Origin of the sequence: Cellulomonas taurus, assembly GCF_012931845.1 — a bacterium.
In the GTDB taxonomy this organism is placed as follows: domain Bacteria; phylum Actinomycetota; class Actinomycetes; order Actinomycetales; family Cellulomonadaceae; genus Cellulomonas; species Cellulomonas taurus.
On sequence record NZ_CP051884.1, the window covers coordinates 1653246 to 1764536 of the forward strand.

General features: G+C 72.3%; 115 protein-coding genes and 2 pseudogenes (2 of these 117 running past the window's edge). 55 read left to right on the forward strand and 62 right to left on the reverse strand.

Going from position 1 to position 111291, the window contains the following annotated elements; translation table 11 throughout:
• Positions 1 to 959, reverse strand: the 5' portion of a protein-coding gene (locus HGK68_RS07675) for a DUF3866 family protein (RefSeq protein WP_169165431.1). It extends 184 nt beyond the left edge of the window; 959 of the gene's 1143 nt are visible here — the first part of the coding sequence; the start codon lies at positions 957 to 959; the stop codon falls past the left edge of the window.
• Between the two features lie 35 nt (positions 960 to 994).
• On the opposite strand from HGK68_RS07675, the gene HGK68_RS07680 reads away from it, so the two are divergent.
• From HGK68_RS07680 to HGK68_RS07725, 10 genes are all read left to right on the forward strand, one after another.
• Positions 995 to 1996: a helix-turn-helix transcriptional regulator gene (locus HGK68_RS07680; RefSeq protein WP_169165432.1), complete on the forward strand. Its 1002-nt coding sequence runs from the start codon at positions 995 to 997 to the stop codon at positions 1994 to 1996.
• Positions 1989 to 2987: a helix-turn-helix transcriptional regulator gene (locus HGK68_RS07685; RefSeq protein WP_169165433.1), complete on the forward strand. Its 999-nt coding sequence runs from the start codon at positions 1989 to 1991 to the stop codon at positions 2985 to 2987. Before HGK68_RS07680 ends, HGK68_RS07685 begins: the two co-directional genes overlap by 8 nt.
• Positions 2984 to 3319, forward strand: a complete 336-nt coding sequence (locus HGK68_RS07690; RefSeq protein ID WP_169165434.1) for a hypothetical protein — start codon at positions 2984 to 2986, stop codon at positions 3317 to 3319. The genes HGK68_RS07685 and HGK68_RS07690 overlap by 4 nt, the downstream gene beginning before the upstream one ends.
• A gap of 80 nt (positions 3320 to 3399) precedes the next feature.
• Positions 3400 to 3792 carry a Sec-independent protein translocase subunit TatA gene (gene tatA / locus HGK68_RS07695; protein ID WP_169165435.1) on the forward strand — a complete coding sequence of 131 codons (393 nt, stop codon included), beginning with the start codon at positions 3400 to 3402 and terminating at the stop codon, positions 3790 to 3792.
• A gap of 45 nt (positions 3793 to 3837) precedes the next feature.
• Positions 3838 to 4599, forward strand: coding sequence for a twin-arginine translocase subunit TatC (gene tatC, locus HGK68_RS07700; RefSeq protein ID WP_169167007.1), 762 nt, complete (start codon positions 3838 to 3840; stop codon positions 4597 to 4599).
• Positions 4596 to 5510, forward strand: a complete 915-nt coding sequence (locus HGK68_RS07705; RefSeq protein ID WP_169165436.1) for a diacylglycerol/lipid kinase family protein — start codon at positions 4596 to 4598, stop codon at positions 5508 to 5510. Before tatC ends, HGK68_RS07705 begins: the two co-directional genes overlap by 4 nt.
• Positions 5511 to 5542: 32 nt before the next feature.
• Complete coding sequence (locus HGK68_RS07710; RefSeq protein WP_169165437.1) at positions 5543 to 8365, forward strand: DEAD/DEAH box helicase; 2823 nt, start codon at positions 5543 to 5545, stop codon at positions 8363 to 8365.
• Between the two features lie 11 nt (positions 8366 to 8376).
• Complete coding sequence (locus tag HGK68_RS07715; RefSeq protein WP_169165438.1) at positions 8377 to 10062, forward strand: amidohydrolase; 1686 nt, start codon at positions 8377 to 8379, stop codon at positions 10060 to 10062.
• A gap of 420 nt (positions 10063 to 10482) precedes the next feature.
• A complete protein-coding gene (lnt, locus tag HGK68_RS07720; RefSeq protein ID WP_169165439.1) occupies positions 10483 to 12051 on the forward strand; it encodes an apolipoprotein N-acyltransferase in 1569 nt (522 codons plus the stop codon).
• Between the two features lie 95 nt (positions 12052 to 12146).
• A complete protein-coding gene (locus HGK68_RS07725; protein ID WP_169165440.1) occupies positions 12147 to 12905 on the forward strand; it encodes a polyprenol monophosphomannose synthase in 759 nt (252 codons plus the stop codon).
• Between the two features lie 83 nt (positions 12906 to 12988).
• On the opposite strand, the gene HGK68_RS07730 is transcribed toward HGK68_RS07725, so the two are convergent.
• The 6 genes from HGK68_RS07730 to HGK68_RS07755 all read right to left on the reverse strand — a co-directional run bounded on the left by HGK68_RS07730 (position 12989) and on the right by HGK68_RS07755 (position 19504).
• Positions 12989 to 13333, reverse strand: coding sequence for an RNA polymerase-binding protein RbpA (locus HGK68_RS07730; RefSeq protein ID WP_168629044.1), 345 nt, complete (start codon positions 13331 to 13333; stop codon positions 12989 to 12991).
• Positions 13334 to 13467: 134 nt separating this feature from the next.
• Positions 13468 to 14556 carry a carboxylate-amine ligase gene (locus HGK68_RS07735; protein WP_169167008.1) on the reverse strand — a complete coding sequence of 363 codons (1089 nt, stop codon included), beginning with the start codon at positions 14554 to 14556 and terminating at the stop codon, positions 13468 to 13470.
• 79 nt (positions 14557 to 14635) lie between these two features.
• Positions 14636 to 17431, reverse strand: a complete 2796-nt coding sequence (locus HGK68_RS07740) for an Ig-like domain-containing protein (protein ID WP_169165441.1) — start codon at positions 17429 to 17431, stop codon at positions 14636 to 14638.
• The gene (locus HGK68_RS07745) at positions 17428 to 18168 is read right to left on the reverse strand and encodes an alpha/beta fold hydrolase (protein WP_169165442.1); all 741 of its coding nucleotides are present in this window, start codon (positions 18166 to 18168) and stop codon (positions 17428 to 17430) included. The genes HGK68_RS07740 and HGK68_RS07745 overlap by 4 nt, the downstream gene beginning before the upstream one ends.
• 119 nt (positions 18169 to 18287) lie before the next feature.
• On the reverse strand, positions 18288 to 19211 hold the full coding sequence (locus tag HGK68_RS07750; RefSeq protein ID WP_169165443.1) for a cation diffusion facilitator family transporter: 924 nt from the start codon (positions 19209 to 19211) through the stop codon (positions 18288 to 18290).
• Positions 19208 to 19504, reverse strand: a complete 297-nt coding sequence (locus HGK68_RS07755) for an ArsR/SmtB family transcription factor (protein ID WP_169167009.1) — start codon at positions 19502 to 19504, stop codon at positions 19208 to 19210. Before HGK68_RS07755 ends, HGK68_RS07750 begins: the two co-directional genes overlap by 4 nt.
• Positions 19505 to 19565: 61 nt before the next feature.
• On the opposite strand from HGK68_RS07755, the gene HGK68_RS07760 reads away from it, so the two are divergent.
• A complete protein-coding gene (locus HGK68_RS07760; RefSeq protein WP_169165444.1) occupies positions 19566 to 20180 on the forward strand; it encodes a GNAT family N-acetyltransferase in 615 nt (204 codons plus the stop codon).
• On the opposite strand, the gene HGK68_RS07765 is transcribed toward HGK68_RS07760, so the two are convergent.
• Positions 20167 to 20655, reverse strand: a complete 489-nt coding sequence (locus HGK68_RS07765; RefSeq protein ID WP_169165445.1) for a DinB family protein — start codon at positions 20653 to 20655, stop codon at positions 20167 to 20169. The two genes, HGK68_RS07760 and HGK68_RS07765, sit on opposite strands and share 14 nt — an antisense overlap.
• A 27-nt stretch (positions 20656 to 20682) precedes the next feature.
• Between HGK68_RS07765 and HGK68_RS07770 the strand changes: the two genes are divergently transcribed.
• Entirely contained in the window at positions 20683 to 21426 is a 744-nt protein-coding gene (locus HGK68_RS07770; RefSeq protein ID WP_169165446.1) for an EI24 domain-containing protein, read from the forward strand.
• A 62-nt stretch (positions 21427 to 21488) separates the two neighbouring features.
• A complete protein-coding gene (locus tag HGK68_RS07775) occupies positions 21489 to 23525 on the forward strand; it encodes a beta-galactosidase (protein WP_169165447.1) in 2037 nt (678 codons plus the stop codon).
• Positions 23526 to 23645: 120 nt separating this feature from the next.
• Here HGK68_RS07775 and HGK68_RS07780 read toward each other — a convergent pair whose 3' ends face one another.
• Positions 23646 to 24938: an MFS transporter gene (locus tag HGK68_RS07780; protein WP_206155828.1), complete on the reverse strand. Its 1293-nt coding sequence runs from the start codon at positions 24936 to 24938 to the stop codon at positions 23646 to 23648.
• A gap of 156 nt (positions 24939 to 25094) precedes the next feature.
• On the opposite strand from HGK68_RS07780, the gene HGK68_RS07785 reads away from it, so the two are divergent.
• Positions 25095 to 25733: a TetR/AcrR family transcriptional regulator gene (locus tag HGK68_RS07785; RefSeq protein WP_169165449.1), complete on the forward strand. Its 639-nt coding sequence runs from the start codon at positions 25095 to 25097 to the stop codon at positions 25731 to 25733.
• Positions 25734 to 25741: 8 nt separating this feature from the next.
• On the opposite strand, the gene HGK68_RS07790 is transcribed toward HGK68_RS07785, so the two are convergent.
• From HGK68_RS07790 to HGK68_RS07800, 3 genes are all read right to left on the reverse strand, one after another.
• On the reverse strand, positions 25742 to 26188 hold the full coding sequence (locus HGK68_RS07790) for an ATP-binding protein (RefSeq protein WP_169165450.1): 447 nt from the start codon (positions 26186 to 26188) through the stop codon (positions 25742 to 25744).
• A 152-nt stretch (positions 26189 to 26340) separates the two neighbouring features.
• Complete coding sequence (locus HGK68_RS07795; RefSeq protein ID WP_246260671.1) at positions 26341 to 27954, reverse strand: methyl-accepting chemotaxis protein; 1614 nt, start codon at positions 27952 to 27954, stop codon at positions 26341 to 26343.
• Between the two features lie 138 nt (positions 27955 to 28092).
• On the reverse strand, positions 28093 to 28683 hold the full coding sequence (locus HGK68_RS07800; protein ID WP_169165451.1) for a TetR/AcrR family transcriptional regulator: 591 nt from the start codon (positions 28681 to 28683) through the stop codon (positions 28093 to 28095).
• Between the two features lie 74 nt (positions 28684 to 28757).
• On the opposite strand from HGK68_RS07800, the gene HGK68_RS07805 reads away from it, so the two are divergent.
• Entirely contained in the window at positions 28758 to 29468 is a 711-nt protein-coding gene (locus HGK68_RS07805; RefSeq protein WP_169165452.1) for a hypothetical protein, read from the forward strand.
• A gap of 9 nt (positions 29469 to 29477) precedes the next feature.
• Here HGK68_RS07805 and HGK68_RS07810 read toward each other — a convergent pair whose 3' ends face one another.
• Entirely contained in the window at positions 29478 to 29831 is a 354-nt protein-coding gene (locus tag HGK68_RS07810; protein WP_169165453.1) for a hypothetical protein, read from the reverse strand.
• Between HGK68_RS07810 and HGK68_RS07815 the strand changes: the two genes are divergently transcribed.
• Positions 29830 to 30045, forward strand: coding sequence for a hypervirulence associated TUDOR domain-containing protein (locus HGK68_RS07815; RefSeq protein ID WP_169165454.1), 216 nt, complete (start codon positions 29830 to 29832; stop codon positions 30043 to 30045). The two genes, HGK68_RS07810 and HGK68_RS07815, sit on opposite strands and share 2 nt — an antisense overlap.
• Positions 30046 to 30047: 2 nt before the next feature.
• Positions 30048 to 30179 (forward strand): hypothetical protein, encoded by a 132-nt coding sequence (locus HGK68_RS16255; protein WP_281358440.1) that lies wholly within the window; start codon positions 30048 to 30050, stop codon positions 30177 to 30179.
• A 31-nt stretch (positions 30180 to 30210) separates the two neighbouring features.
• Here HGK68_RS16255 and HGK68_RS07820 read toward each other — a convergent pair whose 3' ends face one another.
• Both HGK68_RS07820 and HGK68_RS07825 read right to left on the reverse strand, forming a co-directional pair.
• Entirely contained in the window at positions 30211 to 30564 is a 354-nt protein-coding gene (locus tag HGK68_RS07820) for an STAS domain-containing protein (RefSeq protein ID WP_169165455.1), read from the reverse strand.
• A 1-nt stretch (position 30565) separates the two neighbouring features.
• The gene (locus HGK68_RS07825; protein ID WP_169165456.1) at positions 30566 to 31201 is read right to left on the reverse strand and encodes an ANTAR domain-containing protein; all 636 of its coding nucleotides are present in this window, start codon (positions 31199 to 31201) and stop codon (positions 30566 to 30568) included.
• A 187-nt stretch (positions 31202 to 31388) separates the two neighbouring features.
• On the opposite strand from HGK68_RS07825, the gene HGK68_RS07830 reads away from it, so the two are divergent.
• Genes HGK68_RS07830 through HGK68_RS07840 form a run of 3 tightly spaced genes read left to right on the forward strand, consistent with a single transcriptional unit; the run spans position 31389 to position 33693 of the window.
• Positions 31389 to 32423, forward strand: a complete 1035-nt coding sequence (locus tag HGK68_RS07830; RefSeq protein ID WP_169165457.1) for an iron-containing redox enzyme family protein — start codon at positions 31389 to 31391, stop codon at positions 32421 to 32423.
• Complete coding sequence (locus HGK68_RS07835; protein WP_169165458.1) at positions 32423 to 33379, forward strand: glycosyltransferase family 2 protein; 957 nt, start codon at positions 32423 to 32425, stop codon at positions 33377 to 33379. The genes HGK68_RS07830 and HGK68_RS07835 overlap by 1 nt, the downstream gene beginning before the upstream one ends.
• Positions 33376 to 33693 (forward strand): CDGSH iron-sulfur domain-containing protein, encoded by a 318-nt coding sequence (locus tag HGK68_RS07840; protein WP_169165459.1) that lies wholly within the window; start codon positions 33376 to 33378, stop codon positions 33691 to 33693. The genes HGK68_RS07835 and HGK68_RS07840 overlap by 4 nt, the downstream gene beginning before the upstream one ends.
• A 91-nt stretch (positions 33694 to 33784) precedes the next feature.
• Here HGK68_RS07840 and HGK68_RS07845 read toward each other — a convergent pair whose 3' ends face one another.
• From HGK68_RS07845 to HGK68_RS07865, 5 genes are all read right to left on the reverse strand, one after another.
• Entirely contained in the window at positions 33785 to 34318 is a 534-nt protein-coding gene (locus HGK68_RS07845; protein ID WP_169165460.1) for a pyridoxamine 5'-phosphate oxidase family protein, read from the reverse strand.
• 71 nt (positions 34319 to 34389) lie between these two features.
• Positions 34390 to 36504 carry an RCC1 domain-containing protein gene (locus tag HGK68_RS07850; protein ID WP_206155829.1) on the reverse strand — a complete coding sequence of 705 codons (2115 nt, stop codon included), beginning with the start codon at positions 36502 to 36504 and terminating at the stop codon, positions 34390 to 34392.
• A 45-nt stretch (positions 36505 to 36549) separates the two neighbouring features.
• The gene (locus HGK68_RS07855; protein ID WP_169165462.1) at positions 36550 to 38769 is read right to left on the reverse strand and encodes an RCC1 domain-containing protein; all 2220 of its coding nucleotides are present in this window, start codon (positions 38767 to 38769) and stop codon (positions 36550 to 36552) included.
• Positions 38770 to 39010: 241 nt separating this feature from the next.
• The gene (locus tag HGK68_RS07860) at positions 39011 to 40315 is read right to left on the reverse strand and encodes a PP2C family protein-serine/threonine phosphatase (protein WP_246260674.1); all 1305 of its coding nucleotides are present in this window, start codon (positions 40313 to 40315) and stop codon (positions 39011 to 39013) included.
• A 37-nt stretch (positions 40316 to 40352) separates the two neighbouring features.
• Positions 40353 to 40913, reverse strand: coding sequence for a dihydrofolate reductase family protein (locus tag HGK68_RS07865; RefSeq protein WP_169165463.1), 561 nt, complete (start codon positions 40911 to 40913; stop codon positions 40353 to 40355).
• A gap of 133 nt (positions 40914 to 41046) precedes the next feature.
• On the opposite strand from HGK68_RS07865, the gene HGK68_RS07870 reads away from it, so the two are divergent.
• Positions 41047 to 41898 (forward strand): SDR family oxidoreductase, encoded by an 852-nt coding sequence (locus HGK68_RS07870; RefSeq protein WP_169165464.1) that lies wholly within the window; start codon positions 41047 to 41049, stop codon positions 41896 to 41898.
• On the opposite strand, the gene HGK68_RS07875 is transcribed toward HGK68_RS07870, so the two are convergent.
• Positions 41895 to 42647 (reverse strand): DeoR/GlpR family DNA-binding transcription regulator, encoded by a 753-nt coding sequence (locus HGK68_RS07875; RefSeq protein WP_169165465.1) that lies wholly within the window; start codon positions 42645 to 42647, stop codon positions 41895 to 41897. The two genes, HGK68_RS07870 and HGK68_RS07875, sit on opposite strands and share 4 nt — an antisense overlap.
• Positions 42648 to 42688: 41 nt before the next feature.
• Between HGK68_RS07875 and HGK68_RS07880 the strand changes: the two genes are divergently transcribed.
• The 6 genes from HGK68_RS07880 (at position 42689) to HGK68_RS07905 (ending at position 49571) form a co-directional block, all read left to right on the forward strand.
• Positions 42689 to 43378 (forward strand): NUDIX domain-containing protein, encoded by a 690-nt coding sequence (locus HGK68_RS07880; protein WP_169165466.1) that lies wholly within the window; start codon positions 42689 to 42691, stop codon positions 43376 to 43378.
• Between the two features lie 51 nt (positions 43379 to 43429).
• Positions 43430 to 44533 carry a PIG-L family deacetylase gene (locus HGK68_RS07885; RefSeq protein ID WP_169165467.1) on the forward strand — a complete coding sequence of 368 codons (1104 nt, stop codon included), beginning with the start codon at positions 43430 to 43432 and terminating at the stop codon, positions 44531 to 44533.
• Positions 44530 to 46200, forward strand: coding sequence for a sensor histidine kinase (locus HGK68_RS07890; protein WP_169165468.1), 1671 nt, complete (start codon positions 44530 to 44532; stop codon positions 46198 to 46200). The genes HGK68_RS07885 and HGK68_RS07890 overlap by 4 nt, the downstream gene beginning before the upstream one ends.
• Positions 46201 to 46670: 470 nt before the next feature.
• Positions 46671 to 47729: a tyrosine-type recombinase/integrase gene (locus HGK68_RS07895; protein ID WP_246260676.1), complete on the forward strand. Its 1059-nt coding sequence runs from the start codon at positions 46671 to 46673 to the stop codon at positions 47727 to 47729.
• The gene (locus HGK68_RS07900) at positions 47726 to 48061 is read left to right on the forward strand and encodes a helix-turn-helix domain-containing protein (RefSeq protein ID WP_169165470.1); all 336 of its coding nucleotides are present in this window, start codon (positions 47726 to 47728) and stop codon (positions 48059 to 48061) included. The genes HGK68_RS07895 and HGK68_RS07900 overlap by 4 nt, the downstream gene beginning before the upstream one ends.
• Positions 48054 to 49571, forward strand: coding sequence for a recombinase XerD (locus HGK68_RS07905; protein ID WP_206155830.1), 1518 nt, complete (start codon positions 48054 to 48056; stop codon positions 49569 to 49571). The genes HGK68_RS07900 and HGK68_RS07905 overlap by 8 nt, the downstream gene beginning before the upstream one ends.
• Before the next feature lie 194 nt (positions 49572 to 49765).
• Here HGK68_RS07905 and HGK68_RS07910 read toward each other — a convergent pair whose 3' ends face one another.
• Complete coding sequence (locus HGK68_RS07910) at positions 49766 to 50089, reverse strand: hypothetical protein (protein WP_206155831.1); 324 nt, start codon at positions 50087 to 50089, stop codon at positions 49766 to 49768.
• A gap of 51 nt (positions 50090 to 50140) precedes the next feature.
• Here HGK68_RS07910 and HGK68_RS07915 point away from each other — a divergent pair, with 51 nt between their 5' ends.
• The 4 genes from HGK68_RS07915 to HGK68_RS07930 all read left to right on the forward strand — a co-directional run bounded on the left by HGK68_RS07915 (position 50141) and on the right by HGK68_RS07930 (position 53374).
• Positions 50141 to 50404, forward strand: a complete 264-nt coding sequence (locus tag HGK68_RS07915; protein WP_169165471.1) for a type II toxin-antitoxin system Phd/YefM family antitoxin — start codon at positions 50141 to 50143, stop codon at positions 50402 to 50404.
• Between the two features lie 370 nt (positions 50405 to 50774).
• A complete protein-coding gene (arsB, locus tag HGK68_RS07920; protein WP_169165472.1) occupies positions 50775 to 51899 on the forward strand; it encodes an ACR3 family arsenite efflux transporter in 1125 nt (374 codons plus the stop codon).
• The gene (locus HGK68_RS07925; protein ID WP_169165473.1) at positions 51896 to 52936 is read left to right on the forward strand and encodes a metalloregulator ArsR/SmtB family transcription factor; all 1041 of its coding nucleotides are present in this window, start codon (positions 51896 to 51898) and stop codon (positions 52934 to 52936) included. The genes arsB and HGK68_RS07925 overlap by 4 nt, the downstream gene beginning before the upstream one ends.
• 15 nt (positions 52937 to 52951) lie before the next feature.
• Positions 52952 to 53374 (forward strand): arsenate reductase ArsC, encoded by a 423-nt coding sequence (locus tag HGK68_RS07930; RefSeq protein WP_169165474.1) that lies wholly within the window; start codon positions 52952 to 52954, stop codon positions 53372 to 53374.
• A gap of 62 nt (positions 53375 to 53436) precedes the next feature.
• Here the strand turns inward: HGK68_RS07930 and HGK68_RS07935 are convergent, their stop codons facing one another.
• Positions 53437 to 53631: a hypothetical protein gene (locus tag HGK68_RS07935; RefSeq protein ID WP_169165475.1), complete on the reverse strand. Its 195-nt coding sequence runs from the start codon at positions 53629 to 53631 to the stop codon at positions 53437 to 53439.
• Positions 53631 to 54398 carry an arsenite methyltransferase gene (gene arsM / locus HGK68_RS07940; protein ID WP_169167014.1) on the reverse strand — a complete coding sequence of 256 codons (768 nt, stop codon included), beginning with the start codon at positions 54396 to 54398 and terminating at the stop codon, positions 53631 to 53633. The genes HGK68_RS07935 and arsM overlap by 1 nt, the downstream gene beginning before the upstream one ends.
• 98 nt (positions 54399 to 54496) lie before the next feature.
• Here arsM and HGK68_RS07945 point away from each other — a divergent pair, with 98 nt between their 5' ends.
• Positions 54497 to 54871 (forward strand): ArsR/SmtB family transcription factor, encoded by a 375-nt coding sequence (locus HGK68_RS07945; protein WP_169165476.1) that lies wholly within the window; start codon positions 54497 to 54499, stop codon positions 54869 to 54871.
• Positions 54868 to 55368, forward strand: a complete 501-nt coding sequence (locus HGK68_RS07950; RefSeq protein WP_169165477.1) for a GNAT family N-acetyltransferase — start codon at positions 54868 to 54870, stop codon at positions 55366 to 55368. The genes HGK68_RS07945 and HGK68_RS07950 overlap by 4 nt, the downstream gene beginning before the upstream one ends.
• 37 nt (positions 55369 to 55405) lie before the next feature.
• Here HGK68_RS07950 and HGK68_RS07955 read toward each other — a convergent pair whose 3' ends face one another.
• The 4 genes from HGK68_RS07955 to HGK68_RS07970 form a co-directional block, all read right to left on the reverse strand.
• Positions 55406 to 56221, reverse strand: a complete 816-nt coding sequence (locus HGK68_RS07955; RefSeq protein ID WP_169165478.1) for a hypothetical protein — start codon at positions 56219 to 56221, stop codon at positions 55406 to 55408.
• A gap of 37 nt (positions 56222 to 56258) precedes the next feature.
• Positions 56259 to 56945 carry a hypothetical protein gene (locus HGK68_RS07960; RefSeq protein ID WP_169165479.1) on the reverse strand — a complete coding sequence of 229 codons (687 nt, stop codon included), beginning with the start codon at positions 56943 to 56945 and terminating at the stop codon, positions 56259 to 56261.
• Positions 56946 to 57495: 550 nt separating this feature from the next.
• The gene (locus HGK68_RS07965) at positions 57496 to 58077 is read right to left on the reverse strand and encodes a hypothetical protein (RefSeq protein WP_169165480.1); all 582 of its coding nucleotides are present in this window, start codon (positions 58075 to 58077) and stop codon (positions 57496 to 57498) included.
• Positions 58078 to 58561: 484 nt separating this feature from the next.
• On the reverse strand, positions 58562 to 59395 hold the full coding sequence (locus HGK68_RS07970; protein WP_169165481.1) for an oxidoreductase: 834 nt from the start codon (positions 59393 to 59395) through the stop codon (positions 58562 to 58564).
• Between the two features lie 84 nt (positions 59396 to 59479).
• Between HGK68_RS07970 and HGK68_RS07975 the strand changes: the two genes are divergently transcribed.
• The 3 genes and pseudogenes from HGK68_RS07975 to HGK68_RS07980 all read left to right on the forward strand — a co-directional run bounded on the left by HGK68_RS07975 (position 59480) and on the right by HGK68_RS07980 (position 61698).
• Complete coding sequence (locus tag HGK68_RS07975; RefSeq protein WP_169165482.1) at positions 59480 to 60070, forward strand: TetR/AcrR family transcriptional regulator; 591 nt, start codon at positions 59480 to 59482, stop codon at positions 60068 to 60070.
• 173 nt (positions 60071 to 60243) lie between these two features.
• A pseudogene (locus tag HGK68_RS16090) lies at positions 60244 to 60467 on the forward strand (IS3 family transposase); the annotation flags it as partial.
• Between the two features lie 226 nt (positions 60468 to 60693).
• Entirely contained in the window at positions 60694 to 61698 is a 1005-nt protein-coding gene (locus HGK68_RS07980; protein ID WP_169164112.1) for a hypothetical protein, read from the forward strand.
• A 478-nt stretch (positions 61699 to 62176) separates the two neighbouring features.
• On the opposite strand, the gene HGK68_RS07985 is transcribed toward HGK68_RS07980, so the two are convergent.
• Entirely contained in the window at positions 62177 to 62695 is a 519-nt protein-coding gene (locus HGK68_RS07985) for a PspC domain-containing protein (protein ID WP_169165483.1), read from the reverse strand.
• A complete protein-coding gene (locus HGK68_RS07990; RefSeq protein WP_169165484.1) occupies positions 62692 to 63009 on the reverse strand; it encodes a PadR family transcriptional regulator in 318 nt (105 codons plus the stop codon). Before HGK68_RS07990 ends, HGK68_RS07985 begins: the two co-directional genes overlap by 4 nt.
• 966 nt (positions 63010 to 63975) lie before the next feature.
• On the opposite strand from HGK68_RS07990, the pseudogene HGK68_RS16095 reads away from it, so the two are divergent.
• A pseudogene (locus tag HGK68_RS16095) lies at positions 63976 to 65529 on the forward strand (putative Ig domain-containing protein); the annotation flags it as partial.
• A gap of 189 nt (positions 65530 to 65718) precedes the next feature.
• On the opposite strand, the gene HGK68_RS16100 reads toward HGK68_RS16095, so the two are convergent.
• Complete coding sequence (locus HGK68_RS16100) at positions 65719 to 66843, reverse strand: helix-turn-helix transcriptional regulator (protein ID WP_246260190.1); 1125 nt, start codon at positions 66841 to 66843, stop codon at positions 65719 to 65721.
• 109 nt (positions 66844 to 66952) lie between these two features.
• On the opposite strand from HGK68_RS16100, the gene HGK68_RS08000 reads away from it, so the two are divergent.
• The 3 genes from HGK68_RS08000 (at position 66953) to HGK68_RS08010 (ending at position 69581) form a co-directional block, all read left to right on the forward strand.
• On the forward strand, positions 66953 to 67363 hold the full coding sequence (locus HGK68_RS08000) for a VOC family protein (RefSeq protein WP_169165486.1): 411 nt from the start codon (positions 66953 to 66955) through the stop codon (positions 67361 to 67363).
• A gap of 230 nt (positions 67364 to 67593) precedes the next feature.
• On the forward strand, positions 67594 to 68952 hold the full coding sequence (locus HGK68_RS08005) for a NucA/NucB deoxyribonuclease domain-containing protein (protein WP_169165487.1): 1359 nt from the start codon (positions 67594 to 67596) through the stop codon (positions 68950 to 68952).
• Positions 68953 to 68978: 26 nt separating this feature from the next.
• Positions 68979 to 69581: a hypothetical protein gene (locus HGK68_RS08010; protein ID WP_169165488.1), complete on the forward strand. Its 603-nt coding sequence runs from the start codon at positions 68979 to 68981 to the stop codon at positions 69579 to 69581.
• 39 nt (positions 69582 to 69620) lie between these two features.
• Here the strand turns inward: HGK68_RS08010 and HGK68_RS08015 are convergent, their stop codons facing one another.
• Both HGK68_RS08015 and HGK68_RS08020 read right to left on the reverse strand, forming a co-directional pair.
• Complete coding sequence (locus HGK68_RS08015) at positions 69621 to 69959, reverse strand: ArsR/SmtB family transcription factor (protein ID WP_169165489.1); 339 nt, start codon at positions 69957 to 69959, stop codon at positions 69621 to 69623.
• Between the two features lie 4 nt (positions 69960 to 69963).
• Positions 69964 to 71187, reverse strand: a complete 1224-nt coding sequence (locus tag HGK68_RS08020; RefSeq protein ID WP_246260193.1) for an MFS transporter — start codon at positions 71185 to 71187, stop codon at positions 69964 to 69966.
• 84 nt (positions 71188 to 71271) lie between these two features.
• Between HGK68_RS08020 and HGK68_RS08025 the strand changes: the two genes are divergently transcribed.
• Positions 71272 to 73569, forward strand: coding sequence for a putative bifunctional diguanylate cyclase/phosphodiesterase (locus tag HGK68_RS08025; RefSeq protein ID WP_169165490.1), 2298 nt, complete (start codon positions 71272 to 71274; stop codon positions 73567 to 73569).
• 197 nt (positions 73570 to 73766) lie between these two features.
• On the forward strand, positions 73767 to 74582 hold the full coding sequence (locus tag HGK68_RS08030) for a DUF4118 domain-containing protein (protein ID WP_169165491.1): 816 nt from the start codon (positions 73767 to 73769) through the stop codon (positions 74580 to 74582).
• Positions 74583 to 74672: 90 nt separating this feature from the next.
• On the opposite strand, the gene HGK68_RS08035 is transcribed toward HGK68_RS08030, so the two are convergent.
• From HGK68_RS08035 to HGK68_RS08045, 3 genes are all read right to left on the reverse strand, one after another.
• Positions 74673 to 76274: a methyl-accepting chemotaxis protein gene (locus tag HGK68_RS08035; RefSeq protein WP_169165492.1), complete on the reverse strand. Its 1602-nt coding sequence runs from the start codon at positions 76272 to 76274 to the stop codon at positions 74673 to 74675.
• A gap of 131 nt (positions 76275 to 76405) precedes the next feature.
• Entirely contained in the window at positions 76406 to 77341 is a 936-nt protein-coding gene (gene bsh, locus HGK68_RS08040) for a choloylglycine hydrolase (RefSeq protein WP_206155720.1), read from the reverse strand.
• 167 nt (positions 77342 to 77508) lie between these two features.
• Positions 77509 to 78243: an alpha/beta fold hydrolase gene (locus HGK68_RS08045; protein ID WP_169165494.1), complete on the reverse strand. Its 735-nt coding sequence runs from the start codon at positions 78241 to 78243 to the stop codon at positions 77509 to 77511.
• Between the two features lie 70 nt (positions 78244 to 78313).
• On the opposite strand from HGK68_RS08045, the gene HGK68_RS08050 reads away from it, so the two are divergent.
• The gene (locus HGK68_RS08050) at positions 78314 to 79003 is read left to right on the forward strand and encodes a helix-turn-helix transcriptional regulator (protein WP_169165495.1); all 690 of its coding nucleotides are present in this window, start codon (positions 78314 to 78316) and stop codon (positions 79001 to 79003) included.
• A gap of 55 nt (positions 79004 to 79058) precedes the next feature.
• On the opposite strand, the gene HGK68_RS08055 is transcribed toward HGK68_RS08050, so the two are convergent.
• Entirely contained in the window at positions 79059 to 79691 is a 633-nt protein-coding gene (locus HGK68_RS08055) for a TetR/AcrR family transcriptional regulator (protein WP_169165496.1), read from the reverse strand.
• Positions 79692 to 79775: 84 nt separating this feature from the next.
• Between HGK68_RS08055 and HGK68_RS08060 the strand changes: the two genes are divergently transcribed.
• Both HGK68_RS08060 and HGK68_RS08065 read left to right on the forward strand, forming a co-directional pair.
• Positions 79776 to 80696, forward strand: coding sequence for an ABC transporter ATP-binding protein (locus tag HGK68_RS08060; protein ID WP_169165497.1), 921 nt, complete (start codon positions 79776 to 79778; stop codon positions 80694 to 80696).
• A 1-nt stretch (position 80697) separates the two neighbouring features.
• Entirely contained in the window at positions 80698 to 81453 is a 756-nt protein-coding gene (locus HGK68_RS08065; RefSeq protein WP_169165498.1) for an ABC transporter permease, read from the forward strand.
• Positions 81454 to 81475: 22 nt separating this feature from the next.
• Here the strand turns inward: HGK68_RS08065 and HGK68_RS08070 are convergent, their stop codons facing one another.
• The gene (locus HGK68_RS08070; RefSeq protein ID WP_246260196.1) at positions 81476 to 82435 is read right to left on the reverse strand and encodes an SDR family NAD(P)-dependent oxidoreductase; all 960 of its coding nucleotides are present in this window, start codon (positions 82433 to 82435) and stop codon (positions 81476 to 81478) included.
• 83 nt (positions 82436 to 82518) lie between these two features.
• Here HGK68_RS08070 and HGK68_RS08075 point away from each other — a divergent pair, with 83 nt between their 5' ends.
• On the forward strand, positions 82519 to 83058 hold the full coding sequence (locus HGK68_RS08075) for a TetR/AcrR family transcriptional regulator (protein WP_169165499.1): 540 nt from the start codon (positions 82519 to 82521) through the stop codon (positions 83056 to 83058).
• An 18-nt stretch (positions 83059 to 83076) separates the two neighbouring features.
• Here the strand turns inward: HGK68_RS08075 and HGK68_RS08080 are convergent, their stop codons facing one another.
• Both HGK68_RS08080 and HGK68_RS08085 read right to left on the reverse strand, forming a co-directional pair.
• Positions 83077 to 83340 (reverse strand): hypothetical protein, encoded by a 264-nt coding sequence (locus HGK68_RS08080; RefSeq protein WP_169165500.1) that lies wholly within the window; start codon positions 83338 to 83340, stop codon positions 83077 to 83079.
• A gap of 45 nt (positions 83341 to 83385) precedes the next feature.
• The gene (locus HGK68_RS08085) at positions 83386 to 84300 is read right to left on the reverse strand and encodes an oxidoreductase (RefSeq protein ID WP_169165501.1); all 915 of its coding nucleotides are present in this window, start codon (positions 84298 to 84300) and stop codon (positions 83386 to 83388) included.
• 109 nt (positions 84301 to 84409) lie between these two features.
• Between HGK68_RS08085 and HGK68_RS08090 the strand changes: the two genes are divergently transcribed.
• The 3 genes from HGK68_RS08090 to HGK68_RS08100 are packed head-to-tail and all read left to right on the forward strand — an operon-like array spanning position 84410 to position 87132.
• Positions 84410 to 86374: a glycosyltransferase family 2 protein gene (locus HGK68_RS08090; protein WP_246260199.1), complete on the forward strand. Its 1965-nt coding sequence runs from the start codon at positions 84410 to 84412 to the stop codon at positions 86372 to 86374.
• A 10-nt stretch (positions 86375 to 86384) separates the two neighbouring features.
• The gene (locus HGK68_RS08095; RefSeq protein WP_169165502.1) at positions 86385 to 86720 is read left to right on the forward strand and encodes an STAS domain-containing protein; all 336 of its coding nucleotides are present in this window, start codon (positions 86385 to 86387) and stop codon (positions 86718 to 86720) included.
• Complete coding sequence (locus tag HGK68_RS08100) at positions 86707 to 87132, forward strand: ATP-binding protein (RefSeq protein WP_169165503.1); 426 nt, start codon at positions 86707 to 86709, stop codon at positions 87130 to 87132. The genes HGK68_RS08095 and HGK68_RS08100 overlap by 14 nt, the downstream gene beginning before the upstream one ends.
• A gap of 3 nt (positions 87133 to 87135) precedes the next feature.
• Here the strand turns inward: HGK68_RS08100 and HGK68_RS08105 are convergent, their stop codons facing one another.
• Positions 87136 to 89265 carry a SpoIIE family protein phosphatase gene (locus tag HGK68_RS08105; protein WP_169165504.1) on the reverse strand — a complete coding sequence of 710 codons (2130 nt, stop codon included), beginning with the start codon at positions 89263 to 89265 and terminating at the stop codon, positions 87136 to 87138.
• 77 nt (positions 89266 to 89342) lie between these two features.
• On the reverse strand, positions 89343 to 90491 hold the full coding sequence (locus HGK68_RS08110; RefSeq protein WP_169165505.1) for a glutathione-independent formaldehyde dehydrogenase: 1149 nt from the start codon (positions 90489 to 90491) through the stop codon (positions 89343 to 89345).
• A gap of 227 nt (positions 90492 to 90718) precedes the next feature.
• Between HGK68_RS08110 and HGK68_RS08115 the strand changes: the two genes are divergently transcribed.
• Positions 90719 to 91291, forward strand: a complete 573-nt coding sequence (locus tag HGK68_RS08115; RefSeq protein ID WP_169165506.1) for a helix-turn-helix transcriptional regulator — start codon at positions 90719 to 90721, stop codon at positions 91289 to 91291.
• 3 nt (positions 91292 to 91294) lie between these two features.
• Here HGK68_RS08115 and HGK68_RS08120 read toward each other — a convergent pair whose 3' ends face one another.
• On the reverse strand, positions 91295 to 92017 hold the full coding sequence (locus tag HGK68_RS08120) for a HEAT repeat domain-containing protein (RefSeq protein ID WP_169165507.1): 723 nt from the start codon (positions 92015 to 92017) through the stop codon (positions 91295 to 91297).
• Positions 92018 to 92106: 89 nt separating this feature from the next.
• Between HGK68_RS08120 and HGK68_RS08125 the strand changes: the two genes are divergently transcribed.
• Positions 92107 to 92928, forward strand: a complete 822-nt coding sequence (locus HGK68_RS08125; protein ID WP_169165508.1) for a TrmH family RNA methyltransferase — start codon at positions 92107 to 92109, stop codon at positions 92926 to 92928.
• A 28-nt stretch (positions 92929 to 92956) separates the two neighbouring features.
• On the opposite strand, the gene HGK68_RS08130 is transcribed toward HGK68_RS08125, so the two are convergent.
• The 3 genes from HGK68_RS08130 to manD all read right to left on the reverse strand — a co-directional run bounded on the left by HGK68_RS08130 (position 92957) and on the right by manD (position 95648).
• Positions 92957 to 93127, reverse strand: coding sequence for a DUF1059 domain-containing protein (locus HGK68_RS08130; protein ID WP_169165509.1), 171 nt, complete (start codon positions 93125 to 93127; stop codon positions 92957 to 92959).
• A gap of 46 nt (positions 93128 to 93173) precedes the next feature.
• Entirely contained in the window at positions 93174 to 94319 is a 1146-nt protein-coding gene (locus HGK68_RS08135; RefSeq protein WP_169165510.1) for an EAL domain-containing protein, read from the reverse strand.
• 102 nt (positions 94320 to 94421) lie between these two features.
• Entirely contained in the window at positions 94422 to 95648 is a 1227-nt protein-coding gene (manD, locus tag HGK68_RS08140) for a D-mannonate dehydratase ManD (RefSeq protein ID WP_169165511.1), read from the reverse strand.
• A gap of 71 nt (positions 95649 to 95719) precedes the next feature.
• On the opposite strand from manD, the gene HGK68_RS08145 reads away from it, so the two are divergent.
• A complete protein-coding gene (locus HGK68_RS08145) occupies positions 95720 to 96178 on the forward strand; it encodes a hypothetical protein (protein WP_169165512.1) in 459 nt (152 codons plus the stop codon).
• A gap of 54 nt (positions 96179 to 96232) precedes the next feature.
• Here HGK68_RS08145 and HGK68_RS16260 read toward each other — a convergent pair whose 3' ends face one another.
• Together HGK68_RS16260 and HGK68_RS08155 are read right to left on the reverse strand one after the other, a co-directional pair.
• Positions 96233 to 96895, reverse strand: a complete 663-nt coding sequence (locus HGK68_RS16260; RefSeq protein ID WP_169165513.1) for a hypothetical protein — start codon at positions 96893 to 96895, stop codon at positions 96233 to 96235.
• Between the two features lie 45 nt (positions 96896 to 96940).
• Positions 96941 to 97588 carry an MBL fold metallo-hydrolase gene (locus HGK68_RS08155; protein WP_169165514.1) on the reverse strand — a complete coding sequence of 216 codons (648 nt, stop codon included), beginning with the start codon at positions 97586 to 97588 and terminating at the stop codon, positions 96941 to 96943.
• A 78-nt stretch (positions 97589 to 97666) separates the two neighbouring features.
• Between HGK68_RS08155 and HGK68_RS08160 the strand changes: the two genes are divergently transcribed.
• Positions 97667 to 98443, forward strand: a complete 777-nt coding sequence (locus HGK68_RS08160) for a ParA family protein (protein ID WP_169165515.1) — start codon at positions 97667 to 97669, stop codon at positions 98441 to 98443.
• Between the two features lie 83 nt (positions 98444 to 98526).
• Here the strand turns inward: HGK68_RS08160 and HGK68_RS08165 are convergent, their stop codons facing one another.
• The 9 genes from HGK68_RS08165 to clsA all read right to left on the reverse strand — a co-directional run bounded on the left by HGK68_RS08165 (position 98527) and on the right by clsA (position 104503).
• The gene (locus tag HGK68_RS08165) at positions 98527 to 98925 is read right to left on the reverse strand and encodes a hypothetical protein (protein WP_169165516.1); all 399 of its coding nucleotides are present in this window, start codon (positions 98923 to 98925) and stop codon (positions 98527 to 98529) included.
• Positions 98926 to 99148: 223 nt separating this feature from the next.
• Entirely contained in the window at positions 99149 to 99736 is a 588-nt protein-coding gene (locus tag HGK68_RS08170) for a MerR family transcriptional regulator (protein WP_169165517.1), read from the reverse strand.
• A gap of 147 nt (positions 99737 to 99883) precedes the next feature.
• Positions 99884 to 100423: a bifunctional nuclease family protein gene (locus HGK68_RS08175; protein WP_206155721.1), complete on the reverse strand. Its 540-nt coding sequence runs from the start codon at positions 100421 to 100423 to the stop codon at positions 99884 to 99886.
• A 59-nt stretch (positions 100424 to 100482) separates the two neighbouring features.
• Positions 100483 to 101262, reverse strand: a complete 780-nt coding sequence (ftsR, locus tag HGK68_RS08180) for a transcriptional regulator FtsR (RefSeq protein ID WP_169165518.1) — start codon at positions 101260 to 101262, stop codon at positions 100483 to 100485.
• Positions 101262 to 101762, reverse strand: a complete 501-nt coding sequence (locus HGK68_RS08185; RefSeq protein WP_169165519.1) for an FHA domain-containing protein — start codon at positions 101760 to 101762, stop codon at positions 101262 to 101264. The genes ftsR and HGK68_RS08185 overlap by 1 nt, the downstream gene beginning before the upstream one ends.
• A 106-nt stretch (positions 101763 to 101868) precedes the next feature.
• Positions 101869 to 102651 carry a DUF881 domain-containing protein gene (locus HGK68_RS08190; protein ID WP_169165520.1) on the reverse strand — a complete coding sequence of 261 codons (783 nt, stop codon included), beginning with the start codon at positions 102649 to 102651 and terminating at the stop codon, positions 101869 to 101871.
• On the reverse strand, positions 102648 to 102980 hold the full coding sequence (locus HGK68_RS08195) for a small basic family protein (RefSeq protein ID WP_169165521.1): 333 nt from the start codon (positions 102978 to 102980) through the stop codon (positions 102648 to 102650). Before HGK68_RS08195 ends, HGK68_RS08190 begins: the two co-directional genes overlap by 4 nt.
• Positions 102981 to 103835: a DUF881 domain-containing protein gene (locus HGK68_RS08200; RefSeq protein ID WP_169165522.1), complete on the reverse strand. Its 855-nt coding sequence runs from the start codon at positions 103833 to 103835 to the stop codon at positions 102981 to 102983. It lies immediately after the preceding gene.
• A 32-nt stretch (positions 103836 to 103867) separates the two neighbouring features.
• The gene (clsA, locus tag HGK68_RS08205; RefSeq protein WP_169165523.1) at positions 103868 to 104503 is read right to left on the reverse strand and encodes a cardiolipin synthase ClsA; all 636 of its coding nucleotides are present in this window, start codon (positions 104501 to 104503) and stop codon (positions 103868 to 103870) included.
• 51 nt (positions 104504 to 104554) lie between these two features.
• On the opposite strand from clsA, the gene HGK68_RS08210 reads away from it, so the two are divergent.
• Both HGK68_RS08210 and HGK68_RS08215 read left to right on the forward strand, forming a co-directional pair.
• Positions 104555 to 104968, forward strand: a complete 414-nt coding sequence (locus HGK68_RS08210) for a CoA-binding protein (RefSeq protein ID WP_169165524.1) — start codon at positions 104555 to 104557, stop codon at positions 104966 to 104968.
• Between the two features lie 182 nt (positions 104969 to 105150).
• Positions 105151 to 106974 carry a DEAD/DEAH box helicase gene (locus HGK68_RS08215; protein WP_169165525.1) on the forward strand — a complete coding sequence of 608 codons (1824 nt, stop codon included), beginning with the start codon at positions 105151 to 105153 and terminating at the stop codon, positions 106972 to 106974.
• Between the two features lie 175 nt (positions 106975 to 107149).
• Here HGK68_RS08215 and HGK68_RS08220 read toward each other — a convergent pair whose 3' ends face one another.
• The 5 genes from HGK68_RS08220 to ku form a co-directional block, all read right to left on the reverse strand.
• Positions 107150 to 108196, reverse strand: coding sequence for a threonine aldolase family protein (locus HGK68_RS08220; protein WP_246260202.1), 1047 nt, complete (start codon positions 108194 to 108196; stop codon positions 107150 to 107152).
• Between the two features lie 17 nt (positions 108197 to 108213).
• On the reverse strand, positions 108214 to 108636 hold the full coding sequence (locus tag HGK68_RS08225; protein ID WP_169165526.1) for a Fur family transcriptional regulator: 423 nt from the start codon (positions 108634 to 108636) through the stop codon (positions 108214 to 108216).
• A gap of 115 nt (positions 108637 to 108751) precedes the next feature.
• On the reverse strand, positions 108752 to 109033 hold the full coding sequence (locus HGK68_RS08230) for an HU family DNA-binding protein (RefSeq protein ID WP_169165527.1): 282 nt from the start codon (positions 109031 to 109033) through the stop codon (positions 108752 to 108754).
• A 135-nt stretch (positions 109034 to 109168) separates the two neighbouring features.
• On the reverse strand, positions 109169 to 110230 hold the full coding sequence (locus tag HGK68_RS08235) for a PHP domain-containing protein (protein WP_169165528.1): 1062 nt from the start codon (positions 110228 to 110230) through the stop codon (positions 109169 to 109171).
• 3 nt (positions 110231 to 110233) lie between these two features.
• Positions 110234 to 111291, reverse strand: partial view of a non-homologous end joining protein Ku gene (ku, locus tag HGK68_RS08240; RefSeq protein WP_169165529.1) — the 3' portion only. The gene runs 106 nt beyond the window's last position; only the last 1058 of its 1164 coding nucleotides appear in the window; its start codon lies beyond the right edge, outside the window — the gene reads right to left on this strand; its stop codon occupies positions 110234 to 110236.

The window sequence follows — 111291 nt, forward strand, 5'->3', positions numbered from 1 at the left end:
TGGGTGGCGATCCGTCGACCCAACCCGTCCAGCGACTGACCGACCTCCGCGAGCGGATCCGGGTCGAACACCGGGACCACCACCTCCGCCGGTGCCAGGGCGACCCGGCCGTAGGCGGTCAGCGAGTGGTGGGACACCCCGAGGTGCCGGTTGCGCGGGTCGGCACCGGACACCCGGAGCGAGGCGATCGGTCGGCCGTTCAGCACACTGGCCGCGTTCAGTGCCTCACCGGCGGAGACGCCGGAGAAGCCCCAGCGCGTGCCGGTGCCGAGGTTGCCGGGACCCTGCGCCACCACGATCACGTCCGCGCCGACCACCTCGCGGGCCGCCAGCAGTGCCGTGTGCACCGTGACCGCCTCCAGGTCACCGCCGAACGCCTGACCGGCGGTGAGGCACGAGGCGATCCACCCGGCGTCCCGCAGCCCCGCGACAGTGCGGGAGAACCACGCGGGCAGCGCGCCGCCGTCGGTCATCACGTAGGCGACGGTGGGGGCGGGCCGTCCGGCGCGGGCCGCACCGTGCCGGAGACCGGCGATGATCGCGGGCACCGCCGAGTGCAGGTCGGCGACCACCACCGGGGTGCCGTGCAGGTCGTCGGCGTCCCGCAGGACGTCGTGGTGCGGCGACTCCTGGTCATCGACGCCGAGCACCATCGCCTGCAACGGCGTGTAGCGGGCCTTGACCAGGTGACCGGGCCCGGCGGGCGGGTCGGCCGGGAGTCGGTCGGGTGAACCCGGCGCGACCACCAGGGCATAGCCACCGGTGCCGAGGCCGCGCATCAGGGCGGAGACGTTGAGCAGCACCGTGTCCCCGACCGCGAACCGGCCGACGATCTCCGGGTAGGCGAGCGCCTTCACCGTCACCGGCCCGTCGTCCAGGGCGACCCGCACCCGCAGTTCGAGGGCACCGGGCCACTCGGTGCCGACCGACTCGACCTCACCCGCACGCCACGTCATCACCCGCACCACGCTACCGGCCACTAACGTTGTCCCCGATGCCCGAGACGATTCCCCCTGCCGAACGACTGCTCAACCTGGTCATCGCCCTGGTGCACACCCCGGGGCGGATGACCAAGGAGCAGATCCGTCGCACCGTGGCCGGCTATGCCGACGCGGCCAGCGACGACGCCTTCGAGCGGATGTTCGAGCGCGACAAGGACACCCTGCGCGATCTGGGCATCCCGGTGACCACCGTGACCGCCGTCGGGCACGGCGACGACATCGGGTACCGGGTGGACCAGGACGCGTACGCGCTGCCGCCGATCGAGCTGACCTCCGCCGAGCTGGCGGCGCTGTCCCTGGCCGCGGAGTTCTGGCAGGACCGGTCGGTGCGCACGGAGACCAGCCGGGCGCTGACCAAGCTGCGCGCGGTCGGTGAGGCCGGCGAGCACGCGGGCGACGCCGAGCTCATCTCCGGCCTGGCCCCCGCCGTCCGGGCCGGTGGCGACGCGTTCCGGCCGCTGCTGGACGCGGTGCAGGACCGGCAGCGGGTCCGGTTCACCTACCGGGCCGCCAACACCGGTGAGGTGCGCGAGCGCCTGGTCGAGCCGTGGCGGCTGGTCGCCCGGCGCGGCGGCTGGATCCTGGTCGGCCGCGATGTGGACCGCGCCGCCCCGCGCTCGTTCCGTCTGAGCCGGATCGAGGGCCGCGTGCGTGCCGACGGTGCGCCGGGGTCCTTCGACCCGCCGGAGCCGGAGCAGGTCGAGTCCGCGCTGCGTACCTGGGAGGTCGGCCAGCAGCGGACGGCGGTGCTGGCGCTGCGTCCGGAGCGGGCCGAGGTGCTGCGTGCCCGCGGACGCGCGCTGGAAGCCGACCCGACCCGCGCCGTCGATCGTGACCTGTTCGCGGTCCAGTACCGGTCGACCTGGGAGCTGGCCGAGGAGATCGTGACCTACGGTGACGCGGTGCTGGTGCTGGATCCACCCGAGCTGCGGGCCGAGGTGATCCGGTTGCTGCGCACGGCGGCGGCACTGGACGGGGGATCGGTCGATGGCTGAGCGGGCGAGCGAGCGGCTGCTGCGGCTGATCGGGATGATCGGCTACCTGGATCGGCAGCAGGGTGTGCCGGTGGACCGGGTGGCCGAGCACTTCGGGGTGTCGGCGGCGCAGGTGATGGCCGATGTCGACACTCTCTGGATGAGCGGCACGCCGGGTTACTACCCGGAGGACCTGATTGACTTCGACGCCGACTCCTACGACCGGGGCGTTCTCCGGTTGACCGAGTCGCGGGGGATGACCCGACCCCTGCGGCTGAGCACGCGGGAGGCGGTGACCCTAGTGGCGGCACTGACCGCGATGGTCGCCGACCTGGCTCCCACCCTGGAACCGGAGCAGGCGGCGGTGCTGCGCTCGGCGCTGGCCAAGCTCACGGACGCCACCGGCGAGGCGGCGCAGGCCGTGGACGTCCGGCTGGCGGTGGACGGTCGGCCGGAGGTGGTGGCGGCGGTGCGGGACGCGCTGACCCGGGGCCGTCGACTGCGGATCCGGTACGTGAACGCCTCGGACGTGACGGGCGAGCGTGAGGTCGACCCGCTGCGGCTGACCACCTCGGACGAGCGGTCGTACCTGCAGGCGTGGTGCCACCGGGCCGGGGGCGAGCGGCTGTTCCGTCTGGACCGGATCGTCGCCGCGACCGTCCTGGACCAGGCTGCCGACGACCACCCCGGCGCCGGCCGCGGAGCCACTGTCCAGTTCCGACCGGACCCGGCGGGCGAGCTGGTGACCCTGCACCTGCGGTCTCAGGGCCGCTGGGTGGCCGAGACGGTGCCGGTGGAGGAGGTCCGCAACCTGCCGGACGGCAGCTTCGAGGTGGACCTGGTGGTCGAGCAACCCGCCTTCGTCCAGGCGCTGGTGCTGCGCGCCGCCGACGACCTGATCGCGGTCAGGCCGCCGGAGGTCGCCGCGGCGGTGGCCGGGGTGGCCCGGGCGGCGCTGGACGCCTACGGTCCGATGGACGTGCTGGACGAGGACCCGGAGGTCGCGCGGTGATCTGGTGGCTGCTGTGGGCCGTGCTGGTGATCGGCACGCTGGTCGGCGCGTTCTTCCTGGGCCGCAGTCTGTGGCGCAAGGGCCGGGCGCTGCTGGTCGAACTGGACCGGGCCGCCACCGTGCTGGGCGAGCTGGCGGAGACCACCGGCCGTCTCGCCGAGGAGGCGCGGGAGGCCGAACGGGCAGCGCTGGCCGCCGCACAGGCCCTGCCGACCAGGGAGTCCGCGCGGGCGCAGTGGGCGGCCAACCGGAAGCGGATCGAGGGGCGCAAGGCCGCCCGCGCGATCCGGGACGCGGCGACCCGGGAACGCTGGCGCGACCTCAGCCGGTGAGAACCGGACGTATCGGATCGGGTGAAGGTCCGGTTAGGATCGGCCCTCAGTAGCGTCCTCAAGCGACAGGAACATCTTCGATGAACGCGCTCAAGCCCTGGCACATCGGCGTGCTGCTCGTCGTCATCGTCCTGCTGTTCGGCGCCAAGCGGCTGCCGGACCTGGCGAAGAGCGTCGGTCAGTCCCTCAAGATCTTCAAGTCCGAGGTCAAGGACCTCACCGACGACGACAAGCAGACGGCCGTCCAGCCGAACCAGCCGGTCGCACAGGCGCAGCAGCCGACGGTGCCGTCGCCGCAGCCCACGGTGCCGACCGCGCAGCCGGTGGCACCCGCGCAGCAGCCCACCGTGCCGTCGCCCCAGCCCACTGTGCCCTCGTCGCCCTCGTCGCCCTCGTCGCAGTCCGCCGAGCCGGTGCAGCAGCCCGGGAGCACCACCTACCCGCCGTCGGGCGGCAGCACCACCGCTTCCTGACCGCAGGTGGCACGCAAGCAACGTCGGGTCAATCCCGACGGTCGGATGCCGCTGCGCGAGCACCTGCTCGAACTGCGCAAACGACTCTTCCTCGCCGCGATCGGCCTCGCCCTGGGCGGGGTCGCCGGGTGGTTCCTCTATCAGCCGGTGTTCGAGCTGCTGCAACAGCCGTTGCTGGACGCGGCGGCCGACCGGGGCGGCAACGTCTCGGTCAACTTCGCCGGACTGGCGACCGCCTTCGACATGCAGCTCAAGGTGTCGCTGTTCCTCGGGGCACTGGTCTCCAGCCCATGGTGGCTGTTCCAGCTGTGGGCGTTCATCACGCCGGGCCTGACCAGCCGTGAGCGCCGGTCGGCCTTCGGCTTCCTGGCCGTCGCGGTCCCGCTGTTCCTCGCCGGATCGGCGCTGGCCGCGTACGTGATGCCGACCGCCGTGCGGGTGCTGACCGACTTCACGCCCGAGGGCGCCTCGAACTTCATCGACGCGCAGACCTACCTCAGCTTCGTCATGCGGTTCGTGCTGGCCTTCGGTCTGGCCTTCGTGCTGCCGGTGATCATGGTGGCGATCAACCTGGTCGGTCTGGTCCCGGCGAAGACCTGGGCCAAGGGGTGGCGGTGGGCGGTGCTGCTCGCCTTCGTCTTCGCGGCGGTGATGACCCCGACCCCGGACGCGATCACCATGATCGTGATGGCGCTGCCGATCTGCGGCCTGTACTTCGCCGCGCTGGGTGTCTGCGTGCTGCACGACCGCCGGGTCGCCAAGCGGCAGGCCGCCGACCCGCCGCTCGAGGGAGCCGAACCCGCGTGAGCCACCTCGGGGTGGTGGTGAACCCGGTGGCGGGCAAGGGGCGAGGCAGTGCGGCCGGGGCGCGGGCACTGGACGGGCTGCGCGCCCGGGGCCACCGGGTGGAGGACCTGACGGCGCGTGATCTGCTCAGCGCCACGGCCCAGGCCCGCCGGGCGGCGGTGGCGGGGCTGGACGCGCTGGTCGTGGTCGGCGGTGACGGGCTGGTCCACCTTGGGGCGCAGGTGGTCGCGGAGACCGCGCTCCCGCTGGGCATCGTGTCGGCGGGCACCGGCAACGACGTGGCCCGGGCGCTCGGGCTGCCGCTGCGGGGTCTGGCGGACCAGATCGCCGCCCTGGAGCACGGGCTCGACCACGGTCCGCGGGCGATCGACGCGGTGCGGGTCGGCCCGCCGGCGCACTCGGCGCGGGAGTGGTTCCTCGGTGCGCTGAGCTGCGGGGTCGACGCGGCGGTGAACGCCCGGGCGAATGCCATGACCTGGCCGCGCGGACCCGCCCGGTACGTGCGGGCGTTGGCGGCCGAGCTGCGCGGATTCCGGCCGTACGGCTACCGGGTGACCACCGACGACGGGGTCTGGGAATCGGCCGGGACCGTGGTGGTGGCGGCGAACGGCCCGTGGATCGGCGGCGGCGTCAAGGTCGCCCCCGACGCCCTGATCGACGACGGCCTGCTGGACGTGGTGATCGCCGGCCCGTTCAGCCGCGCCGGGGTGGTGCGGATCTTCCCCGGGATGTACTCCGGGCGGCACCTGCGGCACCCGAACGTGCACGTGTCCCGGACCAGGCGGCTGCTGGTCGAGGCGGTGCCGGCGCTGGGAGCCGCCCCGCCGGACGCGCACGCCGACGGCGAACGGATCGGGCCGCTGCCGCTAGCGGCGGTGGTGGAGCCCGGGGCGGTGCTCGCGCTGACCTGAGCGGTGTGGGCGGACGCGCTTAGGGTGGTCGGGTGCACGCCGAATCCGATCTCTCCCCGGCCGAGCGGTACGCCGCTGCCCGTCGTCGCGCGGCGGCCGAGCGCAGCGAACTCGCCACCTTCCGGACCCTGCTGGACTTCCCGCTCGACGACTTCCAGGAGCGGGCCTGCGAGGCGGTCGAACGCGGCTCCGGGGTGCTGGTCGCCGCGCCGACCGGAGCCGGGAAGACCGTGGTCGGCGAGTTCGCGGTGCACCTGGCGCTCAGTCAGGGCCGCAAGGCTTTCTACACCACCCCGATCAAGGCGCTGTCGAACCAGAAGTTCCACGACCTGGTGCGCCGCCACGGCGCGGACCAGGTGGGACTGCTGACCGGTGACACCACGGTGAACGGCGAGGCGCCGGTGGTGGTGATGACCACCGAGGTGCTGCGCAACATGCTCTACGCCGACTCGCGCACGCTGGACGGCCTCGGCTATGTGGTGATGGACGAGGTCCACTACCTGGCCGATCGCTTCCGCGGCCCGGTGTGGGAGGAGGTGATCATCCACCTGTCGCCGGACGTGCAGGTGGTGTCCCTGTCGGCGACCGTGTCCAACGCGGAGGAGTTCGGCGACTGGCTGACCACCGTGCGCGGCGACACCGAGGTGGTGGTCTCCGAGCACCGGCCGGTGCCGCTCGGTCAGCAGGTGCTGGTCCGCGATCGGCTGCTCGACCTCTACGCCGGGCACGTCGACCCGACCGCACCGGGCAAGAACCCGCCGATCAACCCCGAGCTCGGCCACGAGCTGCGCCGCACCTCCCGTGCCGACGGGCCGCCGCCGCACAAGCGTCGTGGACCCGGCGACCGGGGCTTCCGTGGTCCGGGCGGTGGTCGTCGCGGTGGCGAGGCGATGGGTCCGCGCCCGGTGCCCCGTCCGGTGATGATCGACGTGCTGGACGAGGCCGGGTTCCTGCCGGTGATCGACTTCATCTTCAGCCGGGCCGGGTGCGACGCCGCGGTGACCCAGTGCGTCGCCGGGGGTGTACGCCTGACCTCCCCCGCCGAGGCGCAGGAGATCCGGCTGATCGCGGAGGAGCGCTGCGCGGCGATCGCGTCCGAGGACCTGGACGTGGTCGGCTACTGGGGCTTCGTGGACGCGCTGACCCGTGGCGTGGCGGCACACCACGCCGGGATGCTGCCGGCGTTCAAGGAGACCGTCGAGGAGGCGTTTGTCCGGGGCCTGGTGAAGGTCGTCTTCGCCACCGAGACGCTCGCGCTCGGGATCAACATGCCCGCCCGGTCGGTGGTCCTGGAGAAGCTGGTCAAGTGGGACGGCTCCGGGCACGTGGACCTGACGCCGGGCGAGTACACCCAGCTCACCGGGCGCGCCGGCCGCCGGGGGATCGACACCGAGGGGCACGCGGTGGTGATCGGCCGGGGCGGCCTGGACCCGATGGCACTGGCCGGGCTGGCGTCCAAGCGGCTGTACCCGCTGAAGTCCGCCTTCAAGCCGACCTACAACATGGCGGTGAACCTGATCGCGCAGGTCGGTCGGACGCGGGCGCGCGAGGTGCTGGAGACCTCGTTCGCCCAGTTCCAGGCCGACCGGGGCGTGGTCGGGCTGGCCCGGCAGGCCCAGCAGCACGCCGAGGCGCTGAGCGGTTACGCCGAGGCGATGAGCTGCCACCTGGGCGACTTCGCCGAGTACGCCGCGCTGCGGCGCGAGCTGTCCGACCTCGAACGCGGCGTGCACCGGGCGGCGGTGGCGGATCGTCGACGCAGCGCCTCCGAGAGCCTGGCGGAGCTGCGGGTCGGCGACGTGGTCGCGGTGCCGACCGGGCGACGGCCGCTGCACGCGGTGGTGGTCGAGGCCGGCGGGCAGGGCGGCTTCGAGGGGGCCCGGCCGCTGATCGTCACCACCGAGCGGGAGCTGATCCGGCTCAGCGCGCAGGATCTGCACGGCGAACTGCGCTCGGTGGGCCACCTGCGGGTGCCGAAGGGCTTCGCGCCCAGGGCGGCGTCGCACCGGCGCGACCTGGCGTCCCAGCTGCGGGCCGAGATCGCCGCCGGGCGGGTGCAGGCGCCGCCGCCGGGCAAGCGCGGTCGCCGGGGACCCCAGGTGGTGGACGAGGACCAGCGGATCGCGGCCCTGCGACGCGAACTGCGGGCGCATCCATGCCACGGCTGCCCCGAGCGCGAGCAGCACGCCCGCTGGGCCGAGCGCTGGTTCCGCGCCGACTCCGAGCACCGGGCGCTGGTGAAGCGGATCGAGGGCCGCACCGGGTCGATCGCGGTGGTCTTCGACCGGATCTGCGACGTGCTGGTCCGCCTCGGCTACCTGGAGCGCGCCGAGGACCTCGACATCACCGACGACGGGCAGTGGCTGCGCCGGATCTACGCCGAGAACGACCTGCTGCTGGCGGAGTGCCTGCGGCGTGGCGCCTGGGCCGACCTGGACGTCCCGGGGTTGGCGGCGGTGGTCTCGGCGGTGGTCTACTCCGCACGGCGGGACGACCGGGACCGCGACCCCGCCGTGCCGGGCGGGCCGCAGGGCAAGCTCGGCACGGCCCTGGACGCCACGATCAGGATCTGGTCCGAGTTGGACGACCTGGAACAGGGCCACCGACTGTCCTCGACCCAGCCCCTCGACCTCGGCATCGTGACCGCCGTGCACCGCTGGGCGGCCGGGCGCGGGCTGGACGCGGTGCTGCGCGGATCGGACCTGGCGGCCGGCGACTTCGTCCGGTGGTGCAAGCAGGTCGTCGACGTCCTGGACCAGGTCGCCAAGGCGGCCCCGGATGAGCGGCTCCGGCAGGTGGCGCGCAAGGCGATCCCGGCGGTGCGGCGGGGCGTGATCGCGGACGCGGGGACGTAGGCTCACCGCTCGTGAGCAGCACCCTGTACCGCCACGGCGTCGTCGACTCGCCCACCACACCCGGTGCCACCGCACTCCTGGTCGACGGCGACCGGATCGTCTGGGTCGGCGACGACGACCACGCGGACGGCCTCACCGCCGACACCGTGGTGGAGCTGGACGGGGCGCTGGTCACGGCCGGATTCGTGGACGCGCACGCGCATGTGCTCGCCACCGCGCTGGCCGCCGACGGCCTCGACCTGACCCCGGCGTCCTCCCTGGGCGAGCTGCTGGACACGGTGCGGGTCGCCGCCACCGGGGAGCACGGCCGACGACTGGCGGCGGAGGGGGCGCCGCTGTCCGGCACCGGGTGGGACGAGCAGCGCTGGCCGGAACGACGGCCGCCGACCCGGGCGGAGCTGGACGCCGCGGCGCATGGCGCACCGGTCTACCTGGGCCGGGTCGATCTGCACTCGGCCGTGGTCTCCACCTCCTTCGCCCAGGTGCTCGGGCTCGAGTCGCTGCCGGGCTGGGGCGCCGACGGGCTGATCACCGGCGTCGCCTTCACCGTCGCCCAGGACGCGCTGGCCGACATCGCCCCGGGGCGTCGGGAGCGCCTGATCCGCTCCGCGCTGACGTCGGCGGCTGCCCGGGGTGTGGTGGCGGTGCACGAGCACTCGGCCCCGTTCACCGACACCCGCGCCGGACTGCGTGCCCTGCTCGCCCTCGGCGCCGAGCCGGGGGTGCCGCTGGTGCTCGGCTACCGGGGCGAACGGTGTGAGACCGCCGACGACGCCCGCGAGCTGCTGGCCGACATCCCCGGTCTGACCGGGATCGGCGGGGACCTGTGCGTCGACGGGTCGGTCGGGTCGTGGACGGCGGCGGTGCACCGGCCGTATCTGGACGCCCCGGCGGGCTGGCCGTTCCCGACCGGCGAGCTGGAGCTGACCGCCGAACAGTTGAGCAATCACATCGCCGCCGTCACCCGGGCCGGGGCGCAGGCCGCCGTGCACGCGATCGGCGACCGCGCGGTGGCCGAGGTGCTGCTGGGCGTCCGCGCCGCGACCGACGTCGAGGGGCTGGACGCGGTGCGGGCGGCCGGGCACCGGATCGAGCACGCCGAGCTGCTGGACGCCCCGGCGCTGGCGGCGACCGTGCTGTTCGGGTTGATCGCCTCCGTGCAACCGGCCTTCGACGCCGCCTGGGGCGGTCCGGACGGCATGTACGCGACGCGACTGGGTGCGGGACGGGCGGCGGCGATGATCCCGCTGGCCGATCTGCGCGACTCCGGGGTGCCGCTGGCCTTCGGGTCGGACAGCCCGGTCACCGCGATCGACCCGTGGGCGGGGGTGCGGGCGGCGGTCGGGCACCACACCGCCGAGCAGCGTCTGTCCACCCGGGCCGCGGTGGACGCGCACACCCGGGGTGGCTGGGCGGCCGGCCGCGGCGGCGCTCGACGTCCGCACGGCCCGCAGGTCCCGGCCGAGTCGGTCGACCCCCTGGCCGGCCAGCTCCGGGTCGGCGCACCCGCGCACCTGGCGATCTGGTCGGTGGACCCGTCGGCCTGGGCGCACCGGGATGTCGAACGGTCGAGCTGGCGCCGTCCGGGTCGCCCGGCGCCGGATCCGGCTCTGCCCGAGCTGATCGGTGACGTGCCCGATCCGGAGTGCCTGCGCACGGTGCGCTCCGGTGTGGTGCTGCACGACCGGATGGACTGAGGACGGCGTGGCGCTGGTTGCTGGTGGGACACCTGAGGTCGGCGGGGCGGGTGAGGATGACAGGCGTGTGAATTCTTCCGGCCGCGTTCACCCGATCGTCGCCACCCGGTCATTCCGACACGCCGACGGACACGCCGCGACGTGGCGTCAATCGGGACATTTCCTACCCAAGTGACCGGGTGAGAAGCCGGTGAGCTGGGTCGATGCCCACCTTGACACCACCTGTGCACCGAGTAGCGTCTCGGCAGTGGTCGTGGCGCGGGAACTCTCCGCGGAGACACCCCCCGATCACCCCTGAGGCCCCGACCGGGCCCGCGTGTTCAGTAGAAAACGTGCAGCTCCTCGCGGAGCCGCGCGGTACGAAGGACACGCGGGCCGGTCGGTCAGCTTCCGCCCAGCCGGGTGCCGTAGCATCGCGGCGTGCAGCCACGTGATCCCTCCCGCTGGTGGAGCGCGATCCTGGCACTGCTGGGCGGCGTCCTGACCTGGACCGCCTTCCCGGATCTGGGCTGGTGGTTCGCCGCCGCCCCGGGCGTCGGCCTGCTGTTCTGGGCGATGCGCCGCGACAGTGCCCGGTGGAACGCCCTGCTCGGGCTGATCTGGGGCATCGCGTTCTTCCTGCCGCTGATCACCTGGGCCGACGACGCCGTCGGTCCGGTGCCCTGGGTGGCGCTGTCCGTCGCCGAGGCCGGGTTCGTCGCGCTGTTCGGCGCCGCGTGGTCCTGGGCGCGGCGCGGCGAGGCGGTGTGGCGCAATGCCTGGTTGCAGGTGATCGTCTTCGCGGTGCTCTGGGTCGGGATCGAGGAACTGCGCTCGGCGGTGCCGTTCGGCGGATTCCCCTGGGGGCGGCTCGCGTTCTCCCAGAGTGACGCGCCGCTGATCGCGCTGGCCCGGATCGGCGGTGCGCCGTTGGTCTCGTTGCTGGTCGCCGGGGCGGGTGCGCTGCTCGCGCTGACCTGGTCCGCCGCCAAGCGGTTCTCGCTGGTCGGCGTGCTGACCCGGGTCGGTGCCGCGGTGGCGGTCGTGCTGGTCGGCCTGCTGGTCCCGATGCCGACCCAGGCCGAGGACAGCACGCTGCGGGTGGCCGCGATCCAGGGCAATGTGTCGAAGCCCGGCCTGGACGCCTTCGACAACCGGCGCGAGGTGCTGGACAACCATCTGAACGGCACCACCGCCGTCGCCGACCAGGTGGGCGCCGGGGGAGTGGACCTGGTGCTGTGGCCGGAGAACGGCACCGACATCGACCCGCAGGCCGATCCCCAGGTGTGGGCGGACATCGACGCGGCGGCGCAGGCGGTGGGTGCACCCATCCTGGTCGGCACCGTGGAGTACCCGGCCGACAGTGACGGCCGGTACAACACCGCGCTGCTCTGGCAGCCGGGGGTCGGACCGGTGGCCCGCTACTCCAAGCAGCACCCGGCACCCTTCGCCGAGTACATCCCGATCCGTGAGCTGGTCCGGCCGTTCTCCTCCGCCGTCGACCTGGTGACCCGGGACATGATCCCCGGCACCGAGCCCGGCGTGCTGCCGATGGAGTCGACCCGGTTGGGCCGGACGGTGACCATCGGCGACGTGATCTGCTTCGAGGTGGCCTACGACGCGCTGGTGCGGGAGTCGGTGACCGAGGGGGCCGAGTTCCTGGTGGTGCAGACCAACAACGCCTCCTTCGGCTGGTCCGCCGAGTCCACGCAGCAACTGGCGATGTCCCGGTTCCGCGCGGTGGAGCACGGTCGGGCCACCGTCCAGGTGTCGACCGTCGGAGTGAGTGCGGTGATCGCACCGAACGGCGCGGTCTCCCGCTCCTCGGACCTGTTCACCGCCGACCAGCTGATCGCCAGTCTCCCGCTGCGCCAGTCCCTCACCCCGGCCACCCGGATGGGTCAGTGGCCGGCCTGGATCCTGGGCGGCCTGGGGGTGGTCATGGTCGGTGCGGGGATGGCCGGTGCCCGTCGGGTGCGTCGCGGCGATCGAGCGGAGGGAGCACTGTGAGCGCTGTGCGCGCTGAAGGTAGCGGGGGCACTGAAGACACTGAGGGCACCGGCGGCACTGGGCCCGCTGAGGGCGCTGCCCGGCCGCTGGTGGTGATGCCCACGTACGACGAGCGGGACAGCCTGCCGCGCACCCTGGACGCGCTGCGACGGCACGCCCCCGAGGTGGACGTCCTGGTGGTGGACGACGGGTCGCCGGACGGGACAGGCGAGCTCGCCGAGCGGATCGCCGCCCAGGAGGAGGCCGAGCTGGGTCGTCGCCGGATCCAGGTGCTGCACCGGACCGGCAAGCAGGGACTCGGCACCGCCTACGTGGCCGGGTTCCGCTGGGCGCTGGACCGCGGCTACCCGGCAGTGGTGGAGATGGACGCGGACGGCTCGCACCGGGCGGAGGACCTGCCCCGGCTGCTGACCCGGCTGGACGCCGAGGACGCCCCGGCGCTGGTGATCGGCTCGCGCTGGGTGCGCGGCGGACGGGTGGTCAACTGGCCCGTGCACCGGCAGATCCTGTCCCGGGGTGCGAACGTCTATGCCTGGCTCGCGATGGGCCTGCCGGTGCGGGACGCCACCGCGGGGTTCCGGGTGTACCGCCAGGACGTGCTGCGGCGCCTGGCCCTGGCCGAGGTGGCCTCGCACGGCTATTGCTTCCAGATCGACATGGCCTGGCGGGTGATCAAGGCCGGCGGCACGGTGGCCGAGGTGCCGATCACCTTCGTGGAGCGCGCCGAGGGCCGATCCAAGATGAGCCGGAACATCGTGGTCGAGGCCCTGGTCCGGGTGACGGTCTGGGGCGCCCAGGAACGGTGGAACCAGCTGCGGCGGCTCATCGGGTCCGGCCGGGCTCCGCGCCGCTGACCCGGCCCCGCCGCCCGCACGACGAAGCGGGCCGCCCCGTGGTGGGGGCGGCCCGCTTCGTCGTCAAGGGCTGGTGCGGGAGGTCAGGCGCTCCGACGCAGCTTGCCGGCGCGGAGCAGGTCGAGCCGCTCGTCCAGCAGGTCCTCGAGCTCCTTGATGGTGCGACGCTCCAGGAGCATGTCCCAGTGCGTGCGCGGCGGCTTGGTCGCCTTCGGCTCGGGCTTGGACGCGTCGCGCAGCAGTGCCTCGGCACCGCACCGGCACTCCCAGACCACCGGGACATCGGCCTCGACCGAGAACGGCAGGATGATCGTGTGCCCGTTCGGGCAGTCGTAGTACGCCTGGAGCCGCGGGGCGAAGTCGACGCCCTCATCCGACTCCATGCTGTGGGAACCGATGCGCATACCGCGCAGGGACCGGTTCGACATGGTGGGACCTCCGTGCCTTGACGTGCAGAGCTGGGTGATACTCAAATGTGTTCAACGAGCGAACGGCCGCGTGTGTTCCACTGTGCCGTGAAGGTCCGGTGAACGCCCGCTGAGCGGGGACATCCTGCCCGGAATCAGCCGAGCGAGAGCGTGGCGTTCACCGCACGGCGGACCACCTCGCGGTCGTCGGCACCGGCCGAACGCCACTGTCGTTGCTGGTGAGCGCCGTTTCCACGCTCGAACAGACGCTGGACACCGGCCTCAACGTGGTCGAGGTCACCGTTCTTCCGCAGCGCCGGCGTGATGTGCGACACCAACTGGTCGACCACCTCGGCGGCCGGTGCCGGGGTGCCGGTGACCGGTGACAGCAGGTCCTCCCGCAGTCCGGTGCGGGCCGCCCGCCAGCCGGCGACCCGGATCAGCTCCGCGCGGGTGGTGTCCGGCTCGTGGTCGCCGTCGATCGCGGTGTCGGCCAGCCCCCGGACCAGGGCACCGATCAGCACGGCGTCCTCCGGGTCCAGGCACACGTCCGCGACCCGCACCTCGACGGTGGGGTAGTGCGCCGACAGCCGGGCGTCGAAGTAGATCATCCCGTCGTCCAGGATGGTGCCGGACTCGACCAGCCCCGCGACCGTGCGGCGGTAGGTGTCGGCGTCCCCGAACGGCGCCGTCGGCCCGGCCGTGGGCCACCGGCCCCAGATCTGCGAGCGGAACGACTCGTAGCCGGAGTCGTTGCCGTGCCAGAACGGGCTGTTCGCGGACATCGCGAGCAGCACCGGATTCCACCGCCGCAGGTGGTCGACGATCCGCACGCCCTCCTCGTCGTCGGCCACGGAGACGTGCACGTGGCAGCCGGAGGTCAGCTGGTCCTGCGCCGTCCGGGCGAACAGGTCCATGATCCGTCGCGCCCGGGCGTCGGCCACGACCGTCGGATCCACCGCGTGCGGTGAGGTCGCCAGGGCCACGATGTGGTTGCCGGTGTGCTGCGCCGAGGCGTCCGCCCGTGCCCGTCCGGCGCGCACCTCGGCCAGCAGGTCGTCCAGGTCGGTGCACGGATGGGTGGAGGTCTCCACCTGTTCCTGGGCGAACTCCTTCTCCAGCGCACCGCCCGGTGTCGCACCCTGGTCCCCGTGCTCGGCCGAGGCGTGCTGCAGCACCGCTGCGGCCACCGCACGCGGAGCACCGTCCGGGCCGACGATCAGGAACTCTTCTTCCACACCCATGGTTCGCACCCGTGCATTCTGGGGTGGCGGGTGGGAGTTGTCCTGCGCACCGGCGCGGAGGTGATCCGCGTCTCGTCGATCAGCGCCCGCGGTGCCGGGTGCGGCGGCGGAGGGTGGTGCCGAGGGAGACGAGGCCCATCGCGGTGGCGAGCAGGGCACCGACCGCCGTGCCGGTGACCGCGAGCCGCGTGCCGGATCCGGTAGTGCTCGACCCGGCGGCGCCGTCACCACCCGCCGCGCTCGGTGTCCCGGGCGCACCCGGGCTAACAGGGTCGGTCGGTCCGCCAGGGTCGGTGGGTGCGCCCGGGTCCACGGGTCCACCCGGATCGACCGGAGCGGTGGGATCGACGACGGTCACGGTGACGGTGGCGTCGGCGCAGATCCCGGACCCGTCAGCGGCGCAGATCCGGTAGTCGAAACCGTCGGTGCCGACATAGCCGGCGGCCGGGGTGTAGACGAAGGCGGTGCCGTTCCACACCACAGTGCCGTGCGCCGGGTCGGTGAGGAGACCGGGCGGGTCCACCTCGCCCACGTCATTGGCCAGCGCGTCGATCGTGACCGGGGTGTCGATGTCGGTGCTGGCGCTGTCGTCGGTGGCGATGGGATCGATCAGCACCCGCACCAGGCCGGTGCTGCACAGGCCGGGATAGCCGTCGTCGCACACGGTGTAGGCGTAGAGGTCGACCCCGGCGAAGCCGGCCGGTGGCACGTAGGTGGTGGTCAGCCCCACGGTGGTCTCGTCGCCACGCACCGGGTCGAACACCCGCTGAACCGCCACCTGGTCGCCGTTCGGGTCGCTGACGTTCAGCGCCCCCGACACCGCCTGGCCGACCTGGGTCTCCAGCACGGTGAGCTCGGTGACCGGCGGGTCGTTGTCCGGCACCACGTGCACGGTCACCACCGCCTGAGCGCACACCGACGGGGCCGTGGCGGCGCAGGTCTCGTACGTCAGCTCGACATCGCCGAGGTACCCGCCGGGGTCGTAGGTGAGCGTCCCCGCCTCCGGGTCGATCGCGGCGACCCCGCCGTGCTCCGGCCCGGACACCACGCGGCTGATCCGGGCGTCGTCGGTGTCGTTCGCGGACACCGGGATGACGACCTCGTGGGAGCGGCGCGTGGTGGCCTCGTCGTTCAACGCCTGGGGTGTCACCGTGATCGTGATCGTGGCGGCGGCCGAGCACAGGCCCTGGCTGTCGCACACCCGGTAGTCGAAGGAGTCGATGCCGGTGAAACCGTCGGTCGGGACGTACAGGAAGAGTCCGCCGCCGGTCATCCGCGCGGTGCCGTGGGCGCCGTCCGTCAGTCGTTCGAAGGTCAGCCGCAGGTCGTCCGGGGACGCACCGCTGCCGCGACCGAGCACCGGGACGCCGGCCTCGGTCGTCCGGTCCAGATCCACCGCGCTGGGCGGCCCGGAGGGTGTCACCGGCCCGTCCTGGACCTCGGTCGTGACCGATTGGGCCCAGGTGCTGCCGTCGTTATTCGCCGGTGCCGGGTCCGGAGTGGTGGCCGTCAAGCGGGCGGTGTCGACCAGGATCGCCGGTGCCGGGGGAGCGACGCCGGAGAGCGTCCGGGTGGCGGTGACACCGACCGCCAGATCGCCGATCGTCCAGGTGGCCACACCGTCGGCGACCGTGCCGCCGTCCGAGGGCACCGGGTCGGTCAGCTGCGTGGGCAGGACATCGCTGAGCACGACCCCCGTCGCGGGGTCCGGGCCCTCGTTGTGCACGGTGAGGGTGTAGGTGACCGGCGCACCGCTCTGGGCGACTCCGGGGCCCGCCTTGGTCACGCGGACGTCGGCGCTGTCCCGGTCGACATCCGCCGCGCAGCCCGGTGCCGGGTGGTCGTCGATGCTGCCGGGGGTGACGGTGCCCGCGACCACATTCGCGATCTGCCCGCTCTGCGTGCCGAACGGCGGGTCCTGACCGGTGTCCACCACGATCGGGTCCTGCGCCGAGTCGCCGACGAAGCTGCCCTGCACCGAGGTCGTCCCGGTGAAGCGGTAGCTGCCATAACCGGTCACCTGCTGGTCGTCCACCAGCGCCGCCGCCGACAGCGTGCCGGTCTCGGACTGCGACCAGCCGCCGTTGTTGGTGAAGGTGCCGCCGATCAGCAGCAGTCCGCCGTTGCTCGATCCGCTGGCGGTGTTCATCAGATCACCACCGGCTTGGATCCCGCAGGAGTTGATCAGCGTGCCGGAGCCGTTGATGGTCAGACCCTGGTCGATCCGGACCAGCCCGGAGTTGTCGAGTCGGCCGTCGGCGGTCAGGGCGCCGCGGACGGTGAGCTCACCGCTGTTGCTGAACGCCACCTGACCGTTCAGGTTCGCGGTGCCCTGCACCACCATCGTGCCGTCGTTGGTCAGGTCACCGGTGGCGGGGCTGAATGCGCTCTCGATGGTGAGGGTGGCGCCCGCCCGGTTCCGCACGGTCGCGCTGCCGTTGATCGCGAGACCGGCGAGGGTCGCCGTCCCGGCGTTGTCGAGGGCGAACCCGGCAGCGACGGCGAGGTTCGGGGCAGTGAGCGTGCCGCCGGGCTCGACGACCAGGGCGCCCTGGCCGTTGTTCAGGTAACTCGGCGCCAGCGTGGTCCCGGCGGTCACGCAGAGCGTGCCACCGGCCGGCAGCTGGTCGATGCCGCCCGGGAAGGTGCCTCCGGTCAGGGCGACCACCTCACCGGGGGCGACGCTGATCGGGGAGTTGCCGGTGGCCGCCGCCGTGACGGTCCGATCCGGGGTCGCGCAGTCGTCCACCGGGGCGCCCTGGGCGGTCCCGGCCGCCGGCACGACCAGGGCGGCGCCCAGACCGACCACCGCGGCGGCGGCCCAGGCCCGGTACCGCGGCAGGCTGCCGTGCCGGGCCGCCGATCCCCGGCTCACTGCGTTACCGCGTTCCCTGTGTTCCCTGTGTTCCCTGTGTTCCCTGCGATCCGGCCGAGCAGGTCCGCGACGTCGGCGGGGCGGGACCACATCGGCCAGTGCCCGGTCGGCAGGTCCTCGTACCGGACGTCGTGCAGCTCGGCGAGCCCGCCGATCCAGGCCCAGCCCTCACTGATCGCGGCGCGGATCTGCTCACTGGTCAGCGAGGTGCACAGCACGGTGGTCGGCACGTTCAGGCGGCGGTCGTCGGTCAGCTCCGGCGCCTGCCGCACCGGCCCACCGGGTTCGGGCACCGCCCGGTCACGGAACCTGGCCAAGTGCTCCGGGGTGAGCCCCTCCAGGCTGTTCCCGTCCTCCTCCAGCTCCGCCCAGCTCGGCAGCGGCATCTCGGCGGCGGTGAAGTCCGGGTTCAGTGCCCCGGTCGCCGGGCCGGAGTCGACGTACACCGCATGCGCGACCAGCTCCGGTCGGCGGTCGGTGGCGGCGTAACCGGGCACCCCGGCCCCCGAGTGCACCGCCAGGACCACCGGTTCACCCGCTGCCTCGATCGCGGCGACGACGGCGCGGACGTGCTCGTCCAGGGTGACCGACCCGCGGTCCGGGTGATCCGGCTCCAGGCCGGGCAGCGTGACGGCGGTGACCGCGTGCCCGGCGGTGCGCAGCAGGTCGGCGACCTCGTCCCATGCCCACGCGCCGAGCCAGAAGCCGGGGACCAGGACGATCGGTGCGGGTGTCATGCGCGTCACAGTAGGCCTACGGTCGGACATCTGCCGCCGTACGTCGGGTGCGGCGCCTTCCGGGAATCGGCGTGCCCGCCTGATCGACACCTGCAGGAGGCGCTGAGTCGACTTCCTCGTCACACGTCAGTGGTGGCACACAGGTTGCGTCCGGGTTCGCGGTGCCCCACCGGCTCGATCTGGAAGGTCGAGTGCGCCACCGACACGTCGAAGTGCTCGGCCACGCACTCCTGCAGTTGGTCGAGGATCTGCGCGGTGTGGCCGTCGGTGAAGCAGGAGTCGTCCACGGTGACGTGGGCGGTGATCACCGGCAGTCCGGTGGCGATCAGCGAGGCGTGCAGGTCGTGCACCCCGCGCACGTGCTCCATCCGCTCCAGGTGACCGCGGACGGCGTCCAGGTCGAGTCCGGGCGGGGTGGACTCCAGCAGCACGGCACCGGTCTCGCCCAGCAGGCGCACCGCCCGGGGCACGATCAGCACCCCGATCAGCAGACCGGCCACGGCGTCGGCCTGCTGCCAGCCGGTGGTCGCGATCACGATCGCCGCGACGATCACGCCAACCGAACCGAGCGCGTCGTTGAGCACCTCCAGGAAGGCGGCCCGCAGGTTGAAGGACGCCGAGCGGCGACCTGCCAGCACCGCGAGGGACGCGAGGTTGGCGACCAGACCGATCACGCCGAAGACCACCAGCTCCGTCGACGGGATCTCCGGCGGATCGGTGAACCGGCGGACCGCCTCGACCAGCACGTAGACCCCGACCGCCAACAGCACGGCCGCCTGGGCCAGTGCCGCCAGCACCTCGGCGCGCCGCAGACCCCAGGTGCGGCGGGTGGTGGCGGGGCGGCGGATCAGGTGTGCGGCGAACAGCGCCATCGCCAGCCCGGCGGTGTCGGTGAGCATGTGCGCGGTGTCGACCAGGAGCGCCAGCGACCCGGTCCACCAGGCGCCGATCGCCTGGGCGAGCAGCACGACGGCGGTCAGGCCGAACGCGATGGCGAGTCGGCGGCGGTCGTCCGGCACGGCGTGGCTGTGGTCGTGGCTCATCGTGCCTCTCCCGGGGTGTCGGTCGCCGGGACCAGTCGGTCGGCGTGGCGGAGCAGGGTGTCGAGGTGGTCCGGGTCGGCGAGCGAGTACCGGGACGACCTGCCGACCGTGCGCAGGGTGATCAGGCCGCAGTCCCGCAGCACCGCCAGGTGCACCGAGACGGTGCTCTGGGCGAGGTGCAGGTGATCGGTCAGCTCGCGGACCGAGTGCTCACCGGTGAACAGGTGGCGCAGGATGCTCAGTCGGGCGGGTTCACCGAGGGCACGGAACACGTCCGTCACGGTCGGAATCATCGTCACTCGACGATGATAGCCACCGCTGCCCGCCGAGCGGAAGCCCTCTACCCTGACCGGCATGGTCACCGTCTCCGTCGCCAGTGGTGCTGCCGACCTGGATGCCGCCGCCGGGCTGCTCGCCGAGGGCTTCGCCCCCGACCCGCTGATCGCCGCGGTGGTGCCGGGCTCCGAGGAGACTCGTCGCGGTCGACTGCGGCGGTACTACCGCGGGGTGGTGCGCGGGTCGGACCCGGGTCGGGTGGTCGACCTGGCGCGTCGGGGGAGCGGCGAGGTCGTCGGGGTGGCGATCTGGCACGCACCCGGGGTCGCCGGCCGCGAGGAGTCGATGATCGATCGGGTGCGGATGGTCGTCGCGCTCGGTCGGTCGGGCGCCCGGGGGTGGCAGCGGATGGAGCGGGCGTTCGCCGACGTGCACCCCACCGAGCCGCACTGGTACCTCTCGGACGTCGTGGTCTCCGGCCGGGCGCGCGGCGAGGGGGTGGGCAGCACGCTGCTGGGCCACCGGCTGGCGATCGCCGACGCCGAGCACGCTCCGGCCTACCTGGAGGCGACCACCCCCGGCTCGCGTCGGATGTACGAACGCCTGGGCTTCACCGCCCGCGGCCCGGTGGACGGCCTGCCGGTCGGCGTGCACCCGCCGGAGCGGATGTGGCGGGCCGCTACTCCCCGGTGACGCCGTCCAGCAGTTCGCGCAGCACGTCCAGCTGCCCGGCGTGCCGGGACGTCTCCTCGATCAGGTGCAGCAGCACCCAGCGCAGCTGCGCCGGGGGACCGGCCACACACTGCTCGTCCAGCCCGCGACCGGACAGGATCCGCCGACTCTCCGCGCAGGCGGCCTGGTAGTCGGCGATCGCCTCGGCCAGGGAGTCGGCCTCGGTGACCCGCCACTCGCCGTCCGGGTCGTCGTCGCTGCCGAACCTGCGGTCGTAGGGCAGCCCGGCGAACGTCTCGGCGACCCAGCTGCGCTCGACGTCGGCCAGGTGCCGCAGCATCCCGGTCACCGTGGTGGCCGAGGGCAGCAGCCGCCGGGCGCCGTCCTGGTCGCCCAGCCCCTCCGCCTTCAGCACCACCGTCGCGCGCTGGTAGTCGAGGAACAAGTCCAGGAGCGTGCGCTCGTCGCCGTGGATCCGGGTGTCAGGTCGTTCCATCGTCCGAGTGTGACACCCTGGCCCGCGATGAACGGGTTCATGGACGGAGTCCGGCTGGCGGGCCGCGGCTGGGGCTGGTGGCGGCGCCGCACCGGGCTGATGCTGCTCGGTCTGCTCCCGGCGGTGGTGGTCGCCGTCGTGCTGCTGGTCGCGGTTATCCTGCTGATCTGGCAGCTGGGCAGCATCGGTGACTGGCTGACCCCGTTCGCCGACGACTGGAGTCCGGGCTGGGAACGCGCTGCCGAGCTGACCGCGCAGGCGGTGGTGCTGGCCGGTGTGCTGGTGCTGATCGTCGTCACCTTCACCGGTCTGACCCTGGCGGTGGGCGAGCCGGTCTACGACCGGATCTGGCAGGCGGTGGAGCGGGACACCACGGGTCAGGTGCCCTCCGGGTCGGTCGGGTTCTGGCGCGGTGCTGTCGACGGCCTGGGCCTGATCCTGCGCGGGATCGTGGTCGGCGCGCTGACGGCGCTGCTCGGCGTGATCCCGGTGGTGGGCACCGTGCTCGGCTGGGTGGCCGGTCTGGTCTGCACCGGCTGGTTGCTGGCGGCCGAGCTCACCTCCCGGGCACTGCTGGCTCGCGGGATCGACCGTCGGGAGCGGGCACGGCTGATCCGGGCGCACCGGGGGCAGGCCCTGGGCTTCGGGGTCGCCACCCAGCTGTGCTTCCTGGTGCCGGGCGGGGCGGTGGCGACGATGCCGGCCGCGGTGGTCGGGTCGACGCTGTTGGCGCAGTCGATGGTCGCCGGGCGACCTTTACCTACCAACTAGTAGGTAGACTCGCGGCGACCGCCCGGCATCGTGGCCGGGACGCGCGCGAGGAAGGCTGAACGATGGACCGGCTGCTGTTCGGGGCTGCGTACTACGACGAGTACCTGCCCACCGACCGGATCGACACCGACGTCCGGATGATGCTGGACGCCGGGATCAACGTGGTGCGGATCGCCGAGTCGACCTGGAGCACGCTGGAACCCCAGCCAGGCGTCTTCGACTTCCACCACATCGACCGGGCGCTGGACGCGTTCGAGGCCGCCGGGATCCACGTGATCGTCGGGACCCCCACCTATGCGGTGCCGTCCTGGCTGACCGCCTCGCACCCAGACGTGCTGGCCACCACCCGCGCCGGCGAGGGCCGGTACGGCGCGCGGCAGATCATGGACATCACCCACCCGACCTACCTGTTCCACGCCGAGCGGGTGATCCGCGAGCTGATGGCGCACACCGCGCACCGACCGGCCGTGATCGGTTTCCAGCTCGACAACGAGACCAAGTACCACGACACCGCCGGTCGCGGCGTGCAGCGGAGCTTCGTCAAGCACCTGCGGCAGACGTTCGACGGTGACCTCGACGCCCTGAACGCCGCGTACGGCCTGGACTACTGGTCCAACCGGATCGACGCGTGGGAGGACGTGCCCGACGTCCGCGGCACGATCAACGGGTCGCTCGGCGCCGCCTTCGACGAGTTCCGGCGCGGGCTGGTGGTCGACTTCCTGGCCTGGCAGGCCGGGATCGTCCGGGAGTACGCCCGCGAGGACCAGTGGATCACCCAGAACTTCGACTTCGACTGGACGCCGGGCTGGTCCTACGGTCTGCAACCGTCGGTGGACCACTTCAAGGCGGCGCCCACCGTCGACGTCGCCGGGGTGGACATCTACCACCCGACCCAGTCCCGGCTGACCGGCACCGAGATCGCCTTCGGCGGCGACATGACCCGCTCGATCAAGGGCGGCGCCAACTACCTGGTGCTGGAGACGCAGGCGCAGGGCCAGCTCGGCTGGCTGCCGTACCCCGGTCAGCTCCGGCTCCAGGCGTACAGCCATCTGGCCAGCGGCGCCGACGGGGTCATGTACTGGCACTGGCACTCGCTGCACCACTCCTTCGAGACCTACTGGAAGGGGTTGCTGTCGCACGACCTGGCGTCGAACCCGACCTACGAGGAGGCCGGGGTGTTCGGCCGGGAGCTGGCGGCGCTCGGCGAGCGGTTCGGTCACCTGCGCAAGCAGAACCGGGTCGCGATCATGGTCAGCAACGAGGCGCTGACCGCGTTGCAGTGGTTCACCATCGAGACCGGCTTCATCGACGGGGTGTTCGGCAGCTCGATCGGCTACAACGACGTGCTGCGCTGGGTGTACGACGCGCTGTTCGCGCTGAACGTCGAGGTGGACTTCGTGCCCGCCGACGCCGACGACCTGTCGCGGTACGCCCTGGTGATCGCTCCGGTGCTGTACACCGCTCCGCAGTCGACGGTTGACGCGCTGCGGGCCTACGTCCAGCAGGGCGGGCACCTGGTCACCACCTTCCGCAGCCTGGTCGCCGACCAGCACGTCAAGGTCTGGCACGACACGGCACCGCACGACCTGGTCGACACCCTTGGCTTCCGCTACAACCAGTTCACCCGGCCGGAAGGGGTCGCGCTGGAGTTGCACGGGCAGCTCGCGGGCGTGGCGGCACCGCTGGCGGCCGAGCACTTCATGGAGCTGCTGGTGCCGGAGGGTGCCGAGGTGCTGGCCTCCTACGCGCACGACGCCTACCGGGACTACGCGGCGATCACCCGGCACCGGGCGGGCGAGGGGTCGGCGCTGCACCTGGGCACCATGACCTCACCGGAATTGCTCCGGGCGGCGCTGACGCTCGCTGTCCGGGACGCCGGGGTCGGCGACTGGGCGCAGGATCTGGCCGGGACGGTCACCGTGCGCCGCGGTCACAACGCGGCCGGGCGGGCGATCACCTACCTGCTGAACTACTCCGCCGAGCCGGTGCGGCTGGCCAGCCCGGTCGCCGGGCGGTCGGTGCTGGCGGGCGATGTGCCGGTCGAGGCCGGTGACCCGCTCGACATCGCCCCGTGGGACCTCGTGATCCTGGAGAGCTGACCGCGAGCAGCAAAGGCCGCCCCTCTCATCGGGAGGGGCGGCCTTTCTGTGCACGGCGCGGGCCCGGGGACCGGGCCGACCGGCGGACGGGCTCAGTGGGGGTGCGCGAACGCACGAGGGTCAGTGCACGGACTTGATCCGGGTGATGAAGAAGGCGCCCAGCAGGGCAGCGACGATGGAGACCGGGAACACCAGGCCGTAACCGCCGGTGGCCACCACCAGGGCCGAGGTGATCAGCGGCCCCACGGTCTGACCGGCGGTGGTGGACAGGTTGAGGATGCCGAGGTCCTTGCCGGCCTCCTCCTCGTTCGGCAGCACGTCGACGTTCAGGGCCTGGTCGACCGAGGTGTAGACGCCGTAGCCGAAGCCCGCGATCCCGGCGAACAGGAACATGCCCATCGGCGACGGGTAGATCCACGGCATCGCGATACCGACCGCGAACAGCACCGAGGACACCACCACCGGCAGCTTGCGGCGACCGATCAGGTCGGAGACCGGGCCGGAGACGACCGAGCCGATCAGCGAGACCACCAGCAGGATCACCGACATGGTGGCGATGGTCTTGGCGGACTCGGCGACGGTCTGGCCGATGTGGTCCTGCACGATGTAGAGCTGGTACGCCATGATCATCTGGTAGCTGACCAGCATGAACAGTCGCCCGGCGAAGGCCCAGTAGAAGTCCGGTGCCTTCCGCGGCGGCCGGAAGGACTTCAACAGCTCCATCAGCCCACCGGCGGCCGGCGGCAGGTCGACGGCCGAGCGCTCCCGGGGCCAGACGATCAGCGCGATCACCGCGGAGGCAGCCATCAGCGCGCCACCGAGCACGAAGCCGGGGAAGGAGTTCACCAGGAACGCCGAGCCGATCAGCGAGCCGAGCGGAGCACCGGCGGCCAGCCCGCCGCCGTAGAACGCGGACATCGTGCCGCGCAGCTTCATCGGCACCCGGTCGGCCAGCACCGCGACGGCCGGGGCCAGCATCATGTTCAGCCCGACCATGCACAGGCAGTAGACCAGGGTGATCAGGGTCGCGTTGGTGAGCACCCCGATCGCGAACAGCGTGACACCGCCGAGGATGCCGCCGCACAGGATCCACGGGGCGCGGCGCCCGAACCGGCTGCGGGTGCGGTCGGAGAGGTTGCCGAACACCAGGTTCGACACCAGGGAGACCACGGCGGTCACGGCGCTGATCGTGCCGAGCAGGGCGACCGGGTCGGCCACGCCGATGTCCCGCAGACGCTGGGGGAGCAGCACCGCCGCGACGATCTGCAGGCCGATGATCCAGGCGAGTCCGTAGACGAAGAACCCGGCGCCGAACCGCAGGGTGCGGGCGCGGGTGAAGGGCTGTCGGGTGTCGGGTGCGAGCAGATCGGCCGGGGCGGTCGAGTCCGTCGTCGGTGCGGCTTGCGTGTCCATGGCAACCTTCATTGGTCGTGGGAGACGGACGCTCCACGGTGAGCTGTCAGCGGGATGCGCCCCCTCGCACACCCACCGCTACCTACCGACTGGTTGGTAGATAAGGGGAAGGTAGAACGGGACGGGTCCGGTGTCAACGCGCGGTAGGTTGCCCCGGTGACCGACACCTCGCAGAAGCCGCGCCGGGTACGCCTGACCCGGGACGAGCGGATCCGGCAGATCCTCGACGTCAGCACCCGCCTGGTTAGCCGGCACGGGTTCTACGGGCTGTCGCTGCCCGAGGTCGCCAAGCAGGTCGGGATCACCCAGGCAGGGTTGCTGCACTACGTGCACACCAAGGAGGGTCTACTCCAGCTCATCATCGAGCAGGGCTACGACCAGCGCTTCGACCCGGAGGACTTCGCCGCCACCGGGGACCCGGCCGCCACCCACCCGGACGGGATGTCCTTCCCCGCGTACTGCCGCTACCTGGTCGCGCACAATGCCCAGGACCCGCAGCTGATCCGGCTCTACATGGTGCTCAGCGCCGAGTCGGTCAGCCCCGAGCATCCGGCCCACACCTACTTCCACGACCGACCGGACCGGGTGTGGGAGCTGTACTCCCGCACCCGGTGGCGGATTCCGCCGCAGGTCGGTGACTGGTCGAACATGCGGCCGTTGGTCGAGCAGACGATCGCGGCGATGGACGGGCTGCAGCTGAGGATGTTCCGCAGCCCGGCCATCGACCTCCCCACCGCGTGGCGGGACTTCGAGCAGGTGCTCTTCCCGGCACCGATCTGGGACGACTACCGCTGATCGACGGCTCAGCGTTGGGCGGGGAAGGTCGCCCAGACGTGTTTGGTCGACTCGTCGGCGTACCAACCCACCGCCTGGGACAGTCGCCGCGCGATCTGCAGTCCGAAGCCCCCGGCGCCCGGAGCTCGCTCGCCCGCCAGCGCCGGAGTGCTGCCGGTGTCGTGGTCGGCCACGTCCAGCAGGTACTCCCGGCCGTCGGAGAGCAGCCGGACCTCGGTGGGCGGCAGGCCGTGGGTGAGGGCATTGGTGGCCAGTTCCGAGGCGACCAGGATCATCCGGTCCGGGATGTCGTCCAGGCCGTCCTGCGGTCCGGCGTCCGAGGCGGTCACGGTCTCCAGCAGTTCACGCCGGACGCCGCTCAGATGATCCACGTCGTGCAGGGTCCAGGATCGCACCAGGGTGAACCGCTCCGGCGGCCGGGCCGAGACCAGTCCGTCGTCGATCCGGTCGGTCACGGGGCCACCGTCCCGATCCGCTCGGCGCAGCCGCCGTGCAGGTCGACGTGACGTCCGTCCCGGTGCGGCCAGCTGGTTCTGAACTGGCCGTGATGTGCGGTGATGTCCCTCATGCGGCCCCAGTCTTGGCTCCCGGGGCCGCCTCCGCATCCTCAGTAGCGGAATCGGCTCACCCGGGATTCCAGGTCCGCCGACAGTTGGGCCAGTTCCACCACCGACTGGCCCACCTGACCCAGCACATCGGACTGCGAAGCGGCGGCGGAGGCCACCCCGGTGATGTTCGTGGCGATCTCCCCGGAGCCGGTCGCGGCCTCGGCGACGGAGCGGGACATCTCGTTGGTGGTGGCGGTCTGCTCCTCGACGGCCGAGGCGATGGTCAGCTGGTAGTCGTTGATGCTGGCGATGATCGTGGAGATCTGCTCGATCGCGGTCACCGCGCCGGAGGTGTCGCCCTGGATGGTCTCCACCCGGCGGGCGATGTCCTCGGTCGCCTTGGCGGTCTCCTGCGCCAGCTCCTTGACCTCACCGGCGACGACCGCGAAGCCCTTGCCGGCCTCCCCGGCCCGCGCTGCCTCGATGGTCGCGTTCAATGCCAGCAGATTCGTCTGCTCCGCGATGCTGGTGATCACCTTGACCACGTTCCCGATCTCCTGGCTGGACACCCCGAGCCGCGCGACCTGGTCGTTGGTCACCGCCGCCGCCTCGGTCGCCTGACCCGCGATCTTGGCGGCCTGCGAGGAGTTCTGCGCGATCTCCCGGATGCTGGCACCCATCTGCTCGGCACCGGCGGCGACCGTCTGGACGTTCCGCGACACCTGCTCGGCGGCGGCCGCGACCACCCCGGCCTGGGTGGAGGTCTCGTCTGCACCCGCCGACACCTGCGAGGACGCCGCGGACAGTTGCTCAGCCGCCGCTGCCACCGCCTGCGCCGAGTCCCGCACGCCGCCGACCGTGGCACGCAGCGACTGCTGGGCGATCCCCAGGGAGGTCGCCATGTCGCCGATCTCGTCCAGCGACCCGGCGCGGGCCGCCACGGTCAGGTCGCCCTCGGCCATCGCCACCAGCGACTCGCGCACCCCGGCCGCCGCACGGCGGATCCGGCGGGCGACCACGACGGCGACCACGATCGCCAGCACCGCGCCGATCGACAGCCCGATCCAGGTGACCAAGATCGACCGCTGCGCCCGGGCGGCGACCTGGTCGGCCTCGGTGGCGATGGTGTCGGCGATCTCCTCCTGCACGGTGCTGACGCTGGCGACCAGGGCCCGGCCCTTCTCCCCGGCTCCGCCCTCGTCCCGGATCTGGGCGTAGGCGACCTGGTCGTCCGCGAGCGCCGCGGGGATCAGCTCGTCGTCGAGCACCTGGCGGTACTCGTCCCAGGCGGTGCCGAAGGCGTCCCAGCCGGTCGGGCTGCCGCCGAAGGCGTCCTGGTAGGCGGCTTCCAGACCCGCGGCCGCGTCGTCCACGGCGGCATAGCCGGTGTTCAGGGCATCGACCTGGGACTGCTTGCCGTCGCCGGCCGGGTAGGCGCCGACCATCCCGGCGCTCATCCGGACCTGCCAGAGCGACGCCTGGAACGTCGACAGCGCGGCGTTCACCTGCGCGTCGGCGGCAGCCATCGCCGAGGTCTCCGAGCGGATCGCCGACAGCTGTCCGGCGGCGAAGGCGCCCACGCCCACCGAGCACACGGTGGCGACGGCGGCGACGCCGATGATCTGGGTGGCGAGGGGCAGCCGCACGGTGCGGCGGGGGTGCTGGTCGGTCACGGCGGTCTCCTGGGGCTGCGTCCTCCCCCCTGCGGTCCACGACGCGGACCATCAGCAGGACGTGCTGCTCCCATCGGGAAGCCGCCACCGCTGCTGAGCAGGATCTGGGTGCCTGCACCCGGGTGAATCGCCGGACGATCAGGGGAGCAGCACGTCCCGCACGGTGTCGGCGGCCCGGGTCAGCTTCAGCAGGCGGTCGCGGAGCTGGTCGCGGTCGCCACCGGGCACCCAGCCCACCGCCTCGCCGAGCTCCAGTCCGTTGGCGGCCAGCAGCACCAGCTGCGCGACGGCCGGGTCGAAGCCGTCGGCGGTCAGCCGACCCTCCCAGAACCGGAAGTCCGCGCGAGCGGCCTCCGCCACCGCCGGCACCACGGCGAGGTGGGCCATCACCGCCCAGTAGTCGGCGGCGTCCGGGTCGGCGGCCTGGGCGAAGGTGGCGCGCAGATAGCCCCGCAGCAGGCGTCCCGGTGCGAGGTCGTCGGCTTCGACTGCCGCCTCCGCCTCGGCGGCGAACCGGTCGAAGGCATCCTGGGCCAGCGCGGCGAACAGCTGTTCCTTGGACCCGAAGTGGTGCAACAGCCCACTCTTGGACACCCCGGCGGTGCGGGCGATCACGTCGACGCTGACCCCGGCCCCGTGGGTCACGACGCTGGACGCCGCCGCGTCGAGCAGCGCGCGCTTGGTGCGCATCGGGTCGCGGCGGCGGGCTGGTGGTGCGGCATCGGCCATGGCCCCAGCGTACCGACCGATTGGTCCGTCCAGCCGACCTGACCTAGGCTACGGACCATCTGGTCGGTTCGACGGTGCGGGAGGACATCATGGGCGAGGTCGGCACGACGGTGGACGCACGCACCCGGATCGCCTGCCTGGCGCTGGACGGCTGCATGCTCGGGTGGTTGGGCGGGGTGTACCCGGACGACGCCGATTGGTGGGAGCGGTCGCTGCGGGCCGTGGCGCACTACGCGGACGTCCCGGTGCCCAGCACCCGGTTGGGCAGCTTCTCCGAGCGCTGGGAGCGGTTCCCGCTACGCGACGAGGAACCGCTGGTCGACGCCCTCCTCACCCTGGCACGGACCGGGGGAGTGGGCAGCATCACCCTGGACCGGGTGGCCCTGATCGCCGACCGGGACCCGGAGTGGCTGGACAGCATGTACGGGTCGGCGCAGGAACTGGTCGAGGACGTCCTGGACCGGGTGATGAGCGACGGCTTCGACGACCTCTCGCCGCTGCACCTGGCGCCCTGTCGGGCCGCAGTGACCTCCCGGCTCGACGTGCTCACCGACGATCGCCGCGCCGCCGCCCTGCTGCGCACCCTGCTGCTGTCGGGCGTCGAGGTGCCCCAGCACGCCGCCCTCGCCGCCCGGCAACTGTCCCCGGCCGCCCTGCCGCAGCACCGGTCGCTGTCCGACGGGCGACGGGTGGCGGCGCTGGCGATGGACGGCTGGGCGCTGAGTGCGCCGCCGGGGGAGCCGGACGAGTCGCTGCTCGCCGAACTGCGCCGCCTCCTGCGCTGAGCGGGGCGCTCAGTGCGCTGTGGTCACCGCCCAGGTGATCAGCGCCGTGGCCGCTGCCACGGTGCCGGTGAGCCAGAGCGACATCCGGGCGCGGCGCCGACGGGGAGCGACCCGTGCGCTGACCTCACGCAGCACGGCGTCCGCACGGCGCCGGGACAGCCGCGTCTCGTGCACCGTCGGGCGATCGACCTCCGGGCTCGGCTCATGGCTGCCGGTCCCGGCGTAGCGGTTCGCCAACCACGGGTCCATCCCTGCCATGACCGGGTGATCGGCCGTGCCGTGGGCCGACTTGAGTCGGCTGAGGCCGACCGGGTGAATCCCGCGCTCGCGCTCCGCGGCGGCACCGAGCACCATGAGGCGCATGGCCAAACCGCTGAGCGTCGGTGATCGGGTGTCCTGGAACACCCCCCAGGGCCGGACCCAGGGAGTGGTGGTCGAGCGCCGGGAGAGCGACGTCGAGCTCGCCGGTCAGCGCTTCACCGCGAGCGCCGAGGAACCGGCGTTCATCGTCGAGTCGGAGAAGACCGGCGCCCGGGCCGCTCATCATCGGTCGGCGCTGCGACGGCTCGGAGGCTGACCGTGGAGGATCCGCTCCGACCCAGCTTCCGCGATCCAGCGCGTCGCGAGCCGCAGTCGTCGCGGGCGCTGTTCTGGACCGTGGCCCCTCTCGTGGTCGTCGCGCTGGTGGTGCTGGGACTCGCCGCGCTGTGAGGTCCGTCCCGGCCGGGCGTCGGGTCCGACCTCACCGGCGGGGCGCGTCGGCCGTTCCGTGCTGCTGGGCACCGTCGGCCTCGGCGATGCCGAAGTGCTCGGTCAGGCCCAGCACCCGCAACACGGTGAGCGCCGATGGGGGCGCGCCCACCAGCGTGCAGGGCAGCTGGACCTCGTCGCACGCCCGGCGGAACTGCACCAGGTAGCCGATTCCGGAGGAATCGATGAACGTCACCCCGGACAGGTCGAGCACCACCGGCCGTCCGGCGGTCAGCGCCGCTCCGAGCGCCCGCCCCGCGTGCTCGCGCAGCAGGACGTCTACGTCGCCCGACAGGGCGATCACCGTCCGGTCGGACCGGTGCCCGACCTCGATCCTCCCGCCCATCTCAGCGCCGATGGGTCGGTGCCGACAGCTCCCGGAGGAACCGGGGGAGTCGACCGGGGTCGGAGTTCAGTGCTGGAAGCTGCTCCACGATGGCTGTCGCCAGGGTGCGCAGCGGGACGTTCGCGTCGTTGGAGACGGTGCGTAACCGACGGAACGCCACCTCCGGCGAGACACCCTCGGCCAGGGCGACCGCGCCCACCGCTTGCTCGATCCCGGCGCGGCTGCGGGCCGATGCCTCGATCGACACCGTGGCGGCGCGTCGAGCCTGGAGATCCACCATCTCGGTGAGGTCCAGGACCCGGCCGTGCACCCGCTGATCGGCCAGCTCGCCGTTGATGCTGAACAGCCGCGCGCGGCCGGTGGCGTCCACCGCGGTGTGCGCCGCGGTGAAGGGTTCGCCGGTGGTGAAGGTCTCGGAGACGCGTGCCACCAACCCCACGGTGTCCTCCGGGTGCTGGTGCGCGAGCACCAGCGCGGTCGACGGCACGACGTCGTGCGGAGCGAAGCCGTACATGCGGAACAGCTCGTCGTCCCACCACCAGGTGTCGGTGCGCAGGTCGACACTGAACCGGCCGACCGCGTGGTCGTCCGTCCTCGTCGATCTGCGTGGTGTGATGCGTGCGGTCAGGTCGGTCATGACCGTGGCCCCCATCGGTCCCGCCACCGGAATGCGGCCGCTGTGCTGGACCGCAGCCGATCAGCCGTGTAGCGCGACCGTACGCCCGATCGGGTGACAACGACACCGGAGTGCGGGCGACCGTCCGCCGGGATAGCGTCCGGGAGTCTCATGCCACGGGGCACACCGCCGTGCACCGGGAGTCACCTTGCGCGCACCAGCCCCCCGCGGGCCGTTCAGTGACCGTCTCCTCACCGCCCTGACCAGCGGCACCGTCGACCCCGCCCTGTCCGACCTCGCCCTCCGTGCGGTGGCAGCGAGCCCCGACCTGGCCACCGACGAGGATGTCCAGGTCGCGCTGACCGCGCTGTACGAGCTGCACTACCAGGGCCTGGAGGGTGTCGACGACGGCCTGGAATGGCACCCCGACCTGCTCCGGGCGCGCGCCGTGATCGAGGCGGAGTTCGAGGCGCAGCTGCGCGCAGCGGTGGCGGTGCCGGACGACCTGCGGCCGGAGCCGGAGCAGCAGTCGGTCGCCGCCGCGCTGTTCGCGCTGACCAGCCGGGACAGCGGTCCGAGCCTGTCCGGATACGTCGCTAAGAAGGCCACCGACGAGCAGCTGCACGAGCTGCTGATCAACCGGTCGATCTACCAGCTGAAGGAGGCCGACCCGCACACCTGGGCGATCCCGCGGTTGCTCGGCGAGCCGAAGGCGGCCCTGGTGGAGATCCAGGCCGACGAGTACGGCGGCGGGCGGCCCGAGCGGATGCACGCGGCCCTGTTCGCCCGGACGATGCGCGGCCTCGGCCTGGACGACAGCTACGGCCACTACATCGACCTGGTGCCCGCGATCACGCTGGCCTCGGTGAACATGATGACGATGTTCGGGCTGCACCGGCGGCTGCGGGGCTGCATCGTCGGGCACCTGGCCGCCTTCGAGATGACGTCCTCCCAACCGAACCGGTTGTACGGGAACGGCTTCCGTCGGCACGGGTACGACGCGGACGTCACGTGGTACTTCGACGAGCACGTCGAAGCCGATGCGGTGCACGAACAGATCGCCGGACGCGACCTGGCAGGCGGGCTGGTGGCACAACAGCCCGCACTGCTGGACGAGGTGATGTTCGGCGCCGCCGCCTGCCTGCACATCGACGGCCGGGTGGGCGCGCATCTGATCGATCGGTGGTCGGCGGGGGAGTCGGCGCTGATCGGCGCCGGGGCCCGGAGCACCGGGGCGGTGTAGTGATCGTCGACGCGGAGTACCTGCTGCCGCTGCGCTGGACCGACGACACCGACCTGGAGGAGCTGGCCGACTACCTGTCCCGCCTGGTGCGGTGGCTGCCGGTGACCGTGGTCGACGGGTCGCCTGCCGCCGGGTTCGCCCGGCACCGGGCTGCCTTCCCGGACGCCGTGCGCCACCTGCGACCCGACCCGTCGACGGCGCTGAACGGGAAGGTCGCCGGCGTGCTGACCGGGCTGCGGCACCGCCGCGCGGAGCAGATCGTGATCGCCGACGACGATGTGCGCTACGACCGTGCAGGGCTGCTGGCGGCCGTCGACCGGCTCCGGGACGCCGATCTGGTGCGGCCGCGGAACGTGTTCCACCCCCAGCCCTGGCACGCCCGGTGGGACACCGCGCGCAGCCTGGTCAATCGCAGCCTGGGTGGTGACTATCCCGGCACCCTGGTGCTGCGGGCCGACGCGCTCGGCACTGCGGGGTACGACGGGGGCGTGCTGTTCGAGAACCTGGAGCTGATCCGCACGGTGCTGGCCCGGGGTGGCCGGGTGTGCCGTGCTGACGACCTGTACGTCCTGCGCCGACCGCCCAGCACCGGACACTTCTGGCGCCAGCGGGTCCGGCAGGCCTACGACAGCCTGGCCCAGCCGCCCCGGTTCCTCGCCGAGCTGGCGCTGCTGCCGATCGCGGTGGCAACGCGCCGCCACGGCGGCCCTGCGCTGATCGCCCTGGCCGCGATCGCGGTGGCCGAAACCGGGCGGCGTCGCCAGGGCGGTCATTCGGTGTACCCGCGCTCCGCCGCGCTGTGGGCACCGGTCTGGCTCGCCGAACGTGCGCTGCTCGCCTGGCTGGTGCTGCCGCTGCGCGCGGGTGGGGGCGTGCGCTACGCCGGACACCGCGTGGCGCACGCCGCCACCCCACTCCGCGCTCTCCGCCACGACCACGACCAGGAGTCACGATGACCACCGCGCACCACGGTGCCGAGGTCGGCGAACCGACCGACGCACCCCAGGTCACGCCTCACGATGCGGGCCCCGCGCCCGTGATCCTCACGGCGTGCACCGATGGCCCGATCCTGGTGCGGGGCGAGGTCGAGATCCGGGACAGCTCCGGTCGGCCGGTCCCGCGTCGCCGGGCCACGGTCGCGCTGTGCCGGTGTGGTGCGTCGGCGATCAAGCCCTTCTGCGACGGGTCGCACAAGGCGATCGGATTCCGCACCGACGACGAGGTGCCCCGGCCGCCGGAGCCGACCTCCGCCGAGGAGCACACGCCGTGACGGTCGTCGTCCGGTGCCTCCGGGTGGCGGACCGGAGCGGCTCTCGGTCGAGCTGCTGATCACGCGCCCCCTCAGCCCGCCGCAGAACAGCTCACGGGACGATCGGCACCGGGTCCCAGTCGTCCTCCTGTCGGAGGAGGTGGCGCCGCTGCTCGGGCCCGGCGAGGTCCAGGTGGTCGATCTCAGTGACCCGTACCCGCAACCAGCCGAAGCGCTCGACGGGTTCGGCGTCGTCGCGCCCCGGCGCCGCTGACAGCGGCGTGCCGGCGGGTGCCGGCGCGGTGAACAGGGCGCGGGTGCCCGGCCCGAAAGACGCCCACGCCTGGGCCAGGGTCGTCGGGTCCTCCACCAGCTCCGCCGTGCCCCGCAGCCGCAGTTGCACCTGCTGGTCCGGATCCCACCCGGTGATCGCGATCCGGGGGTCCGCGAGCAGAGCCGCCACCTTGGGGGTGCGCCGGTCGGTGGCCAGGAACAGGTGCGGGGCCGTGACCGCGCGCAGGATCATCGCCCGCACCTGTGGTCCGTCGGGTCCGGCGGTGCCGACCTGGACCAGGGTGAAGGCGGTGCGCGTCTGGGTGGCCGCGGCCAGCTGCGACCAGATCGACTCTCCGAGGGCACTCGTCATCGGGTCACGGTAGCCCGCACGCCGGGTTGTGACGGGGGGCGACCGACGCCCCCCGTCACAACGGTGTCGCGTCAGCTCACCGGTGCCCGATCCGGTCCACGGTCGGACGCCGGCCCACGACTCATCACCACGAACAGCGCACCGGCCGTCAGCAGTACCCCGCCCGTCGCCAGCAACCACCGGGGGTCGGAACCGGTGTGGGCGAGCACCTCGCGCACGGTGGCATCGGTCACGGTGCCGCTGCCGGGATCGGACCGGTCCCCAGGGTCGGTCGTGGAGCCGGACCCGTCGGGTGTGCCGGACCCGGGGGAGGTCGGGTCGACGGGAGCCGTCGATTCGGTGGGGGTCGGGTCGTCGGGGGCCGATGACCCGGCGGGTGTCGACGACGGATCCTCGGTCGGCACCGGATCGTCGGTCGGCGCCGGGGTGGCATCGGGGGCCGGATCCGCGGGGACGGCGATCGCCACCACCGTGCTGCTGGTGGAGGAGACCACGTTGCTGGCGACGGCCCGCACGTAGACGGTCGACCCGGCAGCGCCGGCCGGGATCGTGATCGAGCTGGTCACCTCGTCGCCGGTCCCGCTGGTGGTGGCACCCGTGAGGCTGGTCCAGCCGCCGACCCCGTTGGCCGACGTCTGCCAGGTGATCATCGGACGATCGTCGCCGGTGGCGACCACCGTGAGCGTGTGGCTCGCGCCCGCGCTGGTGGTCGCCCCGACCGGCTCCGTGGTGATGACGGGCGGCGAACCGTAGGCGTACGCGTCCGGGTACGTGTAGACCGCGTTGCCCGTGGTCACCACCACGTCCACTCGCCCGGCGATGTGTGCCGGGGTGACTGCCTGCAGGGTCGTCGGGTTCACGCGGGTGACCGACGTCGCGGCCACCCCGTCGAAGGTCACCGCGTCACCCGGCACCGTCACTGGGACCGGAGTATCGGAGGACGCGACGGCACCGCCGTCGCCGAGCTGGCCGTACCCGTTGTCGCCCCAAGCCCAGGCGGTGGCCGCGTCGGTGACGGCGACGGCGTGCTCGTACCCGATCGCGTAGCTCGTCACCGTGACCGTCCCGAACACGCTGGTGTCGATCCTGGTCGGAGTGCTCAGGGCCTCCGGACCGCCGCTCAGCAGGAGGCCGGAGTGGTTGTCGCCCCAGCCGACAAGACTGCCGTCGGACAGCTGCACCAGCACCGAGGCGAGTCCCGCGTGCATCGACGTGACGGTCGCGCCGGCGAGCGCGCCGGTGTCGACCAGCGTGGGCAGCGTCACGCTGGTCGCGTCGGTGGCGACGCCCGCCGCCCCGATGTCGTTGCGGCCCCAGGCGTAGACCTGTCCGGTGGTGGTGAGGGCGTAGCTCGTGGTGCCGGCCGCCACCGCGGTGAACACCGTTCCGGGCGGGAGCGCGGAGGTGTCCACCGCGACTGGACCGCTCTCCTCGCTGGTCGAGCCGATACCGAGGTTGCCGAACCTGTTGCTGCCCCAGGTGAACAGCGAACCGTCGGACGCGAGCGCGATGAAGGTATCCGCGCCGGACTCGACCTCGACGATGGTCTTCCCCGCCATCGCCCCTGACATGTCGACGGCCGTGGGGGAGGAGATGCTGGTCTCGTCCGAGGCCGTCCCCAGCGAGTAACCGGTGTTACCCCAGACGTAGACGGCTCCATCGGAGGTCACGACGGCAGCGGCGTCGTAGGCCACCGCGATATCGGTCACGGTCTTGCCGGCCAGCGCTCCGGATGTGTCGATGGGGGTGAGGTCCGTGCTGAACTGGACGTCGGTGGCACCGGTCATCACGCCGCCGTAGCTCTCGCCCCAGGCGTAGACCCGCCCGTCGGAGGCGAGGGCCAGCCCCAGGAAACCGGTGGGGGCCGCCGCCACCTGGGTGATCGTGGCGTCCCCGATGATGCTGGTGTCGATCGTGGTCGGGACGGTCGAGCGCTGCTCTTCTCCCAGGATCGCACCGCCGCCCCAGGCGTAGATCTCCCCGGTGGTGGTCACGCCGATCGACGCCTCCTCACTGGTATCGACCTGGGCGAACTGGAACTGCGGCGAGTCGATCGCCACGGTGGTGCCACCGGCGGTGGATCCGTATCCCGGGTCGACCGCGACGGCCGCGAGGGCGACGAAGGAGGCAGTCGCCCCCGCCGCGAGAACTCCTGCAAGCGCGCTACGGCGCACAACTGTCGACAACAAACCGAGATCAATCCTTCAGACGGGGTACGGGGAACGGGGTGCTCAGTGGCGGGTCGGGTGCGGTCCGGCCGAGCGGCCGGCGAGGACGAAGACCGCCCCGGCGAGCAACAGCACACCGGCACCGGCGAACAGCCAGCTCGGATCCGAGCCGGTATGCGCGAGCACACTGCGGACCTGCGCATCGGTCACCACCGTGCTGGTCGTCGCCGGGCGCGCCTGCTCGCCGGAGTCGGCCTCGGCGGTGCCGCCAGCCCCAGCAGGGCCCGCGGCCCCAGCAGGGTCGTCAGTGCCGACAATGCCGGCGGAGTCGTCGGTCGTTGTCGTGCCGGTGGGGTCGGCGCTCGGCCCCGCCGTCGGCGTCGGATTGGTGCTGGGCTCGGGGGAGGGGTCCTCGGTGGCCGCCGGGGCGGGACCGGTCGCCTCGGGACCGGTGGCATCGGGGTCAGACGTCGGCTCCTGGTCGGGACGTGCTGAGGACTCCGGCGTCGCGTCCTCGACCGGCTCCGCGGTCGCGGTCGGGTCGGGTGCCGGGGATACCGTCTGTTCGGCGGCGGGTGCGGTCGCGACACTGGTCGGCTCGGCGGTCGGATCCGGGCTGACGGCGGCGGCAGTGGCGGTCACGGCGGCACTCGCGCTGATCACCTGATCCACCGCGTTCACCGCCACGGCGCGGTAATGAACGGCCGTGCCCTCGGCACCCGTCGTGACCACCAGGGTGCTGGTCACGGTGCCGTCACCGTTGTCGGTCTGGGTCGCCCCGGGCGCTGACGTCCATCCGTCGGTGCCGGTGGTCGAGGTCTGCCAGCTGACCGCCGGCAGGTCGTCACCCGTGGCGGTCACACTCAGGGCGACCTCCGATCCGGCCGGCGATGTGGTGTCCGCGGGATCCGTCACCGTCGGCGCGGTGCCATAGGTATAGGACTGGGCGAACACCAGCACCCTGTTGCCGATCGTGACCCGGACGTCGACCGTGCCTGCCGCATGGGGCGGGGTGACGGCAGAGATGGTGTCGGCGTCGATCCGGCTGATCTCGGTGGCGGACACCCCGCCGAACGTCACCTTGTCGGTCGGCAGGACGACCGCTACCGGGAACTGGCTGTCGATGGACGTCCCGTCGCCGAGCTGCCCGGCACCGCCGGCGCCCCAGCTCCAGCTGCTGTGGGCGTCCGTGGCGACCAGGACGGCGGTTCCGGCCGCGAAGTCGATCACCGCCGCTCCACCGAGTGCGCTCAGACCCATCGTGGTCGGGACCACCACGTCGGTGCTGCCGGTGGCGATCTGCTGGTTGCCGTTCGCCCCCCAGCCGACCATCGAACCGTCGGACAGCAGCGCGAGGGTGTAGAGGCCGCCGCTGTCGACGCTTGCCACCGTCGCGTCGGCGAGAGCACCGCTGGTGATCGGCGTGGGCAGCTGCCAGTTCGTGGCGGAGCCGGTGCCCAGCTGGCCGGTACGGCCATTGCCCCAGCCGTAGACGTCGCCGTCGGTGGTCAATGCCGTCACGGTCCACATCCCGGCGGTGACCTCGGAGAACGTGGTGCCGTCCGGCGCCTGCGAGGTGTCGGCCTCGACCGGGACCGCGGAGAACGTACTCCCGGTGGCCGTCTGGTGAGCGCCGTCGTCACCGAGCAGGCCGTAATCGTCGGTGCCCCAGGTGAAGAGGCGGCCCTCGGCGCTGACGACGGCTGCGGACACGTCGGTGACCGCGCCACGGACCAGGGTGACACCGTCGAGTACGCCGCTGGTGTCGACGGCGACCGGAGAGGTCATCATCGCCGTCCCGTCGAGTCCGGCACCCAACAACCCGGAGGTGTTGTCGCCCCAGGTGTACGCGGTGCCGTCGTCCGCGATGGCGAGCGATGTGCCGGAACCGGCCGCGATGCTGACGATGGTCTTGCCCGCCAGTGCGCCCGTGGTGTCCACAGCCACCGGCACCGTGGAGTACGTGGAGCTGGTGGTGCCGTTGCCGAGCTGGCCCTGCTCGTTCGTCCCCCAGCCGGCGACGGTGCCGTCGGAGGCCAGGACGAGCGCGTAGGTCCCGCTCGCGCCGACGGCCAGGTCCGTGATCGTCTTGCCCGCCAGCACGCCGCTCTGGTCGACCGGGACCGGGACGCTGCTGAGGTTCGCGCCCCAGGCGTAGAGCTGATTGTCCCGGGTGAGGCCGACCGACAGGGTTTTGCCCTCGTCCACCTGCACGAACTCGAACTGCGGGGCGTCGATCGTCACGGCGGTGCCGCCGCTGGTGGACCCCGCCTCCGGGCTCACCGCCTGCGCGTAGGCGACGAACGACGCCGCAGACGCCTACGCCATCACGCTGGCGATCACGCCACGTCCGGCCACTCTCATGCTCTACCCCCGGTCGTCGTCCTTCGGTCGTCACCGAAGCGTGGGGCCAGCTGGGGGTGGCCCAGACCGGGGCGCGGGCGGAGTAGGTGGGCGTCACCTAGGGAGAATGTCGGGCTTCGGCGATTTGGCCGCGATCACTGGCGACTGAGCGGTGCACCACTCAGTGTTGTGGGTGCAGGCGGACCCCGACCATCGCGATGTCGTCCTCGCCCGGACCGCCGGGAAGCTCGGTCAGGAGGGCGTCGCAGAGGTCGGTCAGCTCCAGGTGTCGGTGTCGACCCAGGGCTGCGCGCAACTCGGCCAGACCGACAGCCAACGACCGGCTGCGGCGCTCGATCAGGCCGTCGGTGTACATCATCAGGGTCGCGCCCCGCTCCACCACCAGCTCCTGGTCCTCCCGCCGGTGCGTCGGGTCCACCCCGAGCAGCAGACCGTGTCCGTCGAGGGTGTGCACCTCCCCGGCGGCGTCGATCACCATCGGCGGCGGGTGACCGGCGTTGCACCATCGCACCCGGGTGACGCCACGGCGGTACTCGTCCTCGGTCTGCTCGATCCGGGCCACCACCACCGTCGCGATCACCGGCAATCGGAGGGTGTGGGCCGCAGCGTCGACCTGCCGCAGGATCTCCCCGGGACCGGAATCGGTGACCACCGCGACGGCGCGCAGCATCGACCGCAGCTGCGCCATCAGCGCTGCCGCCTCGATGTCGTGACCGACCACGTCACCGATCACCAGCACGGTGGCGCCGTTCGGCTGGGTGAAGGCGTCGTACCAGTCGCCGCCGACCCGCGCCGCCTCCGCCGCGGGCTGATAGCGAACGGCGATCTCCAGGTCGTCCGGCTGCACCGGCTCGGTGAGCAGCGAGCGCTGGAAGCTGGCGGCCACATCCCGCTGGCGGCGGTAGAGCCGCGCGTTGTCCAGGGCCAGGGCGGCCGCCGAGGCGATCTCGGCCAAGCCGGGCAGCTCCTCCGGGGACAGCGCCGCGCGGTCCGGGCCGTTGAACAGGGTCAGGGCACCGAGGGTGCGGCCCCGGGCGGTCAGCGGTGCCACGGTCAGCGAGGCCGGAGCCAGCGCGGCCACCAGTTCCCGGGCCCGGCCGGGCCTGAGCACCTGGTCGAGGGCCACCACCGCTCCGGACGGGACGTGCACCGGCTCGCCGGAGTCGATGGCGTGCATGAGCATCGAGGAGTCGGTGAGGGCGGCGATCCGGGCGGCGGCATAGTCGCGGACCAGCTCGCGCCGGTCGGGGTCGACGTGCCACCAGCCGATGTCGCGCAGCCGCCGCCGACCCGCGCGGGACTCGTCGTCCTCGACCAGGGTGATGACACACCAGTCGGCGAGCGCCGGGACCAGGATCCGGGCCAGCCGACCGACCGCCACCTCGGCCTCCATCGTCCGACCGAGCTGATCCAGCACGTCGGAGACGAGCGATCGCCGGTCGGTGGTGAGCTCGGACTCTGGCACGGTGCTCCTGATCGCCGGGCTGGGGGCGGTCAGTATGTCAGCGGGGTCCGACGATCCGGTAGCGCAGCCAGCGGGTGCCGTGGGTGAACGCGCGCTCGTCCAACAGTTCCAGGTCCAACCACAGACCGCCGGGCCAGAACCGCAGTCCGCCACCGACCGCCACCGGTGCCAGGTAGGGCTGCACCTCGTCGACGATCCCGGCACGCAGGGCCTGCGCCGCCAGCGTGGGACCGTCGATGGTGACGTCATGGTCGAGTCCATCCACCCACGCGCGCACCGCCACCGGGTCGAATGCTCGTTCCAGCCGGGTCCGGGCGGTGGTCACCTCGGACAACGTGCGGGAGTACACCACCTTCTGGGCTGCCCGCCAGACCTCGGCGTAGTGCCGCACGAACGCCGGCTCCGGCGGAGCGGTCTCCCAGAACGTCATGGTCTCGTACATCCGCCGGCCGTAGAGGTAGGTGCCGACCGACCGGGTCTGCTCCGCGATGAAGTCGTGCAGCGCCGGATCGAGCGCGCCGCCCCAGGTGCTGCCACTGGTCGAGTCGGCCGCGTACCCGTCCAGCGAGGTGAACATCGAGTAGATCAGGCGCCCCATCGCCCCACGGTAGGTGGTCGGCCGTCGCATGGCCCGCGGGGGCGACCGGCTGCGCCCAGGGCGACGCCCTCCGACGTCCAGCGAACCGGAAAAGTGCTGGGCCCTCGCCGCGTCACCTGGTTAGTGTCCCGGCATGACCGCGACTCCGCTCACCGCCCGCACCGCCCTGGTCACCGGCGTGTCCCGGCGGCGGGGGATCGGGTACGCCGTCGCCGTCGAACTCGCCCGTCTCGGTGCCAGCGTCGTCACCCACGACTACGCGCCCCACGACGCCGACCAGCCCTGGGGCGCGGATGACCTGACCGCCGTGCACGACGGAGTGCGGGCGGCTCTGACCGCCGGTGCCGTCGCCGCCCATCACTGCGCCGATCTGCGCGACCCGGCCGAACTCGACGCGATGTTCAGCGCGGCCACCGCCCTGACCGGATCCGTCGACATCCTGGTCTGCAACCAGGCCCGCAGCGGGGGAGACGGGTCCATCCTGGACATGACCGCCGATCGGCTGGACGCGCACTGGCAGGCCAACACCCGTGCGACGTTGCTGCTCACCCGACGGTTCGCCGCGCAGTTCGGAGCCGGTGGGCCCGAGGCGCGGCCCGGCGACCGCCCCGACCGTCGCCGCACGATCGACCCGGCGACCGCCCCGAAGGTCATCTGGTTCACCTCCGGACAGCAGCACGGGCCGATGCGGGGCGAGGTCGCCTACGCCACGTCCAAGGCTGCCCTGGCCGGCGTCACCGCCACGGTCGCCGCCGAACTCCTGGACCTGGGCATCGTGCTGAACACGGTCAATCCGGGGCCGGTGAACACGGGCTACCTCGATCCGGCGACCACCGACCGGGAGCTTCCCGCCCTGGACACGCCGTTCGGGCGGTGGGGTGAGCCGTCCGATCCCGCGCGGCTGATCGGGTGGCTCGTGAGCCCGGCCGGCTCGTGGATGGTGGGGCAGGTGCTGACCACCGACGGGGGACTGGGCTGGAGCTAGTCCGCGACGCTCACGGTCGTCACCGACCGCAGTCGCTCCATCGTCGGTGACGGCCCTGCGTCGGTCAGCACGCCCGCCACATCGGACCACGGCAGGACCTGGAACGGTGAGGCGGCGCCGATCTTTTCCGCCGAACCGAGCACCCACGTCTCCGCCGACCGCGCCGCCAGCGCGCGCTTCATCGCCGCGTCGTCCGGGTCGCCGGTGGTGAGGCCCGCATCGGGATGCACACCGGTGACGCCGAGCAGGAACAGGTCGGCGCTGATCCGCTGGGCCGCCTCCACCGCCGAGGCGCCGCCGGTCACCGCCGAGTGCTTGAACAGCACCCCGCCGATGACCACCACCTGGGCGGTCGGATGGTCGACCAGCGCGGCGGCGACGGTCGGACTGTGCGTCACCACCGTGCAGTGCAGATCGCGGGGGAGCAGCTCGGCCACCGCCAGCGCCGTGGTGCCGCCGTCCAGCAGCACCGTCATGCCGGGACCGATCAGTCGGAGTGCTGCCCGGGCCACCCGCTGCTTGCTGTCCGGGTTCACCCGCCGACGGGCCGCGTAGTCGACGACGGCGGGGGAGACCGGCAGCGCGCCGCCGTACACCCGCTGCACCAGACCCTCGGCCGCCAGCTCGCGGAGGTCGCGGCGCACGCTGTCCTCGGAGATGCCGAGCTCGGCCGCGATCGACTTCGCGACCACCTTGCCCTCGCGTGCCAGCGTGTCGAGCAGATGCGCACGTCGTTCGGCTGCCAGCATGATATCTCCCGTTCCTGCACGTTTATGCGTACTCTAGCAGCATGACCTCCGCACGCATGGGCATCGACCAGCCGGACTCCCGTGGCCGCACCGGGCTCGACCGGGTCGGCCGCGACCTCACCGCCAACCCGAACGTCCGGGTCCTCGACGTCGAGGTCGTCTCGGACGGGTGGCACGTCCTGCGGCGCACCACGTTGGACTACCGCCGCCGGGACGGGCGCTGGACCACCCAGCAGCGCGAGACCTACGACCGGGGGAACGGCGCGGCGATCCTGTTGCACGACCCGGACCGCGACACGGTGCTGCTGACCCGCCAGTTCCGGTACCCGGTCTACGTCAACGGCCACCCGGACGGCATGCTGATCGAGATCGCGGCCGGGTTGCTCGACCAGGACGCCCCGGACGACGCGATCCGTCGCGAGGCGGCCGAGGAGCTAGGCGTCCGGGTCGGCGCGATGACCCACCTGTTCGATGCCTACATGAGCCCGGGATCGGTCACCGAACGCGTGCACTGCTACCTGGCGTCGTACACCCGGGACGACCTGATCGGCGACGGCGGCGGGCTGGCCGAGGAGGGCGAGGACATCGAGCGGATCGAGCTGCCGCTGTCCGAGGCCCTGGCGATGATCGCCGACGGCCGGATCGCCGACGGGAAGACGATCATGGCGCTGCAGGCACTGGCGTTGCGCGGCTCTTCCGGGACCGGTGGCGTCGGGTCGGGTCCCGGGTGACGATGACGGCACCGGCAGCCTCACCGTACGGCCGTCGGAAGGGGGAGTCTCGTGATCACGCCGGCACTGCGCGTCCTCGTCGTCGAGGACGATCCCGACGTCGCGGCGTTGACCGCGACCATCCTGGAGCGGCGCGTCGGGTGCCGGGTCATCGTCCTGCCCGACGCCGTCCGGCTGGTCCCGACGCTGGCGGCCTTCGATCCGGACGTCGTGGTCACGGACATCCAGCTGCCCGGGACGGACGGACTCGAGGTCGCCAGGGTGGTCCGGGAGCGCGCCCCCGCCACTGCCGTGATCGTGATGACCGCGCATGCGTCCGTCGAGCATGCGGTCGGTGCGCTGCGCAGCCGGGCGGACGAGTTCCTGGCGAAACCGGTGCCGTCCGCGCAATTGACCGAGGTGGTCCTGCGGCTCGGCACGCGTGGTCGTCAGGAGCGGGAGCGCCGCAGCAGCACCGTGGTGCTCGCCATCGGTGCCCACCCCGACGACGTGGAGATCGGCGTCGGTGGGACGCTGGCGGCCCATGCCGCTGCCGGTGACGACCTGGTCGTGCTCACGTTGTCCCGCGGTGCCCGGGGTGGTGACACCGACGTGCGGCAGCTCGAGGCGCTGGCGGCCGCCGAGGTCCTGCGTGCGCGTCTGTTCCTGGAAGATCTACCGGACACCCAGGTGTCCCATGCGGAGCCCACCGTGGGCATCATCGAGCGCGTCGTCGCCGAGGTGCGTCCGTCCGTCGTCTACACCCACACGCGACACGACCGACACCAGGACCACCGCGCGGTGCACGACGCGGTGGTGGTGGCGACCCGCACCGTCCCGACCGTGGCCTGCTTCCAGAGCCCATCGTCGACCGTCGATTTCCGGCCGCACCGATTCGTGGACGTCGCCGAGCATCTGGACACCAAGCTCGCCGCCCTACGCTGCTACGCGTCTCAGACGGCCATCCGTGACTACCTCGACCCCATCGCCATCCGTGCGGCTGCGCGGTACTGGTCCCGTTTCGCCTTCGGTACTGCCGTGGAGCCGCTCGAGCTCGTCCGCGACTCCGGGGGGATCGTCTCCCGGGTCCGGGAAGAACGGGCGGCCTCTGCGGCCGAGCGCGCCCGAACGACCGGTCCCGGCCATCCGGGTGAACAGCGCCCGGGGGCCGAGTGACCGATCTGCCCTTGCGCGACCTGCCGTCCGAGCGGGCCCTTGTGCTGAAGCACCTGCCGACCGTCGTCGGATTCGCCGTGGCACTGGTCGTGGTCGCCCTGTCACCCAGCACGTGGATCACCGACCCCGCACCGCTGACGGTCGGCGTGCTGATCTGGCTGATCGCCACCGGCTGGGCGTTGCTCGTGGCTCGGCGAGCCCGTGGGAGGCAATCCGTCGACGTCGGCGAACCGTGGGGTGCCGGCGATCGTGGGGCGGTCATCGTTCCGCTGCTCTCGCTCGTCGCTATCGGCCTGTTGCGGGCGGGGACCGGGGGCTCGGACTCGTTGTTCACCGCGCTGATCGTCCTGCCGTTGATCTGGATCGCCTCGGAGCCGGGGCGCGGCGCAGTGGTCCTAGCAGCCGGTGCAGCAGCAGCCGTGCTGGTCGTTCCGCCGGCGTTGGGCATCGGCCCGTCAGACGGTCTCACTCCGTGGCGCGCCTCGTTCGCACCTGTGGTCTACGCCCTCGCGGCGCTGACCGTGAACGAGCTTGCGCGGAGGCTACGAGAGCACCTGGCGCTGTCGCACACCGCGGAGCGTCTCGCCCGGGGGGTCCTGGACGCGGTCACCGAGCAAGCAGTGGTCGGCTGCACACCTGATGGGGTGATCGACATATGGGGCCGTGGAGCCGAGCGGTTGCTGGGAGCGCCAGCGGGCCGGGTGGTCGGTCGGCGCCGTATCGAGGAGCTGTTCGTCGACGTCGACCCGGACGACGGTTGGGAGGGACCCCTGGAACCGCGGCAGCCGGACGACGGGCGACCCGGCTTCTCGGCGCTGGTCGCTGGGGTCGAGCCCGGTCGCGTGCGCCGGGTCGAGGGCACGGCCGTGCGAGGAGATGACGCACATGTCCCGGTGGAGCTGGTGATCACCGCCCGACGCGCTGATCGCGCCCAGGCAGCCGGCTACCTGGTCGTCGCCACGGACCTGACCCCTGCACGCGATCGCGCACGCCTGCAGGACCAGTTCGTCGGCATGGTGTCCCACGAGCTGCGCACCCCGGTCGCCTCGGTGCTGGGCCATCTGGAACTGGTGCGTGACGACCCGCTGACGGACGATCAGATCACCTCGCTGGATGTCGCCGAGCGGAACGCCCACCGGCTCATCGCGCTGGTCGACGATCTGCTCCTGACCGCGCAGGTCGACGCCGGACGGCTCCCGGTGCACCTGGACGAGTTGGACTTGGGGCAGGTGCTGCGCAGCGCGGTCGAGTCGGTGTCACCCGTCGCCGCGCGCGCCGGCGTGTCCTTGACGGTGCGGGCATCGCCCGGCCCGGTGCGAGGCGACCACGGCCGTCTGACCCAGGTGTGCGACAACCTGCTGTCCAACGCCATCAAGTTCACCCCGGCCGGGGGATCGGTGACCGCGACCGTCCACGCCGATGGTCCGGACGTCGTCCTCGCGGTCGCCGATACGGGCCACGGCATCCCCGTTGATGAAGTCGACCGGCTGTTCGGCCGGTTCTTCCGCTCGTCGACGGCGACCCGGCTCGCCGTGCCCGGCGTCGGACTCGGTCTGACCATCACCCGTGCTGTGGTCCAGGCGCACGGCGGCTCGATCGCGGTGGCGAGCGTCGAGGGGCGCGGGGCCACCTTCACGGTGCGATTGCCACGCCTCGCGGACCGCTGATCGCCGGGTGGGGTGCTTCGCCGGCGCATGATCCTGCACGTGCGCAGGCCCGGCACCGGTCGTTGCGATTGAGCCACCCTTGGGGATGATCGCCTGATCGGCGCTGGTCGGACTGGTGCAGAGACACGTATCGAGGTGAGACGAATAGCGAGCTCCGACTCGCCTAGGTTCAGTGCCGATAATGCACGTTATGACAGACCTTAGTCTGCGTATTGCATCTGATGTAACACGCGGGGCGTCGCATCCCCTCCTCCGCGAGTCGGGGAAACCGCCTCTGACCTGCGGAGATGCTGGTGCGCGCCGCGAGCCGACTGCGGGCCGGCCCTGACGGGCCGCTCGCGCCGGGTTGTCGGCGATGCTCTGACCTGCGGGTCTTGCCGCGATGTTACATCTGATGCAACAATGATTCATCTGATGTAACAGCCCTAGGGGGTGCTGTGGCAGTCGACGAGACGGGTCGAGTGCGGGTCGTGGCAGGTCTCCACACCCTGCATCCGGCCGACCAGACGGTCGAGGACATGCTGCTGGGGTGGCGCAACCAGCAGCTGTCTCGCAACCTGCAGTTCGCCACGATCGAGCAGCGGCTGCGGTACGTGCGCCGGTTCATGGAGTACGTCAACGAGTTCCCGTGGCGGTGGACGCCGGTCCTCGTCGAGGAGTACTTCGGAGACCTGCGCTCCGTGCGGCACCTGAGCCACTCGACGATGCGGTCCCACCAGGCGGCGCTGCGCCAGTTCACCTCCTACATCGCCAACCCCGACTACGGGTGGGACCTGGAGTGCGAGCGGCTGTTCGGCGAGCACCCGGCGCAGGTGTTCTTCGACTGGAACACCGCCCAGCACGTCCAGGAGTACGAGGGGCGCCCCTCGAAGCGACCGTTCACCCGCTCCGAGCTGCAGCAGCTGTTCGACTACGCCGACAGCGAGGTCGAGCGGGTCGCCCAGGCCGGGGTGCGCGGCTGGCAGGCCGCCTTCCGGGACGCCACCATGCTCAAGGTCGCCTACTCCTACGGGCTGCGCTGCAACGAGCTGCGCCACCTGCAGCTCGTGGACTTCGCACGCAACCCCCACGCCGCCGAGTTCGGCAAGTACGGGGTGTGCAAGGTCCGGTTCGGCAAATCCCGCCGGGCCTCTCCCCCGAAGCCCCGCGCCGTGCTGACGGTGTTCGACTGGACACCCGAGATCATCCAGGACTGGCTCGCCAACGGGCGCGGGACGCCCGACACCCTGGACGTGTTCCCGAACGAGCGCGGCGCGCTGGTCACGGAGTCGACGCTGCTACGCCGCCTGCGCCGCTACTGCGAGATCCTGGGCTTCCCGGACGGGCTCGACCTGCACTCCCTGCGCCGCTCGTACGCCACCCACCTGCTCGAAGACGGGTGGGACCCGCTGTTCGTCCAGGCGCAGATGGGCCACGAGCACGCATCCACGACCGGGATCTACACGTTCGTCAGCTCGGCGTTCCGAACGTCTACTCTTCGCTCGGCGCTCGATCGGACAGTCCGAGAAGCGCTGGAGGGACGGACATGAAGCGCGACGTCGACTACACCTGGCGGCTGGCCGAGCTGATGGCAGCCCGCGGCCTGAACACCACCACCGAGCTGGTCCCCCTGCTCGCCGAGCGCGGCATCGAGCTGTCCCGCGTGCAGGTCTACCGCCTGGTCAACCAGCGCGCCGAACGCGTGTCTCTGCAGCTGCTCGCGGCGCTGTGCGACATCTTCCAGTGCGAGGTCGGCGACCTGATCACCGTGACCGCCGCCGACGCCTCCGCCCGCCGCAAGACCGCCACGGCCGGCGAGAACGTGGTCACGCTCGACCGCTCCGTGCGACCGCGACGCGCCCGGGTGATCGACGATGACTGACCCGCTCGCAGGCCTGCGGCCACGCAACACCACCCGCGGACGCCCGCGGGTTATCGGGAGCCGGCTCTGCGCGCGATGCGGACGCAAGGCCCCGAAGACGCGGGCGACCTGGCCCGAGGGCCGGATCTGCGCGGTCTGCTTCTACGAGGCCACCCACTGCCACGGCATCTGCGCCGGCTGCGGCGCCGAACGCCTCACCCCCGGGCTGCGAGAAGACGGGGCCCGGTTGTGCGGACCGTGCGCCGGGATCGCCACGGACTTCACCTGCGCTGGCTGCGGCAACGAGGCCGAGGTCAACCGGGCGCGGCTGTGCGCGCGGTGCCTCCTGCGCGGCGAGCTGGATCACCTCATCGTGCGCAACGCCGCTGACCCCGACGCGATGACCCGGCTCGTCGACATCCTGTGCGCCGCCGGTCGCCCCGAGAGCATCCGCACCTGGAAGCGCTCGACCAAGGTCCAGGACCTGCTCACCGCCCTGTCGTCCGGCGCGGTCCCGCTCACGCACGAGGGCCTGGACGCCTACCGGCCGGGGCTCCACGTCAATCACCTACGCGCACTGCTCGAGCACAACGGGCTGCTACCCGACCGCGAGCCCTACCTCGCGCACTTCGAGCTCTGGATCGCAGCGAAGCTCGCTCCCCTGCCGACCTCGATCGCCCGGCCCGTCGAGCAGTTCGCCACCTGGCACCACCTGCGCCGCATCCGTGGCATGACCGTCACCGACCGCACCCTGCGCGGACCCGTGCACCACTCCAAGCAGGAGATCACCGAGACCATCAAGTTCTTGACGTGGCTGGAGCGGACCCACGGACGCACCGTGGCGCAGTGCAGGCAAGGTGACATCGACGCCTACCTGCAGCCCGGGCCGACCACCCGCTACTTCATCCGGACGTTCTTCGTGTTCGCCCGCGCCCACCGCCTGTGCGGGGCGCTGACAGTCCCCCACCGCGTTGCGCGGGTCCGACCGGCACTGACCCAGGAACAGCGCGTGGCCTGGATCGGCGAGATGCTTGCCGGCACCAGCGAGTCCCTGCCGTACCGCACGGCCGGAGTCCTCCTGCTGCTCCTGGCCCAGCCCCTGGTCAAGGTCGTCGCCCTGCGCGTCGACGCGGTACACGACAAACCGGACGGGATGACACTCCGGCTCGGGGAGCCCGCCACGCCCCTACCCGAGCCGTTTGCCGGGCTGCTCCGCGCGCACTTGCTCACCCGACCCAACCAGGCCACCGGGAACGCGAACAGCCCCTGGCTGTTCCCTTCGACGCGCGCCGGCCGGCACCTGCACGCCAACACCGCCATGATGCGTCTGCGGAACCTGGGCATCAACCTGCAAGGGGCCCGCAACCGCGCGCTCGACGGCCTCGTCACCGAGGCCCCGCCACCCGTCGTCGCCGACGCCCTCGGCTACAGCCACGTCATCGCGTTCCAGCACCAGGAAGCCGCCGGCGGCACCTGGGCCCGCTACACCGGGCTCGCCCGCGCAAGACCGTCCGCACCGCCTTCGCGATGATGACAGGCGGGTCCGTCGAGCGGCCCCGTCCGATAGCATCGACAGTGAGCAACGCGACCTCCTCCCCCGCCGTGGCGACAGGGTTACGGGCTCCAGGCCAGGGCGCACTGAGCGCCCGCTGCTGCGGCAGCCTGGAGCTGCTCGCCGATCGACTCCCGCACCGCTCGTGACGTGACACCTCGTGCGCAGATCGCCTACCGGCCGTGCAGCTCGGCGAACGCGGCCTCCCATGCGCGTCGGTGCCGGTCAGGAAGCCGCAGGTCGGGCCACAACCGCAACAGAGTTCCCAGGTCCAGGTGCTCCTGCAGGTCTTGCTCGCTGCTCGCCTCGCGGATCACCCGGGAGTACAACCAGATCACATCGCCCTCGACGCCGAGGTCGTACTCGCGCCGCTCCGACCACTCCAGATGCCGCGGAAGTCGCACCACACCCGAAACCGGCCCACGCAACGAGGCCAGGTCCTCGACCAGCACCGGCGCCGGCTGGTGCCGCTCCCACGCACCACGCGTGGCCGGCACCCACCTCACCACGGCGCCGCACCGAGCGGTAGCGTCAGCCCGGTTAAGTCGATGACGGTGGCCGACGCAGCACGCGACCTGCCTCGCCTCGTCGACGACCTGCGTCCGGGCGAACCCGTGCAGATCACCGTCGACAGCCGCCCGGCCGCGGTGCTGCTGCACCCCGACGAGCTCGAGTCGCTGCTCGAAACCCTCGCCTGGCTCCAGGAACCGCACGCATCGGACGACGTGCGCCGCGCGCGCCTCGACCTCGCCCACGGCAGAACCGTCGACGGCGCTGCTGCGCGCGAACGGTACCTCGGCCCGACCACCTGATCAGCGTCCCCGCTCGACCGGCGCATCCTCGCCGGCGCCGGCCAGGTCCAGCACCCACGGCGGGGTGACCTTCCCCAGCCGTCGGTCGGTCACCACCCGAAGCCGTGCCGCCGCGCGCCGGACCCGAGGATCCCGTAGCGCTTCTTCGTGGGCCGACCGGGCCTGACCAGGACGTTCGTGAACCATCGTCCCCGCCTCTCTCCGCCCGAACTGCACACATCTTGGCGCAGGAGCCGGCACCTGACCACCACCCGCCCGATCCCCCGGCTCGACGTCCCGCCGGCACCTGCGACGACCTCCACGACCTGCCGCAACCCCCGTCGTCCGCGTCACCCTCGCCTCATGCATCGACATGTGTCAACATAGACACATGTCGATACAGAACGGGTTGCCGGTGCCGGTCGAACGCGCGGCCGGGCCGGGTCGCCTGTCGAGCCTGGACCGGTGGTTGCCGGTGTGGATCGCTGCGGCGATGGCCGCGGGGCTGGGTCTGGGCAGGTTCGTGCCCGCCCTGGGTGAGGCGCTGGCGGATCTGGAGGTCGGGGGCATCTCGTTGCCGATCGCGGTCGGGCTGCTGGTGATGATGTACCCGGTGCTGGCCAAGGTCCGCTACGACCGCGTCGCGGCGGTGACCGGCGACAAGCGGCTGCTGGTGAGCTCGCTGGTGCTGAACTGGGTGGTTGGGCCGGCGCTGATGTTCGCCCTGGCGTGGGTGTTTCTGGCGGACCTGCCGGAGTACCGCACGGGGCTGATCATCGTGGGTCTGGCGCGGTGCATCGCCATGGTGGTGATCTGGAACGACCTGGCCTGCGGCGATCGTGAGGCCGCCGCGGTGCTGGTGGCGATCAACTCGCTGTTCCAGGTGGTCGCGTTCTCGGTGCTGGGCTGGTTCTACCTCACCGTGCTGCCCGGCTGGCTGGGCCTGGACTCCGCGGGCCTGGAGGTCTCGGTCGGGCAGATCGCCGGCAACGTCCTGGTGTTCCTGGGCATCCCGCTTGTCGCGGGGTTCGCCTCGCGGTGGGTCGGTGAGCGTCGGCGGGGCCGCGACTGGTACGAGCAGCGGTTCGTGCCGCGGGTGGGTCCGTGGGCGCTGTACGGGTTGCTGTTCACGATCGTGCTGCTGTTCGCCCTGCAGGGCCAGGCGGTGACGTCCCGGCCGTGGGACGTGGCCCGGATCGCGCTGCCGCTGCTGGTCTACTTCGCGGTGATGTGGGTCGCCGGCATGGCCACCGGCCGCGCCCTGCACCTGGGGTACGCACGCTCGACGACGCTGGCGTTCACGGCGGCGGGCAACAACTTCGAGCTGGCGATCGCCGTGGCGATCGGCACGTTCGGCGCGACCTCGGGGCAGGCGCTGGCCGGCGTAGTCGGCCCGCTGATCGAGGTCCCCGTCCTGGTCGCCCTGGTCTACGTCAGCTTGTGGGTCGCCCGCCGCTGGCCGGCCGCCCCCGCTGCTGCTGCCCTGTCCACCGAACCGCAGGAGGTGCGCTCATGACCACCACGACCCCGACCCCCGACGCCACGACCGGCGACGAAGGCTGCACCCCGATGGCCTCGCCCGCCGATCACGCGATGGGCCTGGACGCCGCCACGCACGTGGCCGGGACCCTCAAGGCCCTCGGCGACCCGCTGCGGCTGCGGATGCTGTCGCTGATCGCCACCTCCCCCACCGGCGAGGCGTGCGTGTGCGACCTGGCCACCGTCGCCGAGGTGTCCCAGCCCACGGTCTCCCACCACCTCAAGCTGCTCAAGGACGTCGAGCTGCTCACGTCCGAGCGGCGCGGCACCTGGGTCTACTACCGGGTCCGCCCCGCGCTGCGCGGCGCGGTGACGACCCTGCTGGACTCCTTCGCGCCGATCGCCGCCGAGGCCGCCCACCTCGAACCGCTGGCCGGGCTGACCGACGCCGAGCAGGCCCTGGAACGCATCACCGACCGATTGGCCGGCGAGTTCCCGGGCCGCGACCGCACCGCGGTGCTCAGCGTGGTCCGCGAGTCCTACACCGGCCTGGCCCGCTCCTCCGCGGTCCGCGCACACCTGGTGGTCAACACCGAACGGTTCGCCCGCCAGCGCCTGGCCGACACCGCCCGCACCCTCGCCGCCGCGACCGACACCCCGCATCGTCCGCAGGTGCTGTTCGTGTGCGTGGCCAACGCCGGACGCTCCCAGCTCGCAGCCGCGCTGCTGCACCACTACGCCGGCCAGGCCGTCACGGTCCGCTCGGCAGGGTCGACCCCGGCCGGCGAGGTCCACCCCGGCGTGCGCCCGCTGCTGGCCGAGCTGTCCGCCGACACCGACGCGTTCCCCAAGCCCCTGACCGACGACGCCGTCCGGGCCGCCGACGTCGTGATCACGATGGGCTGCGGGGACACCTGCCCGATCCTGCCCGGCAAGCGCTACGAGGACTGGGCCGTCGGCGACCCCGCCCTGGCCTCCGAGACCGGCGTGCGCGCGATCCGCGACGAGATCGACCGCCGGGTGCGCGCCCTGCTGGCCGACCTGCTGCCCGACCTGCCCCTGCCCACCCGCTGACCGGAGAACACCACCATGACCGAGAACACCACGCCGTCCGCGCTGTTCGTCTGCGTGCACAACGCCGGACGCTCCCAGATGGCCGCCGGCTACCTGCGCGCCCTGTCCGGCGGCGCCGTCGAGGTCCGCTCCGCCGGGTCCATGCCCGCCGGCCAGATCAACCCCGTCGCCGTGGCAGCCATGCTCGAAGAGGGCATCGACATCCGCGACGAGCGCCCCAAGGTCCTGACCACCGACGCGGTCAAGGCCTCCGACGTCGTCATCACCATGGGCTGCGGCGACGCCTGCCCGATCTTCCCCGGCAAGCGCTACGAGGACTGGGCCCTGGACGACCCCGCCGGCCAGGGCATCGAAGCCGTGCGCCCGATCCGCGACGAGATCCGCAACCGCATCCTGACCCTGCTGGCCGAGCTCGGCGTCGACCCCGTCACCACCTGAGCGACCCACCACGCACGAGGGCCGCACCCCCGTCGGCGGGTGCGGCCCTCGTGCGTGCGCTGTCAGGACGCGCAGCAGACCTCGGCCGCCGGGCGGACCCGCCCCGTCAGGTACGCCCGCACCCGCCCGGCCAGCGCGCCCCTGCGGGGGTGCACGATGCAGCCCGGGCAGTCCTGCGCCGCCCGGTGCAGCTCGAGCTCGCGCGCCAGCTCGCCCTCGCGCTGCTGGTGGACGACCAGGTACACGTCGGGGTGCATCACGCCTCCCCGGCGGGCTTGCGGGCCCGGACGATCGCCCCGTGCATCCCGTCGGCGACCGGATGGGTGAACTCGACCTCGGCGTCCACGAACCCCGCCGCCGCCAGGCCGTCCAGGTACTCGGCGCGGGACAGCGCCCCGGCGATGCACCCGACGTACGAACCGCGTTCGGCCCGCTGCTCGGGCGTCAGATGGTCCTCGGCGACCACGTCGGAGATCCCGAACCGGCCACCGGGCACCAGCACCCGGAACGCCTCGGCCAGCACCGCCGGCTTGTCCGGGGACAGGTTCACCACGCAGTTCGAGATCACCACGTCCACCAAGGCGTCCTCGAACGGCAGGTCCTCGATCGTGCCCTGACGGAACTCCACGTTCGTCGCGCCCGCCCTGGCCGCGTTCGCGCGGGCCAGGTCCAGCATCTCGGCGGTCATGTCGACCCCGTAGGCGAAGCCCGTTGCGCCGACCCGACGCGCCGACAGCAGCACGTCGATCCCGCCGCCGGAGCCCAGGTCCAGGACCCGCTCCCCCTCGCGCAGCTCGGCGACCATCAGCGGGTTCCCGCAACCCAACGACGCGGCCAGCGCCTCGGCCGGCACCTGTCCGGCCACATCCGCCCCGTACAGGCCGGCGCCGAACCGCTCGTCGATCACCAGGTCCGTCGGCCCGCACCCCCCACCCGACTCCCCGCCGCAACAGCCCGTATCGCCGCTGCCCTGCACCGCCGCCAGCGCGTACCGCGCACGCACCTGCTCCCGGACGTCCTGCATCATCACAGCCACCTCCACATCGACGCTCATCAATACCTGCTGACCGCAAGCCTGGACCGGGTATCGACAACTGTCAATGTCTGGGTCATCATGGGCGCATGGCACTCGACCTGCTCCCCCTGGCCCCGGCCACGTCGACCGGCTGCTGCACCCCGGCCGCCGGCCCGACGATGAGCGCCCAGGACGCCGAGGCCACCGCCCGGACACTCAAGGCGCTGGCCGACCCGACCCGGCTGCGGCTGCTGTCGATCATCGCCGCGCACGAGGGCGGCGAGGCCTGCGTCTGCGACCTCACCGAGCCCGTCGGGCTGTCCCAGCCCACCGTCTCCCACCACCTCAAGGTCCTCACCGAGGCCGGGTTCGTCACCCGCGACAAGCGTGGCGTCTGGGCGTACTACACGCTGGTCCCGGAGGCCGTCCGCGCGCTGACCGCCCACCTCGGCGCGCACCTGCTCGGCCAGGTCGACGCATGACCACCGGCGTGCGGATCGCCGCGATGGGCCCCGAGCACGCCGCCGCCGTGCTCGACATCTACACCGCCGGCATCGCCACCGGCACCGCGACCTTCCAGTCCCAGGCACCGACCTGGGACGAGTTCGACACCGGCCACCTGCCCGCGCACCGCTTCGTCGCCCTCGACGGCGACCAGGTCCTCGGCTGGATCGCGGTCTCCCCTGTCTCCGGCCGGTGCGTCTACGCAGGCGTCGTCGAGCACTCCGTCTACGTCGCACCCGCCGCACGGGGGCGCGGAGTCGGCGCACTGCTGCTGGAGCACCTGCTCAGGCAGGCCACGGCCGCCGGGATCTGGACCGTGCAGTCCGGTGTCTTCCCGCAGAACACCGCCAGCCTCGCCCTGCACGCCGCCGCCGGGTTCCGCGTCGTCGGCACCCGCGAACGCCTCGGCCTGATGGACCACGGACCCCACGCCGGCACCTGGCTCGACGTCGTGCTGCTGGAGAAGCGCCTGTAGCGGCTGCGTGCGCCATCGTGCGCGCACCCGTGGCTCTTCAGGTGGCGGTGCCGGCGTCCAGGCGGTCGTAGACACGCTCGGGCATCGGAGTGCCGACGCTCTGGCGCCAAGTGGCCGGCGCAGACGGTGAGACGCGCAGCCGAGAGCCGTCGCGTGTGAACACGCGCAGATCGAGGACGAGATCGACGAGGTCGTAGGCGTTCATCGCCAGGTCTCGCACCCACAGCTTGGCCCGGACGATCGCCATCTGGGCGACGTCTTCCTGAGTGCGCAGAGCGTTCGCTGAGATCACCTTGGACCAGGTGAACGACTCCTGGGCGCCGGGACGCAGCAGGACGCCCTCGGAGGAGTCGATGTCGGCCTCTCCGCCGCCGCCATCCACGAGGACCACGCGCGCGATGCGCTCGGACAGGTTCTCCAGGTGGAACGTCACGTTCAGGCGTACGACCACGTCGCGGTCCTCGTCGGTCAGCACCAGCTCCTCCACGACCGTCCGCCACGCATGGCTTGAACCGATCTGGTGCCACTCCTGGACGAAGTCAGCCGCCGGCGTCCCTGGGGTCGCCCGGATCAGCACGGTCGGCATCAGGGAGTCCACGCGGTCCTCAGCGAGTCGACGAGCCGCCAGGGCCGCCTCGCGGCGCTGGTCGTCGGCCAGCGAACGCGCCACCTCGGCGTCGTTCTTGGCGACGTCCAACGCCTTCGACGCGATCTCGACCTGATCCGCCGACGACCGCGCCTGCTCCTTCGTCCAATGCGCCGCCCGGCCCGCAAAGAAGCCCGCGACCACCGCGGCGCTGAGCGTCAGCACGCCGGTAACCGCCACGATCCAGTCCGTCGTCGTCGACTCCATGACCGGACCGTACCGGGCGCGAGGGCGTGAAGTGCCGTCACCCGGCTCGAAATGTTCGACGGTGTCGACGTCGGGCGCGTCGGTCCTTCAGCGCAGCCTTGGTCGACTGCACGGGGTGCCTGCGCCATCGTCGACGTCCCTCGATGCGGAGCACCGCTGCGTACTCGCTGCTGCTACGTGCCCGTGCCATGTTGACGAACTCGACGCGCAGCTCGTGCAGGCGCTGATTCTGCTGCTCCCACGCCAGTTCCGCCGCCTGATAGGTCTCGTCGCTGCGTAACGCGGCGATTACCGACTCGAGTCGGCCCCCGGGGTCTTCGGCGAGGTACTGGTCGCGGTTGATGCGGTGCAAGAACGCGAACCAGTGGATGTTGAGATGGGGAGGCGGCTGGTTCCGCGCTTCGAAGAACGCCAACGTCGCCTCCGCGTGACGCCCCGCCAAGAACTCGGTCGTGTCCATCGAGACCTGCAGAGACTCGAGCAGCGCGAACCCGGGCGAGGTGATCTGGCTGCGCCAGTTGTCCAACGGGAGGTCCGCAGTTGCACGCCGGAGATCCGCCCCTCGAGTCTCGGGCGCCAGGACCAGATCCTGAAGGCCGAGCGCTGCTCGTGTCCACGACGCACCGACCTCGTCCAGTCGCCGTCGACGGTCGTGCCACCAGAACGGGAACGACCCGAGGACGCCGAGGACGAAGCCCGCGATGAGGTTCGGAACGTCGATCACCCGCGGAGACTAGCGCCGCCCGGTGACAGCTCCGGAGCCTTCGAGACGCGGCCGGCTCGATGAGGCCGTCGCGGCGGGGCTGGCGTAGGCCGCCAGGCAAGGCGAGTACGACCAAACTTGATACGCAGGGGTGCCAGTAGTCGTCTGCACATCGCTCCTGATGAAGGAGCGCCCTTCTCCCGCGCGCAAGTCGATCCGGCCGCTGACCAGCAAGAACGTCGTCAGGGTCTCCACGGCTTCGTGACGCACGCCTGTTCGTGTCGGCGACACGACGGCCCTCGCGGGACCTGAGCGGTGAGAGCCCGGCCCGGCCCGGACAGGGGTCGGCCGTGGGACGGTTGCGCGCATGGCTATCGCCACCCCGTGATCGTGCTCGGCGGCGGCGTCTGTCTGGTCGGTGTCGCGGTGCGAGTGGCCGGGTTCCTGACGGGTGCGTTCGACGACCTCGCCGAGGATGTCGCACAGGCCGTGCCGTCGGTGGACACGCGCCTGACGCCTGCGCTGGGGCTGACGGCGGGCGTTGGGGTGCCGCACTGGCTGACCGCTCGCGTCATGCGGGGCGGTGAGCGGTGGTCTGCTGTGGTCGGCTGCGTGCCAGGAGCGCGCCCGCATTCCAGCCGGGCGCGCGGTGCCCGGCAGGAGGCTCGATGGGAGAAACATCGGAACGCTCCAGGAGCCACGCGACGACCGAGTTCGACGTCCACATCTCCCCTGCTCCACCTTCGTCGCGTCCCCAGGTGTATGCCGGCACGTCGGCGAGATCCTCGAAGACCCGTCCCGACAACTCGAAGTCGTCGCTGACCTGCAGCACTTCTGACGAGGTGTCGGGTTCGAGCACCACTCGCAGCTCGTAGCGGAACATCGGGCACCACCGGAGGATGCGTGACCCGACCGGGCCCACCGTGATGACATGGCGCTGCTTGACGGCCTTGCCCCACGTCGGGCTCATGTCGACGGTCCGGGGGGCGCCGTCGACCACGACCTCGAGCAGAGCGTGGACGAGCACCTGGGGTGCCCGGTGCTCCCGTGCGGCGACCGTGCGCTCCCACCAGGCGCTGGTGCACCGCGCAACGCGACCACCGGCACCGACCGGCGCCCACCGCACTCGTGCCACCACGTCCACGACGTTCATCTCAGCACTGCTCCGTCCAGGGTCCGCGGGGCGATGGTCCTGTGATGCAGCAGATTCCCAAGGTGAGGACTCGGAGACGGGGCTCCAGCCCTTGAGTCGCTGGACCGCCGACGCGGAATGGAGCCGCGCCGAAGCCGTGCATGCGTCGGTGCGCCTGGCCCGCGGCCCCGTCTAGCTGGCGTTCGGCACGTCGCCGCACGCGTACCAGCCGCCGGGCTGGTCTTCGGGATGCACCCACTCGCCACCGTCCACACCTGTCCAGTGGCTTCTCGCGTCCTCCCCGTGGCTCGGAGTGCGGTGGGCGAGGAGTACGACCGATCCTGATAGACGCAGGTGCCAGTAGTGGTCTGCGTCGTGCATCTGGCCAGCAGCGGTTCGTCCCGCGGTCCGAGTTCTGGTCGAGGATGCTTCGGAGCTCGTCGAGGCGTGGGTGGTGATGTCCCGGCTCCGTGGCATCGGGGTTCGGCGAAGCCGGGGGTTTGAGTCAGCTGCGCGGCAGCCCCGTCGCGCGGGCGATCAGGGCGTCGTACTGACGGTCGGTGAGCAGCCCGCGAGCGGCGATCAAGGGCTTGGCCCCGAAGCCGACGGCGTACCGCGTCTTGGGTCGCCGGGCGGTCACCGCCTTCGCGATCGCGTCGGCGATCACCGAGGGCGGCGAGTTGCGGTTGGCATTGCCCTCCGAGCGCAGGGACGTGGCGACGGCGGCCGACTGTGTGGCGTAGGCCCCGGACCCGCCGGTCTTGTCCAGGTGGTCCGCCGCGATGCCGCCCCACTCGGTGGCGATGCCTCCCGGCTCGATGACGACCACGTCGATGCCGAATGGCGCGACCTCCATGCGCAGGCAGTCGCTGAGCGCCTCCAGGGCGAACTTGGTGCCGTGGTACCAGCCGCCGAGCGGGGTGTGCAGCTTGCCGCCCATCGAGGTGATGTTGACGATCGTGCCGGACCTCTGCGCGCGCATGTAGGGAAGGACGAGCTGGGCCAACCGCATGGCTCCGAAGACGTTGACCTCGAACTGCCGTCGCCCCTCTTCGATGTCGACGTCCTCGATCGCGCCGTAGGAGCCGTACCCGGCGTTGTTCACGAGGACGTCGATCCGCCCGGTCTCACCGATGATCCGCTGCACGCCGGCGGCCATCGACCCATCGTCGGTGACGTCCATCGCCAGGGCGCGCACGCCGTCCGCCGACAGCTCCTTGAGCCGGTCGGTGCGCCGGGCGGCGCCGTAGACCGTGTACCCGAGCGACGTGAGCCTGCGGGCCGTGGACTCCCCGATGCCGGACGACGCCCCCGTGACGAGCGCAACCTTGGTGGTCATGGTCTTCCTCCCGATGTAAGATGAATCTGGGTTCACTACCTATCCTGAACGCTGATTCAGCTTCGCGCAACCCCAAGGAGATCGATGAGCCAGACGAGTTCGGCACGCGCGCCTCGCGCCGACGCGGTGCGGAACCGCCTGAAGATCCTCACCGCCGCCCAGGAGGAGATCACCGAGCGCGGTCCGGAGGTTGGGATGGTCGAGATCGCCCGCGCCGCAGGTGTGGCGGTCGGGACTCTGTACCGACACTTCCCCACCAAGGCCGACCTGGTCGCGGCTGTCATGTCCCTCTACGTCGCCGACGTGGCCGAGGACGCCACGGCTTCTCTGGCGCGTGTCGAGGCGGGCGAGAACGCCCTCGACGAGCTGGTCCTGTTCCTCGGCAAGGTCACCGACTCCACCGCCAAGTACCACGCGGTGAAGGCGGCGGCGGTCGGGTTGGGGGTGCGGGGCCACGGGGACGACGAGAGCGAAGCGCGTGCTGCACACGCCCTGACCCGGCTGCTCTCTGTCGGCCAGGAGAAGGGCGAGGTGAGTGACGCGATCACAGTCGAGGACGTCTACCTCCTGGTGAGCACGGCCCCCGTCGACCAGCCCGTGCACGTCCGCAACAGGTGGCTGGCCCTGGTCACGGCCGGTCTGGCCGGCGAACCGAAGCGGCGCACCTCCGACTGAGGACGCCCGCTCGATCCGCGGCGGCGCGCAAGTTCGGTCCTCGAAGGTCGACGCCCTCGGCCACGTCAAAGCTCGTTAGTCGCGGACGGCTCGGGGCTCTGAGCGAGCCGCTGCGCCGGTGGCGTGTCGAGTACGACCAATCGGGATACGCAAAGGTGCCAGTCACGGTCTGTTCCCGGACGATCGTGGGATGGCGCATAGCCCCGACGATGCGAACCGAGACCCTGCTGGACGCGATCGACATGGCTCGGTGGTCAGGCGGGACGGTACCGCCTGGGTTTCGGTGTCACAGCGAGGTCGTCAGGCGATCCACGTCGATTCGCTCTGGTGGACGCCTCGCTGAAATCGAGCATCGCTCTCGATCGGGACGGTCGGTGATTCCCACGGGGGCGCTCTGCCGGGGCAGGGCTACGAACGCTGCTCCTCCCGTTCTCCGGCCACCCACGCGCCCTTGTCCGGGACGCCACCCAGTGAAGTAGGTACCCGGCGATTACTCCAAGCTGTCGGCTCCCCTGTCGGCGCTGGCGCGCGACCTCCCCGTGGTTCCACGTAGTGGCGCGCTCCGGCGACGGTCCTCGCCCGCAGGCTGAGCTCGAACCAACGGACCCCTGAACGGAGCCCTGATGAACTGCCTCGCCCTCACCGGAAGTGATCCAGTACCCCTCGCTGTGATCGCGGTGACCATGATCGCGGCCGCCACCGCGCTGATCGTGATCGCTCGCCGCGCACGTGCCCGCCGTCGGGCCGGGGTCGCGCTCACCGCGCTGGCCGCGCTGACCCTGACCGCTGGACTGTCCTTCACCGGCGCCGGTGGCGCCCAGGCCACGACCGGCGACGGGTGCACCACCAGTACGGGCACGGGCACCGCGACGCCCGCCGGTTCGGACACCTCGTCGACGACGGCCCCCGGCACCACCGACACCGGGACCGCCGGTGACGACGCGACGCCGACGACGCCGGTCGAGGACCCAGCTCCGAGCACCCCGGCCGACCCCGCCACCCCCACCGACCCGAGCACCCCGGCCGACCCCGCCACCCCCACCGACCCGAGCACCCCCACCGACCCCGGCACCCCCACCGACCCGACCGACCCGACGGACCCCGCCCTCCCGGTGGACCCCGAGCCCGAGCCCACACCCGAGGACGACCCGCCCGTGACGCCGACCGCCATCGACTACGTGCCGAGCTTCGCCTCCGATACGCAGGGCCAGCCGTACGGGCTCAACGCCGGTGACACCGTGCACTTCCTCACCGTGACCAACGTCGGGACCGAGGACGGTGCGGATCCGATCGTGCTGCTCGTCACCGACAACACCGACGGCCTATGGAACGTCACCGGCCTGCTGGACGGGGACCGGACCGTCGCGGGCGACGTGTCCATGACCACGGTCGACGGCGTCCACCGGTTCGAGATCGCCACCCCGATCGCCGCCGGGGAGAGCCGGACGTTCGCCCTCACCGTGCATCACCCGATTTACACGTCGACCGATGGCAGCACCGCCCGGCCGAACACCATGCTGACCGTCACGATCTCCGACGAGGTGACCGACGCCGACCACAGCAACAACTCCGCCTCCTTCACCTTCATCCCGGTCGGCGCTGGGGGCCCGCCGGACGGTGAGGACTGAGGAGTGACGCGTTCACCGGGCGCCAGCCCGGTGAACGCGGGTCTAGGGACTGACGTGCCCCGGGTCTCGCGGAGGGCCTGAATCCCGGAGGTCCGGGGCGCTTCACTCGGAAGTCCGATCGCCCATGCCAGGCCGAACCATCCGGGGGCGCTGCTCGCGGCTCGGGTCCACGCTGTTTCCTCTAGGGATCGCGCGGCGTGCGGTCAGGGTGGGTGGGGTGGTGAGGTGCTCGGCTACGTCGGTTGCTCGGTGATCAGCGGTAGATCTCGCGGCGATGCCCGACCCGCACGGCCAGGACGAGCAGGACGACCGGGACCAGCAGGATCTGGTCGTGGATCTCGCCAGCAGTGTCGGCGGAAGGCACCGCACGCCACGGACCGCCAAGAGATTCTCTCCGTGACGCACGAGCCGATCCCCTCCCCGAGCAGCCCGAGCAGCCTGGACGTGACGCTGTCCTGCTCCCACCATGTGGTGCGCGTCAGCGCTGCTTGCGTCGCCGGTCGGCTTCGAGCGCCTGTCGGTACTCGCCGGTGGTGCGAATGCGCGGTGCGAACAGCAGGGCGACGAGGTATGCGACGACGAGCAGTCCCCCGCTGAACAGGCCCAGGATGACCGCGATGCTGCGCAGCCAGTCGACGCGGACGTCGGCCCGGGTCGCGAGCCCGAGGCAGAGGCCACTGATCTGCTTGCCTTCGACGATCCGGCACAGGAACGGAGCGCGTGCTGCGGGTGCGGTTACGTCGTCCGGGGCGATGGGGCCGAACTGCTCCAGAAGACGCGTCGTCACGCTCTCGTCGATCCGGCCTCCGTCGTCGAGGATGCGCTGGAGCTGATCGCCGATCGCTGCCTCGACGTCGCGGACGGTCTCATCGCCGGTAGGGCTGGCGCCCATCGCCGTGCGCGCCCGCGCGAGGAACTCGAGGATCAGTACCCGTGCTTCCGCGCTCATCGGGAATGCGCCGCCGTGTCCGGCGAGAGCGAGATCAGTCATGGTCATCGTCCTATCGAATCGAGCGTCGTCGCGAGGGTGTGGATGTATGTGCGGAACGCGTCGAGCTGCTGTCGGCCGAGCTCGGAGATCGCCAGGTACTTCCTGGGCGGACCAGTGGGCGACTCGCGCCACTCGTGCGTGACCAGCCCCTCTCGGCGCAGTCGGCTGATCAGCGGGTGAAGCGTCCCGTCCTGGACCGGGAACCCTGAGGCTCGAAGGGCTTCCGCGATCTCCCCCGCATAGCGCTGTTCGTGCTCGACGGCCGCGAGGACGGCCGGCTCGAGCATTCCCCGGCGGAGTGCGGCCAGTTTCGCTTCCATGCCGGTACCTTACTGCGGCACGGTACCTAGCGCCAGCAAACGCCGCATCCCGCCAGGTCCGAGGACGGTGCGCGACACCGGGCTCCGTGACCACTCAGCGAGGGATGAGGTGCGGACTACCCAGGAGCTGCGTGGAAACACGGGTGCCGACGACCGCTCCGGCACCTACCGGCGTACCCAGGTATTGCTCGGAACTCCCCGGGGCCGGACGCCGATGGCGCCCATGCATCGAGACCTCTGCCCCGATCCACCGACCATGGCGGGGGCTCCCCCACGAGCGACTCATCGAGTGCGCCGGCGGTACGCGGCGCAGGATCTGGAGACGTGATGGACGCACGACACGGCATGACCCGCGGACCGCGCCGGTTCCGGTGGCGTGCGGCGGTGGGTATCGCCGCGGCGCTCCTGATGTCGGCGGTCGGATCCGTCGGCGCGGCGGCGGTCGAGGTGGCGCCGAACGGCGGACCGGTGGCCGGTGGCACCAGGGTGACGATCACCGGCGGGGAGATCGCGGTCGGTGCCGCCTCCATCGGTGAGCGGCAGATGCTCCTCCGACTCTCCGACGGCACGCTGTGGGGCGTCGGCAACAGCACCGTGGGTGAGCTCGGGCTCGGATCCGGTGTGAACTTCGCGCCGGATCCGATGCCGGTTCCGCTGCCGGCCGGGGTGAGCGTCGCCTCCGTCACCTCGGGCCAACGCGCGGGCTATCTGGTGACGTCGGAGGGTGCCCTCTACAGCACCGGGTACAACGGCTACGGCGAGCTCGGCACCGGCGATTTCGCGCAGCTCTCGGAGTTCACGCCAGCCGCCTTGCCGGCCGGTGTGACCGTCGCCTCGGTGCACCCCATGCACTATGCGGTCCTGGTCCTGGACCCCACCGGCGGCGTCTACGGAGCGGGGGCGAACTTCGACGGGCGTCTCGCCGCGACCGCGCCCAGCTACAACCCCACCTTCGTCCCGGCGGACATGCCCGACGGCGTGCGGTTCACCGCCCTGGACACCGGGGACGACCATGCGATCGCCCTGGACGCGAACGGCGTGGTCTACACCTGGGGCGACAACGCCGCGGGTCAGCTCGGCGACGGCACCACCACCGACAGCGGGCAGATCCGCCCGGTCGAGGGTCTGCCCACCGACTCCGCGGTGGTCGGGGTGGCCGCGGGCCATCGGCACAGTGCGGTGTTGCTCGCCGACGGCCGGGTGTACGCCTGGGGCGCGAACGCGAGCTACGAGCTGGGCAACGGCACCACCAGCGGCCCCGCACTGAGCCCGGTTCCGGTCACGGGCCTGCCGCCGATCGTCCGGCTCCAGGCTGCCGGCACGCGCACTGTGGCGGTGGATGTCGACGGCACCGGCTGGATCTGGGGCGGGGGGTGGGGCGACGCCGCGCTGGTCGCCGCACCCGACAGTGCGGGTGTGGTCCAGGGCGACAGCGCCGGCCGGGTGTTCGTCCCCAGCCGGCTCCTGGTGCCCGGGGATGCGGCCCTGGACACCCTGGTCCTCGCCCCCACCTCACTGGTCGTGCGCACGGCCGCGGGTGACTGGCTGGGCACCAGCGACTACAACCAGACCGCCCACATCGGCAACGGCACCGAACAACTGTTCCCGATCCCGCTGGAGCCGACCCTGGCCCTGGCTCCCGACTCCGCGGACTTCGGCGGTGTTCGCGGGTCCGACCCCACGGTCACCGGCCCCCGCACTCTCAGCGTCGTCACCCCGGCGCACCCCGAGGGCCCGGTGGATGTCCGGCTGCACTGGATCTGGAACCGCGACGCCGCAGCCACCGGACCGGTGGAGACGCTGGCGCAGGGATTCGTCTACGCGGCGGTGCCACAGATCGTGACGCCGACCGTACCGGGCGCTGTGCTCGGGCAGCCCTACCAGGCCGTGGTGCAGGCCGACGGGACCGGTCCGCTCCGGTTCGAGGTCGTCGACGGCGAGCTACCGGCCGGGCTCCTGCTCGACCCGGACACCGGGACGATCACCGGGACCCCGTCCGCAGCCGGTGTCACGTCGTTCCTGATCCGGGTCACCGGTCCGGGCGGCTCGGACGAGCAGCGCTACACGGTGCAGGTCGCCGTCGCACCGTCCTGGGTGACCCAGGACCTGCCGGAGGGCACGGTGGGCGATCCGTACCGGACCGCGTTGGTCGCCGAAGGCGACCCGATGATCGGCTACTCCGTCCTCGATGGTGCGTGGCCCCCGGGGATCTCCCTCGACCCGGAGACCGGACAGCTGGCCGGAACGCCCTCCGCGGCCGGCAGCTTCACCGTGCAGGTCCGGGCCGCCAACGACTCCGGGACGGCCGACCGGACATTCGTGCTCCGGGTGGGGACGGCGCCCTCGATCACCACGACGGCCTTGCCCGGTGGCACGGCGGGGGTCGCCTACCGTGCGGCCCTGACCGCCGACGGCGACGGTCCCCTGCGGTGGAGTGCCGAGGGACTGCCCGCCGGGCTCACCCTCGACGCCTCGACCGGGGAGGTCACCGGCAGCCCGGTGTCCGACGGCACGTTCACCGTCCGGGTGTCGGTCGACAACGATCACGGCACCGACGCCCGGGAGTTCACCCTGGTCGTCGTCGCCTCGCCGGTGATCCCCGACCCGGGCGACGGCTCCGGCGGCTCATCCGCTGACGCGGGTTCGTCGGGGTCGGCAGGTTCCCCGGGTGCGGCGGCTTCGCCGGGCGCGTCAGGTACGGCCGCGGGCTCACCGGGTCTGGCGGGTCTGCCGATCACGGGGTCGGTCCACGCGTCCACGCAGGCGATCGCCGCGCTGGGGTTGATCGTCGCGGGTGGGCTCCTGAGTGTCGCGGCTTTCCGTGGGCGACTCCGGCAGCGCCGGCACTGAGGCAGGCGTCGGACCGTCGTCGGCGGCCGCCCGCAGCAATCGGGTGGCCGCCGTGCGGACGAGCTCGCGGAGTTCCGGCGGACCCTCGATCAGCACGGTGCAGGCGAGGCCCGTGATGGCCGAGGGCAGCCAGTCCAGTGCGTCGGCGTGGATCTCCGCCCGGTGCCAGGGGCTGCTGTCACCCGGCCCCGCGTCCCGGCGCCGGAGGCGCGCGACGGACGGCGGGAGGTGCTCGCGGATGTGCTGCTCGGTGGCGTTGATGTGCAGCACGACCGTCCAGCGGTAGGTCCCGGTCGCGAAGTGCTCCTCCAGCCACGACCTCGTGTCGCCGCGTTCGGGTGCGGGGAACCGCTCCGGCAGCGCACGGGCCGTGCTGATCCGGTCGACCCGGAAGGCGCGGTCCGCTCCCCTGTCGACGTCGAAGGCGACGAGGTACCAGCGGTCGGATCGGGCGACCAGGTCGATCGGCTGGACCGTGCGCGACGAGGGAACGCCGTCACCGTTGCGGTAGCGCAGCTCGACGACCTGATGGGAGGCGGTCGCTTGCGCCATCGTGAGCATCACGCCGGGAGCCGGGTCGGCTCGGCCCGTCACCACCGACCGCCGGATCAGGGCGAGTGCGGCGTCGCCACGTTCAGTGTCCTGGGGTCGCATCGCGCGCCGGATCTTGGCCAGGGCTGTCTGCGCGGCGCCGTCCCGCTCCCCCGCCGGTGACCGGGTGTGCGCGAGCCCCAGGAAGACGGCGACCGCCTCGTCGCCGGTGAACGTGATCGGCAGGACGCGCGAGCCCGGCGCGAGGCGATAACCCCCGTAGCGTCCGCGCAGCGACTCGATGTGGATACCCGCAACGACCAGGCGGGCGACGTCCCGGCGCACCGTGCGCTCGTCTACCTCCAGCCGCCGCGCCAGGTCGGCCGTGGAGCAAACGGCTGCGGACTGCAGCAGGTCCAACAGCCGCAACGCGCGGACGACGGGATCAGCCATGGACCACATCGTCGCTCGAATACCGGACAGATACCGCCCGGTTGCACGCCTACGGTCGCGGCGTGACCCGGTCCACGGTCACGACCCACCACCCCTGAGGAGCACCGCGATGAACCTGGCCGCCACCCGCATCTTCACCGACGACGTCGACGCGCTGGTCGCGTTCTACGAGCAGGTCACCGGCATCGCCGCCGCCCGCGTCCACCCGATGTTCGCCGAACTGCGCACCCCGACCGGCACGCTGGCGATCGCCAGCACCGCCACGGTGCCGCTGCTCGGAGCGGACGCCGCCCGGGGCGGTGCGAACCGCAGCGTCGCGCTGGACTTCCTGGTCGACGACGTCGACGAGACCTACCGCGCGCTGCGCGGTGGGGTGAGCGCCTTCGTCCATCAGCCGACGGACATGCCGTGGGGAAACCGGTCGCTGCTCGTGCGGGATCCGGACGGCAACCTGATCAACTTCTTCACGCCGGTGACCGCGGCCGCGGGCGAGCGGTTCGCGACGCGGCCGCAGGAATAGGCGGGCGAGTCAGGACCCGTCGTCTCCGGTCGCGTCGCATTCCCTATGTGTCAACTGTGCACAACTGGGCGCAACCTGGTGACTCACTGTGGGCCATTCCCTAGCGTGGCAGCACCGCGGGAGCCCTGACGAGCGATATCGCACGTCGGGGAACCCGACGGCGGGGCCGGGTCACACGGGCGCCGGCCGGCACACTTCCAGGGGGACGTATGCAGCGCTTATCCAGACGATTGACCACAGCGACGGTCGCGGTCGCGGTGATGGTGGTCGGCGGTTCGCTCACGGCGGTCGCCGACTCTGCTGATCCGACCGCTTCGGAACCGTCGGCGGTCCTCGCCGCACGCGGTGACGACTCACCACCAGTGGTCGAGCTGCTCTCCGAGGACGGGGTGTCGGCCATCTCCCGGCTCGACGCGGCGGCACCCGGGCCTGCGGCGCGCTCGGTTCCCGACGACAGCTGTACCGGCCCGGACGGCGAGGGTCTCGAGGTGTGCGTGACGGTCGGCGGTGAGCTCACCCCACCCGAGTTGGAAGCAGCCGAACGGGACCTCGCCGCACGGTCCGCGGCGGCGCCCGCACCAGGCGCCCAGGCGCGCGGTGACGTCACGATCGCGGCGATGCAGCCGTTGCCCCAGTGGTGCTTGGACCAGGGTGTCGCCAACACGATGTGGATCACTCGCACGCCAGGCTGCGGGATCTACGCCGGCACCCTGACGGTCACGCGTACCACCAACGGCGTGACCTCCGTCGTCGGAACGATGAACTTCTTGACCTACCGGTACGTGTACACCGTGCAGAGCCTGACCACGGTGTGGGCGAACCAGGTCCAGGTCTCCCCCACCATCATCACCGGCGAGGCGTCGGGCACCCAGATCTCGGGCACCGCCCTGTGCGGCGGCACCGCGTGCGTGCCGGTCAGTCAGACCTTCCCCGTCCAGGTGCCGGGGGTGAACGGCAACGCGAAAGGGGAGTCGTACTTCGAGTGGCCGGCGGTGCTCGGCAGCTCGGGTACCGCGACCCCCTCATGGCAGATCACGTTCAAGGCGCCGTCGGCCCAGAACCCGGCGGGCTACAGCCCCACCGCGACGCCGGTGGTCCGGTGCGACCAGGCGCTGCCCGGGTCGACGAGCGTCGGCTGTGTGATCCCGGGCGCGACACCGGAGCTGACGTACCCGCTCAGCGGATACCCCGAGTTCGGTGCCCATCTGCTCAACGCCGAGACCAGCGGGCTGCCGGGTTCCTGGTACACCGGGGTCCCCTTGCACCGGCTGACCAATGCCACGCTGCGCCAGCAGAACCGGGACACGGCCTGCCCCGGCTCGTACAACCGACCGACCGGCAAGACATGTGACGAATACCCCTTCGCCTCGACGTGGGAAGGTGCTTTCACCGGTGCGGGTGGCGTCGGAGGGCGAACATTCTCCTTCTGCCAGATTCCCCAACTGCCGACCGGTGTCAGCGGACCGGGGTACAGCGCCTGCATGATCGACGAGAACGAGAACTCCTATGCGGGCAATCAGCTCAACAGCGTGCTGTACGTTCCGTTCAGAGTCATCGAGGGTGATGCGTTCTACGTGACGATCACCTGACCGCGACGGCCAGTGAGGTGGGGCAGATGCAGTACGTGACCTGGGCCGACGACCGCGGTCTCGACCTCCGGGGTGCTGACATCTCGCCCCGCCTCACCGGCGTCTTGGGCGGACTCGTGCAGCAGGTGCCCGGCGCCGCTGCGCGGATCAGGACCGGGATCGTGTCCGGCCCCGTGACGGTCACCGTGCAGCGCGCCGACCGAGCTCCTGCCGAGGTGTCACCAGGATGGGAGGACGTCGTGGAGGTCGGCTGTCGCGTGACGGACGGCCAGGTCGCCGTGGCCGGTCCCTACGCCGACGACCCCGACAGCGCCGCCGCGCTCGTCGCGCCCGGAATCGTCTGGTTCAGACTCCGGGTGCACGCGCGCGGCCGCGACGCGGGCGACGACCTCACCACCACCGACCCGCATGAGGAATACCTCCTGATCACCTGGCCGGCCGAGCCCTCTCCCCCGACGGTGGTGGCCGCGCACTCGAGGATCGCCCGCCGGAACCTCACCGCCCCGCCACCGTCCGCGGCGGCCGTCCGCGGCGTCGACGCATCGTCCGACCGAGACCGCGAACGACGGGCGGCGGCCCAGGACAACCTCCTCAGGATCAGCCGGGAGCACCAGCGCGGGCGCCGGTGAGGACCCGCCACCGGCGGCGGTGCCGGACCCGCGGGGTGGTCAGCGGTGATGCGGCGGCGTGTCGTAGCGCAGGTGCTCGGCCTGGTGCAGCACGTTGAGGACGAGTGCGTCGATGTGCTCGTTGGCCAGCCGATAGTGCACGGTGGCCCCCTCGCGCCGGGTGGTGACCAGGCGACCGGTCCGCAGCTTGGCGAGGTGCTGGGAGATCCCGGGCACCGGTCGCGCGAGCCGCTCGGCGATCGCCCCGACCGACAGCTCGCCGTCGTGGAGCAGCGCCAGGATTGCCAGGCGGGTCCGGTCGGCGAGCAGGCGCAGCACCTCGACGGCGGTGTCGAGCTCGGCGTCGGGGACGGTTCCCCGGGTGGTCTCGGTGCTCACGGTCTCAGCTTGCCACGCGCGCGCTGGTGTCCCGGGTGGGCCAGAACGCGGCGGTCGCCACCAGGGCGACGGTGCTCAGTGCTGCCAGGACGAGGGCCGCGGTGCTGACGCCCCAGCCGCCGATCCAGCCGGCCAGTGGGTAGGTGAGGAGCCAACAGGCGTGGGACAGCGAGAACTGCGCGGCGAACACCGCGGGTTGGTCCTGCTCGGCGGTGGTGCGGGTGATGATCCGCCCCACCGGTGTCTCGGCGGCCGCCCACCCCGCGCCGACCAGGAGAACGAGGGCGCCGACGGCGACCAGTCCCCCGGTCCCCGACACCCGCACGGCTGCCGCGACCGCGGTGGTGGCCACGACGAGCAGGCCACCACCGCCCAGCATCACCGCGCGTTCCGGCAGTGCTTCCAGTGCACGCGGCAGCAGCACCGTCACCGTGAGGGATCCGGCACCGAGCGCCGCCATGAGCAGCGCCGCCGTGCCCTCACCCCGGCCGTACGTCTCCCGAGCGATCACGACGTACTGCACCAGCACGAACGCTCCCCCGGCGGCGACCACCATGTTCAGTGCCAGCACCGCCCGTAGGGCCGGGGTCCGGAGCATCACCGTCACGCCTCGCCGCGCGCGCTCGGCGAAGGTCCCGGCGTCGTCCGGGACGGGACGGGGCCCGGCCAGGCGCAGTCGGGAGACCAACAGCGCGGAGACCGCGAACCCGATCGCCGTGCCGACGAACAGGTCCGAGCTCGGCACCACCAGGAGCAGCGCCGCCGCCAGGAGAGGTGAGAGCACCATCTCCAGGTCTTCGCTGAGCCGGGACAGCGACAGGGCCTGGGTGTACTGGCGCTCGTCCGGCAGTACGCGGGGCAGCGCGGCCTGATAGGCCGGGGTGTGCACTGCGGAGGCCGTCTGCAGGACGAGGACCAGGACGTACACCTGCCACACCGAGGTCACCAGCGGCAGGCCGAGGACGACCACGACCCGGGCCAGGTCCGCTCCGACCAGCACGCTGCGCGGCGGCGCCGCATGCACCAGGGCGGCTGCGACCGGCGCGACCACGACATACGCGAGCATCTTGATCGCGAAGACCGTGCCGAGGATGAGCCCGGCGTCCGTTCCCGCCAGGTCGTACGCCAGCAGACCAAGGGCCACCGTGGTCAGGCCGCTCCCCGCGAGGGAGATCGCCTGCGCGGCGAACAGGCGACGGTAGGTCGGGACGGCGAGAGCGGTCGGCACCGACGCATCCTTGCATGGTTGCGTGAATGCGCACACAGCGATTCAACTCGACAGCGACGGTTCACATCCGCGCTGGACGTGCCGATGGGGCCGGACGTGATGTGGCGACGGGATCGGACGGCCATCGCCGCGACGATGGCGGCGGTCGTCGGCATCGCGGTGCAGGCGTTCCTGCCGAGCGGCCCGGCGCGTGACCTGCTGTTCCTCGCCGTGGCGATCGGTGCCGCCGTCGCTGTCGTCCGGGCGCGACGGCGGATGAGCGGTCCGCCGCGCCGGGCCTGGGCCCTGTTGTCCGTGGGTCTGGTCGCCTGGGTGCTCGGCGACGTGATCTGGACGGTGCTGGAGTGGGGACTGGACGTCGCGCCCTACCCGTCGATCGCCGACCTCGCCTACCTGGTGAGCTATCCCCTGCTCGCCATGGGACTGGTACGCGCATTCCCGGCGCCCTCGGGACGTCGACCGGTGTGGTGGCTCGATGCCTTCCTGATGATGGGTGGGCTGCTGCTGATCCTGTGGCTGCTCGTCCTCGACCCCGCGCTGAACGGATGGGGTGCGGATCCGGCTGCCGGCCTGGTCGGCGCGTTCTACCCGGTCGGCGACGCGCTGCTGATCGTCACGTTGGCGCGTTCGGGCAACGCGATGCGCGAACGCACCGGTGCCTACCGCCTGGTGGTGATCGCGGTCTCGACGATCCTGATCGCGGACCTGCTCTTCCAGGTCGGTCAGACCTGGCAGGTGCGCGCCGACCAGCTGTCCCTCCTGGACCCGTTGTGGCTGGTCGGGTACGTCCTCCTCGCCGAGGCAGCCCGACGACAGGCGGTGCACGACGGCGGGCCGCTCGCCCCCGGCACCGAGCTCGGCGGGACGCACTTCGTGCTGATGGCCGGTTCGGCGAGCGTGGTCCCGCTGACCTTGGTGGTGTCCGACCTGTCCGGCGGGCCGATCCCCGTCGTGGAGGTCTGCACGATCGGGGTGCTGATGGTCGTCGCGATGATGACCCGGTTCTGGGGCGTGCTCGGCGACCTGCGGGCCACGAACAGCCGACTCGCCCGGGACGCCGTCACCGATCCTCTGACCGGTCTCTCCAATGCCGCCGGCCTGGACCAGCACATCGGGAGCCGGGCGGAGGGCGTCGCCGAGGACGCACGACCGGCGCTGCTGCTGATCGGTCTGGACGGGTACCGCGATGTCGTCGAGACGCTCGGGCACCGGTGGGCGGACGAGATGCTCCGCGCCGTCGCACGCGACCTGGCCGATGTCGCTCCCCCGCACGCCCTCGCGGCGCGGATGAACCGGGACCTGTTCGGGATCTCGGTGTGGGTGAGCGGTGACACCAAGGACACCGAGGCGGATGCCCTGGCGGCGCGGATCCTCGCTCGTCTGGGCACTGCGTTCTCCGTCAGCGGGATGAGCGTCGTCACCGGTGCCGCCATCGGCGTGGCCGTCTCCCCCGAGCAGGACGCGACGCTGGGTCGTCTGGCGGAGCGCGCCGAGGTCGCTCTCGGAGCGGCCCGCGGGCGCACCCAGCGCATCGCCACCGATCTGCCCGCCGCGACCGGCGAGGGCGGCCCGGCCGGTGCCGCTCTGTTGCACGACCTGGTCGGCGGGGTGGAGCGCGGCGAGCTCGTCGTCGAGTTCCAGCCGGTCACCTCCGTCGCCACGCACGACGTGATGGGCGCGGAGGCGCTGGTCCGGTGGCGGCACCCCGTGCACGGGCTGCTCGGACCCGCCGCGTTCGTGCCCGCCGCGGAACGGACCGGTCTGATCCGCCCGGTCACGCTCGCGGTGATCGACACCGCTCTGCGGTGGTGTGCGACCTGGCGGGAGAGCTCGCCCGAGTTCACCGTCGCCGTCAACGTCTCGGCCCACGACCTGCACGACCCGCGGCTGGTGGACGACGTTCGCGCCGCGCTCGACCGGCACGCCCTGCCCGCCTCCGCCCTCACGTTGGAGGTCACCGAGACGATGGCGATGCGCGACGTGCCGCGCGGGGAGCGGACGCTGCGGGCACTGGCCACGCTGGGTGTGCAGCTGGCAGTGGACGACTACGGGGTCGGCTACGGCTCGTTGAACTACCTGCGACGGCTGCCGTTCACCGTGTTGAAGGTGGACCGTACGTTCGTCGCCCCAGCGACCACCGACTCGGTGTGCGCGGCGATCCTGCGCTCGACCGTCGCGCTCGGGCACGCGCTGGGCATGCACGTCGTCGCCGAGGGGGTGGAGGACCACGCGACCTTCGCGCTGCTGGCGGAGCTGGGGTGCGACTCGGCCCAGGGCTGGGCGCTCGGGCGGCCCACGACGCCGCAGGCGTTCTCCCGTCACCTCGTCGGCGGGCCGGCGGCGTCGATGGTCTCCGCGCTCGACGGACCGAACGGAAGCTGAGGCGCTGGAGCGTCACGTCGAGACCGGGCGGCGCCACCGTCAGGGAATCGTGAGCATGCGCCGTCCTGCCGCACGGAAGACGTCAGGACTGGCTCCGTCGCGCTGTCGCGGGTGTCTGATCGAGGCAGGACGCTCCGTTCGACCCGGTCGCCTCGACCGGCCACGGCACCGTCCGTCGGAGCCGATGGAGGCACGCCATGGTGGAGAACGAGTCGGGGCAGCACACCGGTCGGGATGCGCGGCACCAAGGACGGCAGCGCGCGATCGTCGCGTTCGCCCTCATCGTGCCACTGGTCGCCGCGGGGGCCCTGCATCTGGCCGGTGACCACGTGACTGCGGCGGTGGGCGCGCTGGTGCTGACGCTGGTCGTGGTCGGCGCTGCGGCCTCCGGACTCCGTACCGCGGGCGTCCTGGCGGCGGTGTCGGCCAGCGCGTGGTTCGACTTCTTCCTCACCGAGCCGCGGTGGAGTTTCACGGTGTTCGACCGCGACGAGGTCGAGATCGCCGTGCTGCTGCTCGTCGTCGGCCTGGTGGTGACCGAGGTGGCCCTGTGGGGTCGTCGTCAGCAGGACCGAGCGAGTCGTCGCGCCGGCTACCTCGACGGCGTGCTGAGCACCGCGGATCTCGTCGCGCTCCCGGACACCTCACCCGACATGCTGGTCGCACGGGTGGCGGAGCGGATCACCGACCTGCTCGGCGTCGACGACTGCCGGTTCGAGGGCGCCGATCGGCGCGCCCGGTCGACGACCCTCATGCATCGGGACGGTGCGGTCACCCAGTGCGGCAACCGGGTCGACGTGGACCGGCACGGGCTGCCGACCGACGATCTGATCGTGCTGCCGGTCGAGCGCGCCGGCACCGAGCAGGGCAGGTTCGTGCTGACCTCGTCGACCCAGCACGTCCGACCGACCACCGAGCAGCGCAGGATCGCGGTGACGTTGGCGGACCAGGTCGGCGCCCGGCTGGCGCTGGGTGTCCCGGCGTCGCGCCAGGTCCGGGTGCCCGGGCGCTGAGTCCCCGGCGAGCGAGCGACGCGACGATCGCGCCGGACGTCCCGGGAACGACGGTCCCCGAGCGCCCGGCGTGATCCGCCGTCGGTCGCTTCACGCCGAGCGCGGCCGCTCGCTCCCCCGGTACACGAACGTCGCGGTCGCGGCGCGCAGGTCGGCGGACATCCGGGCGAGGTCGCTGACCGCCGCACCGATCTGCTGCACGCTCTGGGTCGACGCGTCGGCGGCCGACGCGACGCCGGTGATGTTGTGCGCGATCTCCCCGGACCCGGAGGCGGCCTCGGCCACCGACCGGGACATCTCCGTGGTGGTCGCGGTCTGCTCCTCCACCGCGCTGGCGATGGTCAGCTGGTAGTCGTTGATCGAGGCGATGATCTGTGAGATCTCCGCGATGGCGGTCACCGCGGCGCCGGTGTCGTGCTGGATCGCCTCGACCCGGCGGGCGATGTCCTCGGTGGCCTTGGCGGTCTCCTGCGCCAACTCCTTGACCTCACCGGCGACGACCGCGAAGCCCTTGCCCGCTTCCCCGGCCCGGGCGGCCTCGATGGTCGCGTTCAACGCCAGCAGGTTGGTCTGCTCGGCGATGCTGGTGATGACCTTGACGACGTTGCCGATCTCCGCCGATGAGGTGCCCAGCCGGGCGACCTGGTCGTTGGTGGTCGACGCGACCTCGGTGGCCTGGCTGGCGACCTTGGCCGCCTGGGACGCGTTCTGGGCGATCTCCCGGATGCTGGCGCCCATCTGCTCGGCCCCGGCGGCGACGGTCTGCACATTGCGGGACACCTGCTCCGACGCCGCCGCGACGACCCCTGCCTGCGCGGAGGTCTGCTCGGCACCGGCGGCGACCTCGGAGGCCGAGGCGGTGAGTTCCTCGGCGGCGGAGGCGACGCTCTGGGCGGCCTCGTCGGTCTGGGCGATGGTGCTGCGCAGCGCCGCCTGGGCACTGGTCAGGGACCGCGCCATGCGCCCGAGCTCGTCGTCGGAGTGCGCCACCGGGTCGCGGGTGAGGTCGCCGCCCTCGAGCGCCGAGAGCGACAGCTCGACCTCCCGGACGCTGCGTCGCAGGGCACGCAGGACGACGAAGCAGCCGGCGAAGGACAACGCCAGGGCCGCGGCGAGCGACACCCACAGGATCAGCACACTGCGCTGCTCCAGCCGCGTCCCGGCGGCGTCGGTGCGCTGGCCGATCGCGGCGAGCTCGCTCGCCTCGTCCTCCAGTCCGTCGTTCGCGGCGGTGGCGAGGTCCCGCATGTCCCCCACGACCAGCGAGATCGCGGCGGCGTCGTCGCCGGTGCCCACCAGTGAGCGGACCTGGTCGACGTTGTCGAGGTAGTTGCCGAGCTGCTGCTCGATCTGGGCGAACGCCACGGGGTCGCTCGCCTCCTGCTCATAGGTCGACATGTCGTCGCGGACCGTGGCGACGAACGTCTCCAGGTCGCCGTCGGCCGACTCCTGCTCGTCGGACGGCAGCGACGGCAGGACGGCCACCCGGGCGCGCACCCCGCCGAAGTCCCGGGTGAGCGTGATCAGCTCGGTCAACGGGGTGGTCGACTGCACGTACATCCGTCGCTGCTGGTCGGACAGCTGGCCCAGGCGGTCCGCCGCCATCGCGCTCAGCCCGACCGCCACGGCCGCCAGCAACCCGAGACACGCGCCGATCTTGACTGCGATCGACCGATCCGAAAACCACCTCATGAAAGCTCCCTCGAGATCCCCTGCCGGTGTCGCATCGACCGGCCGGGGCGGCGCGCGAGGAAAGTCGCGGGTTAAAGCAGCACATCGCGCGGGTGAGATGTGCTGCTGTCCGGTGCTGGGAGCCCGCCTCCCTAGACGACGATCAGCTCCGTCCCGTCGGCCGGGTGGTCGGCCAACGCCACCTGGCGGATCGCGGGATCGTCGTAGGTGTTCCAGTAGTAGGTGCCCGTCCGGGACGAGAACAGCCCGGTGTAGATGGTCGTCTCGAACTCGCCGGAGGCCATCGCCGCGCTGCCCTCGACCATCGCGACCTGCTGCAGCGTGTGGAACGCGCGGCTGACGTTCTCCGGCTCGCTGTCCTGCTGCGGGTAGTGCGCGTGGACGTAGGCGGCGCGCACGAACCGCGAGGGCGACGAGTAGTCGCCGGGGATGCCGCGCATCAGCGCGCCCGATCCGAAGGCGCTCAGGTGCGCCCGGCCCAGCACGGTGTCGTCGGGGAAGCCGGGGGCGGTGTTCAGGTAGTTGCGCAGGTTCTCGTGGTGCCAGTCGAAGCCGGGCTGATTGGTCAGCACGTCGACGTCGTCGTCGAAGACCCGCATGCCGTCGGCGGTGTGCTCCACGACGATGGCCCGGGTCGCGTCCCCGATGATCCAGTGCAGCAGGGAGCTGGGGTACCGCTCGTTGATCGGGCGGTCGACGATCACCACCTCCGCGAGCGCCGCCTCGACCTCCTCGACACGCGAGAACTGCGCCGCCACCCACAGCGGGAACTCGACGGCGGCGACGTTCACGGCGCCCCCGGCCGGGCCGGTCGCGTACTGCGCGTAACCGGGGAAGTTGAGCCCCGCGACCGCGAGTCCGGCCTCGTTCCCGCAGTCGAAGTACAGCGGGGTGTCCGCTTCCACGATGCCCATCCCGATCACCGGGTGGCGGATCGTGGTGGTGGCCCCGAAGGGTGAGTGCGGCCGGTACCCGGTGGGTGTGATGACCACCCGCTCGCCGTAGCCGGTGGTCCAGTCGAGGTTCCGTGCCTGGTAGAGGTGTCCCTCGCCGTCGGTGAATCGCACTCCTGTGCACATGGTGTCTGCCCCCCAGCGTCGGCGAGGCGACGGCGACGGTCGACTGCCCCGCATGTCCTGTGCGACGAGCCGGACCGAGGTCCGTGGCTCGATGTGTCCAGCATGCCGCGCGCTGGGAGGGTCGGCATCCCGCTCGGCGCCGACCCTCCCAGCGATCAGTCCTCGTCGGTGGCCGAGGCCGTGGCCAGAAGCTCGGCGAGGTCCGCGGGCCGACTCCACATCGGCCAGTGCCCGGTCGGCAGGTCGACGGTCTGGGCGTGCTCCAGCTTGGCGACCTCGGCGAACATCGGGTGCCCGGACTGGGCGAGCTCCGTCATCTGCGCTCCGGACAGCGAACAGCACACCAGGGTGGTCGGCACGCGCAGGTGGGCGTCGCCGCTGAGCCGCACCGGCTGGCGGAGCACCGGCCCGGGCTGCGGGACGGCGCGGCGGCGGAACTCGGCGAGCATCTGGTCGTCGAGGCCGTCGAGGCTGGCCTGCGCGCGCAACAGGTCTAACGGCGGCAGCGGCAGCTCACCGTCGAGGTCGGGGGCGAAGACGGTCCCGGGCGCCACCGGTCCGCTGTCCACCCAGATCACCCGGGCGACCCGGTTCGCGTGCCGGTCGAGCAGCTGGCTCACCGGGGCGTTCGCCCCGCTGTGCCCGACGATCACCACGGGTCGCTCGGGTGCCGCACCCACCTCGTCCATCAGGGCTTCGATGGCGGCGACCTGGTCGTCCAGGGTGCGGGTGGCCCGCTGCGGGTCCTGCGGGTCGAGGCCGGGCAGGGTGACCGGGACGGCATGGCGGCCGGCGGCGGTCAGGTGGTCCACCACCTGCTCCCAGGCCCAGGCGCCCAACCAGTGGCCGGGGATCAGGAGGAGGGTCGGGTCGTTGGTTCGGTTCGTCATGGGATGAGGGTGGACCGGCGTCAGGACAACGGTGTGTCACCATTTCTGACATGGTTTCTGGACGGCATCCGTGAAGCGGGCCGAACGGTGGCACGCACTGACCGAGATGCTGCGCCGCAGTGGTGCGCGCGGGTGCACGGCCGAGCGGCTGGCCACCGAGTTCGGGGTGTCGGTCAGGACGGTGAAGCGCGACCTGGCGGCCCTGGAGGCGAGCGGTGCGCCGATCTGGTCCCGGCCCGGCCCCGGCGGTGGCTACGGCCTCGCGACGCGGGCGACCTTGCCACCGGTCGCGCTCACCCCTGCCCAGGCGGTCGCCCTGCTCGCCGCCGTGTCGGCTGCCCCCGATGCGCCCTACGCCGATGCCGCCGCGGCCGGGGTGCGCAAGATCCTGGACGTGCTCGACCCGGTCACCCGGACGCGGGCGCGGGCACTCGCCGACCGGGTGTGGGTGAACAGCCCGCCGACCCCGACCCGCGCGGTGCGCTCGGCGCTGGAACAGGCGATGGCCGAGCAGCGCGTGGTGCGGATCCGGTACGTGGCCGGGGACGGGGCGGCGTCCACCCGGGACGTGGAGCCGATCATGTTCGGATCGTCCGGTGGTCGCTGGTACCTGATCGGCTGGTGCCGACTGCGCGAGGGCATCCGCTGGTTCCTGGTGGACCGGGTCGAGCGGGCCAGCGTGACCGCGGACCCGTGCGGCTGCCACGGCATCGAGGAGGTCGGCCCGCCCCCGGTGACCGCCAGGTCGGTGCGGTTCTGACACCGCGCGTCCCATCCGGTCGGGGCGCTCCTTCCGGTGCCGGGGGTTCGACGGGTCAGGCCGCCCGGTAGGCGCGGACGAAGACCTGTGCGCCGTCGGTCATGATCCGCTCCACGGTCGCCGGCTCGGCGCGTCGGCGGGCCGGTTCGTTCAGCACGCGCAGCGTGGTCAGCGCCTGGAAGTGCTCGGCGGCGAGCTCCGGGTCCTCGGTGTCGAGCAGGCCGAGGCGGGCGAAGTGGGCGACCCGTTCGGTCAGCACCCGGGCGTGCGACCGGTCGAGCGGGTGGTCGTCGAGCTCGGGCAGCAGTGGCTCGTTCTCCGCGATCAGCTTGACCGCGGCCACGTAGTCCGAGGACATCAGCAGGGAGCGCCCCAGGTCGACGGCGAAGCCGGTGAGGGCCTGGGCGAGCGCGTCCACGTCCCGGATCTCGGTGCTCGTGAGGTGGTCGTCGGCGAGGGTGCGCAAGGTGGTCAGCGCCGACTCCCCCGCCGCCTCGATCACGTCCAGCAGGAGCCGCCGCTTGTCCCCGTGGTAGTCGTAGACCGTCCGCTTGGACACGCCCGCCCGCGCGGCCACCGCGTCCATGCTCGTGCGTTCGACCCCTGCCTGGACGAACAGTTCCTGGGCCGCGGTCAGGATCGCCGCGCGCTTGTGCGCCTGCCCCTCGCGCACCGGCTTCTCGCTCACCGCCACCATCCCTTCTCCGGGTTCCGACCCCCGACGCTACACCGATGCGTGCAGCACTACACCACACGGTGTAGTGTCGTGATCATGTCAGTCACCCCTTCGTCCCTCCAGGCCCATGCGTTGGTGAAGCGCTACGGGCGCGTGACCGCCGTCGACCAGCTGTCCTTCCAGGTCAGACCGGGCATCGTCACCGGCTTCCTGGGGCCGAACGGGGCGGGCAAGTCGACGACGCTGCGGATGTTCCTCGGATTGGACAAGCCGACCAGCGGCGCGGCGACCGTCGGCGGTCTGCGTGTGCGAGAGGTCGCGCATCCGCTCCGCACCGTCGGCGCGATGCTGGACGCCCGGGCCGTGCACCCCCGCCGCACGGCGGTGGACCATCTCGCCGCGGTGGCTCGCGCCGGAGCCGTGCCGCGCGCCCGGGTCGCCGAGGTGCTGGAGCTGGTCGGGCTCGGCGCGGCCGCGAACCGTCGCGCCGGAGACTTCTCCCTGGGGATGAAGCAGCGGCTGGGCATCGCCACCGCACTGATCGGCGACCCCGGCATCGTGATCTTCGACGAGCCGCTGAACGGCCTGGACCCGGAGGGGATCCGGTGGGCCCGGTCGCTGATGCGCGATCTGGCCGCACAGGGCCGCACCGTGCTGTTCTCCAGCCATCTGATGGGCGAGATGGAACTCACCGCCGACCATCTGATCGTCGTCCACCGCGGACGGCTGCTGGCCGACCAGCCGCTGACCAGCTTCATCACGGACCACACCACCGAGCGGGTCCGGGTGCGCACGCAGGACCGGGACGCCCTGATCTCCGCCCTCGACCGCGCCGGGCTCCGCGCGGCACCCGACCCGTCCAGCGCGGACGGGATCGACGTCCGAGGCACCACCACCGGCCAGGTCGGTCACGTCGCCGCCACCGCCGCCATCGCGCTGTCCGAACTGCGCGCCGTCCGGGAGTCCCTGGAAGACGTGTTCCTCACCATGACCTCGACCCAGCAGGGAGCTGCCTGAGATGGACCTTCTCGCCTCGGAATGGATCAAGGCCCGCAGTATCCGCACCACCTGGATCCTGGCGATCGGCACCGTGCTGGTCACCGTCATGGTCAGCCTGCTGGGGATCAGCGGCCTGCTGGCCGACTGGCAGGCGCGGCTGCCGCAGGACTACGACCCCACCGGCATCAGCTTCAAGGGCATCCTGGTCGGACAGATCCTGATCGCCACCCTCGGCGCCCAGACCTTCACCAGCGAGTACGCGACCGGACAGATCATCACCAGCCTGGCCATCGTCCCCCGCCGGGGCGTGTTGCTGGCCAGCAAGACCGCGATCACCGTGCTGATCGCCCTGGCGACCGCGGTGCTCACCGTGGCCGCCAGTGTCGGCGCGAGCCAGGCGGCCCTCGCCGCCGCCGGGTTGCCGACCGCCGACCTCACCGACCCGGACGCGATCCGGGCGATCCTGTGCGCGGTCGGCTACCTGGTGCTCACGGCGGTGTTCGGCGTCGCCCTGGGCGCCCTCACCCGTTCCTCCTCCGGTGCGCTGGCCGTCGCGGTGAGCGTGGGGCTGCTCGTCCCCGCCCTCGCACCCGGCCTGCCCGGCGTGGTGGGCGAGTTCGCGGGCACCTACTGGCCCACCACCGCCGGTCAGAGCTCCTACACGATCACCGCCGACGGACCGCTGCCCGGAGCTGCCGGACTCGCGGTGATGGCCGTCTTCACGCTCTGGACGACCCTGGCCGCCCAGCTCACGCTCAAGACCCGCGACGCCTGAGGCGCCGGGCGGTCACCTCCCCTCACACCCGCAGCTCGACCCCCGCCATCGCCTCCACCTGCGCCCACACCCGACCCGCCACGTCGGCGCCGGGTGCCGCGGTGCGCTCGGGCGTCGGCAGTCGCACCGGCAGCCCCCGGGTGCCGCCGGCCGGACCGAAGTACTCCCCGCCGCGCGCGGTGGGATCGGTCAGTGCCCGCACCCCTGGCCAGGCGGCCGCGTCCTTGCCCTGCGCCCACGGGGTGTACGGGTTGCGCTGATACGGCGTCGACGCGTCCCGGATCCCGGGCCGCTCCGGGGTGCGGGCGTCGACCCCGACGCCGGGGTGGCTGAGCACGGAGACGACCGGCCGACCGGCGGCACGCAGGCGGCGGTCCAGCTCGTAGGCCAGCACCTCGGTCACCGCCTTGGCCTTCGCGTAGGCGACGACGCCCAGGCGCGGGACCTTCGCCGGCTCGGCGAACCCGGGGCGGAACCGCCGGACGAAGTTGGTGGAGGCGTGCACCACCCGGCCCGTGCCGCCGTGGGCCTCGGCGGTCGCGGTGAGCGCGGGCAGCAGTCCGGCGAGCAGTCGCAGGTGCCCGACCACGTGGGTGCCCAGGATCAGGGGCAGTCCGTCGGCGGTGCGGGCGCGGGCCTGCATCGACATCGCGCCCCCGTTGAGGAACACCCCGTCGAGTCGGTCCAGCTCAGTGAGGGCGGCCACCGCATCGTCGATGGCGGCCAGTGACCCGAGTTCCAGCACGACGCTGCGGACCCGGGCCTGCGGGGTCCGGGTCAGGATGGCGTCACGGGCGCGGGCGAGCTTGGCCGCAGACCGCGACGCCAGGACCACCTCGGCGCCCGCCGCGGCGAGTTGCTCGGCCGCGAAGTACCCGATCCCGGCCGTGGCCCCGGTGACGACGACGGTGCGCCCGTCCTGCCGTGGCAGGTGGGCCGGGTCCCAGGCGATGGTGTCGGTGCTGGGCATGGTCTCGGTCATGGCGTCCTCGTCTCGAAGTGGATGGTCTATCCGGTCTGGCGACCATACCGGATGGGCTATCCGCTTCTGCTACCGTGACCCGCATGCCACAGCTGCGCTCCGACGCCGCCCGCAGCCGCGAACGCATCCTGGCCGCGGCCGCCGACCACGACCGCGCGAGCCTGCGCCTCAACGACGTCGCCCGGGCCGCCGGGGTGGGCGTCGGCACGGTGTACCGGCACTTCCCCACCGTCGACGCGCTGGTCGAGGCACTGGCCGCCGACACGGTCCGGCAGGCACTCACCGCCGCGCGCACCGCCCTGAGCACTGAGGACCCGGGCCGCGCCTTCCACGGGTTCCTGTCCACGGTGCTGGATTTGCTGCTCACCGACGACGGGTTGCAGCCGGTGCTGCTCGCGGAGGAGGGATCGTCCACCGAGGTCGGACGCGCGAAGACCGAACTGATCGAGACCGCCGCCGTGCTGCTCGACCGCGCGCAGCGGGCCGGGGCGGTGCGCCCCGAACTCACCCTGCCGCAGCTGATGCACCTGGCGTGCGGGGCCGAGCACGCGGTCCGGCTCGGGACCTCCGACGATCGCGGGACCATCGCCGCCGTGCTGCTCGCGGGGCTTCGCCCGGCCTGAGTCGACTGACGGCAGCCGTCACCGGCGGGCGGCGACCCGCATCCGCCAGGCCACCACGGCGGCGACCACCGCGACCAGCAGCAGGACGACCCCTCGGACCATCGCCTCCTGCGCGTGGGCCAGCATCGCGTGCCCGAGGTCCTCGTCCGTCTGCGCCCACCGACCGGCGATGTACCACCGGTTGCCCCAGCGGAAGCCGTCCGCCACGGCCAGGACGAAGGCCAGCGTGGCGATCACCTCGACCACCGCCCGCGATCCCGCGTGCGTCCTGTGCTCCCCCACGACTCCCCCTCGCCCACCGTCGTCACGTCACGCCACGTCACCGGTTCAGCCGGGTCCGTCACTGGTCGCGGCCAGCAGCGTCGCCACCGCGTCGCTGATCGGCGTCGCGATCCCGTGCGCCTGCCCGCGGCGTCGGATCACGCCGTTGCGGACGTCCCACTCCAACGGTCGGCCCGCTTCCCGGTCGGCGAGGATCGATGTGCCCAGATCGGCGGGTGCGGAGCGGAAGCCGGCCAGGATGCGCTCGCAGTCGTCCCGGTCCAGTGCCGCGCCCTCGGCCCGGGCCACCGCCAGGCACTCGGCCAGGTAGTCCCGGGTCAGGGCGGCCACGTCGTCGCGCTGGAACATCCCGGAGCGGCGACCGGTCAGCGCCATCAACCCGGCGGCGGCGTTCTGCAGCAGCTTGCGCCAGGCCACGGTGGTGAAGTCGTCGGTCAGCTCGACGGCGCAGCGGGTCCCGGACAGGGCGGCCTGGACGCTCCGGGCGTCGGGGACGTCCGGCAGGGTGAGTCGCGGTGCCGCGCGCAGCCGGACGGTGGTGGCCGATTCCCGCACGGCAGGGAACCAGACCACCGCGGGCACGACGGTCCCGGGGACCAGAGGCTGGACGGCGGCGATCTGCTCCACCCCGTTCTGCAGGACGCAGACCACGGTCCGCTCGCCGCACAGCGCTGACAGCCAGGGGGCCGCCGCGGTCGTCTGGGTCGCCTTGACCGCCAGGAAGACCAGGTCCACCGGGTGCTCGACGGTGCCGGGGTCGGTGTGCACCGGGCCGGGCGCGTCGACGGCGCCCTGCTCGGATTCCAGGCGCAGTGCCGGCGCGGCGGTCCGGCCGGCGACGAACGGGGTGTGCCCGCGCTCGTGCAACACGGCCGCGATGGTGGTGCCGATCGCCCCGGGGCCGATGATCGCGATCCTGTCCGGGCGAGGGTCCGGGTGCGTGGCGGAGCCGGAGGTCATGGTCCCGACGGTAGCCCCGGTCGTGGGGCGCGGACCACGGGTTGTCATTACTGTCTCTGCTCGGGGGCAGGGTCGATCCCGTTCCCCGTTGCGAGCCGGAGGGGGCGGAGTGAGGCAGTTCGTGCTGCGGTGCGTGGTCACCGTGACGCTGGTGCTGGGTCTGAACTACATCCTGTGGCGGTGGTGGGACTCGGTGAACTGGTCGGCCTGGTGGATCGCCGTCCCGCTGGTGCTGGCCGAGACCTACTCGTTCATCGACGTGGCGTTGTTCGGGGCGACGATGTGGCGGGCCAGGAATCGACCCGCTCCCCCGGCACCCACCGACGGCCTCACGGTGGACGTGTTCGTGACCACCTACGACGAGCCGGTCGACCTGGTGATGCGCACAGCCGTCGCCGCCCGGGACATCCGTTACCCGCATCGCACCTGGGTGCTGGACGACGGGTCCCGCCCGGAGCTGGCGGCCGCCGCCCGCGCCGCCGGTGTCGGCTACCTGGAACGCTCCGACGACTGGACCGACCGCCCCCGGCACGCGAAGGCCGGGAACCTCAACAACGCGCTCTTCGCCACCGAGGGCGAGTTCCTGCTGGTGCTGGACGCCGATCAGATCCCCTCGCCGGAGATCCTGGACCACACGCTCGGGTACTTCACCGACGACCAGGTCGCCCTGGTGCAGACTCCGCAGTTCTTCACGAACGTCACCGAGGCCGACCCGCTGGGCAGCCAGGCCCCGCTGTTCTACGGCCCGATCCAGCAGGGCAAGGACGGCTGGAACGCGGCATTCTTCTGCGGCTCGAACGCGGTGCTGCGCCGGGACGCGCTGATGCAACTCGGGCTGGTCGGCTACGTGCGCGACACGGAACGGTCGGTCCGGGACGCGCTGCTCACCTCACGCCGGATGCTGGACCGGGCGCGGCGCGGCGCACCGGACCCGGCGCAGGCGGAGGTGCTGCGCGAGGTGCGCGCGGCGGCCGACGACGCGCTGACGGCCCTGGACGCCCGTCAGCCGCTGTCCGAGGTGACCTACGGCTTCCAGCGCCGGGTGGACGCGATCTCCGCCCGGGTCGTCGCCCGGGACGTGTCGTCGATCCAGGCGGACCTGGCGGCGATCGCCGAGCTGCCGATCGCCCGGGACGACCAGATCGGCGCGCTGGTGGTGGACGAGACCGCGCTGGCCCGGCTCGCCGAACGCGAGTGGTCACCGCTCGGCGCGATCGAGTCGGTGCAGGCACTGGTGCGGGCGGTGGACGTCGACCGGGGCGGCGAGGCCCAGCCGGTGATGCCGGTCGCGACTCTGTCGGTGACCGAGGACATGGCCACCGCGATGCAGCTGCACGCCCTCGGCTGGCGCACCGTCTACCACCACGAGAGCCTGGCGCACGGCCTGGCGCCGGAGGACGTTGGCACGATGCTGACCCAGCGACTGCGCTGGGCCCAGGGCACGATGCAGGTGTTCCTGAAGCAGAACCCGCTCCGGCTGCGTGGACTGTCGACGGGCCAGCGGTTGATGTACCTGGCGACCATGTGGTCCTACCTGTCCGGCTTCGCCGCGGTGGTGTACCTGGCGGCGCCGGTGATCTTCCTCTGCTTCGGCGTGCTGCCGGTGACCGCGTGGTCGGTGGACTTCTTCGTGCGGTTCATCCCGTTCTTCCTGGCCAGTCAGCTGTTGTTCGCCGTGGCGGCGCGCGGGGTGAAGACCTGGCGCGGTCAGCAGTACGCCCTGGCGCTGTTCCCGGTCTGGATCAAGGCGACCTGGACCGCTGCGGCGAACGTCTGGTTCGGCCGCCCGCTCGGCTTCGCCGTCACCCCCAAGGTGCGCGACGGGGTGCCGACCCAGCAGGCGCGCCTGGTCTGGCCACAGCTGACCGCCATGGTGGTGCTCGTGATCGCCGCGGTGGTCGGGGTGATCCGGGCCTCGCTCGGGCTGTCCTGGTGGGTGGGCACCGCCGTCAACCTGGTCTGGGTCTGCTACGACCTGATCGTGCTCAGCGTGGTGGTGCAGGCATTGCGCTACCGCGGCTACCCGGGCGGCCAGACCGCCGAAGAACCGGCTCCCTCCGAGTCGGCACGCTGAAGGAGGACGTATGGAGCTGACCGTCGAGAATCTGGGTCGGGCGCTCGTGCTGCGAGTCGAGGGCCGCCTCACCATGACCGCGGCCGGTGAGCTGAAGGCCGCCGTCGACCGGGAGGTGGCGGCCGGGAACACCCTGGTGGTGGTGGACCTGGCGGACACCACATTCCTGGACTCCTCCGGACTCGGTGCCCTGGTCGGCGGCCTGCGCAGCGCCCGCACCGCCGGGGGTGACCTGCGGATCGCCCGGGCCGGCGCGCAGGTCCGGACCGTGCTGGAGCTGACCACGATGGACCGGGTGCTGCGGCCGTACGACACCGTCGAGGCCGCGGCCGATGCCGACCTCTGACCGTCCGGCGGAGATCCGGGTCGCGGCGGTCGCCGACCTTGCCTGGGTGGAGCGGGTGCACGACGGCTGTGACGCGCTCTGGACGCAGCGGCCGGACGTGCCCGAGCGGGACCGGATCATGTTCGAGGCAGCCGTGATCGAGCTGGCCACGAACGTGGTCCGGCACGCCACCCGGGCCGACGGCGAACCGGTCCGCGCCGAGCTGGTCCTGCGGTGCGCCGATGCCGGGCTGTCGGCGGAACTGCGGGACACCGGTGCTGCCATGCGGGTGGACCTGGATCCCGAGCCGGTGGACGACTTCGCGGAGAGCGGTCGCGGCATCCGGCTCATCCTGCGCGCCGTCGACTCGCTCAGCCTGGGTCGGGAGCAGGGCCAGAACGTGTGGCGGATCACCCGCGCCTGGGGCGACTGAGGCTCAGCTGGCGCGCAACAGGGTGACCACCGTCAGGTCGTCCTCCGCTGTCCCCGCGTCGCCGACCAACGCCATCACCGCATCGGCGGCGTCCTCGGCGGTCCGGGTGCCGAGGACGGCGCTGCGCACCTGATCCAGGTCGGCGATCGATCCGCCGAGCGCGTCGAGCACCCCGTCGCTGAAGGTGATCAGCAGGTCCCCCGGCGCCAGATCCGCCCGGGCACTGGTCCGCAGCGCCCCCGGCGCGACCCCGAGCGGCAGACCGAGCGCCTCCAGCCGACGCGCCGTCCCGTCGGCGTGCACGATCAGGGTCAGCCCGTGCCCCGCGTCGGTGTACGAGACGGTGCCCACCTCCGCATCGACGTAGGCGCGGAACAGGGTCACGAAGGCCCCTGCGTTCGCCAGGTCCGCGTCCAGCGCGTGCTCGGTCGCCGTCAGGGTCCCGGCCACATCGTCCATCCGCGGCTGGGCCTGCAGCACCGAACGGGTGGTGGCCGCGAGGATCGCCGCCGCCGGTCCCTTGCCCATCACGTCGGCGAGGGTGAGCACCAGCCCACCGCCCGGCGGGGTCTCCCAGTCGTAGAAGTCGCCGCCCACCGACCCGGCCGGCACGAACCGGGCCGCCACGTCCAGACCCGGCACCTGCGGACCCCGGGACGGCAACAGGCTGGCCTGCACCTGAGCGGCGCGGCGCAGCTCGGTCCGTTCGGCGGTCACGTCGCGCAGCACCGTCACCACGCCACCGCCGGAGGACTCCGGGATCAACGAGCTGGAGAAGGTGACGATCCGCGGCTGGCCCTGCCCCGGCACCCGGACCAGCAGATCCATGTCGCGTACCCGCTGCCCGGACAGTGCCCGCTGGAACGGCAGTTCGGCGGCCGGCACCGGCCTGCCGTCGACGTCGGTCAGCCCGGCAAGATCGCTCTGGTCGTCCGCACCGAGGTCGGCGTGCCCGGTCAACAGCAGCGTCGCGGTCGGGTTCCGCAGCACCAACCGGCCGTCGCGGTCCACCACCCGCACTCCCTCGGACATGGTGTCGACCACGGTGCCGAGCAACGCCGCCTGTTCCTGTGCCCGGTCGCGGGCGGAGGCCAGCTCGGTGACCAGCTCCCGCCGTTCCTCCCCGGCGACCGACAGGGCCAGACCGATGATGGTGATCAGCCCGACGTACAGCTGGGCGACCACCACCTGGGTGGTGCTGTCCGGCAGCGTGACCAACGGCCCCGACCCCGCCACCGTGAGCTGGACGGCCACCGTCCCGCACAACAGGGTGTGCAGCACCACGGACCGGACCGGCAGCCGCGAGCCGGCCCACACCGTCAGGGCGATCAGCGGGAACAGCAGGGCGATGGTGTCCAGGGCCAGGAACCAGACCAGGTAGATGAGCGGGGCGAGCAGCACCAGGACGATCAGGTCGAAGCTGCGCCCGCCGGCCCATCCCTCCAGCAGGGACCTGCCCTGACGCCGTCGGGTCTGCACCCACTCGCCGATCGCGAGCCCCAGGGTGCCGAGGCCGAGGACGCTCACCGTGTTCCGGGCGATCCACAGGATCGAAGCCTGCCCCTGCGACCCCGCTCCCTGGACGGTCAGAGCGAGCTCGATGAGGGGCGAGCTGATCACGGCCGCGGTCACCGTCGCCAGGAGGTAGTACCAGACATCGGTGATGTGGTGGAGCTGCTGGCGGCCGCGAGCGGCGACCAGGTCGGGGACCAGACGTCGCAGCACTTCGACCACGACCACCGCCTGCAGCGTGGCCGCCCCCGCCCCGATCAGGGTCGGCAGCGCGCTGCCGCCGGTCAGGGTGACCACCGCCGCGGTGCTCAGCGCCAGGGCGACCAGGTCCAGCCAGCGCCAGGGCCGGTACGCGCGGTGCAGCAGCCAGAGCACCGACACCCCGGCGGCGGGCCAGACCAGACTGATCTCGGTGCCCGGCGCGCGCGAGGCGCGGCCGAAGGCGCAGGCGGCGATGTAGAGCACCGACCAGCACGCGATCGCCCGCCAGTCACCGACGGTCGGCGCCGTCCGGACCCGGGGACTCGCGTCCCCCCGGTCGTCGCGGATCTCCCGCTGCATCGCCGTCACCGTCGCCCCCTCGCCGTCGGCCCCGACCGACAGGTCAGCAGCCGGGGTCACGAGCAGGCTAGCCGGGACGGGCGGGCCGCGCCGCACGTCAGAGCACTCGCCAGGACGCGGTCACCCGAGTGCCGTCGTCACCCGGCCGACGGGTGCAGCACCACCTTGGTCCACCCCTCGTCCCGCTTGTCGAAGTGGTCGTAGGCCTCGGGGGCGCTGGCCAGCGGGAGTTCGTGGCTCACGATGAACGAGGGCTCGGCCTTCCCGCCGGCGATCAGATCGCGCAGCTGCCGGTTGTACTTCTTCACCGGCGCCTGTCCGCTGCCCAGGTGCTGGCCCTTGAACCAGAACGTCCCGAAGTCGAAGGCGAGCTTGCCCTGCTTCGCGAGCTCGTCCTGCGCACCCGGGTCCTGGGGCACGTACACCCCGACGGCGCCGATCGTCCCGGTGAAGCGCACCGAGGCCACCAGCCGGTTCATGGTCAGGTTCGCCCGCTCCTGCCCGTCGGGTTCATGCGCCTGGTAGCCGACGCACTCGCAGCCGTTGTCGGCGCCGAGGCCCAGGGTCTGCTCCAGGACCGCCTCCACCGGATCGACCGTCGAGTCGTCGATCGCGATCGCCCCGATGGCCTCCGCCAGGCGCAGCCGATCCGGTGCCCGGTCCACCACCATCACCTTGCCCGCGCCCCGGATGGTCGCCGACAGAGCCGCCATCAGCCCCACCGGCCCGGCACCGTAGATCACCGTCTGGTCGCCCGGCTTGACCCCGGCCATCTCGGTGGCGTGATACCCGGTCGGGAAGATGTCCGCGAGCATCACGTAATCCGTCTGGCGCTCCTCGGCGTCCTCGCCCAGGCGCAGACAGTTGAAGTCGCCCCACGGCACCCGGAGCAGCTCCGCCTGCCCGCCGCCGTACGGTCCCATGTCCGCGAAGCCGTAGGCGGCACCGGCGAGCTGCGGCTCGGGCTGGGCGGTCAGACAGTAGTTGGTCAGCTGGCGCTCGCAGTTCTTGCAGTGGCCGCAGGCGATGTTGAACGGCAGCACCACCCAGTCGCCGACCTGGATCTTGTCCACCCCGGTCCCGACCTCCACCACCTGTCCCAGGTTCTCGTGCCCGAACCAGCGGCCCGGCTCGAAGTCGGTCCGGCCCTCGTACATGTGCAGGTCCGAGCCGCAGATGTTCGCCGACGTCACCCGGACCAGGACGTCCGTCGGCCGTTCGATCCGCGCATCGGGGACGTCCGAGACGCTGATCTGGCGCGGTCCCTCGTAGACGACTGCCTTCATGACCCCTCCTCGTCGATGTCCCGGCTGGGCACCAGGGCTGGACTTCCATTGGAACCACGTCCGCGCCCGCGGGGATATCGGCAGACCGACCGATCCTGTGCTGCGCCGCCCGGAGGCGACCCGGCCCGCGGTGGAGTAGGAAGGGAGATCAGCAGCCGCCGGAGGGTCGAGCCAGGGTGCCACCGGGTGCAGCTCCACCCCACACCGACGCCCGCGAAGGGGTCCGGATGCCAGCGCACCGTCTCGACCACCTGGACGTGATCACCGGGTCCGGACCGACAGCCCTGCGTTCCCTGCTGGCCGGCGCCCGGCTGGTCCCCGAGGTCACCGCGGGGATCGCCCTGCGCACCGACGGTGGCTGCCAACCGCTTCCCGGTCTGCGCGTCGACCCGTTGCTGACGCGCGGGTCTCCGGTGGTCGCCGCGGCCCGAAGGCGGCTGCGCGATGTCCAGATCACCGCGTCCTTCCTCTGGCCCCGCGGGGGCGACGACGCGCCCGACGGGCACGCCCGGGTCACCGTGCTGAGCGGCGCGGACGATGCCGGTGCCGAGTTCTGCGGGCTGGCCCTCCTGTCGCGGACTCCGTGGCTGCGCGGCCTGACGCCCCGCGAGCTGCAGGTGCTCGGGCTGCTGGTGGAGGGGCGCACCAACGCCGACATCGCGCACGTCCTGGTCGTCACGGCGCGCACCGTGGCCACCCACCTGGAACACATCCTGGCCAAGCTGGGCGCTCCGACCCGGACGCTGGCGGCGGTGCAGGCCGCCCGCGACGGCCTGTACGTCCCGGCCGAGGGCCACTGACCGTCAGCGGGACAGGATCCGGGCCAGGCGAGCCTTCTTCTCGTTCTCCCGGACGATCCAGGCCACCTCCGGGTCCGGTTCCGCGCGCAGGGCACGCCACACCGGCAGCCCCCGGGCGGGGTCGGCGGCGATCACCACGCTCCAGCCGTAGCCCAGGGCCTGGCGCAGGGTGCGCGGTCCGGCATCCCGCCGAGCGGCGGAGGTCAGGGCGACCAGCGCCGCCGTGGCGGTCGTGCAGGCGTCCAGCGCGGTGGTGACGGAGTCCGGATCGCGCAGCAACCGTGGTTCACAGATCGCCGCCACCGCCGCCCGTCGCACCAGCGGGTCGGGGTGCGCCGCCCAGGCGGCCACCAGCTCGCGGAACCGTGCCGGGGCCGCGTCGCCGACCCGTTGCAGCGCCATCGCCGCCGCCTCCCGGACCCGCCAGGAGCCGTCGGCCGCACGGGCCAGCAGCAGCTCGATGATCGGGCGTTCGGGGACCGACCTGTCCACCAGCAGCCGACCCAGGCCCACGGTGCCGCAGCAGCGGAGGTACTCGTCGTCCCGCGCCACCAGGTCGAGGATCAGGTCATCGGGGGCGAGGTCGGCGAAGGCGGCCATCAGGGTGAGGTTCGCGCGCGGCCCCGGCAGACCGGATCCGGCGCTGAGCGCCGCCAGCACCCCCGACCGGTCGTCGGCCTCGATCAGCGACCGGAGGGCTGAGCGCTGCTGATCGACTGCCGACATGCCGGGGACGCTACTCCCGCGCTGCCCCGCCCGGGGCCGGTTCGTGCCGGTTCGGTGCCGGTGCACCCCGACGGCCTAGGCTCGCCCCCATGTCCACCGCTGCGCAGCCGATCACCACCCGCAACGCCCGCTTCCAGCAGTGGCAGTCGTTGCTGAGCAATCGGAACAAGCGGCAGCGGTCCCGGCAGTTCGTGGTGCAGGGCGTGCGACCGATCACGCTGGCACTGGAGCACGGCTGGCCGGTCGAGGCGCTGCTGTTCGACGGCGACCGGCCGCTGTCCGGCTGGGCGCGGGAGATCCTCGGGGCGGTGCAGGCCGAGCGGTTCGCGCTGTCCGGCGCGCTGATGGCCGAGCTCGCGGAGAAGGACGCCGCCGAGCTGATCGCCGTCGTCGCGCTCCCCGCCGACGACCTGGATCGGATCACCGTGCGCCCGGACTTCCTCGCGGTGGTCTTCGACCGGCCGACCAGCCCGGGCAACCTCGGGTCGATCATCCGGTCGGCGGATGCCTTCGGGGCCGACGGGGTGATCGTCACCGGCCACGCGGCCGACCCCTACGACCCGGCGGCGGTCCGGGCGTCCACCGGGTCGCTGTTCGCGGTGCCCACCGTGCGGGTGCCCTCCCCCGCGGAGGTGCTCGACTGGGTGGCCGGACAGCGGTCGGCGGGCGTGCCGGTCCAGGTACTGGGCACCGACGAGCACGGCGACGCCGCGGTGTCCGCCACCGACCTGACCGGCCCGACCCTGCTCCTGGTGGGCAATGAGACGACCGGATTGAGCGCCGGTTGGCGTGCGGCCGTCGATCGGATGGTCAGCATCCCGATGACCGGCTCGGCCAGTTCGCTCAATGCCGCGAACGCCGCCACCGTCGTGCTGTACGAGTCCGCGCGGCAGCGCCGGGTCGGGGGCTGAGACCACGCCGGCCCCCGACCGCACCCGGTCAGGCGGGGGTCATCGCCTCCCGGACCTGGGTGACCAGGGCCTCCGGGATGTCGGTCAGGCCGTGGTCGTGCTGAGCGTGCTGCGCCACCTGCCCCAGGATGTCGTCCTCGGTGCCGGAGAACGTGCGCGCGCAGCCCGGGACCACGTCCCCGCAGCGGAATGCCTTCATGGTGTGTCCTCTTTCGGTGTCGATCCCGGCTCCTGACGAGCCGGTGTCAGCTGCCCTGGGTCAGGGCGAGCATCAGAGCGTCGACGGCGATGGTGCCCACCGTGGCGCCGTTCATGTCGGTGCAGACCAGTGGGTCCCACCGGCGTCCCTCGGGGCGCAGCATGGCGCGGCGTGCGACCTCCACCACCGTCGCGCTGGGCGCCACGGTCATCGCCGGCACCCAGCGACCCAGCGGGTCGCGCACCTCGGTGACCTTGCCGCTCGGGGCGAGCAGCACGTCGCAGTGCTCGCGGTCCCGGCCGGCGCGCACCGGTCGCACGATGCTGGCGACGTTCCCGGTCAGGGAGGTGCGCGAGGCGGTGGCCCGGATGTGCGCGGCGTCCTCCGCCGGCAACGCGGTGAGCATCTGGGGCTGCGGTCGGCCCAGTGCCCAGCCCTGACCCAGCGGGACGCCCATCGCGATCAGTGCCTCCAACTCGGAGCGGGTCTCGATCCCCTCCGCGAGCAGCCAGCCGTCCATCCGGCCGACCAGATCGCCGAACACCTCGACCAGGGTGCGCTTGACCGGGTCGACGTCGATCCCGGTGACCAGCGCGCGATCCAGCTTGACGATGTCCGGCCGCAGCTCCAGCAGCAGCTGCAACCCGGCGTAGCCGGTCCCGGCGTCATCCATCGCGATCAGCGCACCGGCCGCACGTGCCCGCGCCAACACCCCCATCGCCCGCCCGGCCTCATCCACCCGGGTGTGCTCGGTCAGCTCCAGGACCAGCCGGGACAGATCGTTGCCGCCGAGCAGGGCGTCGGCCACCTGGTCGTCGGCGAGCAGATGCGGGTCGACGTTCACGGTCAGGAAGGTGTTCGGCGGCAGGTCGTCCCGGGCAGCGATCGCCTTGCGCAGCACCCTGGCCTGCAACGCCGGGTTGTGCCCCCAGTGGTGCGCGGCGGCGAACCAGACGTCCGGCGAGGTACGCCAGGGACCGGTGAACCGAGACAGCAGCTCGTAACCGGTGACGAATCCGGTGGCCAGCTCGACGATCGGCTGGGCGTGCAGCGCATGCGAGGTCGGGTGCGCCAGCACGTCGCTCAGCGCGTCGGCCCACCGCTGGTCGTCGACCGGGGGCGCCTGCAGCTCGACGTCGATGGCGATGCTCCCCTCGGCCGGACACCAGGACTCTCCCGGTCCCCCTCCCATCGACCCCATGCACCCACATCTGTAGGCAAACCACCCGCAATCGCCCGTCCTTTCACCCAGTGCGGCACCCGGTGGTCGGGCTCGCCGGGTCGCCGCTGTGACTCACCAGTCGTGGACGCTGCCGTCCAGCAAACGGTTCACCGGCAGGTAGGCGGGCACGTACGGATGGGCGGCCGCCAGCTCCTCATCCAGTTCGACCCCGAGGCCGGGCAGGTCACCGGGGTGCAGGTACCCGTCGGTGAAGGTGTAGCCGTGCCGGAACACCCGGTGGGTCAGCTCGGTGTGTCCGCTGTACTCCTGGATGCCGAAGTTGTGCACCGCGAGGTCGAGGTGGATCTGCGCCGCCATCCCCACCGGCGAGATGTCCTCCGGTCCGTGGAAGCCGGTGCGGATCTGGTGCTGCCCGGCGTAGTCGACCAGCTTGCGCAGCGGCGTCACCCCACCGAAGTGCGTCACCGCCGACCGCACGTAGTCGATCAGGTGCTCGTCGATCAGCGTCTGGTAGTCGAAGACGGTGTTGAACACCTCGCCGATCGCCAACGGGGTGGTGCTGTGCTGCCGGGCCAGCCGCAGCGACGCCTGGTTCTCCGCCGGCGTGAGGTCCTCCAGCCAGAACAGGTCGTAGCGTTCCACGGTGCTGGCAAGCCGGGCGGCCTCCTGCGGGCTGAGCCGGTGGTGGGCGTCGTGCAGCAGCGGCAGCTCGGCACCGAACTCGCTGCGCACCGCCTCCAGGATGGTCGGCACGTGCCGCAGGTAAGCGGCGGTGTCCCAGTCCTCCTCCATCGGGCGGGCGAGCTGGTCGATCCGCATGCCATCCACCTCGGCGGCGATCGCGGTGCCCTGGTGCACGCCGTAGACCCGCTGCAGGCCGGGCACGCCGGTCTGGACCCGGACCGCCGGGTACCCCTCGGCCAGCCGCGCCCGCACCGAGTCGAGCAGCTCCGGGATGTCCCGGCCGTTCGCGTGGCCGTAGGTGCGCACCCGATCCCGGGACGCCCCACCCAGCAGCTGGTACAGCGGCAAGCCCGCGGTCTTCGCCTTGATGTCCCACAGCGCCATGTCCACCGCCGCGATGGCCGCCATCGTGACCGGTCCGCGTCGCCAGTAGGCGCCGCGGTACAGCGACTGCCAGGTGTGCTCGACCCGGTGCGGATCGGTGCCGATCAGCAGCGGTGCCAGGTGATCGCGCAGGTAGGCGACCACCGCCTGCTCCCGCCCGTTCAGCGTCGCGTCGCCGAGTCCGGTGACCCCCTCGTCGGTGGTGACTTTCAGGGTGACGAAGTTGCGGCCCGGGCTGGTGACGACGACATCGGCGCTGATGATCTGCATGGAGCCATCATGGCAGCGCTTCCACGGCGACATGTCGCCCGCACCCAGCGCGGTCCGCCACGATGGGTCCCATGCCGATCGACGACAACACGCAGGCCACCGTCCGAGCGCTGTGGGCAGCTGGTGTGGCACACGACCGCACCCCGGCGCCGGTTCCGGAGTCCGACCCGTGGCAGGAGGCCGATCAGGGTGCCGACCCGGACCTGACCATCGTGTCGTTCCCCGGCACCCCGGAGGTGGAGGTCCAGCTGCACACGGACGGCGGCGACACCGTCCTGGTGGAGACCACAGCGGACTTCGACGTGCCGCGCGCCGACGTGGTGGCACTGGTCACCGAGGTGCTCGCGGGCCGGGTGCGCCGCCGAGCACGGGTGCGCGGGACGATCGGCAACCTGATGGCGGCCCTGCTCGGCAGCCCGGCCCCGGCCGACGCGGAGATCGTGGTCGGCGACCGGGTCTACTCGACCCCGATCACCGCTCGGCAGCCGCTGTCCACCTGGCTGATGTCCCGCCCCCTCGCCGACGAGTGAGCTGACGCCGGTCTCAGCAACGCGGGCCCGGTGGCGGGAGCACGGCCCCGGGGGTCAGCGCTGACCCTGGGCGTTCGGGTCGGTGCCCGTCGAGTCGTGGCTCTGCTGGCCCTGCTGGCTGTGCTGCCCCGAACCGGGGTACTGCCCGGTGCCGGGCTGTCCACCCTGGTGGCCGCCCGAGCCCGGGTAGCCGCTCGGCGCCTGGTATCCGCTCGGCACCTGGTATCCGCTCGGGGCGTGGTAGCCACCCGCGCCCTGGTGATCACCCGCACCCGGGTATCCGCCCGACGCCTGGTTCCCGGCCGATCCCGGGTACCCGCTGGGCCCCTGGTAGCCACCCGGCGCGGGGTACCCACTGGCGCCGTACCCACCCGGCTGCTGCGGCGCGGTGCCCGGGGGAACCTGGCCCCCGGCACCCGGGCCGTACAGACCAGCACCGGTCGAGCCCACCCCGCCGCCTGCTCCCATGCGACCGGCCGAGGTCAGCGACTTCACCACCAGCCCGGCGGCCAGGATCGCGGCGCCGGTGTACCCGGCCAGCGAGATGACCGTGCTGAACAGGCTCAGCGCACCCCAGCCGAATCCGTAGCCGTAGCCGTAGTAGCTGCCCAGGGCGGCGTTCTGCACCAGCAGGTACACGCCCTGCAACAGCAGCGAGCCGCCGAGCAGGCAGAGGCCGGTGGTGATCAGTGCCTTGGCGGACGGTCGTGCCGACATGCTGGCTCCTCGGGACGGGGATCGGGCTGTCACGGTAGCGCGGGTTCACCCCAGGTCGAGGGTGTCGCCCACCTCCAGGCGCCGGTACTCCCCCGCACCGCCCAGCCCGCCCACCATCCGGTCGGACAGCCCCTTGCCGGCCTCGGACAGGATCGCGTCGTGGATCGGGACCGCGAGCCGGGGCCGCACCGCCCGCACGTAGTCGATCGCCTCCCCGAGCTTGAGCCAGGGCGCTGCGACCGGGACGAACAGCAGCTCGACCGGCACCCCCGGTTCGGTGAGCGCATCGCCGGGGTGGAAGGCCACGTCGTCGATCAGGTAGCCGACGTTCTCCGGCACCGGCAGATCGGCGTGGATCTCCCGGTGGTCGTGGCCGATCGCCCGCACCGAGTATCCGGCCGCCACCCAGTCGTCTCCGGCGCCGACCTGGTGCACCCGTGCCGCCGGGGCGCCGGCCTCCACCACCTGCTCGACCACCGATCGCGGCCCCCACAGGCGCAGGTCGTCCCGCTCGGCCACCGCTGCCGCCACCGGGTCGACCGCCAGATGGTCGACGTGGTCGTGGGTGATCAGGATCGCCTCCGCGGTGTCCAGCACGCCCAGGTCGGAGAAGGTGCCCGGGTCGATCACCAGCCGGTGGTCGTCGCGGTCGAAGGACAGGCAGGCGTGGCCCCAGGCGGTGATGGTCGTCATGACGACAGGATCGCCCGGCGCGGCCCGTCCGTCGACCGGGCTGCGCACTCCCCGGGCCAGGGCGGATACGGTACGGGGGTGCTGGTCCTCGGAGTGTGTTCGCTGAAGGGCGGCGTCGGTAAGACGTCCGTCACGCTCGGCCTGGCGTCCGCCGCGCTGGAGCGTGGTCTGCGCACCCTGGTCGTCGACCTCGACCCGCAGGGTGACTCGACGTTGGCACTGGCCGCCGCGCCCGCCGCGGGGACGGTGGCCGAGGTCCTGGACCAGCCCGGGATCGAGACCCTGACCCAGGCGATCGCCGCCAGCGCGTGGGCCGACGAGGGGCTGGACGTGCTGGTCGGTTCGGCGGACTCCGCTCGGCACGACGGCTACGGCCACGACGGCAGCACCCGGGAGCTCGACCGGCTCCGGTTCGCGCTGGCCTGGCTGAACTCCTACGACCTGGTGCTGGTGGACTGCCCGCCGTCGCTGGGCGGCCTGACCCGGACCGGGCTGACCGCCTGCGACCGGGCGGTGGTCGTGACCGAGCCGGGCCTGTTCGCGGTGACCGCGGTGGGCCGGGCGATGCGCACCATCGACGAGCTGCGCCGTGGCCCGGCCGGGCAGTTGCAGCCGCTGGGGGTGGTGGTGAACCGGGTGAAGGCGCGTTCCACCGAGCAGGCGTTCCGGCTGGAGGAGCTGAGCGGCCTGTACGGACCGTTGGTGCTCACCCCGTTCGTGCCGGAGCGGGCGGCGTTGCAGCAGGCGCAGGGTGCGGCGCAACCGGTGCATGCCTGGCCGGGTCAGGGCGCCCGCGAGCTGGCGGCGACCTTCGACCAGCTGCTCGACCGGGCCCTGCGCGCACCCCGGACCTGATCGACTCCTCACGGCTCCCGGCTCCCGGCTCCCACCGACGCCCTCCCGGCTCGCGTTCTGCGCGAGCGCACCCGCGCCGCCGGTCAGGACCCGACCAGGACCCAGCCGAGTCCGAGCGCGAACACCGGGATCCACCAGCCGGCGGAGAGCAGCCCGGCCAGCATCCCGGTCCAGACCAGCCGCTGTTCGGAGCGCCGGGCCGCACGGATCCCCGTGGGCCGGGACGGTCGTTGCGCGCGCAGCACCCGGGCCCGACGGCGCAGCCGCCGCAGCCACCACCCGCCGCAGAACAGGGCGCCCACCCCCGCCAGTACCCCGGCGGTCACCACCGTCACCGCGACGCCGTAGCGGGTCTGACCCCGGGCCAGCGCGAGCAGGGCGAGGCCGAGCAGTTGGACGCCGATCCCGCCCACGCCGAGGACGGCCGACCAGCGGGCGGAGCGCGGGGCGCGGAGCGGGGCGGGGACGGTGAGCGTGGACATCGGCGGTTCCTGGGGCGACGCGGCGGGAGGTTCCGGCGACGCTAGGTCGGCAGTCTGGGAATCGGCCGAGAACCCGGACCGACGTCACCGACCGTGCACCAACCCCGCACACCATCGCGAGCCGCCACGACCGGGAGGGCACCCACGCCGCCGCCCGACCGACTCGCCCGGAGACAGCTCCGCCCCCGGCCCCACGTGGGGACCGAGGGCGGAGGACAGAGGTTCAGCCCGCGTTGCGCCGGGCTGCGCGCCGGGCCGCGAGCTCATCCTGCGGGGAGTCGACGGCGGGCTGGTCGTCCACCCGCTCGGTGGGCAGCTCGGCCAGCGAGCCCTCGACCTCGCGCCAGACCCGACCGACGGCGATGCCGAAGACGCCCTGACCGCCCTGCACCAGGTCGATCACCTCGTCGGCGGAGGTGCACTCGTAGACCGAGGCGCCGTCGGACATCAGGGTGATCTGCGCCAGGTCGTCGACCCCGCGCTCGCGCAGGTGACCGACGGCGGCCCGGATCTGCTGCAGCGAGACGCCGGTGTCCAGCAGTCGCTTGACCACCTTGAGCACCAGGATGTCGCGGAAGGAGTACAGCCGCTGGGTGCCGGAGCCGTGGGCGGGTCGCACGGTGGGCTCGACCAGCCCGGTGCGCGCCCAGTAGTCGAGCTGCCGGTAGGTGATCCCCGCGGCGCGGCAGGCGGTCGGACCGCGGTAGCCGGAGGCGGTGTCCAGGTCGGGCAGCTCGTCGCCGAACAGGAGGCCCTGCGCCCGCTGCGGGATGCTGCCGGCGGCGTCAGCCGTCTGTTCGGTGCCGGTCACGGGTGCCTCCGAGGTATCGAACCGCGGCTGTCGCGGTACGTCTGATGTGAACGCTAGGCCGGGGGGCTGACACGGTCAACGACCGCTGACCTGGACGTCCAGAGCGTGTCGCCGTCGGCGAGTCTTACCTTCGACCTGAGGTTGAAGCTACCGGTTCTCGGCGTCCGGCGCAGGCGACGCGCCGCCGTCGTCGAAATCTTCTGGTTCCACCTGATCGAGGAACTCGCGGAACCGCTCCACCTCGTCCTCGGACTCGACGGCCGACCCCTCCGGCACCTCGGTGACCTGCGCCTCCACCCCCGCCTGGGCGAGCACGTCGACGGCGCACAGCACCGGACAGTCCATCCGCACGGCCAGCGCCAGCGCGTCCGATGCCCGGGCATCCACCCGCTCCTCCTCGCCGAGCACCAGCGCGGCGTGGAAGATGCCGCCGGACAGCTCGGTGATCTCCACCCGGGTGAGGCGGGTGTGCAGGGTGTTGAGCACCGATCGCAGCAGGTCGTGGGTCATCGGCCGCGGCGGGACGATCCCCGCCTGGGCGGTGGCGATGGCCGCCGCTTCCACCGGGCCGATCGAGATCGGCACCACCAGCTCGCCGATCGGCTCCAGCAGGAGGACGACCAGCTCCTCGTCATCGGGGTGCCGGCGTACGCCCAGCACCTCCACCTCGACCAGATCGTCGTCCATGGCTCTCACGCTACGGCGGGTGCGCCCGCGCCGCTCGACACGACCGGCGCTGCCGCAGCTCAGTCCGTCAGACCGGCGACCCCACCGCGGACCAGTGCGGTGTGCAAGCGGGTGCACAGCTCCCCCACCTCGGCGGCGGTGGTGCTGGCCCGGCCCTGCGAGGAGGGGGCGTTCTGGCCGCGCCACGGCGCGACCACGGTCTCCACCAGGTCGATCTGCCGGTCGGCGGCGGTGCGGAAAGTCCGCAGGTGCCGGGCCTGCACGCCGTGCTCGGCGAGGGCGGCGGCGGCGGCCACCACCTCCTTGGCCCAGGCGTCCAGGTGTCCGGAGGCCGAGGGCCGCAGCACGCCCGCGGCGACCAGGTCGGCCACCACGGACTGCTCGACCCCGACCTCGGCGGCCAGCTCGGCCACCGTGTACCGACCGTCGCCCGGTCCCTGGCGCACGACGCCGTCCTCGGCCACCACCCGGGCAGCCGGTGCGGGCTCGTCGGCGACCCCGGCGTCCAGCTCGGCCAACCGCTCGCCGATCACCTTCAACGGGACGTAGCGGTCACGCTGCTCGCGCAGCACGAAGCGCAGGCGCTCCAGATCGGCCGGGCTGTACTGCCGGTAGCCGGCCGGAGTCCGTACCGGGTCCACCAGGCCCTGCTCCTCCAGGAAGCGCAGCTTGGAGTTGGTCACCGCCGGGAACTCGACCCGCAGGGCGGCCAGCACGTCGGAGATCCGCATCGTGGCGGCCCGGGACAGCCCACGCGGCCAGGCACCGGCGGCCGCCGGCTGTTCAGCGGCCTGCGGCGCGGACTCCGGTTCCGGAACCCGTGCCGGGCGTGCTGCCATCAGGAGTCGGTCGAGCCGCGGTGCGCCGCCGGGCTCGGGTGGAACGTCATCCGGAACTTGCCGATCTGGACCTCGTCCCCCGGGCGGAGCACGACGGCGTCGATCCGCTCCCGGTTGACGTAGGTGCCGTTCAGCGAGCCGATGTCCCGGACCACGAAGTCGTCCAGCTCACGCACGAACTCGGCGTGCTTGCGGGAGACCGTCACGTCGTCCAGGAAGATGTCGGCGTCGGTGCTGCGTCCCGCGACGGTGCGGTCGGCGTCCAGCAGGAAGCGCGCGCCGGATCCGGGGCCGCCCCGCTGCATCACCAGCAGCGCGGAGGTGCGCGGCAGCGCCTGCACGGCGGCGGACTGCTCGGCGGTCAGGCCCAGGGCGACCGGCTCGCCGTCCAACGGCCCGATGCTGCCGAAGGCGAGCGTGGTGTCCTCGGGCCTGCCGGCGACTGGCCCGTTCTGCGCGCCGGACCCGGATGCCCCGGGCACCTGCTGCTCCTCGCTCATGCCACCTCCCAGCGTGGATGCGTCACTTTCGTGCCCCGACCTGCGCCGGGGTCCTGGCGGACAGCCTATGCGGCGACGGGGGTCACGCACACCCCGCGCGCGCCGATCAGCCCTGTGGATCCGGTTCCGGGGTGGCGAACTGCGGGGTGCTCAGCGTGCGCAGCGCGGTGATCTGGAGCAGGTCCTGCTTGTCGACCTGGGCGGTTCCACCGTCGATCTGCACCTTGGCGATCGCCCCACCGGGGATCGCCATCGCGGTCGCCATGGTGTCCGGGTCGCCGATCGCGAACCAGCGGTACGGCGGCTCCTGTCGCACTCCGTTGACCTCGATCCCGGAGCTGGTGCCGACGATCGGGCTGGTGGCGGTGATCCGCTGGTCGTTGAACTGCACGGCCTCGGCCCCGGCGTTGCGCAGCTCCTCCAACAGGTTCAGCAGGGTCAGCGCCGACACCGACCCGCTCGGGTCGTTGACGGTGATCGCCACCCCCGGCCCCTGGGCGGGCAGTCGCCCGGAGAGGATGCCCTGCGCCGCCGCCGACCGGGTGGCACTCTCCAATGCCGCCTCCTGGCTGGTCGAGCCGGAACGCAGGTCCTGCCGGGTCTGTTCCAGATCCGCGACCTGGTCGGCGAGCTGATCCGCCTGCCGGGTGGTCTGGTCGAGCAGGCTGACCAGCTCCGACTGCCGCATCGTGGTCAGCGACTCCTCACCGGTCGACCTGACCTGGAGGGCGATCGCGAAGCCCAGCAGCGCGCAGAGCAGGCCGGTGATCAGCTGCGCACGGGTGGCCCGGGGCCGCAGCGCGTGCGCGAGGGTGCGCCAGCCGTCCCGCGCCGACCGGGTGGCGACCTCGGGGGCGGGTTGCGGCGGGGTGTCCTGGTCCGGGCTCATGCCTTGAACAGGTGTCGGCGGATCGCCGCGACGTTGGAGAAGATCCGGATGCCGAGCACGACCACCACACCGGTGGACAGCTGCGACCCGACGCCGAGCTGGTCGCCGAGGAAGACGATCAGCGCCGCGACCACCACGTTGGACAGGAAGGACACCAGGAACACCCGGTCGTCGAAGATCCCGTCCAGCACCGCGCGCAGACCACCGAACAGCGCGTCCAGGGCGGCGACCACGGCGATCGGCAGGTACGGCTGCAACTCCGCCGGGATGGTCGGGTGGAAGACCAGTCCGGCGATCACGCCCAGGGCCAGTCCGATGACGGCGATCACTCAGCTCTCCTCCGCGTCGGGGGTGTTCAGTGTGCCAGCCGGGTCCTGCAGCACCGACACACCCGGCGGCAGGGTCGCCGAGCGCAGGGTGGGCGCGGCGGCGCCGGGCAGGTGCAGCTCCTGCTGGCCGCTCAGCTGGACGCCGATCGAGTAGGTGGACTGCAGCACCGCGAGCAACTGCCCCGCGGTCGACCGCGCCAGCGCCGTCTGCATCCCCTGCGGATCGCCGATCGCCTCCACGGTGTACGGGCCGACCAGCGGCACCACGTCGACCAGGATCGCGTCCCCCGCGGTGCGGATCGCGGTGGTGGTGGTCAGGCGCTGACCGTTCACCGCGATCGCCTCGGCCCCGGCGGCCCAGAGCCCGTTGACCAGGGTCTGCAGGTCGGAGTCGCGCACCCGGGAGTCCAGGTCGGTCTCCGGGTCGTCGGTCTCCGCGTCGCTGAGCGTGATCCGCAGTCCCGCACCCGTGGCCGCCACCGTGCCGGTGCTCAGCTGGTCGGCGGCCAGCTGGTCCAGCAGCGGGGAGTCCGACCCGGACAGCGCCGCCGACTGCAACGCGTCGATCTCCGACTGCAGGCTGGTGCTCTCGGTGCGCAACCGGTCGAGCTCGTCGGTGCGCTCGGTGATCTGCTGCGCCAGCACCTCGCGGGCCGCCAGCGCACCCGGCTGCGGAGCGCGCAGCGCCACGACCGACCAGGTGAAGGCGGCGCCGAGGGCCACCGCGAGCACGGCGACGGCGGCAGTCCCCCACCGGGTGTGCCGCGGCGGGTGGCCCTCCCGGGCACGCCGGTCGGCGGCGGCCCGGTACCCCGGGTCCAGGGGGTTGCGCATCACGTCGGTCAGCACCGACATGGAGGCGTCCCTGCGTCGCGGAGCCGCCACGATCAGACGGTGACCGGGCGGGCGTCGTCGCGCATGATCAACGGCCACGCCTGGCGGACGTAGAGCAGCCCGGCGAACCAGTACAGGACGATCCCCCACCAGGCGAAGGCCCAGCCGAACACCGATGCCAGGTCACCGACCACGCCGCCCCAGTGCGCGAGCAGCAGCAGCGGGAAGGCGTAGAGCAGCGCGAAGGTCCCGGCCTTGCCCGCCAGGTGCACCTGCAACGGACCGTAGCCGCGGCGGGCGAGCAGGAGCAGCAGCACGAAGAGCATCAGCTCCCGGGCCAGCAGCACCCCGACCAGCCACCACGGCACCACGCCGCGCATCGCCAGGCCGAGCAGCGTCACCAGGATGAACAGCCGGTCGGCGGCGGGGTCGAGCACCTGTCCGAGCCGGGAGACCTGGCCGAGGCGACGCGCGAGCACGCCGTCCAGCCAGTCGCTGGCACCGGAGCCGGCGAGCACCACCAGCGCCCAGCCGTCGTGCCCCCGGAAGATCAGCACCGCGAACACCGGCACCATCAGCAGCCGGATGAAGCTGATCACGTTGGGGATCGTCCACACGCGGTCGCTGATCTCGGGCTGCGCCACGGCACCTCCCCTTGTCGGCTGTTCGCGGTGTGGACCAGCGGTCATCGTATCCGGGCGCGGCAGGTGGTGGAGCACCTGACGTGCTTTTCTGGTGCGATGCGCAACGATCCGGCGACCATCGAGCGTCTGCTGACCACTCCGGGCACCTGGGCGGTGGTCGGACTGTCCACCAACACCGCCCGCGCCGCCTACGGGGTGTCGGCCCTGGTGCGCGGACTCGGGCACCGGATCGTCCCGGTGCATCCCCGGGCGGAGACGGTGCACGACTCCCCCGGCGTGCGGAGCCTGGCCGAGATCGACGTGCCGGTGGACGTGGTGGACGTGTTCGTGAACGCCGGCCTGGCCGGTGCCGTGGTGGATCAGGCCATCGCGATCGGGGCGAAGGCGGTGTGGCTCCAGCTCGGCGTGATCGACCAGGCGGCGGCCGACCGGGCCGAGGCGGCGGGACTGGACGTGGTGATGGACCGCTGCCCCGCCATCGAGGCCGGTCGCCTGGGGCTGCGTGGCTGAGGTCACGGTGACCGCGGACGGGCGGGGGTCTAGACTGATGGCTCCTGACGGAGTCCGTCGCAAATCCCGTGTGCGTGTGCTGAGGCCAGCTGAGTGCCTCGATGTGGGTGTGGGGAAGACGCGACTGGTGACGAGCCGACCCGGCCACACCGACGCCGTCTCCCCCCGATGAAGGCTGATGCATGACTGTCATTGACCCTGCCCTGCCCACCACCGACTCCGCCGCCGAGGTGACCTTCGCCGATCTGGGTCTGCCCGCGACCCTGCTGGACGCCGTCACCTCCCTCGGCTTCACCACGCCGACCGCGATCCAGGCGGAGGCCATCCCGGCGCTGCTGTCCGGCCGCGACATCACCGGTGTCGCTCAGACCGGCACCGGCAAGACCGCCGCCTTCGGCCTGCCGCTGCTGGCCGCCGTCGACCCGGAGCTGCCGGAGGTGCAGGCCCTGGTGCTCGCGCCGACCCGCGAGCTCGCCCAGCAGGTCGCCGACGCGCTCAGCTCCTTCGCCGCGGGCATCGACGGCCTGGAGGTCGTCTCGGTGTACGGCGGTTCGCCGTTCCTGCCGCAGGCCCGCGCCCTCAAGCGTGGTGCCCAGGTCGTCGTCGGCACCCCCGGCCGGGTCATCGACCACCTCGAGCGTCGCACCATGTCGCTGGACGCGGTGAAGTTCCTGGTGCTGGACGAGGCCGACGAGATGCTGCGGATGGGCTTCGCCGAGGACGTCGACCGGATCGCCTCCCAGGCGCCGAAGGAGCGTCAGGTCGCGCTGTTCTCCGCCACCATGCCGCCGCAGATCCGCCGGGTCGCCAACGACCACCTGACCGACCCGGTCGCGATCCAGGTCGCTCGGCAGTCGTCGACCGTGGCCTCGGTCCGTCAGACCTACGCCGTGGTCCCGTTCCGGCACAAGGCCGGTGCGCTGGCCCGCGTGCTCGCCGTGACCGAGGCCGAGGCGGCGATCGTCTTCGTCCGGACCCGGTCCGCCGCGGAGGACGTCGCGGTCTCCCTGGTCGAGCGCGGTGTCGCCGCCGCGTACATCTCCGGTGACGTGGCCCAGGGCGACCGGGAGAAGATCGTCGAGCGGGTGCGCTCCGGTGCGATCTCCGTGCTGGTCGCCACCGACGTCGCGGCCCGAGGCCTGGACATCGAGCGGATCGGGCTGGTCGTGAACTTCGACGTGCCCGGCGAACCCGAGGCCTACGTGCACCGGATCGGCCGGACCGGCCGCGCCGGCCGCACCGGTGAGGCGCTGACCTTCGTCACCCCGAACGAGAACGGCAAGCTGCGGTCGATCGAGCGCACCACGCGCCAGACGCTGGAGCAGGTGCAGATCCCCTCCCCTGCCGACGTCTCCGCGCACAAGGTGGCCCAGCTGCTCGGTCGGATCCCGGCCCGGCAGGCGAAGGACCGGCTCAGCCTGTACCGCACCGCCGCCGCCGACTTCCTGGCCGAGCACCCCGAGCTGGACGCGATCGAGATGGTCGCGACCCTGGCGGCGCTGGCCGTCGGCGACGAGGGACCGCTGCCGCGCAGCGAGCAGGGCGACGACATGGACGACGCCCTGTCCCGTGCCACCCTGCGGGGCGGCGGCGCCGACCACGCTGACCGTCCGGCCCGTCCCCGCAACGCCTCCCGTCCGACCGGTGGCCTGCGCTACCGGGTCGCCGTCGGGCGTAACCACGGCGTGCAGGCGGGTGCGATCGTCGGCGCGCTGACCAACGAGGGCGGCCTGACCGGGCAGGACCTGGGCAAGATCGACATCTTCAGCAGCTTCTCGCTGGTGGAGATCCCCGGTGGCCTCAGCCCGGAGGCGTTCGACCGGATCGGGCGCGCCCGGGTCGCCGGCCGTCCGCTGCGGATCCAGACCGACTCCGGTCCGCGTCCGAGCCGCGGTGGTCCGGCCGGGTCGCGTGGCACCGAGGGCCCGCGTCGTGAGCACCGCGAGGGTGGCGCGCGACGCCACGAGTCCGGCCCGCGCCGCGCTCCGGCCCGCGACCGCTACTGACCCGCACGCCCCGAAGGGCCGCTTCCCTCCCGGGAAGCGCCCCTTCGTGCGCCCCGGTGCCGCCGAGACTACGGAAACAGTCGCATTCAGGGTCGAGAAGCGTTGCTTTCCGTAGTCTCGGCGGGGGCGGAAGGCACGTGCAGGGCGGAGCGGAGTGCGTGCAGGGGGCGCGGGGTCAGACGGCGGCGCGGACTGCGGCGGCGAAGGTGTCGACGTCCTGCTCGGTGGTGTCGAAGGCGCACATCCACCGCACCTCGCCGGTGGCGCGGTTCCAGTCGTAGAAGAACGCCGCGTTCTCCCGCAGACGGTCGGCGGCACCGGCGGGCAGGGCGGCGAACACCCCGTTCGACTGGGTGGGCTGGGTGAGCCGGACGCCGGGGATGTCGGCGACGGCCGCGGACAGCCGGGCCGCCATCGCATTCGCCTGCCGCGCCGACCGCAGCCACAGGTCGCCCTCGAACAGCGCCACCAACTGCGCGGACACGAAGCGCATCTTGGAGGCCAGCTGCATGTCGACCTTGCGCTGGTAGGCGATGCCCGGAGTGGCCTCCGGGTCGAGGACCACGACGATCTCCCCGAACACGGCACCGTTCTTGGTGCCGCCCAGGCTGATGGTGTCCACGCCGACGTCGGTGGTGAAGTCACCCATCGGCAGGTCGAGCGCGGCGGCGGCGTTCGCCAGCCGGGCACCGTCGACGTGCACCCGCATGCCCAGGCCGTGCGCGTGCGCGGTGATCGCGGCGATCTCCTGCGGGGTGTAGAGCGTGCCGACCTCGGTGGTCTGGGTGATCGACACCACGCCGGGCTGGGCGCGGTGCTGGTCGCCGAAGCCGTGCGCGTGCCGGTCGATCAGCTCGGGGGTGAGCTTGCCGTCCGGGGTCGGGACCGTCAGCAGCTTGATGCCGCCGATCCGCTCCGGTGCGGCGTTCTCGTCGGTGTTGATGTGGGCGGTCTCGGCGCAGATCACCGCGCCCCAGCGCGGCAGCATGGTCTGCAGGGCGAGGACGTTCGCGCCGGTGCCGTTGAACACCGGGTAGCCGACGGCGGTGTCGCCGAAGTGGCCGCGGAGCACCTCCTGCAGGCGCTCGGTGTAGACGTCCGCACCGTAGGCGCGCTGGTGGCCGTCGTTGGCGCTGGCCAGCGCGGCCAGGATCTCGGGGTGCACCCCGGCGTAGTTGTCGGAGGCGAAGGTCCGGGCGTCACGATCGTGCAGGATGTCCACCCGCACATTCTGCCCGGTCAGGCGGTGGGGTCCTGACCCGCCGCGAGCTTCGCGCGGCAGTCGGCGCAGGTGCCGACCAGCTCGATGGTGTGCGCCACGTCGGAGAAACCGTGGCTGGCGCCGACCTGGTCCGCCCAGGTCTCGGCGCCGGGGCCGTCGATCTCGACCGCGGTGCCGCAGTACCGGCACATCAGGTGGTGGTGGTGGCTGCGGCGCTCACAGCGTCGGTAGACCGACTCGCCCTCCGGGGAGCGCAGCACGTCGACCTCACCCTGTTCGGCCAGGGTCTGTACCGCGCGGTAGACCGTCGCCAGTCCGGTGGTGGAGCCCTGCGCCTTGAGCAGGTCGTGCAGCTGCTGGGCGGAGCGGAACTCGTCCAGGTCGTCGAGCAGGGACAGGATCTCCGTCCGCTGACGGGTGGTGCGCTGGACGACGGCCATCGGGTTCCTCTCTCTGCCGGTGGAACGGCCCACCATGGTAGGCCACGAGCCGGGGACCCCAACGGGTCCCCGGCTCGTGAACAGTGCTACGCGGCCCGGGATTCCGGGCCTCGGATCACTTGGCGACGGCGCGCTTCAGGGCGGAGCCGGCGGTGATCTTCACCCGGTAGCCGGCCGGGATGTCCAGCGGCTCGCCGGTCTGCGGGTTGATGCCGGTACGGGCGGCGCGCTCGGCGCGGGAGACAGCGAACAGACCCGGGATGGTCACCGACTCGCCCGCGGACAGCTGCTCGACCAGGACCTCCTGGAAGGCCTTGAGGGCCGCGTCGGCGGCGGTGTTGGTCAGACCGGCCTTACCGGCGATGGCCTGGACGAGCTCAGTGCGGTTCACGCTCACGGATGTGCTCCTTGTGGAATGGTCGAGGTGATCGGTGCGCGCCGGTGACCCCACAGGGCGGGATTTCGGCGGTCCGACGGCCAAGACCATAACGGGATGAGGCCCCTGCCGTGCAATGACGCGGATCGGCGTGTCTCACCGGCGGGCACTCAGGTGGTCGATCAGGGTGTCCGTGTCCCAGGCGTTCAGTACCCGGTCCGGCCCGATCCCGTGCTCCGCCGCGCGCCGGCAGCCGACCCCCTGCCAGGCCAGTTGACCGGGTGCGTGCGCGTCGGTGTCGATGGTGAAGTGGCACCCGGCGTCGACCGCGATCGCCAGCAGCTCGTGCGGCGGATCCAGGCGGTCCGGGCGGCAGTTGATCTCCACCGCGACCCCGTGCTCTGCGCAGTCGGCGAACACCGCCTCGGCATCGAATGTGCTGGCAGGACGCTTGCGCGACCCGGTCAGCTGCCGCCCGGTGCAGTGCCCGAGCACGTCGACCCGCGGGTTGGCCGCCGCCGCCCGCATCCGCCGGGTCATCGCGGCGCCGTCCATCCGCAGCTTGGAGTGCACCGAGGCGACCACCACGTCCAACCGGTCCAGCAGCTCCGGCTCCTGGTCCAGGGACCCGTCGTCCAGGATGTCGACCTCGATGCCGGTCAGTACCCGGAACGGGGCGATGGCGGCGTTCAACGCCTCGATCTGGTTCAGCTGAGCGCGCAATCGTGCCGGGGACAGGCCGGAGGCGATGGTGAGCCGCGGCGAGTGGTCGGTGATCGCCAGGTAGCGGTGGCCGAGCTCCATCGCCGCCAGCACCATCTCCTGGATCGGGGTGGCACCGTCGGAGGCCTCGGAGTGCGCGTGCAGGTCGCCGACCAGCGCCGCGCGGAGGGCTGCCGCCGCACCATCCAGCTCGTCCTCGGGGTACTTCGCCGCCAGGTCGTCGAGATAGGGCTGCGGACCACCCGTGGCCGCGGCGGTGGCGACCTCGGCGGTGCGCGATCCGACGCCGGGCAGCTCGGTCAACGTCCCGGCATGCACCCGCTGGGCCAGCTCGTGTGCGTCCAGGGGTTCCAGGGCCGCCACCGCCGCGCGGAACGCCTCCGAGCGGTAGGAGGTGGCACCGCCGCGTTCCAGCAGGTAGGCGGCGCGGCGCAGGGCGGCGGCGACGGTGGCGGGCAGCTCGGGCTCGGGGACCGGGTGGGTGCGGGTCGCCATGGATCAGGAGGCGCGCTTCACGGCGGGCTTGCGGGTGGACGTCGTGCTCGTGCCGGTCTTGCCGGCCGCGCGCTTGGTGGCGGGCTTCGCCTCGGTCGAGGCGGACTTCGACGCCGTCGACTTCGTAGCGGTGGACTTCGCAGCACTGGACTTCGACGCGGTGGACTTCGCGGTGGACTTCGCGGTGGACGACTTCGTGGCGGTGGACTTCGAGCCGGTCGACTTCGCGCCCGATGCCGCGCCCGTCGAGGTGCCCGTCGAGGTGCCCTTCGCCGCGGTCTTCCGGCCGGACGAGGTGGCACCGGTCGCCTTCTTCGCGGCGGGCTTCCTCGTCCGCTTCGCGGGCGCGGCCTCCTGCTCAGCGCCGTCCTCCCCGCGGGCCGAACGGGCCTTCTCCACACTGCGCTGCAACGCGGCCAGCAGATCGACCACCTCGCCGCCGGTGCCGCCCGCACCGACCTCCTCCTCGGCGGGCCGCTCCTGCACCGCGCCGTTGCTGAGCTTGGCCTCGATCACCGACTCCAGCGCCGTCACGTACCGGTCCTCGAAGCCGCTCGGGTCGAAGTCCCCCGCCAGCTGCTCGACCAGGGAGGACGCCATCGCCAGTTCCTGCGGGCGGACCTGCACCTCGTTGTCCAGGATCGGGAAGTCGGCCGCCCGCACCTCGTCCGGCCAGAGCAGGGTCTGCAGGCAGATCACGTCGTCGCGGACCCGGAGCACCGCCATCGACTCGCGCTGGCGCAGGGCGACCTTGACCACGGCCATCCGGTCGGTGGTCGCCAGCGCCTCACGCAGCAGGGCGTAGGGCTTGGCGGCGGTGCGGTCGGGCTCGAGGTAGTAGGTCTTGGCCAGCAGGATCGGGTCGACCTGGTCGGCCGGGACGAACTCCAGCACCTCGATCTCCCGCTCGGTGGTCAGCGGCAGCTGCGCCAGGTCCTGGTCGTCGAGCACCACCAGGCGGCCGTCGTCCGTCTCGTAGCCCTTGGCGATCTCCGACATCTCGACCGGCTCGTCCTCGATCGAGCACACCCGGCGGTACCGGATCCGGCCGCCGTCGGTGC

Coding starts and splice junctions, on each gene's coding strand:
- HGK68_RS07945 (WP_169165476.1), top strand. CDS start 54,497: ATGGCACTCGACCTGCTCCCCCTGGCCCCGGCCACGTCGACCGGCTGC.
- HGK68_RS07970 (WP_169165481.1), bottom strand. CDS start 59,395: ATGACCACCAAGGTTGCGCTCGTCACGGGGGCGTCGTCCGGCATCGGG.
- HGK68_RS07905 (WP_206155830.1), top strand. CDS start 48,054: ATGACTGACCCGCTCGCAGGCCTGCGGCCACGCAACACCACCCGCGGA.
- HGK68_RS07825 (WP_169165456.1), bottom strand. CDS start 31,201: ATGACCGACCTGACCGCACGCATCACACCACGCAGATCGACGAGGACG.
- HGK68_RS07900 (WP_169165470.1), top strand. CDS start 47,726: ATGAAGCGCGACGTCGACTACACCTGGCGGCTGGCCGAGCTGATGGCA.
- HGK68_RS07915 (WP_169165471.1), top strand. CDS start 50,141: ATGACGGTGGCCGACGCAGCACGCGACCTGCCTCGCCTCGTCGACGAC.
- HGK68_RS08235 (WP_169165528.1), bottom strand. CDS start 110,230: ATGGCGACCCGCACCCACCCGGTCCCCGAGCCCGAGCTGCCCGCCACC.
- HGK68_RS08030 (WP_169165491.1), top strand. CDS start 73,767: ATGGTGGAGAACGAGTCGGGGCAGCACACCGGTCGGGATGCGCGGCAC.
- HGK68_RS08155 (WP_169165514.1), bottom strand. CDS start 97,588: ATGACGACCATCACCGCCTGGGGCCACGCCTGCCTGTCCTTCGACCGC.
- HGK68_RS08085 (WP_169165501.1), bottom strand. CDS start 84,300: ATGACCTCCGGCTCCGCCACGCACCCGGACCCTCGCCCGGACAGGATC.
- HGK68_RS07815 (WP_169165454.1), top strand. CDS start 29,830: ATGGCCAAACCGCTGAGCGTCGGTGATCGGGTGTCCTGGAACACCCCC.
- HGK68_RS07765 (WP_169165445.1), bottom strand. CDS start 20,655: ATGGAACGACCTGACACCCGGATCCACGGCGACGAGCGCACGCTCCTG.
- HGK68_RS07965 (WP_169165480.1), bottom strand. CDS start 58,077: ATGAACGTCGTGGACGTGGTGGCACGAGTGCGGTGGGCGCCGGTCGGT.
- HGK68_RS07840 (WP_169165459.1), top strand. CDS start 33,376: ATGACCACCGCGCACCACGGTGCCGAGGTCGGCGAACCGACCGACGCA.
- HGK68_RS08010 (WP_169165488.1), top strand. CDS start 68,979: ATGCAGTACGTGACCTGGGCCGACGACCGCGGTCTCGACCTCCGGGGT.
- HGK68_RS07865 (WP_169165463.1), bottom strand. CDS start 40,913: ATGGGGCGCCTGATCTACTCGATGTTCACCTCGCTGGACGGGTACGCG.
- HGK68_RS08035 (WP_169165492.1), bottom strand. CDS start 76,274: ATGAGGTGGTTTTCGGATCGGTCGATCGCAGTCAAGATCGGCGCGTGT.
- ftsR (WP_169165518.1), bottom strand. CDS start 101,262: ATGGCAGCACGCCCGGCACGGGTTCCGGAACCGGAGTCCGCGCCGCAG.
- HGK68_RS07745 (WP_169165442.1), bottom strand. CDS start 18,168: ATGACACCCGCACCGATCGTCCTGGTCCCCGGCTTCTGGCTCGGCGCG.
- tatC (WP_169167007.1), top strand. CDS start 3,838: ATGCCGCTGCGCGAGCACCTGCTCGAACTGCGCAAACGACTCTTCCTC.
- HGK68_RS07800 (WP_169165451.1), bottom strand. CDS start 28,683: ATGGCCGATGCCGCACCACCAGCCCGCCGCCGCGACCCGATGCGCACC.
- HGK68_RS07955 (WP_169165478.1), bottom strand. CDS start 56,221: ATGGAGTCGACGACGACGGACTGGATCGTGGCGGTTACCGGCGTGCTG.
- HGK68_RS16260 (WP_169165513.1), bottom strand. CDS start 96,895: ATGTCGGCACGACCGTCCGCCAAGGCACTGATCACCACCGGCCTCTGC.
- HGK68_RS08210 (WP_169165524.1), top strand. CDS start 104,555: ATGCGCAACGATCCGGCGACCATCGAGCGTCTGCTGACCACTCCGGGC.
- HGK68_RS07810 (WP_169165453.1), bottom strand. CDS start 29,831: ATGCGCCTCATGGTGCTCGGTGCCGCCGCGGAGCGCGAGCGCGGGATT.
- HGK68_RS07925 (WP_169165473.1), top strand. CDS start 51,896: ATGACCACCACGACCCCGACCCCCGACGCCACGACCGGCGACGAAGGC.
- HGK68_RS08125 (WP_169165508.1), top strand. CDS start 92,107: ATGTCCACCGCTGCGCAGCCGATCACCACCCGCAACGCCCGCTTCCAG.
- HGK68_RS07975 (WP_169165482.1), top strand. CDS start 59,480: ATGAGCCAGACGAGTTCGGCACGCGCGCCTCGCGCCGACGCGGTGCGG.
- arsM (WP_169167014.1), bottom strand. CDS start 54,398: ATGCAGGACGTCCGGGAGCAGGTGCGTGCGCGGTACGCGCTGGCGGCG.
- HGK68_RS07730 (WP_168629044.1), bottom strand. CDS start 13,333: ATGTCGAACCGGTCCCTGCGCGGTATGCGCATCGGTTCCCACAGCATG.
- HGK68_RS07820 (WP_169165455.1), bottom strand. CDS start 30,564: ATGGGCGGGAGGATCGAGGTCGGGCACCGGTCCGACCGGACGGTGATC.
- HGK68_RS08100 (WP_169165503.1), top strand. CDS start 86,707: ATGCCGACCTCTGACCGTCCGGCGGAGATCCGGGTCGCGGCGGTCGCC.
- HGK68_RS07750 (WP_169165443.1), bottom strand. CDS start 19,211: ATGAGCCACGACCACAGCCACGCCGTGCCGGACGACCGCCGCCGACTC.
- tatA (WP_169165435.1), top strand. CDS start 3,400: ATGAACGCGCTCAAGCCCTGGCACATCGGCGTGCTGCTCGTCGTCATC.
- HGK68_RS08190 (WP_169165520.1), bottom strand. CDS start 102,651: ATGAGCCCGGACCAGGACACCCCGCCGCAACCCGCCCCCGAGGTCGCC.
- HGK68_RS07755 (WP_169167009.1), bottom strand. CDS start 19,504: ATGATTCCGACCGTGACGGACGTGTTCCGTGCCCTCGGTGAACCCGCC.
- HGK68_RS08120 (WP_169165507.1), bottom strand. CDS start 92,017: ATGTCGGCAGTCGATCAGCAGCGCTCAGCCCTCCGGTCGCTGATCGAG.
- HGK68_RS08215 (WP_169165525.1), top strand. CDS start 105,151: ATGACTGTCATTGACCCTGCCCTGCCCACCACCGACTCCGCCGCCGAG.
- HGK68_RS08175 (WP_206155721.1), bottom strand. CDS start 100,423: ATGGACGACGATCTGGTCGAGGTGGAGGTGCTGGGCGTACGCCGGCAC.
- arsB (WP_169165472.1), top strand. CDS start 50,775: ATGTCGATACAGAACGGGTTGCCGGTGCCGGTCGAACGCGCGGCCGGG.
- HGK68_RS08075 (WP_169165499.1), top strand. CDS start 82,519: ATGCCACAGCTGCGCTCCGACGCCGCCCGCAGCCGCGAACGCATCCTG.
- HGK68_RS08135 (WP_169165510.1), bottom strand. CDS start 94,319: ATGGGAGGGGGACCGGGAGAGTCCTGGTGTCCGGCCGAGGGGAGCATC.
- HGK68_RS08130 (WP_169165509.1), bottom strand. CDS start 93,127: ATGAAGGCATTCCGCTGCGGGGACGTGGTCCCGGGCTGCGCGCGCACG.
- HGK68_RS07875 (WP_169165465.1), bottom strand. CDS start 42,647: ATGCTGGCAGCCGAACGACGTGCGCATCTGCTCGACACGCTGGCACGC.
- HGK68_RS07770 (WP_169165446.1), top strand. CDS start 20,683: ATGAACGGGTTCATGGACGGAGTCCGGCTGGCGGGCCGCGGCTGGGGC.
- HGK68_RS07780 (WP_206155828.1), bottom strand. CDS start 24,938: ATGGACACGCAAGCCGCACCGACGACGGACTCGACCGCCCCGGCCGAT.
- HGK68_RS07680 (WP_169165432.1), top strand. CDS start 995: ATGCCCGAGACGATTCCCCCTGCCGAACGACTGCTCAACCTGGTCATC.
- HGK68_RS07950 (WP_169165477.1), top strand. CDS start 54,868: ATGACCACCGGCGTGCGGATCGCCGCGATGGGCCCCGAGCACGCCGCC.
- HGK68_RS08165 (WP_169165516.1), bottom strand. CDS start 98,925: ATGTCCACGCTCACCGTCCCCGCCCCGCTCCGCGCCCCGCGCTCCGCC.
- HGK68_RS07935 (WP_169165475.1), bottom strand. CDS start 53,631: ATGCACCCCGACGTGTACCTGGTCGTCCACCAGCAGCGCGAGGGCGAG.
- HGK68_RS08095 (WP_169165502.1), top strand. CDS start 86,385: ATGGAGCTGACCGTCGAGAATCTGGGTCGGGCGCTCGTGCTGCGAGTC.
- HGK68_RS07775 (WP_169165447.1), top strand. CDS start 21,489: ATGGACCGGCTGCTGTTCGGGGCTGCGTACTACGACGAGTACCTGCCC.
- HGK68_RS16100 (WP_246260190.1), bottom strand. CDS start 66,843: ATGGCTGATCCCGTCGTCCGCGCGTTGCGGCTGTTGGACCTGCTGCAG.
- HGK68_RS08045 (WP_169165494.1), bottom strand. CDS start 78,243: ATGACGAACCGAACCAACGACCCGACCCTCCTCCTGATCCCCGGCCAC.
- manD (WP_169165511.1), bottom strand. CDS start 95,648: ATGCAGATCATCAGCGCCGATGTCGTCGTCACCAGCCCGGGCCGCAAC.
- HGK68_RS07980 (WP_169164112.1), top strand. CDS start 60,694: ATGAACTGCCTCGCCCTCACCGGAAGTGATCCAGTACCCCTCGCTGTG.
- HGK68_RS08115 (WP_169165506.1), top strand. CDS start 90,719: ATGCCAGCGCACCGTCTCGACCACCTGGACGTGATCACCGGGTCCGGA.
- HGK68_RS08110 (WP_169165505.1), bottom strand. CDS start 90,491: ATGAAGGCAGTCGTCTACGAGGGACCGCGCCAGATCAGCGTCTCGGAC.
- HGK68_RS07930 (WP_169165474.1), top strand. CDS start 52,952: ATGACCGAGAACACCACGCCGTCCGCGCTGTTCGTCTGCGTGCACAAC.
- HGK68_RS07685 (WP_169165433.1), top strand. CDS start 1,989: ATGGCTGAGCGGGCGAGCGAGCGGCTGCTGCGGCTGATCGGGATGATC.
- HGK68_RS08060 (WP_169165497.1), top strand. CDS start 79,776: ATGTCAGTCACCCCTTCGTCCCTCCAGGCCCATGCGTTGGTGAAGCGC.
- HGK68_RS08065 (WP_169165498.1), top strand. CDS start 80,698: ATGGACCTTCTCGCCTCGGAATGGATCAAGGCCCGCAGTATCCGCACC.
- HGK68_RS08185 (WP_169165519.1), bottom strand. CDS start 101,762: ATGAGCGAGGAGCAGCAGGTGCCCGGGGCATCCGGGTCCGGCGCGCAG.
- clsA (WP_169165523.1), bottom strand. CDS start 104,503: ATGACCGCTGGTCCACACCGCGAACAGCCGACAAGGGGAGGTGCCGTG.
- HGK68_RS07760 (WP_169165444.1), top strand. CDS start 19,566: ATGGTCACCGTCTCCGTCGCCAGTGGTGCTGCCGACCTGGATGCCGCC.
- HGK68_RS08000 (WP_169165486.1), top strand. CDS start 66,953: ATGAACCTGGCCGCCACCCGCATCTTCACCGACGACGTCGACGCGCTG.
- HGK68_RS07880 (WP_169165466.1), top strand. CDS start 42,689: ATGACCTCCGCACGCATGGGCATCGACCAGCCGGACTCCCGTGGCCGC.
- HGK68_RS07725 (WP_169165440.1), top strand. CDS start 12,147: ATGCCCACGTACGACGAGCGGGACAGCCTGCCGCGCACCCTGGACGCG.
- HGK68_RS07845 (WP_169165460.1), bottom strand. CDS start 34,318: ATGACGAGTGCCCTCGGAGAGTCGATCTGGTCGCAGCTGGCCGCGGCC.
- HGK68_RS07990 (WP_169165484.1), bottom strand. CDS start 63,009: ATGGAAGCGAAACTGGCCGCACTCCGCCGGGGAATGCTCGAGCCGGCC.
- HGK68_RS08025 (WP_169165490.1), top strand. CDS start 71,272: ATGGGGCCGGACGTGATGTGGCGACGGGATCGGACGGCCATCGCCGCG.
- HGK68_RS08070 (WP_246260196.1), bottom strand. CDS start 82,435: ATGACCGAGACCATGCCCAGCACCGACACCATCGCCTGGGACCCGGCC.
- HGK68_RS07985 (WP_169165483.1), bottom strand. CDS start 62,695: ATGACCATGACTGATCTCGCTCTCGCCGGACACGGCGGCGCATTCCCG.
- HGK68_RS08200 (WP_169165522.1), bottom strand. CDS start 103,835: ATGTCGGTGCTGACCGACGTGATGCGCAACCCCCTGGACCCGGGGTAC.
- HGK68_RS07870 (WP_169165464.1), top strand. CDS start 41,047: ATGACCGCGACTCCGCTCACCGCCCGCACCGCCCTGGTCACCGGCGTG.
- HGK68_RS08225 (WP_169165526.1), bottom strand. CDS start 108,636: ATGGCCGTCGTCCAGCGCACCACCCGTCAGCGGACGGAGATCCTGTCC.
- HGK68_RS07735 (WP_169167008.1), bottom strand. CDS start 14,556: ATGGGTGTGGAAGAAGAGTTCCTGATCGTCGGCCCGGACGGTGCTCCG.
- HGK68_RS08145 (WP_169165512.1), top strand. CDS start 95,720: ATGCCGATCGACGACAACACGCAGGCCACCGTCCGAGCGCTGTGGGCA.